General features: G+C 62.5%; 106 protein-coding genes, 4 tRNA genes and 1 riboswitch (2 of these 111 only partly in view). Of the genes, 49 read left to right on the forward strand and 61 right to left on the reverse strand.

Translation table 11 applies throughout. The annotated features are described in order from the left end of the window. The 6 genes from KW821_RS14080 to KW821_RS14105 form a co-directional block, all read left to right on the forward strand. Positions 1-271, forward strand: partial view of a translation initiation factor gene (locus tag KW821_RS14080; protein WP_218291892.1) — the 3' portion only. The gene continues 59 nt to the left of window position 1, outside the view; only the last 271 of its 330 coding nucleotides appear in the window; the start codon falls outside the window, past its left edge; its stop codon occupies positions 269-271. Between the two features lie 248 nt (positions 272-519). Continuing rightward, on the forward strand, positions 520-1,077 hold the full coding sequence (locus KW821_RS14085) for a TMEM165/GDT1 family protein (protein ID WP_042654685.1): 558 nt from the start codon (positions 520-522) through the stop codon (positions 1,075-1,077). A 238-nt stretch (positions 1,078-1,315) separates the two neighbouring features. Beyond that, positions 1,316-2,254 carry a DUF2157 domain-containing protein gene (locus KW821_RS14090; RefSeq protein WP_218291893.1) on the forward strand — a complete coding sequence of 313 codons (939 nt, stop codon included), beginning with the start codon at positions 1,316-1,318 and terminating at the stop codon, positions 2,252-2,254. Positions 2,255-2,347: 93 nt separating this feature from the next. Then, a complete protein-coding gene (locus tag KW821_RS14095) occupies positions 2,348-3,355 on the forward strand; it encodes a DUF4401 domain-containing protein (protein WP_218291894.1) in 1,008 nt (335 codons plus the stop codon). Further along, positions 3,352-3,852 carry a GDYXXLXY domain-containing protein gene (locus KW821_RS14100; RefSeq protein ID WP_218291895.1) on the forward strand — a complete coding sequence of 167 codons (501 nt, stop codon included), beginning with the start codon at positions 3,352-3,354 and terminating at the stop codon, positions 3,850-3,852. The genes KW821_RS14095 and KW821_RS14100 overlap by 4 nt, the downstream gene beginning before the upstream one ends. A 169-nt stretch (positions 3,853-4,021) precedes the next feature. Beyond that, complete coding sequence (locus tag KW821_RS14105; protein ID WP_256353485.1) at positions 4,022-4,810, forward strand: ABC transporter substrate-binding protein; 789 nt, start codon at positions 4,022-4,024, stop codon at positions 4,808-4,810. Between the two features lie 103 nt (positions 4,811-4,913). Here KW821_RS14105 and KW821_RS14110 read toward each other — a convergent pair whose 3' ends face one another. Then, on the reverse strand, positions 4,914-5,201 hold the full coding sequence (locus KW821_RS14110; protein ID WP_042654680.1) for a hypothetical protein: 288 nt from the start codon (positions 5,199-5,201) through the stop codon (positions 4,914-4,916). A 124-nt stretch (positions 5,202-5,325) separates the two neighbouring features. Beyond that, positions 5,326-6,363: a sensor domain-containing diguanylate cyclase gene (locus KW821_RS14115; protein ID WP_218291896.1), complete on the reverse strand. Its 1,038-nt coding sequence runs from the start codon at positions 6,361-6,363 to the stop codon at positions 5,326-5,328. Between the two features lie 1,099 nt (positions 6,364-7,462). Between KW821_RS14115 and KW821_RS14120 the strand changes: the two genes are divergently transcribed. Beyond that, positions 7,463-8,818 (forward strand): anti-phage deoxyguanosine triphosphatase, encoded by a 1,356-nt coding sequence (locus KW821_RS14120; RefSeq protein ID WP_218291897.1) that lies wholly within the window; start codon positions 7,463-7,465, stop codon positions 8,816-8,818. Positions 8,819-9,217: 399 nt separating this feature from the next. On the opposite strand, the gene cysS is transcribed toward KW821_RS14120, so the two are convergent. Continuing rightward, the gene (gene cysS / locus KW821_RS14125; RefSeq protein ID WP_218291898.1) at positions 9,218-10,594 is read right to left on the reverse strand and encodes a cysteine--tRNA ligase; all 1,377 of its coding nucleotides are present in this window, start codon (positions 10,592-10,594) and stop codon (positions 9,218-9,220) included. A gap of 203 nt (positions 10,595-10,797) precedes the next feature. Here cysS and KW821_RS14130 point away from each other — a divergent pair, with 203 nt between their 5' ends. From KW821_RS14130 to KW821_RS14145, 4 genes are all read left to right on the forward strand, one after another. Continuing rightward, the gene (locus tag KW821_RS14130; protein WP_042654677.1) at positions 10,798-11,295 is read left to right on the forward strand and encodes a peptidylprolyl isomerase; all 498 of its coding nucleotides are present in this window, start codon (positions 10,798-10,800) and stop codon (positions 11,293-11,295) included. After that, positions 11,285-11,920, forward strand: coding sequence for a DUF4269 domain-containing protein (locus KW821_RS14135; protein ID WP_218291899.1), 636 nt, complete (start codon positions 11,285-11,287; stop codon positions 11,918-11,920). Before KW821_RS14130 ends, KW821_RS14135 begins: the two co-directional genes overlap by 11 nt. Before the next feature lie 34 nt (positions 11,921-11,954). Beyond that, positions 11,955-12,683: a UDP-2,3-diacylglucosamine diphosphatase gene (lpxH, locus tag KW821_RS14140; protein WP_042654675.1), complete on the forward strand. Its 729-nt coding sequence runs from the start codon at positions 11,955-11,957 to the stop codon at positions 12,681-12,683. Positions 12,684-12,795: 112 nt separating this feature from the next. Next, entirely contained in the window at positions 12,796-13,044 is a 249-nt protein-coding gene (locus KW821_RS14145; protein WP_042654674.1) for a GlsB/YeaQ/YmgE family stress response membrane protein, read from the forward strand. Between the two features lie 112 nt (positions 13,045-13,156). Here KW821_RS14145 and KW821_RS14150 read toward each other — a convergent pair whose 3' ends face one another. Then, positions 13,157-13,444 (reverse strand): putative quinol monooxygenase, encoded by a 288-nt coding sequence (locus tag KW821_RS14150; protein WP_218291900.1) that lies wholly within the window; start codon positions 13,442-13,444, stop codon positions 13,157-13,159. A gap of 220 nt (positions 13,445-13,664) precedes the next feature. On the opposite strand from KW821_RS14150, the gene KW821_RS14155 reads away from it, so the two are divergent. Next, entirely contained in the window at positions 13,665-13,874 is a 210-nt protein-coding gene (locus KW821_RS14155) for a hypothetical protein (protein ID WP_218291901.1), read from the forward strand. A gap of 358 nt (positions 13,875-14,232) precedes the next feature. Here the strand turns inward: KW821_RS14155 and KW821_RS14160 are convergent, their stop codons facing one another. Further along, a complete protein-coding gene (locus KW821_RS14160; RefSeq protein ID WP_218291902.1) occupies positions 14,233-14,940 on the reverse strand; it encodes an Ig-like domain-containing protein in 708 nt (235 codons plus the stop codon). Positions 14,941-16,097: 1,157 nt separating this feature from the next. On the opposite strand from KW821_RS14160, the gene KW821_RS14165 reads away from it, so the two are divergent. The 3 genes from KW821_RS14165 to KW821_RS14175 all read left to right on the forward strand — a co-directional run bounded on the left by KW821_RS14165 (position 16,098) and on the right by KW821_RS14175 (position 16,840). Next, on the forward strand, positions 16,098-16,310 hold the full coding sequence (locus tag KW821_RS14165; RefSeq protein WP_042654669.1) for a hypothetical protein: 213 nt from the start codon (positions 16,098-16,100) through the stop codon (positions 16,308-16,310). A gap of 90 nt (positions 16,311-16,400) precedes the next feature. Further along, the gene (locus KW821_RS14170; RefSeq protein ID WP_218291903.1) at positions 16,401-16,646 is read left to right on the forward strand and encodes a DUF6868 family protein; all 246 of its coding nucleotides are present in this window, start codon (positions 16,401-16,403) and stop codon (positions 16,644-16,646) included. A 35-nt stretch (positions 16,647-16,681) separates the two neighbouring features. Then, positions 16,682-16,840 (forward strand): Rha family transcriptional regulator, encoded by a 159-nt coding sequence (locus tag KW821_RS14175; protein ID WP_218291904.1) that lies wholly within the window; start codon positions 16,682-16,684, stop codon positions 16,838-16,840. 6 nt (positions 16,841-16,846) lie between these two features. On the opposite strand, the gene KW821_RS14180 is transcribed toward KW821_RS14175, so the two are convergent. The 9 genes from KW821_RS14180 to KW821_RS14220 all read right to left on the reverse strand — a co-directional run bounded on the left by KW821_RS14180 (position 16,847) and on the right by KW821_RS14220 (position 23,792). Beyond that, positions 16,847-16,933 (reverse strand) — tRNA-Leu (locus tag KW821_RS14180). A 41-nt stretch (positions 16,934-16,974) separates the two neighbouring features. Beyond that, a tRNA-Cys gene (locus KW821_RS14185) sits at positions 16,975-17,048 on the reverse strand. A gap of 35 nt (positions 17,049-17,083) precedes the next feature. Next, a tRNA-Gly gene (locus KW821_RS14190) sits at positions 17,084-17,159 on the reverse strand. 181 nt (positions 17,160-17,340) lie between these two features. Then, on the reverse strand, positions 17,341-17,895 hold the full coding sequence (pgsA, locus tag KW821_RS14195; RefSeq protein ID WP_042654593.1) for a CDP-diacylglycerol--glycerol-3-phosphate 3-phosphatidyltransferase: 555 nt from the start codon (positions 17,893-17,895) through the stop codon (positions 17,341-17,343). 277 nt (positions 17,896-18,172) lie between these two features. After that, on the reverse strand, positions 18,173-20,023 hold the full coding sequence (gene uvrC, locus KW821_RS14200; protein WP_218291905.1) for an excinuclease ABC subunit UvrC: 1,851 nt from the start codon (positions 20,021-20,023) through the stop codon (positions 18,173-18,175). Between the two features lie 221 nt (positions 20,024-20,244). After that, on the reverse strand, positions 20,245-20,889 hold the full coding sequence (gene uvrY, locus KW821_RS14205; RefSeq protein ID WP_011706579.1) for a UvrY/SirA/GacA family response regulator transcription factor: 645 nt from the start codon (positions 20,887-20,889) through the stop codon (positions 20,245-20,247). A 247-nt stretch (positions 20,890-21,136) separates the two neighbouring features. After that, positions 21,137-21,742 carry a NapC/NirT family cytochrome c gene (locus KW821_RS14210; RefSeq protein WP_084228398.1) on the reverse strand — a complete coding sequence of 202 codons (606 nt, stop codon included), beginning with the start codon at positions 21,740-21,742 and terminating at the stop codon, positions 21,137-21,139. Positions 21,743-21,753: 11 nt separating this feature from the next. Further along, positions 21,754-22,164 carry a cytochrome c3 family protein gene (locus KW821_RS14215; RefSeq protein WP_084228397.1) on the reverse strand — a complete coding sequence of 137 codons (411 nt, stop codon included), beginning with the start codon at positions 22,162-22,164 and terminating at the stop codon, positions 21,754-21,756. Between the two features lie 11 nt (positions 22,165-22,175). Further along, positions 22,176-23,792, reverse strand: a complete 1,617-nt coding sequence (locus KW821_RS14220) for an FAD-binding protein (RefSeq protein WP_218291906.1) — start codon at positions 23,790-23,792, stop codon at positions 22,176-22,178. A 163-nt stretch (positions 23,793-23,955) separates the two neighbouring features. Here KW821_RS14220 and KW821_RS14225 point away from each other — a divergent pair, with 163 nt between their 5' ends. Together KW821_RS14225 and KW821_RS14230 are read left to right on the forward strand one after the other, a co-directional pair. After that, positions 23,956-25,782: a PhnD/SsuA/transferrin family substrate-binding protein gene (locus KW821_RS14225; protein ID WP_218291907.1), complete on the forward strand. Its 1,827-nt coding sequence runs from the start codon at positions 23,956-23,958 to the stop codon at positions 25,780-25,782. Beyond that, the gene (locus tag KW821_RS14230; protein ID WP_218291908.1) at positions 25,779-26,429 is read left to right on the forward strand and encodes a response regulator transcription factor; all 651 of its coding nucleotides are present in this window, start codon (positions 25,779-25,781) and stop codon (positions 26,427-26,429) included. Before KW821_RS14225 ends, KW821_RS14230 begins: the two co-directional genes overlap by 4 nt. Positions 26,430-26,487: 58 nt before the next feature. On the opposite strand, the gene kdsB is transcribed toward KW821_RS14230, so the two are convergent. The 5 genes from kdsB to KW821_RS14255 form a co-directional block, all read right to left on the reverse strand. Continuing rightward, on the reverse strand, positions 26,488-27,249 hold the full coding sequence (gene kdsB, locus KW821_RS14235) for a 3-deoxy-manno-octulosonate cytidylyltransferase (protein ID WP_218291909.1): 762 nt from the start codon (positions 27,247-27,249) through the stop codon (positions 26,488-26,490). Then, complete coding sequence (locus KW821_RS14240; RefSeq protein WP_033131188.1) at positions 27,246-27,446, reverse strand: Trm112 family protein; 201 nt, start codon at positions 27,444-27,446, stop codon at positions 27,246-27,248. The genes kdsB and KW821_RS14240 overlap by 4 nt, the downstream gene beginning before the upstream one ends. Before the next feature lie 211 nt (positions 27,447-27,657). Then, entirely contained in the window at positions 27,658-28,644 is a 987-nt protein-coding gene (gene lpxK, locus KW821_RS14245; protein ID WP_218291910.1) for a tetraacyldisaccharide 4'-kinase, read from the reverse strand. After that, complete coding sequence (msbA, locus tag KW821_RS14250) at positions 28,644-30,413, reverse strand: lipid A ABC transporter ATP-binding protein/permease MsbA (RefSeq protein ID WP_218291911.1); 1,770 nt, start codon at positions 30,411-30,413, stop codon at positions 28,644-28,646. The genes lpxK and msbA overlap by 1 nt, the downstream gene beginning before the upstream one ends. 272 nt (positions 30,414-30,685) lie before the next feature. Then, the gene (locus KW821_RS14255; protein WP_218291993.1) at positions 30,686-32,887 is read right to left on the reverse strand and encodes a DNA internalization-related competence protein ComEC/Rec2; all 2,202 of its coding nucleotides are present in this window, start codon (positions 32,885-32,887) and stop codon (positions 30,686-30,688) included. Positions 32,888-32,915: 28 nt separating this feature from the next. Here KW821_RS14255 and KW821_RS14260 point away from each other — a divergent pair, with 28 nt between their 5' ends. The 3 genes from KW821_RS14260 (at position 32,916) to KW821_RS14270 (ending at position 35,596) form a co-directional block, all read left to right on the forward strand. Further along, positions 32,916-33,434 carry a DUF2062 domain-containing protein gene (locus KW821_RS14260; protein WP_042654583.1) on the forward strand — a complete coding sequence of 173 codons (519 nt, stop codon included), beginning with the start codon at positions 32,916-32,918 and terminating at the stop codon, positions 33,432-33,434. After that, positions 33,428-33,925, forward strand: a complete 498-nt coding sequence (locus KW821_RS14265) for a DUF2062 domain-containing protein (protein ID WP_218291994.1) — start codon at positions 33,428-33,430, stop codon at positions 33,923-33,925. The genes KW821_RS14260 and KW821_RS14265 overlap by 7 nt, the downstream gene beginning before the upstream one ends. 138 nt (positions 33,926-34,063) lie before the next feature. Next, on the forward strand, positions 34,064-35,596 hold the full coding sequence (locus KW821_RS14270; protein ID WP_218291912.1) for a helicase HerA-like domain-containing protein: 1,533 nt from the start codon (positions 34,064-34,066) through the stop codon (positions 35,594-35,596). Positions 35,597-35,775: 179 nt separating this feature from the next. Here the strand turns inward: KW821_RS14270 and KW821_RS14275 are convergent, their stop codons facing one another. From KW821_RS14275 to KW821_RS14285, 3 genes are all read right to left on the reverse strand, one after another. Further along, entirely contained in the window at positions 35,776-36,966 is a 1,191-nt protein-coding gene (locus KW821_RS14275; protein ID WP_218291913.1) for an amino acid aminotransferase, read from the reverse strand. A gap of 183 nt (positions 36,967-37,149) precedes the next feature. After that, positions 37,150-38,091: a hypothetical protein gene (locus tag KW821_RS14280; RefSeq protein WP_218291914.1), complete on the reverse strand. Its 942-nt coding sequence runs from the start codon at positions 38,089-38,091 to the stop codon at positions 37,150-37,152. 227 nt (positions 38,092-38,318) lie between these two features. Then, the gene (locus KW821_RS14285) at positions 38,319-39,353 is read right to left on the reverse strand and encodes a porin (RefSeq protein ID WP_218291915.1); all 1,035 of its coding nucleotides are present in this window, start codon (positions 39,351-39,353) and stop codon (positions 38,319-38,321) included. 386 nt (positions 39,354-39,739) lie between these two features. On the opposite strand from KW821_RS14285, the gene dinG reads away from it, so the two are divergent. The 3 genes from dinG (at position 39,740) to KW821_RS14300 (ending at position 43,582) form a co-directional block, all read left to right on the forward strand. After that, entirely contained in the window at positions 39,740-41,812 is a 2,073-nt protein-coding gene (dinG, locus tag KW821_RS14290; RefSeq protein ID WP_218291916.1) for an ATP-dependent DNA helicase DinG, read from the forward strand. Between the two features lie 144 nt (positions 41,813-41,956). After that, positions 41,957-42,616, forward strand: coding sequence for a DUF2057 domain-containing protein (locus KW821_RS14295; RefSeq protein WP_218291917.1), 660 nt, complete (start codon positions 41,957-41,959; stop codon positions 42,614-42,616). Positions 42,617-42,685: 69 nt separating this feature from the next. Next, positions 42,686-43,582 (forward strand): histone deacetylase, encoded by an 897-nt coding sequence (locus tag KW821_RS14300; RefSeq protein ID WP_042654575.1) that lies wholly within the window; start codon positions 42,686-42,688, stop codon positions 43,580-43,582. A 172-nt stretch (positions 43,583-43,754) separates the two neighbouring features. Here the strand turns inward: KW821_RS14300 and KW821_RS14305 are convergent, their stop codons facing one another. Continuing rightward, a complete protein-coding gene (locus KW821_RS14305) occupies positions 43,755-44,903 on the reverse strand; it encodes an MFS transporter (RefSeq protein ID WP_042654574.1) in 1,149 nt (382 codons plus the stop codon). 522 nt (positions 44,904-45,425) lie between these two features. After that, complete coding sequence (gene ylqF, locus KW821_RS14310; RefSeq protein WP_042654573.1) at positions 45,426-46,376, reverse strand: ribosome biogenesis GTPase YlqF; 951 nt, start codon at positions 46,374-46,376, stop codon at positions 45,426-45,428. A gap of 309 nt (positions 46,377-46,685) precedes the next feature. Between ylqF and KW821_RS14315 the strand changes: the two genes are divergently transcribed. The 11 genes from KW821_RS14315 to KW821_RS14365 all read left to right on the forward strand — a co-directional run bounded on the left by KW821_RS14315 (position 46,686) and on the right by KW821_RS14365 (position 58,437). Continuing rightward, positions 46,686-48,077, forward strand: a complete 1,392-nt coding sequence (locus tag KW821_RS14315; protein ID WP_218291918.1) for an alkaline phosphatase — start codon at positions 46,686-46,688, stop codon at positions 48,075-48,077. 22 nt (positions 48,078-48,099) lie between these two features. Next, positions 48,100-49,479, forward strand: a complete 1,380-nt coding sequence (locus KW821_RS14320; RefSeq protein ID WP_371317044.1) for an alkaline phosphatase — start codon at positions 48,100-48,102, stop codon at positions 49,477-49,479. Between the two features lie 45 nt (positions 49,480-49,524). Continuing rightward, positions 49,525-50,208, forward strand: a complete 684-nt coding sequence (locus tag KW821_RS14325) for a hypothetical protein (RefSeq protein WP_218291995.1) — start codon at positions 49,525-49,527, stop codon at positions 50,206-50,208. A gap of 80 nt (positions 50,209-50,288) precedes the next feature. Then, the gene (locus KW821_RS14330) at positions 50,289-51,020 is read left to right on the forward strand and encodes an ABC transporter substrate-binding protein (protein WP_218291919.1); all 732 of its coding nucleotides are present in this window, start codon (positions 50,289-50,291) and stop codon (positions 51,018-51,020) included. A gap of 230 nt (positions 51,021-51,250) precedes the next feature. Beyond that, entirely contained in the window at positions 51,251-51,646 is a 396-nt protein-coding gene (gene rnk, locus KW821_RS14335; RefSeq protein WP_033131171.1) for a nucleoside diphosphate kinase regulator, read from the forward strand. A gap of 205 nt (positions 51,647-51,851) precedes the next feature. Beyond that, positions 51,852-52,442 (forward strand): transcriptional regulator UhpA, encoded by a 591-nt coding sequence (gene uhpA / locus KW821_RS14340; protein WP_033131170.1) that lies wholly within the window; start codon positions 51,852-51,854, stop codon positions 52,440-52,442. Further along, positions 52,439-53,956, forward strand: a complete 1,518-nt coding sequence (gene uhpB / locus KW821_RS14345; protein ID WP_218291920.1) for a signal transduction histidine-protein kinase/phosphatase UhpB — start codon at positions 52,439-52,441, stop codon at positions 53,954-53,956. The genes uhpA and uhpB overlap by 4 nt, the downstream gene beginning before the upstream one ends. A gap of 27 nt (positions 53,957-53,983) precedes the next feature. Next, the gene (locus KW821_RS14350) at positions 53,984-55,318 is read left to right on the forward strand and encodes an MFS transporter (protein ID WP_218291921.1); all 1,335 of its coding nucleotides are present in this window, start codon (positions 53,984-53,986) and stop codon (positions 55,316-55,318) included. Between the two features lie 468 nt (positions 55,319-55,786). Then, on the forward strand, positions 55,787-56,575 hold the full coding sequence (locus KW821_RS14355) for a transporter substrate-binding domain-containing protein (protein WP_218291922.1): 789 nt from the start codon (positions 55,787-55,789) through the stop codon (positions 56,573-56,575). A 98-nt stretch (positions 56,576-56,673) separates the two neighbouring features. Continuing rightward, a complete protein-coding gene (locus tag KW821_RS14360; protein ID WP_218291923.1) occupies positions 56,674-57,633 on the forward strand; it encodes an amino acid ABC transporter permease in 960 nt (319 codons plus the stop codon). Positions 57,634-57,693: 60 nt separating this feature from the next. After that, a complete protein-coding gene (locus KW821_RS14365; RefSeq protein WP_256353496.1) occupies positions 57,694-58,437 on the forward strand; it encodes an amino acid ABC transporter ATP-binding protein in 744 nt (247 codons plus the stop codon). Positions 58,438-58,511: 74 nt separating this feature from the next. Here the strand turns inward: KW821_RS14365 and KW821_RS14370 are convergent, their stop codons facing one another. Continuing rightward, positions 58,512-58,874, reverse strand: coding sequence for a hypothetical protein (locus tag KW821_RS14370; protein WP_218291924.1), 363 nt, complete (start codon positions 58,872-58,874; stop codon positions 58,512-58,514). Positions 58,875-59,145: 271 nt separating this feature from the next. On the opposite strand from KW821_RS14370, the gene KW821_RS14375 reads away from it, so the two are divergent. After that, positions 59,146-59,985 (forward strand): sterol desaturase family protein, encoded by an 840-nt coding sequence (locus KW821_RS14375; protein ID WP_218291925.1) that lies wholly within the window; start codon positions 59,146-59,148, stop codon positions 59,983-59,985. Between the two features lie 75 nt (positions 59,986-60,060). Here KW821_RS14375 and KW821_RS14380 read toward each other — a convergent pair whose 3' ends face one another. The 9 genes from KW821_RS14380 to tadA all read right to left on the reverse strand — a co-directional run bounded on the left by KW821_RS14380 (position 60,061) and on the right by tadA (position 71,313). Further along, entirely contained in the window at positions 60,061-61,461 is a 1,401-nt protein-coding gene (locus tag KW821_RS14380; RefSeq protein WP_218291926.1) for a basic amino acid/polyamine antiporter, read from the reverse strand. 9 nt (positions 61,462-61,470) lie between these two features. Continuing rightward, positions 61,471-62,373 (reverse strand): homocysteine S-methyltransferase family protein, encoded by a 903-nt coding sequence (locus tag KW821_RS14385; protein ID WP_218291927.1) that lies wholly within the window; start codon positions 62,371-62,373, stop codon positions 61,471-61,473. A gap of 309 nt (positions 62,374-62,682) precedes the next feature. Further along, positions 62,683-63,225 carry a hypothetical protein gene (locus tag KW821_RS14390; RefSeq protein ID WP_218291928.1) on the reverse strand — a complete coding sequence of 181 codons (543 nt, stop codon included), beginning with the start codon at positions 63,223-63,225 and terminating at the stop codon, positions 62,683-62,685. A 133-nt stretch (positions 63,226-63,358) separates the two neighbouring features. Further along, a complete protein-coding gene (locus KW821_RS14395) occupies positions 63,359-64,690 on the reverse strand; it encodes a hemolysin family protein (protein ID WP_042654559.1) in 1,332 nt (443 codons plus the stop codon). Positions 64,691-64,882: 192 nt separating this feature from the next. Then, entirely contained in the window at positions 64,883-65,593 is a 711-nt protein-coding gene (phoU, locus tag KW821_RS14400) for a phosphate signaling complex protein PhoU (protein WP_025327511.1), read from the reverse strand. Between the two features lie 90 nt (positions 65,594-65,683). After that, positions 65,684-66,502, reverse strand: coding sequence for a phosphate ABC transporter ATP-binding protein PstB (gene pstB / locus KW821_RS14405; protein WP_042654558.1), 819 nt, complete (start codon positions 66,500-66,502; stop codon positions 65,684-65,686). 176 nt (positions 66,503-66,678) lie between these two features. Then, entirely contained in the window at positions 66,679-68,328 is a 1,650-nt protein-coding gene (pstA, locus tag KW821_RS14410; RefSeq protein ID WP_042654557.1) for a phosphate ABC transporter permease PstA, read from the reverse strand. A 33-nt stretch (positions 68,329-68,361) separates the two neighbouring features. Continuing rightward, entirely contained in the window at positions 68,362-70,599 is a 2,238-nt protein-coding gene (locus tag KW821_RS14415) for an ABC transporter permease subunit (RefSeq protein WP_218291929.1), read from the reverse strand. Between the two features lie 204 nt (positions 70,600-70,803). Beyond that, complete coding sequence (gene tadA / locus KW821_RS14420; RefSeq protein WP_218291997.1) at positions 70,804-71,313, reverse strand: tRNA adenosine(34) deaminase TadA; 510 nt, start codon at positions 71,311-71,313, stop codon at positions 70,804-70,806. A gap of 277 nt (positions 71,314-71,590) precedes the next feature. Between tadA and KW821_RS14425 the strand changes: the two genes are divergently transcribed. From KW821_RS14425 to aceA, 4 genes are all read left to right on the forward strand, one after another. After that, a tRNA-Pro gene (locus KW821_RS14425) sits at positions 71,591-71,667 on the forward strand. Between the two features lie 296 nt (positions 71,668-71,963). Then, positions 71,964-72,104 carry a hypothetical protein gene (locus KW821_RS14430; protein WP_218291930.1) on the forward strand — a complete coding sequence of 47 codons (141 nt, stop codon included), beginning with the start codon at positions 71,964-71,966 and terminating at the stop codon, positions 72,102-72,104. A gap of 707 nt (positions 72,105-72,811) precedes the next feature. Next, entirely contained in the window at positions 72,812-74,419 is a 1,608-nt protein-coding gene (aceB, locus tag KW821_RS14435; RefSeq protein WP_218291931.1) for a malate synthase A, read from the forward strand. A 72-nt stretch (positions 74,420-74,491) separates the two neighbouring features. Beyond that, a complete protein-coding gene (gene aceA / locus KW821_RS14440; protein WP_218291932.1) occupies positions 74,492-75,805 on the forward strand; it encodes an isocitrate lyase in 1,314 nt (437 codons plus the stop codon). 88 nt (positions 75,806-75,893) lie between these two features. Here aceA and hda read toward each other — a convergent pair whose 3' ends face one another. The 3 genes from hda to upp form a co-directional block, all read right to left on the reverse strand. Then, positions 75,894-76,595 (reverse strand): DnaA inactivator Hda, encoded by a 702-nt coding sequence (gene hda, locus KW821_RS14445; protein ID WP_033131154.1) that lies wholly within the window; start codon positions 76,593-76,595, stop codon positions 75,894-75,896. A 159-nt stretch (positions 76,596-76,754) separates the two neighbouring features. Continuing rightward, complete coding sequence (locus KW821_RS14450) at positions 76,755-77,786, reverse strand: DUF2066 domain-containing protein (RefSeq protein ID WP_218291933.1); 1,032 nt, start codon at positions 77,784-77,786, stop codon at positions 76,755-76,757. A 150-nt stretch (positions 77,787-77,936) separates the two neighbouring features. Next, positions 77,937-78,563: a uracil phosphoribosyltransferase gene (gene upp / locus KW821_RS14455; protein WP_005320172.1), complete on the reverse strand. Its 627-nt coding sequence runs from the start codon at positions 78,561-78,563 to the stop codon at positions 77,937-77,939. Between the two features lie 176 nt (positions 78,564-78,739). Between upp and purM the strand changes: the two genes are divergently transcribed. After that, positions 78,740-79,777 carry a phosphoribosylformylglycinamidine cyclo-ligase gene (gene purM, locus KW821_RS14460; protein WP_218291934.1) on the forward strand — a complete coding sequence of 346 codons (1,038 nt, stop codon included), beginning with the start codon at positions 78,740-78,742 and terminating at the stop codon, positions 79,775-79,777. Positions 79,778-79,809: 32 nt separating this feature from the next. After that, on the forward strand, positions 79,810-80,448 hold the full coding sequence (purN, locus tag KW821_RS14465) for a phosphoribosylglycinamide formyltransferase (protein ID WP_218291935.1): 639 nt from the start codon (positions 79,810-79,812) through the stop codon (positions 80,446-80,448). 109 nt (positions 80,449-80,557) lie between these two features. On the opposite strand, the gene KW821_RS14470 is transcribed toward purN, so the two are convergent. From KW821_RS14470 to KW821_RS14490, 5 genes are all read right to left on the reverse strand, one after another. Then, entirely contained in the window at positions 80,558-81,319 is a 762-nt protein-coding gene (locus KW821_RS14470; RefSeq protein ID WP_218291936.1) for a Nif3-like dinuclear metal center hexameric protein, read from the reverse strand. A 110-nt stretch (positions 81,320-81,429) separates the two neighbouring features. Further along, positions 81,430-82,764 (reverse strand): sigma-54 dependent transcriptional regulator, encoded by a 1,335-nt coding sequence (locus tag KW821_RS14475; RefSeq protein WP_218291937.1) that lies wholly within the window; start codon positions 82,762-82,764, stop codon positions 81,430-81,432. A gap of 180 nt (positions 82,765-82,944) precedes the next feature. After that, positions 82,945-83,979, reverse strand: a complete 1,035-nt coding sequence (locus tag KW821_RS14480; RefSeq protein ID WP_218291938.1) for a PAS domain-containing sensor histidine kinase — start codon at positions 83,977-83,979, stop codon at positions 82,945-82,947. A 105-nt stretch (positions 83,980-84,084) separates the two neighbouring features. Beyond that, positions 84,085-85,506 carry a sigma-54 dependent transcriptional regulator gene (locus KW821_RS14485; RefSeq protein ID WP_042654879.1) on the reverse strand — a complete coding sequence of 474 codons (1,422 nt, stop codon included), beginning with the start codon at positions 85,504-85,506 and terminating at the stop codon, positions 84,085-84,087. A 289-nt stretch (positions 85,507-85,795) separates the two neighbouring features. Further along, positions 85,796-86,638, reverse strand: coding sequence for a DUF2726 domain-containing protein (locus KW821_RS14490; protein ID WP_218291939.1), 843 nt, complete (start codon positions 86,636-86,638; stop codon positions 85,796-85,798). A gap of 191 nt (positions 86,639-86,829) precedes the next feature. Between KW821_RS14490 and KW821_RS14495 the strand changes: the two genes are divergently transcribed. The 3 genes from KW821_RS14495 (at position 86,830) to ppx (ending at position 90,968) form a co-directional block, all read left to right on the forward strand. After that, positions 86,830-87,342 carry a glycine cleavage system protein R gene (locus KW821_RS14495; protein WP_042654881.1) on the forward strand — a complete coding sequence of 171 codons (513 nt, stop codon included), beginning with the start codon at positions 86,830-86,832 and terminating at the stop codon, positions 87,340-87,342. Positions 87,343-87,418: 76 nt separating this feature from the next. Next, positions 87,419-89,488: a polyphosphate kinase 1 gene (gene ppk1, locus KW821_RS14500; RefSeq protein WP_042654882.1), complete on the forward strand. Its 2,070-nt coding sequence runs from the start codon at positions 87,419-87,421 to the stop codon at positions 89,486-89,488. Then, the gene (gene ppx / locus KW821_RS14505) at positions 89,478-90,968 is read left to right on the forward strand and encodes an exopolyphosphatase (RefSeq protein WP_042654883.1); all 1,491 of its coding nucleotides are present in this window, start codon (positions 89,478-89,480) and stop codon (positions 90,966-90,968) included. Before ppk1 ends, ppx begins: the two co-directional genes overlap by 11 nt. A 53-nt stretch (positions 90,969-91,021) precedes the next feature. Here ppx and mgtE read toward each other — a convergent pair whose 3' ends face one another. The 14 genes from mgtE to KW821_RS14575 all read right to left on the reverse strand — a co-directional run bounded on the left by mgtE (position 91,022) and on the right by KW821_RS14575 (position 105,851). Further along, entirely contained in the window at positions 91,022-92,365 is a 1,344-nt protein-coding gene (mgtE, locus tag KW821_RS14510; RefSeq protein ID WP_042654884.1) for a magnesium transporter, read from the reverse strand. A 124-nt stretch (positions 92,366-92,489) separates the two neighbouring features. Beyond that, a riboswitch (M-box (ykoK) riboswitch) is annotated at positions 92,490-92,659 on the reverse strand. 165 nt (positions 92,660-92,824) lie between these two features. Beyond that, on the reverse strand, positions 92,825-94,033 hold the full coding sequence (flgL, locus tag KW821_RS14515) for a flagellar hook-associated protein FlgL (protein ID WP_218291940.1): 1,209 nt from the start codon (positions 94,031-94,033) through the stop codon (positions 92,825-92,827). A gap of 3 nt (positions 94,034-94,036) precedes the next feature. Further along, positions 94,037-96,037, reverse strand: coding sequence for a flagellar basal body rod C-terminal domain-containing protein (locus KW821_RS14520; RefSeq protein WP_218291941.1), 2,001 nt, complete (start codon positions 96,035-96,037; stop codon positions 94,037-94,039). Between the two features lie 3 nt (positions 96,038-96,040). After that, entirely contained in the window at positions 96,041-97,117 is a 1,077-nt protein-coding gene (gene flgJ, locus KW821_RS14525; protein ID WP_218291942.1) for a flagellar assembly peptidoglycan hydrolase FlgJ, read from the reverse strand. A 293-nt stretch (positions 97,118-97,410) separates the two neighbouring features. Further along, a complete protein-coding gene (locus tag KW821_RS14530) occupies positions 97,411-98,508 on the reverse strand; it encodes a flagellar basal body P-ring protein FlgI (protein WP_042654888.1) in 1,098 nt (365 codons plus the stop codon). A gap of 108 nt (positions 98,509-98,616) precedes the next feature. Further along, the gene (gene flgH, locus KW821_RS14535) at positions 98,617-99,288 is read right to left on the reverse strand and encodes a flagellar basal body L-ring protein FlgH (protein WP_218291943.1); all 672 of its coding nucleotides are present in this window, start codon (positions 99,286-99,288) and stop codon (positions 98,617-98,619) included. A 13-nt stretch (positions 99,289-99,301) separates the two neighbouring features. Further along, positions 99,302-100,090: a flagellar basal-body rod protein FlgG gene (flgG, locus tag KW821_RS14540; RefSeq protein ID WP_042654890.1), complete on the reverse strand. Its 789-nt coding sequence runs from the start codon at positions 100,088-100,090 to the stop codon at positions 99,302-99,304. A gap of 14 nt (positions 100,091-100,104) precedes the next feature. Further along, positions 100,105-100,851 (reverse strand): flagellar basal-body rod protein FlgF, encoded by a 747-nt coding sequence (flgF, locus tag KW821_RS14545; RefSeq protein ID WP_218291944.1) that lies wholly within the window; start codon positions 100,849-100,851, stop codon positions 100,105-100,107. A gap of 146 nt (positions 100,852-100,997) precedes the next feature. Further along, complete coding sequence (flgE, locus tag KW821_RS14550; RefSeq protein ID WP_218291945.1) at positions 100,998-102,356, reverse strand: flagellar hook protein FlgE; 1,359 nt, start codon at positions 102,354-102,356, stop codon at positions 100,998-101,000. Positions 102,357-102,374: 18 nt separating this feature from the next. Then, positions 102,375-103,106 carry a flagellar hook assembly protein FlgD gene (locus tag KW821_RS14555; protein WP_218291946.1) on the reverse strand — a complete coding sequence of 244 codons (732 nt, stop codon included), beginning with the start codon at positions 103,104-103,106 and terminating at the stop codon, positions 102,375-102,377. Between the two features lie 110 nt (positions 103,107-103,216). Further along, positions 103,217-103,636 carry a flagellar basal body rod protein FlgC gene (gene flgC, locus KW821_RS14560; RefSeq protein ID WP_042654894.1) on the reverse strand — a complete coding sequence of 140 codons (420 nt, stop codon included), beginning with the start codon at positions 103,634-103,636 and terminating at the stop codon, positions 103,217-103,219. Beyond that, entirely contained in the window at positions 103,636-104,034 is a 399-nt protein-coding gene (gene flgB / locus KW821_RS14565; protein ID WP_042654895.1) for a flagellar basal body rod protein FlgB, read from the reverse strand. The genes flgC and flgB overlap by 1 nt, the downstream gene beginning before the upstream one ends. 62 nt (positions 104,035-104,096) lie before the next feature. Then, on the reverse strand, positions 104,097-104,921 hold the full coding sequence (locus KW821_RS14570; protein WP_042654896.1) for a protein-glutamate O-methyltransferase CheR: 825 nt from the start codon (positions 104,919-104,921) through the stop codon (positions 104,097-104,099). Between the two features lie 18 nt (positions 104,922-104,939). After that, positions 104,940-105,851 carry a chemotaxis protein CheV gene (locus tag KW821_RS14575; RefSeq protein ID WP_218291947.1) on the reverse strand — a complete coding sequence of 304 codons (912 nt, stop codon included), beginning with the start codon at positions 105,849-105,851 and terminating at the stop codon, positions 104,940-104,942. A 232-nt stretch (positions 105,852-106,083) separates the two neighbouring features. Between KW821_RS14575 and flgA the strand changes: the two genes are divergently transcribed. From flgA to KW821_RS14590, 3 genes are all read left to right on the forward strand, one after another. Further along, a complete protein-coding gene (flgA, locus tag KW821_RS14580; RefSeq protein WP_256353498.1) occupies positions 106,084-106,689 on the forward strand; it encodes a flagellar basal body P-ring formation chaperone FlgA in 606 nt (201 codons plus the stop codon). A 94-nt stretch (positions 106,690-106,783) separates the two neighbouring features. Continuing rightward, positions 106,784-107,101, forward strand: a complete 318-nt coding sequence (gene flgM, locus KW821_RS14585) for a flagellar biosynthesis anti-sigma factor FlgM (RefSeq protein ID WP_042654898.1) — start codon at positions 106,784-106,786, stop codon at positions 107,099-107,101. Beyond that, positions 107,098-107,514: a flagella synthesis protein FlgN gene (locus tag KW821_RS14590; protein WP_218291949.1), complete on the forward strand. Its 417-nt coding sequence runs from the start codon at positions 107,098-107,100 to the stop codon at positions 107,512-107,514. Before flgM ends, KW821_RS14590 begins: the two co-directional genes overlap by 4 nt. A gap of 33 nt (positions 107,515-107,547) precedes the next feature. Here the strand turns inward: KW821_RS14590 and yfcE are convergent, their stop codons facing one another. Then, on the reverse strand, positions 107,548-108,090 hold the full coding sequence (gene yfcE, locus KW821_RS14595; RefSeq protein WP_218291950.1) for a phosphodiesterase: 543 nt from the start codon (positions 108,088-108,090) through the stop codon (positions 107,548-107,550). Positions 108,091-108,100: 10 nt separating this feature from the next. Then, the gene (locus KW821_RS14600) at positions 108,101-109,738 is read right to left on the reverse strand and encodes a peptide ABC transporter substrate-binding protein (RefSeq protein WP_218291951.1); all 1,638 of its coding nucleotides are present in this window, start codon (positions 109,736-109,738) and stop codon (positions 108,101-108,103) included. Positions 109,739-109,971: 233 nt separating this feature from the next. On the opposite strand from KW821_RS14600, the gene KW821_RS14605 reads away from it, so the two are divergent. Beyond that, positions 109,972-110,877 (forward strand): DMT family transporter, encoded by a 906-nt coding sequence (locus KW821_RS14605; RefSeq protein ID WP_218291952.1) that lies wholly within the window; start codon positions 109,972-109,974, stop codon positions 110,875-110,877. Between the two features lie 96 nt (positions 110,878-110,973). Here the strand turns inward: KW821_RS14605 and rsuA are convergent, their stop codons facing one another. Then, positions 110,974-111,666: a 16S rRNA pseudouridine(516) synthase RsuA gene (gene rsuA / locus KW821_RS14610; protein ID WP_218291953.1), complete on the reverse strand. Its 693-nt coding sequence runs from the start codon at positions 111,664-111,666 to the stop codon at positions 110,974-110,976. Between the two features lie 171 nt (positions 111,667-111,837). Between rsuA and KW821_RS14615 the strand changes: the two genes are divergently transcribed. Continuing rightward, entirely contained in the window at positions 111,838-113,028 is a 1,191-nt protein-coding gene (locus KW821_RS14615; protein WP_218291954.1) for an HD-GYP domain-containing protein, read from the forward strand. Here KW821_RS14615 and KW821_RS14620 read toward each other — a convergent pair. Further along, positions 113,025-113,213 (reverse strand): hypothetical protein, encoded by a 189-nt coding sequence (locus KW821_RS14620; RefSeq protein ID WP_042654905.1) that lies wholly within the window; start codon positions 113,211-113,213, stop codon positions 113,025-113,027. The two genes, KW821_RS14615 and KW821_RS14620, sit on opposite strands and share 4 nt — an antisense overlap. 111 nt (positions 113,214-113,324) lie before the next feature. Continuing rightward, positions 113,325-113,770: the 3' portion of a fructose-6-phosphate aldolase gene (gene fsa / locus KW821_RS14625; RefSeq protein ID WP_218291955.1), read on the reverse strand. The gene runs 205 nt beyond the window's last position; the window shows 446 of its 651 coding nt (coding positions 206-651); the start codon falls outside the window, past its right edge; its stop codon occupies positions 113,325-113,327.

Here is a 113,770-nt window from a genome sequence, read left to right on the forward strand (position 1 = left end):
ACCAGCCTCGGTCCAGAGCGCCTCCCCCTTCCCCATCGACGGCACCGTGCGCATCAGACGCGAGACCAAGGGACGCAAGGGCGCCGGCGTCATCACCATCCATGGGGTGCCCGCCGACCAGCAAAAAACCATCGCCACCCTGCTCAAGAAGAAGTGCGGCACCGGCGGCGGGCTGAAGGATGGCATCATCGAGATCCAGGGTGACAAGCGGGAGCTTATCAAGGCCGAGCTGGAGAAGGCCGGCTTCGGCGTCAAGCTGGTGGGTGGTTAATCCCCCCTTGTTTCCCCTGCGCTTTTTCCCTAGAATGCCCGCTCCCATCGAGGGGGAGTAGTCTCGCCGCGGCGCCCCAAATGCCGCGCGCGATCCTGATCAACATACTTGGTGCCAACTCACCATGGTCAGGATGATCCGGGCAATGCCGGATTTGACAAGACCTTTGACGGGCCAGTGCCAATACCGGGGACGGATGGCGCAGGCTTGTCTCTGGTTTATAACAATTCCGTCCCCCGGTTATTTTTATGGAAGCCTTGTTAACCTCAACCCTCAGCGTGGCCATCGCCGAAATCGGCGACAAGACCCAGCTGCTGGCGTTACTGCTCATCTGTCGTTTTCGCAAACCCTGGCCCATCATCGCCGGCATGCTGGTGGCTACCCTGCTCAACCATGCGGGCGCGGCCTGGATAGGCGGGTTCATCAGCAACTGGCTCGATCCCAAGATCATGACCTACCTGGTGGCGGCGGCCTTCATCGCCATGGCGGTCTGGATCCTGGTGCCGGACAAGATGGACGACGAGGAGAGTTCCCTCGACAAGTACGGCCCCTTCATGGCCACCTTCGTGCTGTTCTTCATCGCCGAGATCGGTGACAAGACCCAGATAGCCACAGTGCTGCTGGCGGCCAAGTACGACTCCCTGACCCAGGTCATCGCCGGCACCACCCTCGGCATGATGCTGGCGAACGTGCCCGTGGTGCTGCTCGGCAAGCTCGGCGCCGACAAGCTGCCGCTCAAGGGGATCCGCATCGCCTGCGCCATCCTCTTCGTGGGGCTGGGGATCAGCACCCTGCTGTTCGTCTGACCGGCGTCGGCCCAAGGCGCCGGGGTCGGCGTGAGCACTGACCCAGAACGCCTGCACGCCGCCAAGACATAGCCAGCCCCCTGGCATCATCGAGCCCCCTCCTCAGGTCGGGGCTTTTTTTGTGCCCTCGTGACCGCAGGCCCTTGTCGCACCCGCCCAGGCGGGGCCTGCCCCGGGCCGCGGCGCCGTGCCATAATGCGTCAAACCCCGGTTTCGACCTGCTTTCAGGAGCCTTGCCATGCACCCCACCTCAAGACAGACGCTACTCGACTGGGTCAGACGCGGCCGCCTCGCCCCGGCCAACCTGCCGGCGGCCCTGGCCCTGCTGGAGCTGCCCCCCGCCAGCGCGCGCTGGCAGTGGCTGTTCGATCGCCTGCTGCTCTGGCTCGGCAGCCTCTGCCTCGGCGCCGGGCTGGTGTTCTTCGTCGCCTTCAACTGGCAGGAGCTGGGCCGCCTGTCCCGCCTCGCCCTGCTGGAGCTGCCCCTGCTCGCCATGCTGGTGCTGCTGTGGCGCAAGCCGCTGGCGGACACCCCGCGCCAGGCCCTGCTGCTGGCCGTGGCGCTCAACATCGGCGCCCTGCTGGCCCTGGTGGGCCAGACCTACCAGACCGGCGCCGATCCCTGGCAGCTGTTTGCCACCTGGACCCTGCTGCTGATGCCGCTGGCCGCCCTCGGCCGGAGCCCCTTGCTCTGGACCCTCTGCTGGCTGCTCGGCCAGCTGGCGCTGGTGCTCTACTGGCGGCTCGGCCTGTTCGACTTCTTCTTCGCCTTCGATGAGGAGGCGCTCGGCTGGAGCCTCACCCTGTTCAACGCCACCCTCTGGGGCGCACTCCTGCTGGTGCCCGCCCGCTTCAGGCTGATGCCCTCCTGGCTGCCGGGCCTGGCCGCCGGGCTCGGTGTCACCCTGCTGGCGCTGCTGTCCCTGTTCGAGGCCGCCTCCCCCTGGGTCTGGCCACTCTGGCTCGGCTGGCTGGTCGCGGCCTATGCACGCTGGCACGGTCGTTTCATCGCCGGGCTCGCCATGGGGTGCCTGAGCCTCATCGCCGTCATCCTGGCAGCCCTTGGCAAGTGGATGGAGCCCGATGTGAACGGCTTCCTGCTGCTGAGCCTGATCGCCATCGGCCTCTCTGTCATGGCCAGCCGCTGGCTGCAACAACAACGGAGGTCCCATGTCTGAGCCGATCCTCTGGTCGCCCCTGCTGGCCATCCCATCGCCATCGGACTTTCATGGTCATGGCCAGCCGCTGGCTGCAACAACAACGGAGGTCCCATGTCTGAGCTGACTCCCTGGCAGCGGCTGCAGGCCGCCAGTCTGGTCGAGGGTGAGGCGCCCCTCGATGAACAACCCCACTGGTCGAGCCGCTTCCTGCTCGGCATAGTGGGCTGGCTGGCCGCGCTCTTCCTGCTGTTCTTCCTGTTTATGGCCTTCGAGGGTGTCATCCGGGAGGCCAACCATGCCCTCGCCATGGGCGCCATCCTGATGGCCGCCGCCCTCGGGCTCAACCGCAAGGCCAGGCGCAGCGATCTCTGGGATCAGTTCGTGCTGGCGCTGGCGCTGGCCGCCGATGCCTGGCTGCTCTATGGCCTCATCGATCGGGTCGATCTGCACTCGGCCATCCTCTGGCTCGGCCTCTGTGCCCTCTCCCTAGGGATCGCCGCTCTGTTCGAGCACTGGTTGATCCGGCTGTTTCACAGCTTCGCCGCCGCCATCCTGCTCACGCTGGGGCTGGCCTGCCTCGGCCTGCAACTGCTGGCCCTGCCGCTGGTGATGGGGGTGCTCACCGCCTGCTGGCTGCTGGCCGAACGCCAACCCGGCCGTCACCAGCTCTATGAGTCCCTCACCCTGGGGCTGGCGCTCTCCCTGCTGGTGCTGGGCCGGCTGCACCATCCGCTGTGGGACGGGGGCGCCAGCATGCTCGACGAGCTCGGCCACTCCCGCCTGCCGCTCTGGCTCAACCCCCTGCTCTGCGCCGCCCTGCTGCTCGGAGTCATGGTCCGGCTGAAGCTGCCGCTGCTGTATGGCCTGCCGCTGGTGCTGATCAGCGCCATCATCCCCGGCATGGGGGCCGGTGCCCTGGTGCTGGTGCTCGGCTTCTATGCCGGCAGCCTGGGGCTGATGACGCTGGCGGGCCTGCTGCTGCTCGGCTTTGGCTCCCTCTATTACTACGATCTGGGGCTGACCCTGATGACCAAATCCTGGCTGCTGCTGGGCTCGGGCGCCCTGCTGCTCGGCGCCCGCCAGTTGCTGAAAATCCTCGGCAAGGAGATCCCCTCATGAGACGACTCGCCCTCCTGCTGACCGGCCTCGCCATCCTGGCGGGCATCAACTTCACCGTCTGGCGCTACGAGCACGCCATGCGCAGCGGCGAGGTGGTGCTGCTCCGGCTGGCGCCGGTCGATCCCCGCTCCCTGATGCAGGGGGACTACATGCGCCTCAACTACGAGCTCGCTCGCCAGCTGGGGAGCCTGACGCCAGACGCTGCCCCGGCGACCGACACCCTGGTGATCCGGCTCGATGAGCATCAGGTGGCGCACTGGGTGGCCGATGGCAACCCCGAGGCCCCCACCCGGGATCAGCGCCTGTTGCAGGTCCGCCGGCAGCACAACCAGTGGTGGATAGGGCCGGATGCCTTCTTCTTCGAGGAGGGCAGCGGCGCCCAGTACGAGGCGGCCCGCTACGGCGAGTTCCGGCTGCAGACCGATGGCAAGACGCTGCTGGTGGGATTGCGTGACGAGGAGTTCAACCCCATAGGCCGCACCCGCTCGACCTGGTGAACGGCGGGAACCCCTGACGAGGCAGGAGAAGGCGCCCCGCCTAGGCTCCCGGCCGGGATAAACCGGCTAATGCCCCTAGCGTCAGAAGACCGGCAGCCCCGGCTACGGCTGGCGAAACCCCGCGACTCGGCGACACTTGAAGCGAACCACACGTAGCAGGAGGGCCGGGATGAGAACATGGATGCCAGTTGCCGCGCGCGCCGTCGCGCTCTCTGCCGCCCTCTCGGTTGGCTTAGGTGGCCTGCTCGGCTGGACGGCCCAGGCCAGCCCCGCACTCGGCAAGCTGCACTACCTCACCGAAGAGTACAAACCCTACAACTTCACAGGCCCATCCGGTGAGCCCACCGGCCTCGCCGTCGAGCTGCTGCAACGGGTGTGGCAACAGACCGACACCCCGGCGCAGCCGATCGGCATCCTGCCCTGGGCGCGGGGCTACTACCTGCTGACCCAGAAGCCCAACGTGGTGCTCTTCTCCACCGCCCGCACCGAGGCACGGGATCCCCTGTTCAAATGGGCCTGCCCCATCGGTTATGCGGAGATAGTGCTGATGGGGCTGGCCAACCGCGATATCCGGCTCGGGGCGCTGGCGGAGGCCCAGCAGTACCATATCGGCGCCGTGCGCACCGACGTCGGGGAGCAGCTGCTGCTCAACAGCGGCTTCGACGAGCAGAAGATCATGACAGCCAACCGCCTCCCCCAGGCGCTCAAGATGCTCACCTCGGGTCGGGTCGATCTCATCTCCAGCAACAAGACCACCTTGCTGGAGCTGATCGCCGCCCAGCAGCTGGATCTCGCCGACTTCGAGGTGCGCTGGGTGTTGAGCTCGGAGCAGTTCTGCTTCGCCTTCAGCCATCCGATCGACGATGCACTGGTCAGGGAGTTTCAGCGCGGCCTGGCCCAGGTGCTGGCCAGCAGCGACTTCCAGCAGTTGCAGGCCAAATACCTTCCGGTGCGCTAGCCCGAACTCGCAACAAAAAGAGGCCCACGCGGGCCTCTTTTTTATCGGGGGATGGGAGAAAAGAACGTCAGACGGCCGGGGCACACATCGAGAGGGAGAGGGACTACTTGACCCGCATCAGGCGATGGCTGATGCCGCCAAACTCGAGCTGGATCGCCTGGGAGCGCTGCATCTTGTTCACCCGTTGCAGCATGGCCCCGTCGTAGCCCTTGCGGACCATCCACTGCATGGGCTCCTCGAAGCTGCCTTCATTGACGATAAAGGTATCTGTGTAGGCGTCGTGCATGATGCTGACCACCCAGATGCGCTGCTGAAACTCCGAGAGTTCCGCAAAGAGATCGGCCACTTTCGCCGTCAGGGCGCGGTAACGGCTGATAACGCGGTTTGCCATGGTAGAGGATGCCTGTGTGGGGGAGAAGCATCCTAGCATCGCGGGTGCGGGGGCAACAATGCGCGAAATCAAAGCAGCGGCGCCCGAGATCCCAACGGCCAGGGCCCCAGGCGCAAGGCGACCCTCACCCCAGCGTGCGGCGCTGGCGCTTGACCGCATACATGCGCGCATCGGCCTGACGCAGAGCATCGTCGATGCTGGTGTGGGCCGGATCTATGGCCACCACTCCCACGCTGGCACCGGGGTAATGCAGCACCCGGGACGGGAGCGGCAGCTGGAGCACGCTCTGCTCGAACAGCCGGCGCTGGAAACGCTGCACCGCCACCTCTATCGACTCATCGCCCCGATGAGGCCCCATGCCGACGGCGACGAACTCGTCGCCCCCGACCCGCGCCAGCAGATCGCCGCCGCGCAGGGCCGCCGACAGTTGCCGCGCCAGGGTAACCAGCAGCAGATCCCCCGCCTCGTGGCCGTGGGTGTCGTTGATGACCTTGAAGCCATCGAGATCGATGAAGGCGATGAGCACGGGGTGCCCGGCCCGCTCCGACAGGGAGAACAGCCGATTGAGCTCGTGCATCAGCGCCCGCCGGTTCGGCAGGCCGGTCAGGGGATCGCTGAGCGCCTGGCGCGACAGCTCCTGGTTGGCCCGCTGCAACTGCTGCAGCAGTTGCTCCCGCTCCACATGCTCGGCGATCAGCCGGGCGAAGAAGGCGATGAGCTGCTCGGAGCCGGCCACCAAGGGTTTGTGCTCGGCGCTGGCGGCGCACAGGGTGCCGTAGAGTGAGCCCGAGGAGGTGCGCACCGGGCTGCTCAGATAGGTGTGGATGCCGAGCGCACTGGCCGCCTGGGAATCCCCCCAGCACTCGGCGACGTTGTCGGTATAGATGCGCCCCTCATCGATCGCCCGCCGGCACAGGGTATCGCTCCAGTCCACCGTGATCCCCTCCGGGATCTGCAACCCGGCCACGTCGTTGGCATTGTTGGCATTGTTGGCATAGCGGATGCTCTGCGTGCCCTGCACCAGATCGATCTCGGTGAGATAGGTCGACTCCAGCCCGGTCACCGCCTCCAGCATCTCCAGCAGCGGGCGGGTCAGGCTCTCCAGATCCCGCGCCTCTGTGACCCGCTCCGACAGGGCCTGCAATATCTTGTCCACGTACATCTCCCAGCTTGCATGTCAACCCCGGACACCATAGCCAACCCGGTGGTGGACTATCAAGCCCCGTCGACGCAGGCAGGAGTTCGGTCCGGCAAAATGCCGGCCCCCTCAGGGTTTGCCCCCACGGGAGAGGAGGCCTCCCCGAGCGGCCCGCCCCACGTCTCTCCATCCGCGCCGCCATCTTGCGACTCTTAATCGCACCGGACAGATAACGTCGGCAGCCCCTCTTCCCCCTGCCGTTTTCCTGTGGCGGACCGATACACCGGCTGGCAGCTGAGGGGAATCGCCTCCCCTTGCCGCCTGCCCAGCGCCCGGTGTGCCACCGAACTTTGAAGCAGCGCAAGAAACCAACCGATTCTGGCGATTGACTCATCAATTGCGTGGAGAAGACCGAGATGGCTCCGTAAGATGGGCTGTGCCTGTTGGCCCCCTTCTCTCCCGCTGATGGTCAGCAACGCACTGTGGTAGCGGCAAGCCAGGGGCGGTAGCAATTCTGGCGGATACCAGCCCGGTATCCCGTGCCTGCGGCAAGAGGCGAGGACGCCGTCCTCGACCGGTGCAATCCGTTAGCGTCTCGAGCTTTCGGTTTGATCCCCTCTCCCCTTGCGGGAGAGGGTTAGGGTGAGGGGTCGCCAACAGCTTTGGGCATGGCTTTGCCATGCAGGACGCGAGGACGCTGTCCTCGACGGGGTTTCGCCCGCCCTTCGGGCTTGGGCGAGTGACTTTTCTTTGCGTGGCCAAAGAAAAGTCACCAAAAGAAAGGCCATCCCCGCTTGTTCGCCCTCCTTCGTCGGGTTCCCTCGGTTCACCCGTTTGTCCCACGGCACGCGCCGATGGGCCATCCCTGGCCCAGCGGCGCTCGCTCGGCGTCCTGCCTCGCGGCCTGGACAAACGGGCTCACCTCGGCGAACAACAGGGGGCAATACCCAACCCGAGACCCCGAGACCTGTTAATAGCGCCCTGTGTATTCGGGGAGTAGCCTGATATTAAAGGCCTGATAGTAAGCATCTAACTCTGATAACAGAGTATCACTCGAATATCCGATTGTGTTTTACTAATCGGACTAAATAATTGGAATTAAAAATCAACTTAGAGATTATTTATGACAAAAATTAGTCACAACCAACCAGAATATTGGATTGGACGAAAAAGGCAAGATGATGAGGGATATCCATCTAAAAGATTCAACTCTGACAATGGTGATTCTCAATATCAGAGAGATAGAGCTAGAATTATACATTCTGCAGCATTCAGACGATTGCAAGCAAAGACTCAGATTCTTGGCATTGGAGAAAGTGATTTTTACAGAACCAGATTAACCCATTCATTAGAAGTTGCTCAGATAGGATCTGGTATCAGCGAGTTTCTTCATGAGAAATACAATTCCGATGAGGATATAAAGAAATGGATACCATCACTTAGCTTAATAGAAACTATTGGATTAAGTCATGATTTAGGACACCCCCCCTTCGGTCATGGTGGAGAAGTTGCATTAAATTATGCGATGATAAACGAAGGTGGTTTTGAGGGGAATGGACAGACATTAAGAATCATAACAAAATTAGGTGAATATTCACCACTCAATGGAATGGATCTGACACGGAGAAGTATTCTAGGTATATTAAAGTATCCGTCACCATACAGTAAAATGCATAATTATAAAAAGACTATATCTAACACACAGATTCCACCTGTGAACTTAGATAACTACCATCCACCTAAATGTTATCTAGACGATGAAATTAATGATGTAAATTGGGTTCTGCACTCAATTCCACCACATGACATACTAACCTTCACCGACATTCAGCATAACGAAAACAAGCATCATAAGACAAAATATAAATCGTTTGACACCAGCATAATGGAATTAGCCGACGATATATCATATGGCGTTCACGACCTTGAAGATGGTATTGCTCTGGGGTTAATAACTAAAGACATGTGGATGAATGAAGTTGTACCTGAAATAAAAATCCACAAAGAAAACAAAATAATAGATGAATTAGATTTTTATACAGAAAAATTGTTTTCAAGTTCAAACAAAGATAGAAAGCACGCAATAAGCAAACTGATTGGTCATTTTATATCATCCATATCTGTAAAGAGAAAGGAATTATTTGAGACAGAGCTTCTAGATTTAGGCGTAACGCTTCCAAATGACAGCCAAAAAATTCTAGAATCACTAAAGTCATTAGTTATGAGTAGAGTAATCAAAACCCCTGAAGTACAAGTATTGGAGTACAAAGGGCAACAAATTGTTCTCAGACTATTTGAAGTACTTAGTTCTAATCCAGAAAGACTTTTACCTAGAAGTACATTTGAAAAACATAAAAATGCAGAGAATAAAGAACGTGTAATTTGTGATTACATTTCTGGCATGACAGATAACTATGCTACAAAACTATATCACAAGTTATTTACACCTAGTAATGGTTCTATTTTCGACAAACTTTAAATAGTCCACTATTTTTAATATCCATAAGCTGCTATATGTATAATCACAACTAATATCAGCAGACAACGCCATTTACAAAACTCTCATTTAGTTTTCTACATTCGGCAAAATAAATCTAATGCTTAATGTAAAAACACACCATTACGTTACCCTGTCGAGGGCCGCGTTCTCGCGTCCTGCATGGCGAAGCCATGCCATGTAGGCGTTGGATGACATTCCGCTAGGGAATGACGTTAGCTCCCCTCACCCTAGCCCTCTCCCGCAAGGGGAGAGGGGATCAGAGCGGAGGCAGCGAAGGCTTAAGAGGCTCCGAGGGAAAAGACACAAACAAAAACCGCAGCCCTAGGGCTGCGGTTTTTTATTTTGGTTAACCTGTTGGCTCTAACAGAGCAACCGACCTTAGGCACGGCGCCAGCTGGTCTTGCCGGCGCTGTCTTCCAGCACTATGCCCATCTCGGTGAGACGGTTGCGGGCGGCGTCGGCGGCGGCCCAGTTCTTGTCGGCGCGGGCCTGGTTGCGCTGGGCTATAAGCTGCTCGATCTCGGCCACTTCCTCATCGGCGTCATTGCCCTTGAGGAAGGCGTCCGGATCCTGCTGCAGGATGCCGAGCACGGCGCCGAGTTCGCGCAGGCGGGCACCGAGGCCGGCGGCCACGGTCAGGTCTTCGGCCTTCTGGCGGTTGATCTCACGCACCAGATCGAACAGGGCGGAGTAGGCTTCCGGGGTGTTGAAGTCGTCGTCCATCGCCTCCTTGAAGCGAGCCACCTGCTCGTCACCACCGGCGGCCTCGGCGGCAGGCAGGTCACGCAGGGCGGTGTACATCCGCTCCAGCGCGGCGCGGGCCTGCTTAAGGTTGTCTTCCGAGTAGTTGAGCTGGCTGCGGTAGTGGCCAGACATCAGGAAGTAACGCACGCTCTCGGCGTCGTAGTGGGCCAGGACGTCGCGGATGGTGAAGAAGTTGCCGAGGGACTTGGACATCTTCTCTTTGTCCACCATCACCATGCCGCTGTGCATCCAGGTGTTGACGTAGTCGCCACCGTGGGCGCAGCAGGACTGGGCGATCTCGTTCTCGTGGTGCGGGAACTGCAGATCGGAGCCGCCGCCGTGAATGTCGAAGTGGTTGCCAAGGTGCTTGGAGTTCATGGCGGAGCACTCGATGTGCCAGCCGGGACGACCCGGGCCCCAGGGGCTGTCCCAGGTCGGCTCGCCGGGCTTGGACATCTTCCACAGCACGAAGTCGAGCGGGTTGCGCTTGGCATCCACCACATCGACCCGGGCACCGGCCTGCAGCTGCTCCAGATCCTGACCGGACAGCTTGCCGTAGTCGGCAAACGACTCGACGATGAACATGACGTCGCCGTTGTCGGCCACGTAGGCGTGATCCTTGGCGATCAGGGTCTCGACCAGCGCGATGATCTCATGGATGTGCTGGGTGGCGCGCGGCTCGACGTCCGGGCGCACCATGCCGAGGGCATCAAAATCCTGGTGCATGTCACCGATCAGGCGCTCGGTCAGATCGTCGCAGGTCACCTGGGTCTCGGCGGCGCGCTTGATGATCTTGTCATCCACGTCGGTGACGTTGCGCACGTAGTTGAGCTGGTAGCCGCTGTAACGCAGGTAGCGGGCCACCACGTCGAAGGCGACGAAGGTGCGACCGTGACCGATATGACAGTGATCATAGATAGTGACGCCACACACATACATGCCCACCTTGCCCGGGTGGATAGGTTTGAATTCTTCTTTTTGACGAGTGAGTGTGTTGTATATCTTCAGCATCTTATGACCACTGCCTGTGAGTAAAATGGCCTGCCATTCTACCCGCATCCGGTGGAGAAAACGAGGCAGAAAACGCGCCGGATCCTGCGTGCCATCTATGCCGCAGGCCCCCGATGGGCTAGAATTGCCACCACTTTAGGCCATAGCCCACGCAACAGCCGCGAGCCGCCTTCGTGCCCGCGCAACATTTGAAAGGACATATCATGGTTACTCTGCACACCAACCACGGCGACATCACCCTCACCCTGCACGCCGACAAGGCCCCGGAAACCGTGGCCAACTTCCTGCAATACTGCCGTGACGGTCACTACGACAACACCATCTTCCACCGCGTCATCGACGGCTTCATGATCCAGGGCGGCGGTTATGCCCCCGGCTTCGAAGAGAAAGACACCCGCGCCTCCATCAAGAACGAAGCGGCCAACGGCCTGTCCAACAAGATTGGTACCGTCGCCATGGCCCGCACCATGGAGCCGCACTCTGCCAGCGCCCAGTTCTTCATCAACGTGAACAACAACGACTTCCTCGACTTCAAGTCCGCCACCAGCCAGGGCTTCGGCTACTGCGTGTTCGGTGAAGTGAGTGCCGGCATGGACGTGGTCAACAAGATCAAGAGCGTCAAGACCGGTAACCGTGGCCGTGTCCATCAGGACGTGCCGGTAGAAGATGTGGTGATCACCAAGGTGACCCTTGCCGACTGATTGTCGCCTTCTGCCAGATGAAACGACTGCGGCCCCGGCCGCAGTTTTTCCATCTGCACGCGCCACACGCCCCGACTGGCGCCGCCTCGACTACCTGGCCCTTGGCAACGCACGCCAACGCTCGGCCCATGCCCTGTTGACCGCGGGGCTGTGGGATGAGCTGGGGCAGCTGTGCCAGGACGTGGCGCTGGTGAGCACCCTGACCATAGGGCTCGACAGGCCCGGCAGCGATCTCGATATCCTCTGCCGGCATAGGGATCCCGCCGCGCTGGCCACCCTGCTGGCCGAACGGGGCTGGCAGCGCCGCGCCTTGGCCAATGGCGTCTGGTTGCTGGAGCAAACCCTGGCTGGCGCCGATGGTCACCCCTGGCCCGTCGAGCTCTATGTCACCCCGGCGCGGCTCGAGACCCTGCACGGCTGGCGCCATCTCAGCCTGATGGCGGCCCTGCTCGAGCACTTCGGCCATGACTTCCATCGGGCCGTGCTGCGCCTTCGCCTCGCGCAGGGCCTGAAAGGCGAAGCCGCCATCTGCCAGCTGCTCGGCCTGACGGGCGATCCCTATCTGGCGTTGTTGACGCTGGAGGGGACGGACCTTGCTCGGTTAAACTGGCAACCTACCCCATGACCCACCCAGCCTCTTTCGGGATCCTTAGCGCACCATGACGACCACCCTTTTTATCAGCGACATTCACCTCTGTGCCGCCCGCCCCGACATGACGGCCGCGCTGGTCCGCTTTCTGGCGCACGACGCCCCCGGCGCCGATGCCCTCTATGTGCTGGGGGATCTGTTCGAATTCTGGATTGGCGACGATGATCTCACGGCGCTCCATCAGGAGGTGGCCGCCGCCTTCCTGACCCTGAGCCAGCAAGGGGTGCCCATCTATTTCATCCACGGCAACCGCGACTTCATGCTGGGCAAGCAGTTTGCCAGGCGGGCGGGCATGACCCTGCTCGGCGATCCCTGCGTCATCGAACTCTATGGCGAGCGGGTGCTGCTGAGCCACGGCGACATGCTCTGCACCCATGATGTCGACTACCAGAAGTATCGCCGCATCGTAAATCTCAGATGGCTGCGCTGGCTGTTCCTGCGCCTGCCACTTAGCCGCCGTCAGGCCATCGCCCACAAGATCCGCGGCCAAAGCGGGACCGAGAACCCCAACAAACATCGGAGCATCATGGACGTCACCCCGGAGGCGGTCGATGAGCTGATGAGACAGCATGAGTGCCGCACCATGATCCACGGCCATACCCACAGACCCGCCATCCACGACTTCAGCCTCGATGGGGCGCCTGCCCGCCGCATCGTGCTGGGGGACTGGTTCGAGCAGGGATCTATCCTGGTCTGCTCCCCCGCGGGCCAGCGGCTCGAGACCCGCGCCCTCAGTTAGTCAGGGGGAATTGTTCTCATATGGCCATTGATGAGCCATGCCCGTCCGGGGTGCGATGCAATACAGATCCCTGCGTATACTCTGGTTTTCTGCACACAATGAGGACGACGTTATGGGCTTTATGACCTGGATCGTATTGGGATTGATCGTCGGCATCCTGGCCAAGTGGATCATGCCGGGCAAGGATGGGGGCGGTTTTATCATGACGGTGATCCTGGGGGTGATCGGTGCCATGGTGGGTGGCTATGTCAGCACCCTGCTCGGCATGGGTACGGTCAACGGCTTCAACCTGCCGAGCATTCTCATCGCGACCGTGGGCGCCTTGATGGTGCTGTTTATCTACAACAAGGTGCGCAGCTGAGCCGCCCACTCCCCCTGGCGCCATCCCTGTGTTCCCCCAGGGCCAAGATCCGAAACCTGGTGTTTCGGATTTTTTATGGCCGCCGCGCCAGCCTGAGCGCCTGGCCAGGGGATCACGCGAACGCATCCATCAGCAGGTAGGTGCCGGGCAGCCGCTGATGCCGATCGATCAGGGGCACCAGCCGCCTGAAATGCTCGGTGGCGCAGTGAGCATCCAGGGCCGCTCGATCGGGCCACGCCTCCAGGAACACGAAGTGCCCGGGATCCTTCTGATCGACGCACAGTTCATAGGAGATGCACAGCGTCTCCGCCCTGGTCTTCTCCACCAGCTCCCGATACAGCGGCATGACCGCCTCGATACGATCCGGCTTGATGAAGTCCTGCGCTATGACCTTTAGCATGAGTGAGCTTCCCCCTCGTTTCGCCTGACGATAAATCCAGAAGGCCGACTCTAGCCCAGCCCGATGCCCGATGCGAACCCTTTGAGCAGGAGGATCGCGAGCCATGGCCGGCGCATCGCCCGGTTAGCTTATCGGGTGAGGGTATAAGCCCGACGCTGGCCAGCCCGCCCTTGCCTATCATTGAATAAACCCACGCTGCAGACCAGGTCGGGAGGTGCCTATGACCGAACAGGCGAGAGCGCGTCTGCGAAAACTCATCACCGATAGCGGCAAGTCGCGCGAGGAGTGCGAGCAAGACGGCGTGATCGAGGAGCTGGTAGCAGACACCACCCTCTTCGGCGCCGATCACAACGAGGTCTTGTGTGTGCTGGAGGCATGGAGCGGCTCACCCAGAAGGAGGCTGCTGCTGGAATTCCTCTTCGAGGATTAGCATTCGCTAGCGAGGTACAGCCAAAGAAGGCCCCAGGATCTGGGGCCTTCTTCCATCTGCCTGAGCCCCACCGCCTGGCCGATGGTGCCGCATAAAACGGTGCCATCCGCATCACAGGGAAAGCCTGCAGCACTCTGCGCCGCCCGGGCACTGTCTGGGTTGGGAAGGCGGCACCCTTCACCTGCAAATAGGCGGCGCGACCAGATCAATGGCGGCATTCTGGAGGCGCACTTTCTGACCCAACGGGGATCTGCAACGGGAAGTAAAACGAAGGGGGTTTAGGGGGGACGAATGGCAGAGCGGGCGCTCTGCCGTCATGGTCACACTGGTAGGGTATTACCCGTTACCACAACGTCAGTCACGGGGTCACGGCCAAGTCTGCGGTGGCATTGAAGTTCTGCCCATTGAGCATCCCGCTCGCGGTAATGGTGGTGATGCCCGCCCCCACGGCGGTCGCCACCCCTTTGCTGCCGGCGGCGTTGCTGACGGTGGCCACCGCCTCATCACTGCTGCTCCAGTTCAGGGCCGGGTTGTTGGTCAGATCCAGGAGGCTGCCATCTGAGAGTGTCCCATTAGCGGCAAAAACGGTGAGGACAATCGGCTGTGAATCCGAGGGCGGCATGCTGGCGGCAGCCGTGGGGGTGAGGGCCAGATCGGTGACGACGGCATCCATCACCTCCAGCCGGGCGCTGGCCTCAAATACCCTGCCATTCTCGGTACCCGTGGCGTTGATGGTGGCTATCCCGGCCCCGACAGCGGTCGCACGACCAGTGGCATCGACGGTGACTATGCTGGCGTCACTGCTGCTCCACTGAAGGATCACGTCATGGGTGGCATCATTTATCGAGCCATCGTCCAGGGTGATCTTGGCAATAAATTGTTGTTGTAATCCTGCCGGGAGGCGGCTCTCTGAGGGGGTGACTTGCAGGCTGGTGATCCGGGCTGCGTCTGTTCCATTACCTCCACCGCCCTCACCGGGCACGGGTACCATGGTTTCGGTATCACAGCTGCCTAAAAACAGCGCCATGGTGCCGAGCAGCACATATTTTACATTGAGCACACTCATGATGGATTCCTTGAGGTTTGTGTTCGTTCAATTTTCGTCCCTGTCTGATCTGACTTCGTTGATGTGCAAGCGGGCGGCTCCTTTTGTGATAAAGCGTCAAGCGTACGTCAGCTTCTGCCGCTCTGCGCGCAAGGGACGGCGCCCAATACGAGGCCATGCATGGGTCATGAGTTCGTTTGGATACCACCGCCTGATGATGGTCTCGCCGGCCTGGCACTCCACTTTTCCCCGTGAAACTGTGGCCCCGCCACTGCGGTGGTGCGCTATCGGATTGATTCGATGGGAGCTGGGCTGATTGAGGCTGTAGCGGGTGGCGCGGATCAGGGCAAGATGCATCGCCGCGATTGAAACCCGATCCACCGTGCCAAGTCCGCAACAGGTTTCTGAGTATTTTTTGTTCTATCCAACGGTGTCTGCCGCTGATATTGAATGGATAGCCTCAGATGGACCGCCGACGGGATATGGATGCCATCTGCTGGTGGATGACGGCTGGATCAAGGCGCCATGCCCGCTACAGGGCCCGCCTGATAAGCCACAGCACCAGACCGCTTTCCTAGCGGTGAACGATCTCCCATCAGGGCGACACCAACCACCTGCACTGGACGTGAAGCTGGAAACACGGCAGGCATAAATCCGTGGGGAAAGAATCTGGGCATCGAGGGCGTTTTCCTCCTGCCACTCCCCTGGCCACTTGAGCTCGTTGCACACCGCTCGTAGGTAGGCAGCTTGGCCTTGCGGGCCTCGCCATGGCACAGGCTCTGGCCATGCCCATTGCGACCAGATCGAAGAGGCTCCACCTGTCGTTCGGTTCCACCTGCCCCTCCGGCCAGGGCTTGCCCTTGTCCGGGTCCAGCCCAACGCGCTCGAACGCCAGCTCCTCGTCCTGGCTGGCAAGCGGCTTGCGCACTCGTGATATCGATGGCTTTTCCTTGCCCGAGGTTTGCGCGCTGACTGTTATCCCTCCGCCACCGACATACCGCCATACCGCCATACCGCCATACCGCCATACCGCCATTATCCCTCATCGGGCCTGTTTAACCGCGGCGCCGCCCGGCATGAAGGGGACCTGCGTGAACTAAACTAATTACCTGCTTGCTCGTCTCGACCGACTCGTTTAGCCCGATCACTGGGCAAGCTCAGCAGTTGAGGAGATTGTCATGAAGATGTGGAAAGTTTGCCTGATAGCAGCACAACTCTTGCTGGCAGCCTGCGCCTCCAATGGCGGGGCGACGCCTCCCCCGAGCGGGGATGACGGAAGCAATGCCGGCGGTAAGGGCAGTGGCGGCGGGGGCATGGGCGGTGGTTACTTTACCGATGAGCCCAAAGCACAGTTCGGCATGTCTATGGTGACCACTCCATCACCAAAGTGATGGTCACCCGTGTATTTCAAGCTGGTGTTGGCGCCATGCACGCCTGAGGCTGACACCGGCACCTCTCTCTGGGCACTACAGGACATAGTCATGGATCTGCACACTCTAAAGGCATTCCTGCTCGGCTGCCTGGTCATCAACTATCTCATCCTGCTGGGGTGGTTTGCCGCATTTGTGTTTGCCCACGGCTGGATGTACCGACTGCACAGTCGCTGGTTCCACCTCTCCGAGGAGCGCTTCGATGCCATCCACTACCTGGGGGTCGCCGTCTATAAAATCGGGGTTCTGCTGTTCAATCTGGTGCCATATTTGGCTCTGCTTATCGCGACCGGCTGAGCATAGCGGTGTTCTTTCAACAAGGGGCATCCGAAATGACCAAAGACGGTTTCATCTCTGTGGTGATGGGCTTCACCGGCAAGCAGGCCGCGCTGGCCGCCCGGCCCACATTAAAACATCTGCGGGGATCAAATCTGGACACTGAGAGCAAACAAAAAAGGCCACTATCGCTAGTGGCCTTCGTAAGTCTTTGATTTTAATGGTGCCCGAGGCCGGAATCGAACCGGCACGCCTCGAAAAGCGAGGGATTTTAAATCCCTTGTGTCTACCGATTTCACCACTCGGGCACCGCAATCGGTATCAAGCCCGCGTGGCGGGCTTGTCAATATGGAGGCACGTTCCGGAGTCGAACCGGACTAAACGGATTTGCAATCCGCTGCATAACCGCTTTGCTAACGCGCCATGCAAAAGAGAGTTGGCTCTCGATTGTCTGAATTTGGAGCGGGAAACGAGACTCGAACTCGCGACCCCGACCTTGGCAAGGTCGTGCTCTACCAACTGAGCTATTCCCGCATCGGTCTGGCTGATTGCCTGACTACGAGGACGCATTCTAGCGATGTTCCTCGTCCAGTCAACCAAAAACATTTAATACTCTGATCGTTCGGGTGTTTTTTACCCTTATCCCACACTTTCACCGCTCATGGCCGTTTCCCGGCTCCAATGGCAGGGAAACGGCGGTTTGCCTGCCGGCAGACTAAAAGCGGGAGTGGTAGGTCAGATCACCCCAGGCGGCCTTCATGTACTGGAACATGGACCAGAAGGTGAGCACTGTCGCCACATAGAGCAGCACGTAGGCGAGCCACACCATCCAGATGTCGTACTGCCAGATGAGGCCAGTGAGCGACACCATCTGGATCATGGTCTTCCATTTGCCGATCCAGCTGACCGCCACCGAGGAGCGCTTGCCAAGCTCGGCCATCCACTCGCGCAGGGCGGAGATGATGATCTCGCGGCCGATCATGGTCATGGCGGGGATGGTGACCCAGATGGTGTTGTAGTGTTCAACGATGACCACCAGGGCGGCGGCCACCATGATCTTGTCGGCGACCGGATCGAGGAAAGCGCCAAAGGCGGTGGACTGGTTCAGCTTGCGGGCGAGATAGCCATCAAACCAGTCGGTCGCCGCCGCCACGATAAAGACGATGGCGGCCGCCATGTAGGACCACTGATAGGGAAGATAGAACAGGATGACGAAGACGGGGATGAGCAAAATCCGAAAAAACGTCAGCAGGTTAGGAATATTTGTCATTATTTTTCAGCCACTTCTTGTATGCCGCTACATGGTAGCCCCAAGCCGATCGCAGATGCAACCGGGTCGGTGCCCGCCTTGGTCTATGAATCCATCAATAACCTCAGGATGGGGCCATTATGGCATTGGCGGGCCCCCTGCGTCACGGCCCTTGTACGTCAGAAGGGTGAGTTTACCCCCGCTCGGCGGCGCTAATACAAGAGCAGCGCATCGTGGATGCTGTGGGGTTAACCAACTCCTGGCTGATGCCGGATACCACTTGCCCTGAACAGAAGGCTCAGAGCGAGTGCAGCGCATCATGAATGGACTGGGCCAGCTCCTGGCTGATGCCGGGCACCTTGGCGAGCTCGTCCACCCCTGCCTTCTTCACCTCCTGCAACCCGCCCAGGTACTTGAGCAGGGCCTGCCGGCGCTTGGGCCCCACCCCGGGAATATCTTCCAGAGTACTGGTGGTGCGCGCCTTGGCCCGCCGGGCGCGGTGGCCGGTGATGGCAAAACGGTGAGATTCATCGCGAATGTGCTGGATAAGGTGCAAAGCGGGCATATCTGCCGGCAGGTGCAGCTCTTCGTGACTATCTCCCAGGATCAGGGTCTCCAGCCCCGCCTTGCGGGTCACCCCCTTGGCGATGCCCACCAGCAGCGGGTACTTGCCGCCGAGAAACTCCAGCTGACGAGTCAGGATCTCCTCGGCACGGCGCAGCTGGCCGAGGCCGCCGTCGATAAACAGCACGTCCGGCACCTTGTCCGGCTCCTGCAGCTTGCCGAAGCGGCGCTCCAGTGCCTGCTCCATGGCGGCGTAGTCATCGCCGCCGGTGATGCCGTCGATGTTGAAGCGGCGGTATTCCGACGAGAGCGGCCCCTCCCGGTTGAACACCACGCAGGAGGCCACGGTGCGCTCCCCCATGGTGTGGGAGATGTCGAAACACTCCATGCGGGCGATGGGGGCCTCCAGCTCCAGCAGCTCCTCCAGCTGACTGAAGCGGGCGGTGGTGGTGCTCTTGTGGGCGAGGCGCGAGCGCAGCGCCGTCTCGGCATTGATGGTGGCGAGCCTGATGAAGCGTGCTCGTTCACTACGAGTGCGGCTCTGCACCCGGACCTTGTAGCCCGCGGTCTGGCTCAGGGTCTCGGCGATCACCGCCTCATCTTCCAGCGCCACGTCCAGCAGCACCTCGCTCGGGATCTGCCTGCCCCCCTGCCCCGACAGGTAGAACTGCAGCAGGAAGGATTGCACCACTTCCTCGGGCGGCGTATCCGCCGGCACCTTGGGGAAATAGCTGCGCGAGCCGAGCACCTTGCCCTGACGAATGAAGAGCACATGGATGCAGGCCGCCCCCTGATCGAAGGCGACGCCGACCACATCCAGCTCGTCGAGCACGTTGCCGCTCACCGACTGCTGCTCGGTCACCCGCCGCAGCGCCTGGATCTGATCCCGGTAGCGGGCCGCCTCCTCGAAGCGCAGATCGCCGCTGGCGGACTCCATCTTGCCCACCAGCTCTCCTATCACCTGCTGGTTCTTGCCCGCCAGGAACAGCTTGGCCAGCTCCACCTGCTGGGCATACTCCGCCTCGCTCACCAACCCGGCCACGCAGGGTCCGGCGCAGCGCTTGAGCTGATAGAGCAGGCAGGGGCGGCTGCGGTTGGCATAGACCGCATCCTCGCACTGGCGCACCGGGAAGATCTTCTGCATCAGGTGCAGGCTCTCGCGCACGGCGCCACCGGAAGGATAAGGACCGAAGTACTCCCCCTTCACCTTGCGGGCGCCGCGATGAACGCCGATACGGGGATGCCGGTGGGCGGTGATGATGATCCAGGGGTAGGACTTGTCGTCGCGCAGCAGCACGTTGTAACGCGGCTGGTACTGCTTGATGAGGTTGTGCTCGAGGATCAGCGCCTCGGTCTCGGTGTGGGTCACCGTCAGCTGGATATCGGCGATCTGGCGCACCAGGGTGCGGGTCTTGATGCTGTCGACGTTGGTGCGAAAGTAGGAGGCGAGCCGCTTCTTGAGATCCTTGGCCTTGCCCACGTAGATGCAGGTGCCGCCCTGATCATACATGCGATAGACGCCGCTCTGATGCGTCACCGCGTTCAGAAACGCCTTGCTGTCGAAGAGGGGCTCAGGAGAGGTCATGATGGCTCCGGCGACAGACGTCGATATGCTGGTGCGCCACCGCGCTCAGAAACGCCTTGCTGTCGAAGAGGGGCTCGGGGGAAAGGGTCATCTGCTACTCGGCTCAAAACAAAGGGGTCAAGGCTCATGAGCAGAGGATACTGCGCCCCGCCACCCGAAAGCAAAAGGCACCGGAAAGCAAAAGGCGGCCCGGGCCGCCTTTTGCGCATCAGGGTTTCCGGTTACAGGGTGTCAGCATCCAGCATGCCATAGCGAATGGCCAGATGGGTCAGCTCCACATCGCCATTGATGTTGAGCTTGCTGAACAGGCGGTAACGGTAGCTGTTGACCGTCTTCGGGCTCAGGTTCAGCTGCTCGGAGATATCGGTCACCTTCTGTCCCTTGGTGATCATCATCATGATCTGCAGCTCGCGCTCGGAGAGGGACTTGAAAGGGTTCTCGTCGGCCGAGGCAAACTGGCTGAGGGCCATCTGCTGGGCGATCTCCGGGGAGATGTAACGCTGGCCGGAGTGCACCAGCCGGATGGCGTGGATCATCTCGTCCGGGGCCGCGCCCTTGGTCAGATAACCGGCGGCGCCCGCCTGCATCACCTTGGTGGGGAACGGGTTCTCTGAATGAATGGTCAGCACTATGATGCGCACATCGGGCCGGATCCGCAGGATCTTGCGGGTCGCCTCCAGGCCGCCGATGCCCGGCATGTTCATGTCCATCAGGATCACGTCGGGGTGGTGTTGCCGGCAGAAGGTCACGGCTGTCTCGCCGCTCTGTGCCTCGCCCACCACCTTGATCCCGCGGACATCCTCCAAAATGCGTCTTATCCCTGTACGCACCAACTCATGATCATCGACCAGGAATACATTAATCACCCATACACCCCGTTTTTTATCTCGTTATATGCCAGTTAGGGTTAACACGGCGTCTTGCATCATAACCAAACTCGATGATTTGGCAAACCATGCCCTGGAAAAGTTTAGAAGTGTTCGTGAATACTGTTTATTATCAAATAATTATGCACAGATTCAACTTTGAAGCGGCTGTCGCCGCAGACCACCGCCACAATAAAAAAAGCCCCGAATTTCCATCCGGGGCTTTTTAAGGCAGGGTCAACCGCTATTACTTGACCGTGCCCGCCTTGGCCGCCTCCCTGGCCCGCAGATCATGCTGGAATTGATACTCCGGCTGGGTCTCGTTGAGGCGGCTGCGCAGCTCGCCGTTGTGGCCAATGGTCACGTGGCAAGAGACGCATTGGAGTTTTTCCCCTTTTTGTTGCATCTCCTGGTAATGGGCGTGCATCTGCAGTGACTTGGGGTTGGTGGCCACCGTTTTTTCCAGCAGTCCCTGGTGACAGGAGAGGCAGCCCGAATCGTAAACAAACTCCTCGCGCCTATCCCGCTTACCGAGCCAGTCGATCTTGCTGGTATCGGTCAGCGTCACCTTGTAGACGTCGTTGAGACCACTGGTCGCTTTCTTCAGCAGATAGTTGAAGGTGTTGTCATGGGGCAGGTGACAATCGGCACATTCCGCCTTGAAGCCCACCCTGTTGCTACCCCCGTGAATATCATGCCGATAGGCCTCCACCATGGGTTTCATCTCGTGGCAGGAACCACAGAAGCGCTCGTCACCGGTCGCCTTGACCACCTCGGCCCCGATCAGGCTGATCCCCAGGGAGACCAGACCCAGGACGCACGCCAACAGTAGACCGAATTTCATTCGATTCATCAACAAGGCTCCTAGGGGGTGGGACCAAACCAGTCACGGGTATTGTCGTGGCAGGTCTGGCAGAGATTTTGGGACGGCTTGTGCTCGGCATGACACTCGTAGCAATCGAGATCCAGCTTGTCGTGCAGCGAGTTGTGCGGATTGGTGTGGTTCGCATCCATGAAACGGGTGCGATTCGCCACCTTCTGCGCGCTGCCGTGGCACGCCAGACAGTCCTCGGTCTTGAGCCGCTGGTACTGCTTGGGATCCTTCCCCTGGTGGCAGTTCTCACAGGTGAAGCCGAGCTTGCCATGATGCGGCTTGAGGCTATGGCTGGCCGCCGGGGAGACGGGCGTCATCGCCGTGACAGGAGGCTCGGCCAAGGCACCGCCGCCAAACCAGAGGCCTGCCAGCGCCATCAGGGTCAGGAATAATGGTCTCATTCCTCTGCTCCTTAAGCCCAAGGCTCTGTTTTAGCGGCATTTTCGCCGGCGATCATGCCATAGACACCGCTATCCAGGCTGCTGCAGGCGGTCAATCGGATATAACCGAAGGTACCGGCGGCGGCTTCACCGCAGACGAAGACGCCGGGGATGGGCTGTTGGCTGACCACATCCAGCGCTTCGGCCCTGGGGGTGATGAGGGCACCACCCTGGCTGTAGTTGTAACGGGGATTGAGATACATGGCGTAATAGGGCGCCTTGCCGATGGCGATGGCGCTGCCCACCACGGCTCTTGGCTTGCCAAAGGCATCCTGATCCTTGGCCATGTTGGCGTTGTATTCGGCGATGGTCGCCTCCAGCTTGTCCAGATCCATCTCGAAGCGAGCCGCCAATGCGGTCAGGGTATCGAACTTCCAGATGGTGCCCTCGGTGCCATTTTTCGCCTCCAGCGAGAGTTGGAAGCGCTGCTTGTCGTGATAACTGTCCACCCCGGTCTGGTCATAGATGAGGATCGCCTGCTGACCGGGTTTGAGCTTGCGCCGCTCGGCCAGGATCGCCAGCCCCAGACCCTGACGGTCGTTGTTGTTGTGCTCGTTGATGAAACGCTTGCAGGTCCGCGGGTTCACCAGAATGCCCCAGTTGATGTCCTCGGTGGGGATGGCGAAGGCGAAGCGGAAAAGCGTCATGTGCACCGGCTTGAAGCCCGCCTGCATCATGCACTTGAGGGCGCCGCCGGTGGCGCCTGGACTGGCGGTAGAGACGCAATCGTGCAGCACGCCTATCTCATCGCCGCGGAACTTGCGATCCTGATTGAAGCCACCCGAGGCCATTACCAGCGCCCGCTTCACCTTGTAGCGCTTGGTGACGCCCGTGCCGTTGAAGGCGGGATCGTCGTTGCGGCCGAAGTCGGGGGTATTCAGATCGAAGAAATACTCCTCGCGCACCCGCACCCCTACCACGCGGCCGGTCGCATCCCGATAGATCTCTTCCAGCTTGACCCGCTTGCGGATCTCGATGTTGGGCAGGTGCTTGGCCATGTAGCCATGCAGGTTCTTGATGACACCGGTACCGCCCTCTTTTGGCCATACGACCCGGGCGCGGGAGTGACCGCCGAGGTTTTTAACCCCAGTGCCGTTGCCCATGCTCTTGTCATATTCGACGCCGTGCTCGGCCATGAAGTCGAAGAGCTGCAAGCTGTTTTGTGCGACGACCTTGCTGATCTCGGGATGATTAAAGCCCTTGGACTCCTTCTCCATGTCCGCATAGAGCAGCTCCCAGCTGTCATCCGTCACCCCCATCTCTTTTTGCCACCGGGAACCGACCACCGCCATATTGAGGCCGGAGATCAGGGAGGAGCCGCCGAGACGGGACATCTTGTCGGCGATGACGATCTTCATGCCGGCCCGGGTCTCGGCCGCCTTGATGGCCGCAACGGAGCCCGCGATGCCGCTGCCGACGACCAGAATGTCCATCTCCTCATCCCAGGGCAGCTGAGTCGGGTCTATGCAGCTCTGGGCCTGACTGGCGACCGCAGCCGCGGGCAGGGCGGCGGCGATGGACGCAAAGGCGGCTGTCTGCAGGCCCTTGGTCAAAAAATCGCGCCGGGAACGATTGGAATTCTCTTGCATGATGCACTCTCTGCTACTGAAGGAGAGCGCCATGGTCCATAATGCGCGGTCGCCGCTCCATAGTGGCTGACCGCAGATCGGCGCCGAGATTGATCTGCATCAAGGACGCGGGGACGCCTATTGGGTCTCCTTCCCCATGTCCCCCTCCAGGAGCCACGAATTCATGGGCCGCTTCATCCTCTGTGCCTCCCTGCTCTGGTTGAGCTGGCTCGGGCCGACCCCCGCCAAGGAGTGGCAGGCCAACCTCAGGCCGGTGATCCGCATCGGTGTCATCGCCTTCGATCAGCCCGACTCCGAGAAGGCCCGCTGGCAACCGACGGTGGACTACCTCAATCGACGCCTGCCGCAGTATCAGTTTCTGCTGGTGAGCGGGGACGTGCGCAGCCTCAACCAACTCGTCGCCTCCGCCACCCTGGACTTCGTCATCAGCAATGGCCTCAAGTTTCTCGACTATCAGCGTCAGCATGATGCGGTACGCCTCCTGAGCCTGAGCCCCCTGCGGGGCACGGCCGAGCAGGCGGTCGGCTCGACCCTCATCGGCCGCGCCGACGCGCCTCCCGTCGGCGACTGGCAGGCGCTGCGGCACAAGCGCATCGTCGCCACCAGCCCGGAGGCCTTCGGCGGCTTTCAGATCATGCAGGGGCTCTGGCTCAGGGCCGGTCTTCACCCCGAAGAGGCCTTCCCCAACCTGGTCTTCGCCGGCTTGCCGCAGGAGGATCTGTTGCGCCACCTGGCGGAGGGGCGCGCCGAGGTGGCGATACTGCCGACCTGCATCCTGGAGCAGGCCATCGCCCAGGGCCGTTATGACGCCGATCAATTCGTCGTCATCATGCCGCAACCCCAATCCGTGCTCCCCTGCCAGAGTTCGACCCCGCTCTATCCCACCCTGAGCCTGGCCAAGATGGCCCACGTCAACGAGGGCTTCGCCCGGGATCTGGCCAAGGTGCTGCTGGAGATCCCCACCGACTCGGCCGCCGCCCGGGCAGGCCACTATCGGCACTGGACGGTACCGGTCAAGGATGCGGCCGTCATTGCCCTGCAACAGCAGCTGGACGCCGCCAACGCGCAACCATTGGTGGTGCAGGTCTGGTATCAATATCGCGGCTGGCTGCTGATCGCCCTGGGGGGGCTGCTGCTGCTGGGGGGTTATCACCTGAGGGTCAAGTACCTCATCCAGCTGCGCACCCGCCAGCTCAAGGAGAGCAACGCGCGGCTGACCCGGGCGCTGACCGACAATCGCCTCGCCGCCGAGCGTCTGAACCAGCAGCAGAGCCAGCTCTTCTCGGCACAGCGGGTGCTGCTGTCCGGCGAACTGGCGGCCGGGATGGCCCACGAGCTGAACCAGCCGTTGATGGCCCTCAACAACTATCTGGCGGGCTGTCGGCTGCGTCTGGCGGCGGTACCACCGGCGCTGGCCGACGTCGAGCAAGGGCTAGACCTGGCCCTCGCCCAGGTGAGCCAGGCCAAGGGGATCATCGCCCGGTTGCGCGACTTCATGCGCAAGGGTGAGGTGCAGGATCGCCTGATCTCCCTCGACGAGTTGCTGCGCGGTACCCTGCCACTCTTCCACGACCAGTTCGTGCGCCAGCGCATCAGCCTGCACCTGCCACAGGGGGAACCCGTCCATCTGCGGATAGACCCTACCCTGATGCAGCAGGTGCTGGTCAATCTGCTCTGCAACGCCAGCGAGGCGGTGGCGCTCAACCCCGACACCCGACCGCCATCCATCGCCATCCGCCAGCGGATCGAGGCCAATCGGGTGACCATCAGCATTCATGACAACGGCACAGGCATGACAGAGGCGCAGCGGGCCCATCTCTTCGTGCCGTTTCACACCAGCAAGAAAGAGGGGCTGGGCCTCGGCCTTGTCATCTGCAAGCGGATAATCGAGTCCTATGGGGGCACCATTTGGGCGGAAGCGGTGCCGCAGGGGGCGGTGATCGCCTTCTCGCTACCGCTCCAGCCACTGGAAGAAGGAGAACAGGAATGAAGGATAACGTCTATCTGGTCGACGATGATCCCGCCGTGCGGGCGTCGCTGGGCTGGCTGCTGGAGGCGGTGCAGATCAGGCTGCAGAGCTACGACGGGGCCCGCAGCTTCCTGGCCGAGGCCGATCTGAGCCAGCCTGGCTGCCTGATCCTCGATCTCTGCATGCCGGGGATGAGCGGCGGTGAGCTGCAGGAGGCGCTGAACCGGCTCCCGAATACCTTTGCCATCGTCTTCCTCACCGGTGAGGCGGATGTTGCCACTACGGTCAGCCTCTTCAAGCAGGGCGCCTTCGACTTGCTGGAGAAGCCGGTGGACTCAACTGTGCTGCTGGCGGCGATCGGCCGCGCCTGCGCCCACAGCCGCGCGGCACATGAGCGTCAGCTCGCCCGCCAGGTGCTGCAGGCACGGCTCGAGCTGCTGTCGCCACGGGAGCGGGAGATCATGGAACTGGTACAGGAGGGCATGCAGAACAAGCAGATAGCGGATCGGCTCTGCATCGCCCTGCGCACCGCAGAGATCCACCGCCACAACATGATGAAGAAGATGGGTTGTACGACCCCGCTGCAGTTGGTACAGCTGCTGACGGAGGCTCAGTTTCGTTATCCGGCTCGGACAGCGATGGCTCTGGACATCCCAACCCCTGTCTGAGCGACAATAGAAAAACGGCGCCTCTTGGCGCCGTTTTTCTCGGATGGGCACTCCGACCTCAAAGGGCCAGCAGCGCACGCACCTTGTCCAGATCGCGCTGGGTATCCACCCCGACCGGGGGAGCTTCCAGCGCCTGGGCCACGTGGATCTTCTCCCCGTACCAGAGCACCCGCAGCTGCTCCAGCGCCTCGATCTGCTCGAGCTGGCTCGGCGCCCAGTCCACATAGCGCTGGATGAAACCGGCGCGATAGGCGTAGATGCCGATGTGGCGCTGATAATGTGCCCCGATCTGCTCCTGGCTCTGGGCGAAGCGATCCCTGTCCCAGGGAATGCTGGCGCGGCTGAAGTAGAGGGCGTAGCCATCCTTGTCCGTCACCACCTTGACCGCGTTGGGGTTGAACGCCTCTTCGGCATCCACGATGGGCACGGACAGGGTGGCCATGGGCGCACTCGCGCCGGCCAGATTGTCGGCCACCTGGCGGATGATGGCGGGCGGAATGAGCGGCTCATCCCCCTGCACGTTGACGATGATGGTCTCGGGGGTGAAGCCGTAGTGACGGCACACCTCGGCGAGGCGCTCGGTGCCGGACTGATGATCGGCCGAGGTCATGCACAGCTCGACGCCGGCCTGCTCTGCAAACGGCGCCAGTGCGCTGCGCACCCGCTCGTCATCGATCGCGACTATCACCCGCTCGGCACCGGATTGCAGGGCCTTTTCCACCACGTGCTGCACCATGGGCTTGCCATGGATGTCCGCCAGCGGCTTGCCCGGCAACCGGGTAGAGGCGTAGCGGGCCGGAATGACGACGACGAAACTCATGGCTTCAGCTCTTCCAGGGGCAGATGGCGAGCCCGGTTCTCCAGCAGGACGGGGATCCCCTCCTCCAGCGGATAGGCCAGTCTGTCGAAGCGGCAGATGAGCTCCTGTGGCGCCTTGTCAGATTGCGGTTGATAGTGCAGCTTCCCCTTGCAAACCGGGCAGGCGATGATGTCGAGCAATTTAATATCCAGTGCCAAAATGAGACTCCTTCGACAATTTCGAGCAGTTTGATATCCAGCATCCAGCGCCACAACGCGGCTCCTTCAACGACTTCGAGCCATTCAATCTCCAGCGCCACAGCGCGGCGCCTTCAACATATCTCGATCAATTTGATATTCAGCATCCGGCGCCACAAGCAGGCGCCTTCAGCGCAGTCGTACCGGCGCGCAGGCCGGGCAATGCGATCTCTTATTCTCCCGCGTCGGGGCGAGCCGTCTTCAGGGAGTGCAACAGGCTGTCGAGCAAGGAGGCCGGCAACTCGGCGCTGACCGGCAGATACCACCAGCTATCCGGCGCAAAGGCCCGACACTTGACCGCGTCTTTCTCGGTCATCAGCAGGGGACGCCGGTCAAAGCGGGCGAGCAGCTCATCCCGATCAAAGGCCTGATGATCCGCATAACCGGCACTCTGTACCAGCTCATAGCCGAGCCCGGTCAGGGTGGCAAAGAAACGGGGCGGATGGCCTATGCCCGCCAATGCATCCACAGGTCCGGCGAGGGGAGCCTCGAGGGGGGCATCGTCGCATACGCGGCGCGGCGCGGCCGCCACCAGCGCCATGGGGTATTCCCCCTGGGCCGGAGTCCCACCATTGCAGATGATGGCATCGACCCGCTTGAGGCGGGTCATGGGTTCGCGCAGCGGCCCCATGGGCAGCAGGCAGCCATTGCCAAAGCGCCGGGCCCCATCCACCACCACCAGCTCTATGTCCCGAGCCAGGGCGTAGTGCTGCAGGCCGTCGTCGGTGATGATGATGTCCACCTCACCGCTCTGCTCCAGCAGCCGCACCGCATCGCTGCGTTTGGGGGCCACCACCACCGGGCAGCCACAGCGCCTGGCGATGAGCACGGGTTCGTCCCCTGCCTCGATCGTGGTGCTGGCGGCGTCGAGCCGATAAGGATAATGGGGGGCCTTGCCGCCGTAACCACGGCTGACCACCCCGGGGCGCCAGCCACGGGCCTGCAGCTGCTCCACCAGCCAGACCACCACCGGGGTCTTGCCGTTGCCCCCCACCGAGAGATTACCCACCACGATCACCGGCAGGCTGGCCCGATAGCTTTTGAGCCAACCGCGCCGATAGGCGACGCGACGCGCGCCGCTGATGATGGCAAACAGCAGGGCCAAGGGGGCCAGCAGCCAGCGCCAGCCGCTTCGCCCGTACCAGAGCCGATCCAGCATTATGCCTTGTGACCCACTGAGGCGTTACCGAACTGGATGGCGCGCAGCTGGGCATAGGTACCCTGCTGGGCCATCAGGGCGGCATGGTTGCCGCGCTCGACGATATGACCCTCGTCGATCACCAGGATCTCGTCCGCCTTCTCGATGGTGGAGAGGCGGTGGGCGATGACCAGCGAGGTGCGCGCCTTGCACAGCTCATCGATGGCCGCCTGGATGTGACGCTCTGATTCGGTATCCAGCGCCGAGGTCGCCTCGTCGAGCAGCAGAACTGGGGCATCGCGCAGCAGGGCGCGGGCGATGGCGATGCGCTGACGCTGGCCGCCGGAGAGGGAGGCCCCGTTCTCGCCGACCACGGTGTCATAGCCTTGGGGCATCTTGCTGACGAACTCGTCGGCATGGGCGATGCGGGCCGCCTGCTGGATCTCTTCCCGGCTGTAGCGATCCTCCGCCGCATAGGCGATGTTGTTGGCCACCGAATCGTTGAACAGATGCACATGCTGGGAAACCAGGGCGTACTGCTTGCGCAGCTCGCTCAGGCGATATTCGCGGATGTTGACGCCGTCCAGCAGGATCTCGCCCTGCTCGATGTCGTAGAAACGGGTCAGCAGGCTGGCGATGGTGCTCTTGCCGGAGCCGGAGCGACCCACCAGGGCCACGGACTTGCCCGCCTCCACCTTGAAGCTGATGTTGTGCAGCGCCGGGGTGTCTTTGGTCGGGTAGGTGAAGGTGACGTTGCGGAACTCGATCTCGCCACGGGCCCGCTCTAGGGTGCGGGTGCCGGTGTCCTCTTCCGGGGTGGAGTCGAGCAGACCGAACAGGCTCTGGCAGGCGGTGATGCCGCGCTGGAACTGGTTATTCACGTCGGTCAGGCTCTTGAGCGGCTTGAGCAGCATCATCATGGAGGTGACCATGACGGTGAAGGTACCGGCGGTCAGGGTCGCCTTGACGCTGTCGATGGTCGCCACGTAGAGGAACACCGCCAGGGCGACCGAGGCCACCATCTGCACTATGGGGCTGCCGATGGCATCCGCCGCCACCATCTTCATGGTCTGCTGACGCATCCGGTTGCTGACCTGGAAGAAGCGCTTGTCCTCCACCTGCTGGCCACCGAACATCAGCACCTCTTTATGACCCTTGAGCATCTGCTCGGTCGAGGTGGTGATGTCACCCACCGCCTGCTGGATGTGGCGGCTGATCTTGCGAAAACGGCGGCTGATGAGGCCAATCAGCACACCCACTACCGGGCCGACCACCAGGAAGATCACCGACAGCTGCCAGGAGTGCCAGAACATCAGGCCGAGCAGACCGACCACGGTCGCCCCTTCCCGCACCAGCGAGACCAGAGTCGAGCTGGCGGCGGAGGAGACCTGACCGGCGTCGTAGGTCACCTTGGAGAGCAGGTTGCCGGTGTTCTGGCGATCGAAGAAACTCATGGGCATGGCCATCAGGTGGCTGAACACCTGCTGCTGCAGCCGCATCACCACATGGTTGCCGACCCAGGCCATGCAGTAGTTGGAGAGGAAGGCGGCGCAGCCACGCAGGGCCACTATGCCGAGCACGAAGAAGGGCATCCATTTCAGCACTGTGCTGTCGTTGCCGTTCAGCCCCTGATCGATCAGCGGCTTGATGGAATAGACGAAGGTGGTATCCACGGCCGCATAGCCCAGCATGCCGATGATGCCGCCGACCAGTCCCAGCTTGCGATCCCGGACATAACCGAGCAGGCGCTTGAAGACGGGCCAGCTCTCTTGTGAGGTTTCTTGTTGCATGAAAAGCCGTTAATAAGGGAAATGACGGGGTATTCTAGCCAAAGCTTGGGTTTCCACCAAGCGTTGCCATCTTCCTCGCCCCCGCCTCAAAGGGAAATGACGGATTATTGTCCAAGCCAAGGCTGGACCCCACCAAGCGTTGCCATCTCCCACACCCCCGCCTCAAAGGGAAATGACGGATCATTGCTCAAGCCAAAGCCAGTCATCCTTCCGGCACCTGACGCCACCGGCTCAAAACTGAGCCATCTGGGTGAAGAGAAGGGAGCGACGGCTTATTCCTCCGGCCAAAGCCTCGGCCGCCACCAGGCGCCCCCACGCCGATACCAGGGCCCCTGCTCACGCTCGGCCCGGATCTCGAGCCCGGCGTCGCCCACCTCGATCAAAATGGCCCCGTCCTGGCCGGTCACCCACTGCCTGGCGCGCGCATATCGCGCCACCACCTCGGGGCGGGGAAACTGCCACTGGTTCAGATAGCCCGCGCTGTGTACGACCAGATCCGGCTGCACCGCCGCCACGAAGCCCGGGGTCGAGGAGGTGCGGCTGCCATGGTGCGGGCTCACCAACAGGGTGCTGGCGAGCCCCTCCCCCTCCAGCGCCAACAAGCGGCGCTCCGCCTCCTTCTCTATATCGGCGGCGAGCAAGATGCTGTGCTGGCCGTCGCTTATCTGCAGCACGCAGCCATCGTTGTTGTGGCCGGCCCCCGGCCGCTCGGGCCAGAGCACCCTGAACGCCAGCCCCTGCCAGCGCCAGTGCTGACCGCGCCGGCAGAGCTCGGTTGCCCGATCGAACTGGAACGAGGAGAGCTCGCGGCGCACCGGCAGGGCCTGCAGTATGGCGCGTCGGTTGCCCGCATGGTCCCTGTCCTTGTGGCTGATGATGAGCGCATCCAGCACCCGCACCCCGAGCCGATCGAGTTGCGGCAAGATGACCGCATCGGCCATGTTGTAGCCGCCGGGATAGCGATCCCCGGTGTCATAGAGGATGCCCCGCTCCCCGCGGGTGATGAGCACGGACAGGCCCTGCCCCACGTCCAGCACCCGCAGTTGCCAGGGGGCGGGGGCGGGCCAGGCCGCCAGCAACAGGGCCGCCACCACCGGGAGCAGCAAGGCGCGGCCGCCCGGCCACTGCCAGCCCCCCCACAGCAGGAGCAGCAGGACGCTGGCGGGCATCAACCAGCCGGGCACCGGCCACCAGAGCTGCAGATGATCGGCCAGCAGGCCGAGCCCCCACAGCACTCCCTCCAGCCCCAGATTGGCCAGCCAGAACAGGCCGTGGGCCAGAGTGGTGGAGAGCGGCGCCAGCAGCACGCCGATCAGCGCGAGCGGGATGATCCCGACGCAGAACAGCGGCAGCGCCAGCAGATTGAGCAGCAGGGCCAGTGGCGCCATGCCCTCGAACAGCAGCAGTTGCAGGGGGAGCAGGCCGAGCAGCAGCAGGCTCTGCAGGCGCACCAGGCCGGGGCGATCATCCAGCAGGCTGGCCAGCAGCAACAGCGCCACCGCCAGGAAGGAGAGCCAGAATCCGGCCGAATAGAGGGCGAGCGGATCCCACAGCGCGATCACCACGAAGGCCCACAACCAGATGCGATGAGGGGGCCAGTCCCGTTTCAACCAGCGCAGCAGGCTCCACACCCCCACCATGATGAGCGCCCGCTCGGTGGCCACCGCGAATCCCGCCAGGGCGCTATAGGTTGCGGCAAACAGCAGGGAGACAATAATGGCACCTCGCAACCCGAGCAGGCGGCCCAGCCACCAGCCGAGTACGGCCACCAGGGCAATGTGCTGGCCCGAGATGGCGATGATGTGGGTCAGGCCGCTGCCGCGAAACAGCGTCCACTGCTCATCCGTGATGCCCTCCTGCTCGCCGAAGCTGAGCGCCGCCAGCAAGGGAGCCTGACTCAGGCCCCGCCAGCCGGCGTCGGCCTCGGCCAACCAGCGCTCGCGCCAGCCCGGGGTCGCTGCCTCTATCGCAATGATCCTGCGCAGATTGCCGGTCGCCGTGATCCCCTTGCCGAGCAGCAGTCGCCGCCCGTCCAGCCCCGCCTCGTTGGCGAGCCCGTGGGCGGGCTTGAGAGAGCTCACCAGGGTGATGAGGCTGCCGGCCGTCATGGGCGGCAGCGCCTGGTAGGCGTTGAGGCGAACGAGGGGTTCCGGGCTGAGGGGCCTGTCGTCCAGGGTCGAGACCCGCAGCAGCAGGCGGACAAATTTATCACCCTGAGACTCCGTACTTTGCACCCGTGCGGTTATGATATGGCTGGTCTGCACCTCCAGCCGCTCCAGCCATGCCAACCGATACTGCAAGTTGCACTGCATCCAGAGCATGCCAAGCAACAGAAACAGCAGCCGCCAATGACGGCCATAGGCGAGCGGGATGGCGAAGGCCAGCAGCACGCCTCCCCATGCCATCGAGGGTAACCAGGGCCAAAGTAGCGAGGAGCTTGCCCCCAGGGCAAACGACAACAGACGCAGATCCATGGAGCAAGTATTTAGCAAGGTTTCAATCATGCCCAAACGACTCATAAAACGCTGGCTACCCGATCAGGAGAAGCTCAAGGAACACAAGCATTTGCGGCTGTTCGGCAAGCTGCTGCTCGATGCCAACCTCTGGCACCTCAATCGCCGCTCCGCCGCGGGCGCCTTCGCGGTCGGCCTGTTCATGGCCTGGATCCCCCTCCCCTGCCAGATGCTGCTGGCGGCAGGGGGTGCCATCGCCTGCCGGGTCAACCTGCCGCTCTCGGTGGCGCTGGTCTGGCTCTCCAACCCCTTCACCATGCCGCCGCTGTTTTACGGCGCCTATCTGGTCGGCTGCCAGTTGCTGGGCCAGCCCTCCCAGCACATCGACATCGAGTTCACCTGGCCGTGGCTGGTCTCGGTGTTTGAGACCCTGGCCCCACCCCTGCTGCTGGGCTCCCTGGTGCTGGCCGTCCTGAGTTCGCTGATTGGCTACGCCTTCATCCGCACCTTCTGGCGCATCAACACGGTGCGGCAATGGCAGCGGCGCAAGGTGGCCAGGGCATGCTGAGTGGCTGGCTCGCCCGCCTCAAGCTAAACCCGGAGAGCCTGCGCCGGCAGAAGTGGTTTGCCCTGTTCGGGGAGCGGCTGTTTGCCCCGGCCCTGTGGCAGAGTGGCCGGCGGGCGCTGGGTGGCGCCATGGCGGCCGGGATCTTCGCCTGCTGGATCCCGGTGCCCATGCACTCGCTCATCGCGGTTGCCCTGGTGGTCGCCTTTGGCTTCAATCTGCCGCTGGCCCTGCTCGCCGTCTGGTTCAACAACCCGCTGACCCTGCCCTTCATGTATCTGTGGGCCTATCGCACCGGCTGCCTGGTATTGCAACAGACACCTGAGCCCTTCCATCTCAACTGGTCCCTGCACTGGCTGGAGCACGAGGCGGCCACCCTGATGCCCCCCTTCCTGCTCGGTAGCCTGCTGCTGGCGGTGCTGACCTCCCTCGCCGGCGGCCTGCTCACCCTGCTGCTGCTCACCCTGGCCCGACGCGGCAAGCGCCCCCGCTAAGCCATTGACTCGGCACGGGATGACGAGATGCTGACACAAGCCTGACTGCCCCCTCGCCTTGCCATCAACTGGCTCTGCCACCACACTCCTATCAGCCTGATTTCTCTTTGCACGACAAACCGAGATAAGGAGTCCCCCATGGCCGAACCACTGACCCTCGCCTACGCCAATGGCCGTCCCATCTGCCTGCTACCGGCCCTGGCCAATCGCCACGGTCTCATCACCGGCGCCACCGGGACCGGCAAGACGGTGACCCTGCAGGTGATGGCGGAGGGATTCTCCCGGTTGGGGGTGCCCGTGTTCCTGGCGGATGTGAAGGGGGATCTCGCGGGTCTGGGGGCCGCAGGCACCCCCTCCACCAAACTGGATGCCCGCCTGGCCCAACTCGGCATCCCGGCCCCCGCCTTCGCCCCCAGCCCGGTGCTGTGCTGGGATCTGTTCGCCGAGCAGGGTCACCCGGTGCGGGCCACCGTCTCCGACATGGGACCCCTGCTGCTGGCCCGCCTGCTCGTCCTCAATGACACCCAGAGCGGCGTGCTGGAGCTGGTGTTCAGGGTGGCGGACGACGAGGGCCTGCTGCTGCTCGATCTGAAAGACCTGCGCGCCATGGTGCAGTTCGTTGGGGAGAACGCCAAGTTCCTCACCACCCGCTACGGCAACGTCTCCACCGCCTCAGTGGGCGCCATACTGCGCAATCTGCTCACCCTGGAGAGTGCCGGAGGGGATCACTTCTTCGGCGAACCCATGCTGGATATCCAGGATCTGCTGCAGACAGACGCCGCCGGTCACGGCCATCTCAATGTGCTGGCGGCGGCCAGGCTGACCCAGTCCAGCCGGCTCTATGCCTGCTTCCTGCTCTGGCTGCTGTCCGAGCTGTTCGAACAGCTGCCCGAGGTGGGCGATCCGGACAAACCCGTGCTGGTGTTCTTCTTCGATGAGGCGCACCTGCTGTTCAACGACGCGCCCAAGGCGCTGCTGGAGAAGATCGAGCTGGTGGTGCGGCTCATCCGCTCCAAGGGGGTCGGCGTCTACTTCGTGACCCAGAGTCCGGCCGATATCCCGGACAGCGTGCTGGGGCAGCTTGGCAACCGTGTGCAGCATGCCCTGCGCGCCTTCACCCCGAGCGATCAGAAGGCGGTGCGGATCGCCGCCAATACCCTGCGGGCCAACCCGGTGTTCGATGCGGCCGGCGTCATCACCGAACTCGGGGTAGGCGAGGCCCTGGTCTCCCTGCTCGATGAGAAGGGGCGTCCCAGCGTGGTGGAGCGCGCCTTCATTGCGCCCCCCGCCAGCCGCATAGGCCCGCTCAATGAGGCCGAGCGCCAGGCCCTGATCCGGGGCTCCCTGCTCTACGGCCGCTATGAGGCCAGGGAGGATCGCGACTCCGCCTTCGAGCGCCTCAACGGTCAGGCAGAAACCAAAGACCAGGGCGTGGCGCGGGAGAAGCCGACGCTGGCCCCGGCCCAGGCCGACGCCCCCGCCGAGGGGGGACTGCTCGATGCCCTGAGCGACATGCTGTTTGGCCGCACCGGCCCTCGCGGTGGCCAGCACGATGGGGTGGTGCAGACCGCCGCCAAGAGCGTGGCCCGCACCCTGGGCAACGAGGTCGGCCGTCAGCTGGTGCGCGGCGTGCTGGGCTCCCTGCTGGGGGGCAGCAAGCGCCGCCGCTAAGTCAACTCAGCCGATTCAAGATGAAAAAAGCCCGCCGGATATGGCGGGCTTTTTATGGGACGGAACGCGTGTTCAGCGCCGCACAGATGCTTGCTGTATCAGAGCACCTTGGCGATGGCGTCACAGAGCGGATCTATATCGACACGGGGGATCCCGACCGCACTGCGATGGTCCGTTGCTTACAGCACCTTGGCGATGGCATCACACAGCGGATCTATGTTGGCGCGGGTGATCCCGGCCACGCTGATCCGGCCGGAGCCGACGATGTAGATAGCAAACTCGCTCTTGAGGCGCTCGACCTGATCCTTGGAGAGGCCGGAGAAGGAGAACATGCCGTTCTGCTCGCGGATGAAGCCGAAGTCCTGGCTCACCCCGAGGGCCGCCAGCTTCTCGACCAGCAGCTCGCGCATCTCGCGGATCCGCACCCGCATGGCGGTCACCTCTTCCACCCACTCGGCGTAGAGCGCCGGATCGCTGACGATGGCGGTCACCACGGCGGCGCCGTGCGACGGCGGGTTGGAGTAGTTGGCACGGATGACGGTCTTCACCTGGGTGAAGGCCACATCGGCCACGGCCTTGCTCGCGCTGACCAGGGTGAAGGCCCCGACCCGCTCGTTATAGAGGCCGAAGTTCTTGGAGAAGGAGCTCGCCACCAGCAGCTCGTCGTGACACTCGGCGAAGATGCGCAGACCCTCGGCATCTTCCTCTATGCCGCGGGCAAAGCCCTGATAGGCGAAGTCAAACAGCGGCAGCCAGCCGGCGGCCGCGCTCTGCTTGGCCAGGGCACGCCACTGCTCGGTGGTGGGGTCGATGCCGGTCGGGTTGTGACAGCAGCCGTGCAACAGCACCAGCTCGCCGGGCTGCACCTCGGCAAGGGAGGCCTGCATGGCGGCAAAATCGAGCCCCTTGGTCGCCGCATCGTAGTACTTGTACCACTTCACGGTCAGACCAGCGGCCTGGAACACGCTGACGTGGTTGGCCCAGGTGGGATCCGAAATCCAGATGGTGTTGGCCAGGCCGTTGCGCACCACGAACTCGGCGGCGATGCGCAGAGCACCGGTGCCACCCGGCGCCTGCGCCGTCTTGGCACGGCCGCTGGCCATCAGGGCCGAGTCCTGCCCGAACAGCAGTTGCTGAACGATGCGGGCATATTCGATGTTGCCCTCGATACCGAGATAATTCTTGGTCTTCTCATCGCTGAGCAGCTTCTGCTCGGCTTTCTTGACGCAGTGCAGAATGGGGGTGGCACCGGATTCATCCTTGTAGATCCCCACGCCCAGGTTGATCTTGTGGCTGCGAGAGTCGGCACGGAAGGCTTCGGTCAGGCCCAGGATCGGATCCGCTGGGGCGGCAACAACCTTTTCAAACATGGTAGTCCCTGTATTCCATTGAATGTGTTGGGTGGCAGGCGCTTTTTTAAAACAGTGGCAAACAAAAAGCGGCACACAAAAGGTGGCGGACAGAAGCGCTCGTCTGGCAAGCGCTTCGTCAACTCTTTATACCATCGCGCTCAATGAGGGAAAACAGCTTTCTCAACGGCATCTGCGGCAATATCAGCCGATGGCATGCCACTCCGGCGCCAGCGCGCACACCTCGGCCGACAAGCCACCATTTGACTCAATCAAATCGCTACAAATCGCTAACAATGGTCGAGGGATCCGGCTCGGCTCCCAGGGACGAGAACCGGCCGGCGCGCTGGCATAGGCCGCCTTGATGGGCGCCAGATCCCGTGGCAACCACCAGCTGGCCGGACGGCCGAGGCGCTGGGCCAGCACCTGGACCCTATCCACCCCGGCCGGATCGAGCGCGGTGAGATGGCTCCAGAGGATATGGGGCGGCAGGGCCGCGATCAGAGGTTGCAGGGCGCCAGGATCCTCGAGGGGAATCCAGACCAGCAGCGCGTCCGGGGGCAAGGCCAACTCGGCAAAAGCGCCGACGGAATCTGTACTGATCAGCCGCAGGATATCGCCCTCCCCCCACAGGATCTTACCAAGCCCCGCCAGGGTGCGGGCCGGCAGGGCCACCTCCCCCAGCGTCCGCAGCCAGGGAGCCGCATCCAGCAGGGTGCCGTCGCTGAAAAACAGGCTGAAGGGCCGTAAGGAACGCAGCCGGAGCGGCTGATCGCCACACAAGCGGATGCCCTTGTCTTCGAAGTTGATCTGCTCGACCGGGCTGAAGCTCGCCTCCCCCTTGCGATAGAGCGCCGCCAGCACCCGCTCGTTGACCCGCTCACCCAGCTGCCAACCCTGGCCGTGCAGCCACTCCTCGGGCTCGGGCGGCGCGCTGGCCAGCTCGGCCAGCATCAATTCCCGGGTGAGATAGCGGCGACCGGCCGGGGTCAGCTCATAGTGGTGGTTGCCGAGGGCGAGCAGCAGCTGGTTGTCCTTGAGCATGCCGATGAGGGGTTGCCACTGGCGACCGCGGATCACCAGGGGGCTGTCGGTCAGCAGCTGGCGGGCCAACGCCCGCCACTCGGGGTGACTGAAATCGATCAAACGCATCCTTCCCTGTCGGCCGACCTTACTTCAACGATTTGAATAATCTAGCGATTTACGCCAAGAGCGCCAAGGGCAAAAAAGAGACAACGTGAGCTGGCGCAAAGGAGAATAGGGAAAAGAGGGTTGCCAGGGCGGCTGACGAGAGGACAGATGGGAGGAACAGACAAAACAAAACGGCCAAGCAAGCTTGGCCGTTTATCCACTAACTCAGTACCAGGACTGGATTAGAAGTTGTATTGCAGGGCAACAGTGAACTCGTCGTCCAGGTCGTCGATACCCTGGATTTTGTATTCAGTGTAAGCCTTCAGCTTGGAAGTGAAGTTGTACTGCACGCCCAGCAGGGTTTCGTCAACTTGGTCTTCGTAGGAAGAACCAGCCAGCTTGTCCTTGCCTTCCTTGTAGTTGTAACCGGCCAGGAAGGTCCAGGCGTCGACGTTGTAGGAGGCAGCCAGCTCGTAACCGTGGCCTTTGCCGCCGTTACCGTTGCTGTCATTGCTGATCTCGCCTTCGGTGTAGACACCGGCGAAGTAGAAGCCGTTGATGGCGTAGTGTGCGCCAACAGCCCACTCGGTCTTGTCACCGGAATCACCAGTGATCTTGTTCTCCAGGTCGGAGTAAGCGTAACCGGCGTTCAGGCCCAGACCGAAGTCGAAGTCATAACCGGCAGCAGCTGCATAGCCGTAGTTACGCTTCAGGTTGGGGAACACGTCAGTAACGGTTTGACCACCTACGTCAGAGACGATGACAGCGGTGTCGTCGTTGGTCTGATAGGACAGCTTGCCCTTGAAGCCCTGGTAGCTGTTGGAGTAGATGATCTGGCCTTCTTGACGACCGTCGTAGTAGTTACCTACGTCACCCCATTCGTTGAAGATATCGGTCGGCTCCAGCACGTCGTAGAACGCGGTGTCGGTTTGGCCGAAGATGATCTTACCGTATTGGGTACCATCGAAACCGACATAAACGTGACGAGCCTTGAAGGTGTCGCTGTCAGAATCGTTGTTGTTGGAGTTCTCGGAAGCGACCTGCCACTCGGTCTTGGCGATGCCAGACCAGGTGTTATTCAGGGCAACTTTGCCGGACCAACCCAGACGGGAGGTACCGATCAGCTCTGCATCAGCATCGTTGTGGTCGGTGTAGTAGTTAGCCTGAACACGGCCATAGATATCAAAAGAAGTACCGTCTTTGTCATAAACTACTGCGGCGTTAGCGGCAGATGCGAACAGAGCCGGGATAGCGATAGCCAGAATTGTCTTTTTCATAGTTGTTTCCAATGCCTACTGTAATTAAACACTAAGTCCTTGTTATTCCCTGTGTTAGCGATGTTCTTTGCATCACTATGCCGCCGAGACTATCACTGGGTTTTCCGATCCGCAACGAAAAAACTTGGAACTTTTCGGCAAATGCATAGTCAAAACGAAAATTTTGTGAGCTGAATCTCACATTATTTGCTCCGCCAGGGAAAACGTTTACAGCGATAGTCACTGCTTTTCTCGCCCAATTTTGGGGATTTATTGCACCGCCACGAGCCCCCAGACTATAAACGCCGAGTCCGGGCGGCAGAGCCTGATCTCTCCTTGCCTCGACCCCACCAGCCTGTTGCGGGTATCCTGTCTTCCATCCCCTTCGACACGGTCACCGCTCATTCATGCTATCTACCCGCCTCAAAGCCGCCATTCGCAATACCTATCGACAGATTGCCGATGGCTTACCCGGTTTTGTGCCGCGCAAGGAGCAGAATTTTCTGGTGGCCGAGATCGCCAAAACCCTGACCGGCGAATATGACAGGGCCCGTCGTATCCTGGTGGCCGAGGCGGGCACCGGCATCGGCAAATCCCTCTCCTATGCCCAGGGCGCCATCCCGGTGGCGCGCCTCACCCAGAAGAAGCTGATCATCTCCACCGCCACCGTCGCCCTGCAAGAGCAACTGATCCACAAGGATCTGCCGTTCTATCACCGCCACAGCGAGCTGCCGTTTCGCTTCATGCTGGTCAAGGGGCGTCAGCGTTACTGCTGCGAGCACCTGCTGGAGCAGGCCGCCCAGGGCGCGGAGATGGCCAACTTTGAATTCGATTTCGGCGCCCTGAGCAAACACAAGCCGACGGACGCCGACAAGGCGCGCTATCAGGCGCTGTGGCAGGCCTATACCGACGGCAAGTGGGACGGGGACAGAGACAACTGGGCGCAACCCATTCCGGACCTGTGCTGGGAGCGGATCGCCGCCGACCGCCACAGCTGCAACAAGGCGCTGAGCCACCACCAGCACTGCCCCTTCCATCGCGCCCGCAACGACATGGACGCCGCCGATGTGTTGGTGGTCAACCATGCCCTGCTGCTGTCGGATCTCACCATGGGGGGTGGCATCATCCTGCCGCCGCCGGACGAATGCATCTACGTGCTGGATGAGGCCCATCACCTGCCGACCATAGCGCGGGATCACGGCGCCGCTTCCGCCAGCGTGAAGGGCTCGCGCCGCTGGCTGGAGAAGCTGGCGCAGAGCGCGGGCAAGCTGGCCCGGGCCCTCAACAAGGAGAGCCTGATCGATCCCCAGCTGAAGCTGCAGGATGCGCTGGCCTCCCTGCAACCCGATCTCAAGGCGCTGGAGCAGTGGCTCGCCGGCAACGAGCAGCTGTTTGGCAGCGAGCAGCACCACAGATTTGCCGACGGCGTGCTGCCCGAGCCCCTGCCCATGCTGGCGGAGAACCTGAAGGAGGCGAGCAAGAAGGCGCTGCGGGCGCTGGACAGGATGCAAGGCGCCATCGGCGAGGCGCTCAAGGATGGCGAAATCCGGCGCAAGGAGGCCGAGCCCCTGCTGGCGGAGAGCGGTTTTCACCTGCAGCGGCTGGAGAGCTTCTGCGCCCTGTGGGAGATGCTGGGGCGCCACGTGCCGACCGGCAAGACCCCGCTGGCCCGCTGGATGGCCAAGAGCGACGATGGCGACATCTGGCTGCACGCCTCCCCCATCGAGGTGGGCTACCTGCTGGAGGAGTGGCTCTGGTCCCGTTGCATCGGCGCCGTGCTGGTGTCGGCCACCCTCACCGCCCTCTCCTCCTTCAGCTATTTCCGCCATCAGGTGGGACTGAAGGAGCACGATGGCACCCGTTATCTGCGCCTGCGCTCCCCCTTCGATTACCACAAGGCGGAGCTCTACCTGCCCAAGATGGCCCATGAGCCCAGTGCCCCCGCCTTTACCCAGGAGCTGGTCGATACCCTGCCCCGCCTGCTGGCGGGCAAGGAGGCGAGTCTGGTGCTGTTCTCCTCCTACCGGCAGATGAACGAAGTGGCGCTGGGGCTGCGGGCAAAAGGGCTGTCGCTGCTGGTGCAGGGCGAGGCCTCCCGCAACGCCCTGCTCAGCCTGCACAAACAGAAATGCGACGGCGGCCAGGCCAGCATACTGTTCGGCACCGGCAGCTTCTCCGAGGGGCTGGATTTGCCCGGTCACTACCTCACCAATCTGGTGATCACCAAGCTACCCTTCGCCGTGCCGAACTCCCCAGTGGAAGAGGCGACCGCCGAGTGGGTCGAGAAACGGGGTGGCAACCCCTTCCTGCAGCTGACGGTGCCAGAAGCATCCCGCAAACTCATTCAGGCCTGTGGTCGCCTGATCCGCAAGGAAGCCGATCGGGGCCGAGTGACCATTCTCGATCGGCGCCTGCTGACCAAGCGCTACGGCAAGGGCCTGCTCGATGCGCTTCCCCCCTTCACCCGCCGCATCGAGTAACAGGCACCCTGACTTATTTGATAGACAAGTCAGTAGCCATCCCGCCGGGGGCGCCATAAACGCCTATTGCTGCTGTGGGGCAAACCTGCAAAAATGAGCCCCTATTTTTCAGTGGGCAATCGCCTGACTGTTCAAGGAGATGAAATGAAACTGACTGTTCTGGTGCCGGCCCTGGCTGGTCTGTTGTGGGCAGGTAGCGCCCTGGCAAGTAGCCAACTGGAAATAAGCAATCCCTACGTGGTGCAGTTACTCGACGGCGTGACCATCAATCCCAAGCTGCTCGACAAGACCAGCAGCTTCCCCATCGGAGCCGGCAAGCACCAGCTGGTGGTGGCCTTCGAAGGCAACTACTCCAACCGGAACGACATCAAGCTGGTGACCGCCGAACCGCTGGTGATCAACTTCACCGCCGCCGACAACCAGACCCTGATGCTGGATTACAAGAAGCCCCGTACCGAAGAAGAAGCCAAGCAGTTCGTGAAAGAGCAGAAGGTCGTCCTCAAGGACAAGAGCAGCGGCCAGGCCCTGGCCAGCGAGCAGTTCGTCATGCCGACCGTCGGTGGCTTCCAGCTGACCCGCGACTACCAGCAAGAACTGCTCAAGATGGGCAAGGCCTTCAACCAGCCAACCGCCGTTGCCGTCTCCAGCGCCGCCGTGATGGCTGCCGCCAGCGCCCCGGTCGCAGCTGCACCGAGCAAGGCCCAGAGCAATCCGGAAGCCCTGACCCAGCTGCAAAACTGGTACAACAAGGCCGATGCGGAAACCCGCAAAGCCTTCCAGATCTGGGTGATCCAGCAGCAGTAATGGCGTCTTCATGCCAGCAAACAAGGGGAGCCTGGCTCCCCTTTTTCGTATCTTCCCCCGCCTGATCCCATGTCCCTTCGCATCTTTCATCACGCCACTTACTCCGCCCTGACGCTGCCCGAGCGCCACCGCTTTCCGCTGGCCAAGTATCAGGCGCTCTACCAGAGGCTTCTGGCATTAGGGTATCCGCTGGAGGAGGCCCTCCCCGCCAGCCATGAACAGCTGGTGCGGGTCCACGACGCCGACTATGTGCAGGCAGCCCTGGCCGGTCGGCTCGACAAGCAGGCCATCCGCCGGCTCGGTTTCCCCTGGTCGCCCCTGCTGATCGAGCGCACCCTGCACTCGGTCGGCGCCACCCTGGCGGCCAGCCGCCATGCCCTCACCCAGGGCTGTGGCCTGCAGGTGTCCGGCGGCTATCACCATGCCCACAGGGCGCATGGCAGCGGCTTCTGCCTGTTCAACGATCTGGTGATCGCGGCCCGGGCCTGCTTGGACGAGGGACGCTGCGAGCGGGTGCTGATCGTGGATCTCGACGTCCATCAGGGGGATGGCAGCGCGGCGCTGTGCGCCGGCAGCCGTGACATCATCACCCTCTCCCTGCACGGCGAGCACAATTTCCCCCGCGACAAACCGGCCTCCCACCTGGACTTCGCCCTGCCAAGCGGCATGCAGGACGATGCCTACCTCGACACCCTGGCCCAGGCGCTGTCACTGGCGCTGCGCCTGTACGGCCCGGATCTCATCCTCTATCAGGCCGGGGTCGATGTGCATCAGGCCGATGAGCTCGGCTATCTCGCCCTGAGCGATGCCGGGGTGCGCCAGCGGGACGCCATGGTATTCGACTGCGCGTGGCAGCAGGGCCTGCCCATCGCCGCCGTGCCGGGGGGCGGTTACCGGCGCGACTGGCCGCAGCTGATCCCGCTGCACCTGTCCCTGTTCGAAGAGGCGAAAAAACGCTACGGCTAGCACCCCTGCCCCGCTTGCCAGCTCCTGATAACAACAAGGCGGCCCCGGGGCCGCCTCTTCTTATACAGCGCACAACTGCGCCATGCCGAGCCTGTCACCAGAGACAGGACAGGCACGGCGTCATCCATGACTCTCGGCGCCCCTTTCCATCAGGGATGTGCCGTCAGGGCCATCAGGCATGTGCCACCGGCGTCGGATGTTCACCCATGGGACGCCGCAGCATCAGCAGATAGATAAACGACACGCTGGCTATCATGATAAACAGCAGGTTATCCGAGTAGTGCTGCATCAAGAGCGCGGTATAGGCCGGGCCGAGCAGGCTGCCGATGGTGTAGCTCAACAGCAGCGCCTGATTCATCGCCACCAGCTGATGCTGCTCGACCTTCTCGCAGGCCCAGGCCATGGCTACCGGGTAGAGCGTAAAGCCGGCGGCGCCAAGGATGAAGAGCGCCGGGCCCATCGCTACGGCACCGAGCATCGCCAAAGCGCCAAGGATAACCACCAGCACCTGCATCCGCAGTACCGGCAAGCGACCGAACCTGTCCGCCAGACGGCCTATCGGCCACTGCCCCAGGATGCCAGCACTCACCATCACCGCCATCCAGTAGCCAATACCGGCATCACTCACCCCCTGGTGGTTCAGGTAGAGTGGCATCAGGCCATAGAGCGACCCCAGCACTATGCCGGATATGATGCAGCCATTGACCCCAAGACGCGCCTGACGCAGGCGCAGCATCGGCCACACCCGGGTTGTCCCCTGCTGTTCGCTGTGCTCGTTGACAATGCGGGTGAACAGCAGCGGCAGGATCGCGGCCAATACCAGGCCAGTCACCCAGGGCAACACATCCATCAGACCGGTCGGCAGCGTGCTGACCAAGAGTTGCCCGAGCACTGTCCCCATGTAATAGACCATCATGTAGGCGGCGAGCAGGCGCCCCCGATTGCGCGCGTTGCCGCTGCACATCAGCGCACTCTCAACCACCACCCAGATCATGGCGCAGCCGACGCCTGCGATAAATCGCCAGGTGAGCCAGCTCCAGAAGCCAAGGGTGAGCCCTAACCCGACACAGCCTGCGGCAAAGAGGGCGGAGGCCAGGTAGTAGCTGCGGTTGAACCCGACGCGCTTGATCAGCGCTCCCGCCAGCAGGGTCCCCAGCAGGTTGCCGCTGAAATAGGAGGAGCCGACCATGCCCACCTGCCAGGTCGGCAGATTGTCATGGGCGAGCCAGAGCGGTACCAGGGTATTCAACACCGCGATGGCCAGGGTCAACAGCAGCAGGCCACAGAGCAATAACAGCACTGGCCGGGAGTATGTGGTCATGGATAAAACCGTGAGGAGAGTCAAAATGCGAGCGCATCATGCCACTGCCAAATCCATTGTCAATCGGCACTGAACGAGCGGCAGCCAGGTTTGGCTTCGCACAGGCGTTGCCTCATTGATCTGCCCCTGCAACGCCTGCTCAGCAGCAGGATTATCCCATTGATTAACTGGACCTTGGGCTAGCAGGGAAGGGATATGGTCGATTGAGGATCCTCATCCATCTTTTAGCGACGGTATGAAGGTGAAAACGTGCTGCTGGCGCTGCGCGAGGAGGTGAGACGGCAAAAAGCACAGGGTGACGGCGACCGGCGCGACTGGCCGTAGCTGATCCCGCTGCACCTCTCGCCGTTTGAGGAGACCCACAGGCACTTCGGCTGAGGCCATCCCTGAGCCTGGTCCCATCAATAAAAGAGGCGACCCTGGGGTCGCCTCTTTTATTTGCCTCGTCAGCATGGGCCTCCGGTCGTCCGATCAGGTTGTGCCAGTCGAACCCATGGACCCGTCTGAATGAAGGCTGGATGTTTACTTCTGACGCTTCTTGGCGTACTTGCGGCGGGCGCGCGCCTGGCGCTCCTCTTCCCGCTCGGCCTTCTCCTTGGCCTTCTCCTCAGCCTCTTCTGCTGCCGCAACTATCTCGGCGCTCACCATCTCCGGGGTCTCCAGCGAGATGCGACCGAGCAGGCCGGAGCGGAACTCGTTGACCAGGATCTCGGACGCCTTGTGCAGGTCGGCCAGGCCGCCTTTGCGCACGAAGGCGCGCTGACGGGCGATCATCTCCAGCAGCTCGATCTCGGTCTCCGGCAGATCCGCAATCTGGTAGCGCGCCTTGATGCGCTCCGGATAGGCCTTGATGAAGTAATCGGCGGCGAACATGGCGATGTCGGCATAGTCGAACACCGTGTCCTTGATGGCCGCGGTGACCGCCAGCCGATAGCCGCAGGAGGGCGGGTTGAGCTTGGGCCAGAGGAAGCCCGGGGTGTCGGTCAGGATGACGTTGTTGTCGAGCTTGATCCGCTGCTGGGACTTGGTCACCCCCGCCTCGTTGCCGGTGCGGGCTATGGTGCGCCCCGCCAGGGTGTTGATCAGGGTGGACTTGCCCACGTTGGGGATGCCCATGATCATGGCCCGCACGCCGCGCAGGTCGAAGTTACGCTCCGGCAGCATCTCGTGGCACAGGGCCAGCAGGTTCTTGATCTTCTCAGGCTCCTGCTGGGTCAGGGGCAACGCCTTGATCCCCTTCTCTTTCTCCATGTGCGCCACCCACAGCTCGGTGATCGCCGGATCGGCGAGATCCGCCTTGTTCAGCACCTTGATCACCGGGGTATCGCCACGCAATTCGGGCACCAGAGGGTTTTCGCTGGAGAAGGGGATGCGGGCATCGAGCATCTCGATGATGACATCGACCTGGGGCATGACCTCGGCAATCTCTTTGCGGGCCTTGTGCATGTGGCCGGGGAACCAGTTGATGGACATATCCGTTACTCTCTAAAAGGGGCTGCGGGCGCGCTGTGGCGGCTGGAGCGGACGTCGGGCGTCGCAAGGGGGCGCATTTTACCTGCTGGAGCCCCAATTTGACAGGCCATTCTAGCCCGTGGCACGGGAACCACCAAGCTGGCGGTCGGGTCGGGTCCGGGGTGTCGACCGCCAGGGTGCCCACATAAATAAGTGATTGATACAACATCACATTTAAATCCCGCCTTCACCGTATTGTCATCCACATTCACTAAAAGTGTCATCTGATCCCTCTAGGCTTCGCTCAGGTTTTACAAGGAGCGAACCCCAATGAGAAAAATGGCAGGACTTGCATTGATGATCGGCGCCGCCCTGGCCGCCGGCTGCAACTCCACAAACGACAGCGACACCCCTGAACCCAGCGCCAAGAATGTGATCTTCTTCCTCGGCGATGGCATGGGCCTCAACACCCTGACCGCGGCCCGCATCTACGGCGTCGGGGAAGAGGGCAGTCTCACCATCGACACCCTGCCGGAGACGGCCTTCATCAAGACCTTCTCCCACGACTCCCAGGTCACCGACTCGGCCCCCTCCATGGCCGCCTACATGACCGGGGTCAAGAGCAACAACGGCGTCATCAGCATGGACAGTGATGCCACCCAGGAGAGTGACTGCAGCCAGAGCGCCGGCAAGCCGGTCACCACCCTGCTGGAGCTGGCCAAGGCCGACGGCCGCGGCACCGGCGTGGTCACCAGCACCCGGGTCACTCACGCCACCCCGGCCGCCACCTATGCCCACATCTGCAACCGGGATCTGGAGGCGGACATCGCCGCCCAGCTGGTGCCGGGCGGTGCCGGCTACAACGGCGCCTTGAAAGAGGGGCTGGACGTGGTGCTGGGGGGTGGCAGCAGCTTCTTCCTGCCGGCGGCCGACCAGGGCAAGCGGGAGGATGGCCGCAACCTCATCAACGAGATGCAGGCCAAGGGCTACCAGTTCGCCAGCAACCTGGATCAACTGAACCAGGCCGAGGCGGGCAAGCCGCTGCTGGGACTGTTTGGCTCCAGCCACATGAAATATGACCTGGACAGGCCGGCCAGCGAGCCGTCACTGGCCCAGATGACCCTGGCTGCCATCAAGCAGCTCAAGGACAAGGAGAAGGGCTACTTCCTGATGGTGGAAGGGGGCCGCATCGATCACGCCCTGCACGACACCAACGCCAAGCGCGCCCTGCAGGACACCCTCGCCTTCGACGACGCCATCAAGGCCGCCATCGACGAGGTGAAGAAAACCGACCCCGAGCTGAAGAACACCCTGATCGTGGTCACCGCCGACCATGACCATACGCTGGTGCTCAACGGTTATGCCAAGCGTACCGGCAAGACCACCGCCGACAACCCGGGCGTGCTCGGGCTGGTGAAGAACTACGAAACCGGCGAACCGAGCAAGGATGCCGACGGTATGCCCTACACCATCATCGGCTTCGGCAACGGCTACAACCGGGTGGATGGCTCGCGCAGCAGCGTGGCCGCGCTGGACGATGCCACTGTCTCGGCCGACGACTATCACCAGGAGGTGGTGGTCAAGGTGGGTGACATAGGCAACGAAACCCATGGCGGCACCGACGTCTTCCTCGGCGCCATCGGCCAGGGAGCGGACAGCTTCCACGGCTCTCTCGACAACACCGCCGTGTTCGGCAAGGTCAAAGCTGCGGCCAAGCTGTAAGGAGCATTCCATGAGAACAAGCATGACAACAACCATGAAAAAGACCCTGGTGTGCACCGCCCTGTTCGGTGCCCTGGGTGGCCTGTCCCAGGCCCAGGCCAGCGACGCCAAGAATGTGATCCTGTTTATCGGTGACGGCATGGGCCCCACAGTGCTCACCGCCACCCGGCTGTTCAAGGTGGGGGAAGAGGGCAATCTGGAGATCATGAAGCTGCCCCGCAGCGCCCGCATCAAGACCTTCTCCAACGACGCCCAGACCACGGACTCGGCCCCCTCAATGGCGGCCTACACCACGGGCGTCAAGATGAACAACGAGGTGATCGCCATGAGCAGCGATACCCAGGCCGTTGCCCCGGCTAAGGACATCAACGGCAACAAGGGCATCAACAACTGCACCGGCGACAACGGCACCCCGGTGCCGACCATACTGGAGCTGGCCAAGGCGGCGGGTAAATCGGTCGGTGCCGTCACCACCACAGAGCTGACCCATGCCACCCCGGCCGCCACCTACTCCCACATCTGCCACCGGGACGCGGCCTACGCCATCGCCGAGCAGGCGGTACCGGGCGGTGCCGGCTTCAACACCGCGCTCGGGGACGGGGTCGACGTGCTGATGGGGGGCGGTGCCAATCACTGGACCCCCTACAGCGCCAGCAACAAGGGCGGCCGGGCCGATGGCCGGGATCTGACCGCCGAGCTCAGCGCCCAGGGCTATCAATACGTCACCACCCAGGGCGATCTGGCCAAGGTCAGCAGCGGCAAGGTGCTCGGCCTGTTCAGTGCCAAGTCCCACCTCGACTATGAGTTGGACCGCGTCGCCAAGGGCGCCGCCAATACCCAGCCGTCCCTGTCCGAGATGACCGCCAAGGCGATCGATCTGCTGAGCCAGAACAGCCAGGGCTACTTCCTGATGGTGGAGGGGGGTCGCATCGACCACGCCCTGCACGCCACCAACGCCAAGCGCTCCCTCACCGATGCGGTGGCGCTGGACGAGGCGGTCAAGACGGCGCTCGGCAAGGTGGACTTGAGCGATACCCTGATCGTGGTCACCGCCGATCACGACCACACCATGACCATCAACGGCTACTCCGCCAAGGGCAACAAGGTGCTGGATCTGGTCAAGAACGGCGACGGCACTACCCAGAACGACGTGGATGGCAAGCCCTTTACCACCCTGGTATTCGGCAACGGTCCCAACCGCGCCGACGTGCGCCCCACCCTCACCAGCGATCAGGTGATGGCGGACGACTACCTGCAGGAGACCGGCGTCAAGCTCGGCGCCGAGACCCATGGCGGCGGCGATGTGATGCTGTTTGCCGATGGCGCGGGCAGCGACCGCTTCAAGGGCACGCTGGACAACACCAAGGTGTTCGGCAAACTGCGGGAGGCGCTCGGCCTGTAAGTGGCAGGGGCCCGCACGGGCCCCTGCTCTTTCGAGCGACAGATGATGAGAAGACTCTTGCTCCCCTTGCTGCTACTCGGCAGCACCCTCTTTACGCAGGCGCGGGCCGACGAGGCGCCGGATCTCGCCGCCCGCATCAGTTATCAGGACAGCGTCACCGGCAGCGACGGCATAGCCCGGGCGAACCAGTGGCAGGAGAAGTGGATGCGGGTCGGCAACCAGGTGTGGAGCCAGCGGCTGATCCCGCTGCCCCTGGCCCGCGCCTACCACGCCAGCCACGACGCCAACCCCGGCCACAAGCACTTCACCCACCAGATGGCAGCCCGCTGGGTCAGCCGCGCCGAGGATGGCGAGCTGCAGCTGCGCTACGCGGATGCCTGGCACAATCAGCTGGTGGAGGTGCCCGCCGAGGAGTATGGCCAGGTCGCCTTCAAACCCGACTGGACGCGCATTCGCCATCTCGTGGATCCCGCCCTGCTGCAAGGCATGACCGCCCTCGACGAGACGGCGCCCGAGCAGGCGCGCTGGTACGAGAAGCGAGAGGGCAAGCAGCGCACCCGGATCCTCTGGTCGAGCCAATGGCAGATCCCCCTGGTGGTGGAGTCCGCGAGCCTGGACGGCTATCGCAGCTACCGCATGACGCTGACCCTCAAGCCGTTGCCCAAGCAGCTGCCCTGGCAACAGCTGGACGGCTACCAGACCCTGGACCTGCGCGACTTCTTCGACTAAGGGCGCCCCCGCCACGGGAGGCGCTCACTTTACGGGCAGAGATGGTACACTTCGCGTACTCATCCTTGTCCCGGTCCGTTATGCGTATTTCCGTCTTGCTGCTTGCCTTCGGTGCCCTCTTGACCACGGAGTCAGCCCACGCCGTGGTGGTCATCGCGGCCGAGGTGCCCCCCTATGTCATTCGTTCCTACCAGGGCGCCCCGAGCGGCATGACCATCGAGGTGCTGGAGGAGGCGGCCCGCCGCCTGGATGAACCCCTGACCTTCGAGTTGATGCCGATGGCCCGCGCTCTCATCCAGACCCGCCACCGGCCGGACGTGCTGCTGCTGCCGCCGGTGCGCAGCCCCCAGCGCGAGTCCCAGTTTCTCTGGATAACCCCCCTGCTGGACGAGGCCTTCGTGCTGGTCAGCCACCGCCAGCATCATCCCGCCCCGCTCACCATCGAGGAGCTGCCCGCGCAGACCATAGGGGTGATGCGCGGCTCCTATGGCCAGAGCCTGATCCAGTCCATCGCCGAGACCAGGGTGGAGCCGGTGGCGGCGGAGGCCAACAACGCCAACAAGCTGGCGCTGGGCCGCATCCAGGGCTGGGCCGTGGCCTGGAACACCGCCCGCTATACCCAGCAGCAGGCCGGCTTGCCGCTGGCCAGCCTGGTGCGCGGCGAGACCCTGCAGCGCACGGCCATCTACCTCGCCGCCCACCCCGACTTCCCGCCCAAAGAGGCGGCCCGCTGGCGCAAGGCGATCCAGGCCATGCGCCGGGACGGCAGCCTGGCCAACATCATCAAGCAGTACGATTATCAGGCGCCCTGAGCCCTCGGCCGGGGCAATTGCCAAAGCCGTCCAGAATGGTTATGGTATCCACATGAAAGCGCTCATGATTTTTTCAAGTCTGCTCACACCCCATTGAGCCCCCGCCCTCGCCCCTGACCGCGAGTCGTTCGGGGGCACCGCCTGTGCGATCTCTTTACAGCCTCTGACTTTTTCGACCGACCAGCCTGCCCGTCATCCTGGTCCTGTCCGCCATTGATAAGGAATGCCCTATGAAACAACCTCATCTCGTGATCTCCAGCCTGGATCTGGATCGCATCGAACAGTTGCTCGGCAACCATCCCCAGCACCTGGCCCTGCAAGAGGAGCTGGATCGCGCCGAGATCCGCGAGCCCGCCGACATGCCGCCGGACGTGGTGACCATGAACAGCACGGTGCGCTTCAAGATGCAAAACAGCGGCTCCGAGTTCTGCCTGACCCTGGTCTATCCGAAGGATGCCCAGGGGGACGAGTCCAAGATCTCGGTGCTGGCACCGGTCGGCAGCGCCCTGCTGGGCCTGAAGGTGGGTGACAGCATCGCCTGGCCGGGCCCCGCCGGTCGCACCATCCAGGTCGAGATCCTGGAGGTGGTCTACCAGCCGGAGCGGGCGGGCGAGCTGCACCGCTAGTCGCCGCGGACGCGCGTCAGCCTGCTCGGGGCGGCGCGTCCCTTGCTGAGCGGCCAGGCGCCTGCCCTCCTGATCCCGATCAAGCTTTGGGTGCACGCCGCCACTTATCTTGGTCACTCTTTGCCCTCCCCCTTGAGCCTGACCTCGGCCACGGGTATCTTGTTGGCCGCGCCAGCACCCTGGCCGCAGATTTCAGGCTGACATCATGATAAAAATTGCCCTCATCGACGATCACCAGATCGTCCGCTCCGGCTTCGCCCAACTGCTCAATCTCGAACCCGATCTGCGGGTCGTTGCCGAATTCGGCAGCGCCGCCGAGGCGCTGGCGGGCCTGCCCGGCAGCGGCGTCCAGCTGTGCGTGTGCGACATCTCCATGCCGGATCAGTCCGGGCTGGAGCTGCTCAAGCGCCTGCCCGCCGGCCTCGCCGTGGTGATGCTGTCGGTGCACGACAGCCCGGCGCTGATCGAGCAGGCGCTGCAGGCGGGGGCCAAGGGCTTTCTCTCCAAGCGCTGCAGCCCGGAGGAGCTTATCGCCGCGGTGCGCACCGCCGCCCACGGCGGCTGCTACCTGACCCCGGACATCGCCCACAAGCTCGCCAGCCACAGCCGGGATCCCCTCACCAACCGGGAGCGGGAGGTGGCGCAGCTGCTGGCCCGCGGGCTGGAGGTGAAGGCCATCGCCGAGCAGCTCGGGCTCTCCCCCAAGACGGTGCACGTCCACCGCGCCAACCTGATGGACAAACTCCAGGTCAGCAACAACGTGGAGCTGGCCCACCGCATGCTGGACAGCTGGTGATCCCCCGTATTGCCAGCTATGTCGCCATCTCGCTGGCGGCCTGCTTCATCTTCGCCGCCGGCTGGTTCTGCCTGTGGAGTATCGGCCTGCACCTGGCGGGCGGCCCGGTGCTGGCGGTGCTGCTGTTCCCGTTCGGGCTGCGGCTCGGCTTGCTGCTGCAGAGCCCCCTCGCCTACTGGCCGCCCTTGCTGCTGTGTGAAACCCTGCTGCTCTATTGGCTCGACGGCGAGATAGGCCTGCCAGCCTGGCCGCTGATCCAGGCCGGCACCCTGCTCACCCTGCTGCCGCTGCTCATCGCCCGCCGCCAGCGGGTGCGCAACGACTGGCAGCAGCTGCTGGTACTGCTGGCCACCGTCACCGCGGCGGCGCTGCTGCAGTCCCTGCTCTGGCACCTGGCCGGGGAGGATGGCCTCACTGCCCTGCTGCTGACCCTGACCGGCGGCCTGACCCTCACCTCCACCTGCATGCTGATCTGGCACTACCTCACCCGCGCCACCTGGGTGCCGCTCGGTCCGGCGCTGATCGATCAACCGGTGGACTGGCGCTTTCGCCACCTGATCTGGTACCTGCTGCTGTTCGTTCTCAGCCTCTGGCTGCAGCTCGGCCTGCCGGACTCGCTGGTGCGCTTCACCCCCTTCTGCCTCGCCATCCCCATCATGGCCATGGCCTGGCGTTACGGCTGGCAGGGGGCCCTGCTCGCCACCCTGATGAACACGGTGGCGCTGATGGCGGGCCAGGCCTGGCACGATCACCCGCTTGACCTGCTGCTCTCCCTGCTGGCCCAGAGCCTGACCGGCCTGCTGCTCGGCGCCGGCATCCAGCGCCAGCGCGAGCTGAACCAGGCGCTGACCCGCCAGCTCGCCCACAACCGCCAGCTCACCGAGCGGCTGCTGGAGACAGAGGAGAGTATCCGCAAGGAGGTGGCCCGCGAGCTGCACGACGACATAGGCCAGACCATCACCGCCATCCGCACCCAGGCGGGGATAGTGCGCCGGCTGGCGCCGGACAACCCTGGGGTCGGCCAGAGCAGCGCCCTCATCGATACGTTGTCGCTCGGCATCTATGACGCCGTGCGCGGCCTGCTCGGCCGGCTGCGTCCACGCCAGCTCGACGACATGAGCCTGGAGCAGGCGGTGCAGAGCCTGCTGCGGGAGCTGGAGCTGGAACGCCACGGCATAGTCACCCGGCTCGAATGGCGGCTGGCGGACGAGGATCTCTCCGATGCCCAGCGGGCCACCCTGTTCCGGGTCTGCCAGGAGGGGCTCAACAACGTGGTGAAGCACGCCAACGCCAGCTCGGTCCGCATTAGCGCCCAGCAGCAGGGGGAGCGGTTGCAGCTGCTGCTGGAAGACGACGGCTGCGGCCTGCCCGAGCAGACGGCCCAGGGCTACGGCCTGCTCGGCATCCGCGAGCGGGTGCAGGCGCTGGGGGGCAACCTGCAGCTCTCCTGCCTGCACGGCACCCAGCTGACCCTGAGCCTGCCCAGCCGCAAGCGAGACGAGCCCCATGCGTAACGACCCACTCTGGACGAGCCCAGTGCCATGCTGAACTTTATGAAGAGCCGCCCGGCGGCCCCCCTGGTGCGGGATCAGCGCGAGATCGATGCCAGCTATCGCCACTGGCGCCTGCACATCTTGCTGACCATGTATCTGGGCTACGCGGTGTTCTACTTCACCCGCAAGAGCTTCAACTTCGCCATGCCGGACATGCTGGCGAGCGGCATGCTGGACAAGGCCGACATCGGCATGCTGTGGACCCTGTTCTACCTCACCTACGGCTGCTCCAAGTTCTTCTCCGGCATCATCAGCGACAGGGCCAACCCCCGTTACTTCATGGGGTTGGGGCTGATGGCGACCGGGGTCATCAATATATTGTTCGGCCTCTCCTCGTCGCTCTGGCTGTTCGCGGCACTCTGGGTCGCCAACGCCTTCTTTCAGGGCTGGGGCTGGCCCCCCTGCTCCAAGCTGTTGACCAGCTGGTATTCGCGCACCGAGCGCGGCTTCTGGTGGTCGGCCTGGAACACGGCCCACAACGTGGGCGGCGCGCTGATCCCGCTCATCGTCAGCACCATCGCCCTGCAGCATGGCTGGCGCTACGGCATGATAGTGCCGGGCCTCATCGCCATACTGGTCGGGCTGATCCTCTGCTGGCGACTGCGGGATACCCCGAGCACCCTGGGGCTGCCCACGGTCGGGCAGTGGCGAAGCGATGCGCTGGAGATAGCCCAACAGACCCAGGATGCCGATCTGACGCCGCGCCAGATCCTGCGCAAGTACGTGCTCGGCAACCCCTACATCTGGCTGCTGGCCTGCTGCTACGTGCTGGTCTACGTGGTGCGTACCGCCATCAACGACTGGGGCAACCTCTACATGACGGAGCAGCGCGGCTTCAACCTGATGAGCGCCAACTCGGCCATCTCCATGTTCGAGGTCGGGGGCTTTATCGGCGCCCTGGTGGCGGGCTGGGGATCGGACAAGCTGTTCAACGGCAACCGGGGACCGATGAACCTCATCTTCGCGGTGGGGATACTGCTGGCGGTGGGATCGCTCTGGCTGATGCCCTTCTTCAGCTACGTGATGCAGGCGGCCTGCTTCTTCACCATCGGCTTCTTCGTGTTCGGCCCGCAGATGCTGATCGGCATGGCCGCCGCCGAGTGCTCCCACAAGGATTGCGCCGGGGCCGCCACCGGCTTCGTCGGCCTGTTTGCCTACATGGGGGCGGCGCTGGCGGGCTATCCCCTGGCCAAGGTGATGGAGATCTGGCACTGGAACGGCTTCTTCGTGGTGATCTCGGTGGCGGCCGGGGTCTCGGCCCTGTTGCTGCTGCCCTTCCTCAAGGCCCAGGCGCCGCGCCCCCTGCTCGCCGAGCCGGCCTGACGGCGACCTTCGGGTCGGTCCCTCGTCGCGCAGTCAGCATCTCTCCCGCCTCCTGGCCGCCGCTCGGCTTGAGGCCATCGAGTCCCAGCCCACCGCGGCCGAAGAGGGGTCATCCGACTATGGTTCGTCATCATCAAGCCCATTTGATCCCCGTTGATCCGGCGAAAGTGCCCCTTATAAGCTTTTGGACTTGAACCCACGGCGTTAGATGGATATGTTGTTTTCATGTGGTTTTATGAGCCAGGCCGCGAGGAAAAAGTCGCACTAACCTATTGAGTCATCTGGCACAATCGGCTTTTGGTACATTTTTCACTCAGCGCGCCATTCATAGAATCTCATATGGGGCTTCTACCCAACTCAAGACAATAATCCTGTCTTGCCTGTTGCCGGATGCAGCAGTCTCTTGTGCCACGGAGTCGCACGGGATCAGGTTCAAGGCCGAACACACTTTCGACAGAGACGTCACTTATGATCAAAAAACTCATTCTCTCTACCCTGCTGCTGTGCGGGCTGGCCAATGCCGCCCCCAGCTCCACCCTGGATGCCGTGCTGGAGCGCGGTGTGCTGCGCGTCGGCTTCGATGCCGGCTATCAACCCTTCGAGATGACCAACAAGCAGGGCCAGTACATCGGCTTCGACGTGGACCTGGCCAAGATGGTCGCCAAGGAGATGGGGGTCAAGGTCGAGTTCGTCAACACCGCCTGGGACGGCATCATCCCGGCCCTCTTGACCGACAAGTTCGATGTCATCATGGGTGGCATGACGGTCACCCCCCAGCGCAACCTGCGCGTCAACTTCGCCGACCCCTACATAGTCGTCGGTCAGACCATAGTGCTGCGCAAGGACAAGGCGGGCGAGATCAAGTCCTTCCAGGATCTCAACGATCCCAAGTACAAGATCGCGGTCAAGCTCGGCACCACAGGCGAGCAGGCGGTCAAGCGCATGATCCCGAAAGCCACCCTGCTGCAGTATGAAACCCAGGACGACGCCAAGCTGGAAGTGATCAACGGCAAGGTGGATGCCTTCATCTACGATCTGCCCTACAACGCCATCTTCGCCTCCCAGAATCAGGGCGCCGTGGTGCACCTCGACAAGCCGTTCACCTTCGAGCCGCTGGCCTGGGCCATCCGCAAGGGGGATCAGGACACCCTCAACTGGCTGAACAACTACCTGCGCCAGATCAAGGGCGATGGCAGCTACGACCGCCTCTACAAGAAGTGGTTTGAATCCAACGCCTGGTTGAATCAACTCAAATAACCTCTCAAGGGGCGGCCCGGCCGCCCCTTCACGCAGTTCCCCACACAATAACGACAAGAGAGGTTGTGACAGTGATCAACCCCAAATCCACAAGACAGATGGAAAAACAACCCAATCAGCTGCTCTGGCATGGCATCTTCCTGCTGCTGCTGCTGACCGCCGTCTTTGGCATTTACAAGGCCGTGCAATCGGTGGATTACACCTGGCGCTGGGAACGCATCCCCCAGTACATCGCCTACCAGGCCGAACAGAAGAATTACGCCGAGTTTGACGGCACCGTAGTGGCCGGCACCACAGCCGCCGAGAAGGGCCAGCTGTTCCTGCAAAACGATACCGATCCCGGCCAGCGCCAGCCCATTGCCGCCAGCGGCGCCCAGGTTGCCGAAGGGGATACCGTCTTCCTCGGCGATACCCTGGATATCGAACTCACCTGGACCGCAGGCCCCATCGCCTGGGGTGTCTGGGTCACGGTCAAGCTCTCCCTGGTGGCGGGCATCTTCGCCATCCTGCTCGGTACCCTGGCCGGCCTCGCCCGCCTCTCCCCCAACCCGGCCCTGCGCAACCTGGCGGTCACCTATGTGGAGCTGATCCGTGGCACCCCGCTGCTGGTGCAGATCTTCATCGTCTACTTCTTCATCGGCACCGTACTCAATCTGGATCGCTTCACCGCCGGGGTGGCGGCGCTCGCGGTCTTCACCGGCGCCTATGTGGCCGAGATAGTGCGCGCCGGCATCAGCTCCATCCACAAGGGCCAGATGGAGGCGGGCCGCAGCCTGGGGCTGACCTCGGCCCAGACCATGCGCTACGTGATCCTGCCCCAGGCGTTCAAGCGGGTATTGCCCCCCCTGGCAGGCCAGTTCATCAACCTGATCAAGGACTCCTCCCTGGTCTCCGTCATCTCCATCACGGATCTGACCAAGGCCGGCCGCGAGGTGGTCAGCTCCACCTTCAGCCCGTTCGAGGTGTGGTTCACCGTGGCCCTGCTCTATCTGGTATTGACCGGCACCCTCTCCTTCCTGGTGCGTCGTCTGGAGGTGAAATATGCGCGCAGCAACTGATCCCATCATCGAGACCGGCGACCCGAGACAGATCGACGCCGGGAGGACCGAGGCATGACCATGCGTAACAAAGCGGACCCCATCATCAAGGCCACCGGCGTGGAGAAGATCTATGCCGGCGGCGTGCACGCCCTGAAGAACGTCAGCACCCAGGTGGCCGAAGGAGAGGTGGTGGTGATCGTCGGCCCAAGCGGCTCCGGCAAATCCACCTTCCTGCGCACCCTCAACCAGCTGGAGACCATCAACGACGGCGACATCCTGATCGATGGCATCTGCCTGACCGAACCGGGGGATGTCAACAAGCTGCGGGAAGAGGTGGGCATGGTGTTCCAGTCCTTCAACCTCTTCCCCCATCTCAACGTACTGGACAACATCAGTCTCGCTCCCCAGAAGGTGCGCGGTCTGTCGCGCAGCGACGCGCAGGACAGGGCCAAGGCGCTGCTGCTCAAGGTGGGGCTGGCCAACAAGGCCGAGAGTTATCCGTCCCAGCTCTCCGGTGGCCAGCAGCAGCGGGTGGCCATCGCCAGGGCGCTCGCCATGCAGCCGCGCATCATGCTGTTCGATGAGCCTACCAGCGCCCTCGATCCCGAGATGGTGGGCGAGGTGCTGGACGTGATGAAGGGGCTGGCCCGGGAGGGCATGACCATGGTGGTGGTGACCCACGAGATGGGCTTCGCCCGCGAGGTAGCGGACAGGGTGCTGTTCATGGAGGGCGGCGAGCTGCTGGTGGATGAGAAGCCCACCGACTTCTTCGACAACCCCCCCTCCCCGCGCCTGCGCCAGTTCCTGAGCCAGGTGTTGTAAGCAAAAGGAAGAAAACGAAGAGGGAGCCCAGGCTCTCTCTCTTATTTGATGCCGGGACCGGCCAGCGCGGTCCCTCAGAAGCGGTAACGGCTCATCAGCCCCGCATAATGCTGATCGGGCAGCAGAACCGGCGCCAGTAACCAGCGATCCGTACCATAGGCCCCCAGAGCCGCCCCCAGCGCATTGGCCCCCGCATCCAGGGCGGAGAACTCGCCGTTGCTCGACGCCAGCTCCCCCACCACCCCTATGCCGGTGGCAATTCCGAACCCGACCCAGCCCCTCTGCTCCCGATAGCCGTAATGATCGGCAACTGCCGTGAAGCCGGCCCCCATGGCCGCGCCGCCGATGAAATGGCTCAACTCGCTGTTGAAGCTGTCGTTGGCCTGCACACTCGTGCTCAACAGGCCGAACATGACGCACACCAGGATCGCTCTCATCTGTCCTCCACCGCCGGCACCTTGCCGCCCATGGCACCCCGGGAAAGGTACCAGCTTCCAGTGTAAGCGAGGGCTCGCCAGACGACAGGACGCCGGCAGCGGGGTGACGCGTCCAGGGGTGCATCACCAATGCTCATCATTTGCCAGCAGAAACAAGCGGTTGAACAGGTCACCAGGCAGGGCGCCTACACGGCTCAGGGAATGAAATGTTAATGAAATTTTAAATTCATTCGGTATGCTGGAACCCAACTGGTCCAACCGGATGCATCACATGGATGTGCAACTGCTGCTGCTCTACCTCTCCCCCGTCTTTCTGGCCTTCATCGGCTGGGAGATGCTCTATCTGCGTAAACACGGGGCGGCCTTTCCCACCGCCACCTACCAGTGGCGGGATCTGTTTGCCAACGGGGCGCTGGCGCTGATGCATCAGGGCGGCGATGCGCTGGCGGCCATCGCCATCGCTTACTGTTATGACGCCCTCTGGGGCTGGCGGCTGTTCGATATCGAGCTCAACTTCTGGAGCGTACTGCTGCTGTTCTTGCTGCAGGATCTCTGTTACTGGCTGTTCCATTTCGCCAGCCACCATGTGCGCTGGCTCTGGGCCTCCCACGTGGTACACCACAGCTCCGAGCGGCTCAACCTCTCAACCGCCTTTCGCCAGAGCCTGATGTACCCCGTCTCCGGCATGTGGCTGTTCTGGATCCCGATGATCCTCATTGGCTTCCCGCCAGAGGCCGTGGTCGCCACCGTGCTACTGAGCCTGGGCTTCCAGTTCTTCGTCCACACCCAGGTGGTGGGCAAGCTTGGCCGGCTGGAGTGGGTCCTCAATACCCCCTCCCACCACAGGGTGCATCACGCCAGCAACGCCAAGTACATAGACCGCAACTTCGCCGGGGTGCTGATCATCTGGGATCGACTGTTTGGCACCTTCGTGGAAGAGGACCCCACCGAGCCTTGCCGGTTCGGCATCACCAAGCCCATCCGCAGCTTCAACCCCCTCACCCTCACCTTCCACGAGTGGCGCGACATGCTGCGCGAGGCCCGCGGCCTGCCCTGGCAGAAGAAGCTGAGGGTGCTGTTTGGCAAACCGGCCGGCCCCGGCAGCGCCTGAGTCAGAGCCTTGAAGCAGAGCAAAAAAGAGAGCGCCACCAGGGCGCTCTCTTTCATTGCCAGTCACAGACCCGAGTCAGACATGGACAAATGACCAGAGCGCGGGAATGAGGCTCACCAGGGTCATCCCGGCCAGCAGTCGCTCGCGGCCACTGAGCCGTTCGGCGCCAGCCAGCTGGCGGCGGCTGTAGAGAAACAGCAGCAGGCCCGGCCCGTACAGCAGCAACGACAGCAGCAGGTATTCCACCCCGGCGGCATAGAGCAACCAGAGGCCGTAGCCGCTCGACAGCAGCGCCACCGCCCGCATCAAGCCATTGCCCTGCCCACTCAAGGAGAGCTTGAGCAGGAACAGGCCGATCAGCAGATAGGGCACCAGGATCATCGAGGTGGAGATGAGCAGCAGACTAGTATACCCCTTGCCGAGCAGCCACACCAGCAACAGGCAACCCTGCACCGTCAGGCTGGTGAGCCAGAGGGAGGCGATGGGGGTGCCATTGTGGTTCTGGCGCCGGAAGATGGCCGGAAAGGCGCCGTGGCGCGCCGCACTGAACGGCACCTCGGCCGAGAACAGGGTCCAGCTCACGTAGGAGGCCAGCACCGAGACGATGAGGCCGACACTGATCAGCAGCTTGCCCCAGGAGCCGGTCATCTGGGCCATCAGTCCCGCCATGGAGGGGTTGGGCAGGGCCGCCAGCTCGGGTCTGCTCAATATCCCCAGCGCCAGCACCGAGATGAGCACATAGAGCAGCAGTGCCAGCACCACCCCCAGCACGGTGGCCGTGCCCACATCCCGCCTGTTCCTGGCGCGGGCCGACAAGACGGCCGCCCCTTCGATGCCGGTAAAGACCCAGAGGGTGATGAGCATGGTGTTGCGCACCTGCTCGGAGACAGGCACCGCCAGTGTGCTGCCCCCCTGATCCGCCGCGAAGGTCATCGGGTCGAACCAGTAGCAGGCGAACAGGATGAACAGCAGCAACGGCAGGCTCTTGGCCAGGGTCGCCACCAGATTGAACAGGGCCGCCTGTTGCACGCCGCGGGCCACCAGCAGATGCACGGCCCAGAGGATGCAGGACTCGCCGATGAAGGCGGCCAGGGTGTTGCCCTCGCCAAACCAGATGTGCTCTGGCGTGTCGACGAAGCTGCCGAGGGCGGCGAAGGCGATCACCAGACAGCCCACCACGCCTATGGTGGCGCACAGCCAGTAGCCCCAGGCGGAGAAGAAGCCCACCAGATCGCCAAAGCCGGCGCGGGCATAGCTGTAGATGCCGCCATCGAGATCGGGCCTTAGCCGCGACAGATAGAGAAAACTCGCGGCCAGCGCCAATATGCCCACCCCGGTGACGCCCCAACCGATCAGCACGGCCCTGGCACCGGCCACCTCGGCCATGTTCTGGGGCAGGCTGAAGATACCCGCCCCCACCATGGAGCTGAACACCAGGGCGGTGAGGGACCAGAGGCCTATTTTGCTCTCTTTCATATGCTCTCCTTAGCGCAGCCGACTGGCCAGGGCCTGAATATGCTCGGGGCCTATGCCGCAGCAACCGCCGATGAGAGAGGCCCCCACGGCGCGCCAGCGCTCGGCCCAGCCGAGGTAATACAGCGGGCCCAGATCGGCGCGGATCTCGTCCAGACCGTCGTTGGCGGTCGCCTCCTTGGGCTGGGGCGGAAAAGCGTTGGCATAGGCACCGAGGCGAATATCCCCTCGCCCCAGCGCCTGCAATCTGGCGCCGGCCACCGCCAGCGCGGCCTCGATCACCTCGGGCTGACAGCAGTTGAACAGGATGGCATCCACTCCGACCCCGACCAGCGCTGTGACGGCATCCACCACCCGCTCGCCGGAGCGAAGCAGGGGCTCGCGCCCTGGCGTCTCGTCCTCCAGGGTGAAGGAGACCCAGAACGGCTTGCCATCCGCCGGCAACAGCGCCTTGAGCGCCAGCGGCTCGGCGATCAGGCTCATGGTCTCGGCCAGCCAGATGTCCACCTGAGGCGCCAGCGCCCGAATGAGCGGCGCCGCCAGCTCGCTCACCCTGTCCGCCTCGAACAAGTCGGCACGGTAAGAGCCAAACAGCGGCGGCAAGGATCCCGCTACCTGCACGGCGCCATCCTGCTCATCGGCCACGTCGCGAGCCAACTGGCCCGCCAGCGCCGCCAGCGTTTCCCCCTCGGCGGCAAAGCGCTCGGCGCCGATATGAAACGGCACCAGCGCATAGCTGTTGGTGGTGATGACACGGGCACCGCTGGCTACATAGGCCTGATGCACCTCGCGCACCGTCTGCGGCGCCTCCATCAGCGCCAGCGCCGACCACTCGGGCTGGCGAAACGGCGCGCCCCGCCGTGCCAGCTCACGCCCCATGCCACCGTCCAGTACCCACAATGCCTGTGTTTCCATCTGTCCTGTCTCTTTGTTTTTCTGTGTTTGTCTGTTGTGTACCCGGCCATGTCCTGCGGCGATGCGTCGCCGTCGATGTGAATTCGGCACCCCGGGGAATTAGCCATAAAAACATACGGATGTTTAGACGGCCAAAACAAGATAAGACAAAGCCGAGCCGACGGCAATCGGTATCACCGGAAATCAGCCGGCAGAAGATGGGGTAACGCAGCGAAAGCGACAGAAGGCAGAAGGCAGAAGGCAGAAGGCAGAAGGCAGAAAAGAGTGAGGCCACCCTGGGGTGGCCTCACTCTTATCTGTGGTGACGGTTTAGCGCCCCGCCAGCACCCGCTTGGTCTGCTTGACCCAGTCGGAGACACGTCCCTGCTGGGGCAGGCCTTGCCAGATCTGCTCCCACTGGGCCGGGCTCAGGGGGCGACCCAGCCTGCGTTGCACCCCGGCATAGAGGTAGTCATGGGCCGTGGTACGCGCCTGAGCGGAGGTGAGGAACTTAGGCACGGGATCCGTCAGTCGCACGTCCCGCATGCCGAGCAGCGGGTAGTCGCTGTGCACCGCCGCCAGCATGGTCTCGCGCATGGCGGACTCGATGTAGCCACGGGCAAACAGGGCCGTCACCGACTCCAGGGATCCCTGCTCCGGCCCCTGATACTCCTCATCGAACACCGGGCTTGGCTCTGCCACGGCGCTTTGCACCACGGCGTCGGGATCCGGCTGCGGCACCACGACGGCGACCTGGGGGGCTGCGGGCTTGGCCGCGGCGGCGGGCTTGCGGGGCGCGCTCTGGCTGCAGGCCCCCAGGGCGATGGCCAGCGCCACACAGGCCAGCGCACGGGAATAAGACGGCATCTTCATGACTCCTGAACGACCTTCTCGGTCACTATGGGTTCCTGGTGGTCCTGCGGCTCATCCCGGCCCGGTCCACCACTTCACACTTATCGTCAACGCATTCTAACGAAAACCGGCCCACTTGGGTCAAGCTTCCCGATCAGACCGCCGGATGTGACTCCTGCGCCAGCTTGTCGCTCGCGATGGGTTCGACCCGGGTGACCAGCAGCTGATCGATCTTGTAGCTGTCGATGTCCACCACTTCGAACTTGTAGCCCGCGTATTTCACCGAGTCGGTGCGCTTGGGGATCTTGCGCAGCATGAACATGATGAAACCGGCGATGGTCTCGTAGTTCTGGTTCCCCGGGAACTCCTCGATGTCGAAGGCCCGCATCACGTCGGAGATGGGGGTGACCCCGTCCACCAGCCAGGAGTTCTCATCCCGCTGCACTATCTGCTCTTCCATCGCATGGGTGGCCCACTCGCCCATGACGGTGCTCATCAGATCGTTCATGGTGACTATCCCCACCACCAGGGCGTATTCGTTCATCACCACGGCGAAGTCGCCCCGATGATTCTTGAAGTACTCCATCGCCTCGTAGAGGTTCAGGGTGTCGGGGATGATGATTACGCTCTGCACCAGGGAGCCGCTGTTGAGATCGATGCTCTGGCCGCTGATGACGCGGATCAGCAGCTCCTTGGCGTCGACGAAGCCCTTGATGCTGTCGAGGTTGTGGTCACACACCAGGAACTTGTTGTGGGGGTGCTCGGCGATCTTGGCCTTGATGCTCTCTTCGCCCTCTTGCAGGGTGAAGTAGATGAGGCTCTCGCGGGCCGTCATGGCGGAGGTGACGCCGAGGGATTGCAACTCGAACACGTTCTCGATGAGCTGATGCTCCTCACGCTGGATGACCCCCGCCTCGGCGCCCGCATCCATCACCGCATAGATGTCGTCCGAGGTGATCTCGTCGTTGCGGATCATGGAGACCCGCAGCAGGCGGAACAACGCGTTCGCCATGCCGTTGAAGAACCACACCAGCGGCATCAGCAGGGTCACGCACAGCAGCATGGGACGCACCACCACCACGGCAACCCGCTCCGGCATGCTCATGGCGAGGCGTTTGGGCATCAGGTCGGCGATCAGGATAAAGAGGCTGGTGACGACCACGAAAGAGACGACCGAGCTTATCTGGGAGAGCCAGGGGCCCTGATAGAAGCTGGTGATGAAGGTCTTGATGGCCGGGTTCAGGGCGGATTCGCCCAGGATGCCACCCAGGATGGCGACGGTGTTGAGGCCTATCTGCACCACGGTGAAGAAGTTACCCGGCTGGGCCTGCAGCGCCAGCACTTTTTCGGCATGGCGGTTTCCCTCGTCGGCCATCACCTGCAACTTGATCTTGCGGGAGGCGGCGAGAGAGATCTCGGAGAGGGAGAAGAACACGCTGCCGGCTACCAGCAGCATTAAAAAGAATAAACTATCGGCAAAACTCATGATTGACCTATTGCGACAGCCGCCTTAGCACAAGACGGCAAACTGGGCCCGGGATACCAGACCGTGAGTCCATCCGGGACTCACACAGGGGCAGTATTCTAGCAGAAAAGCGCCCATTGGGTGGCGTTATCTTAACCTGTCGCCCAATGCAACAAAAAAGGCGCTCAATGCGCCTTTTTATTCATTTCTGACTCAATGCTTGCCGAGCAGGTCGCTCAGTTCATCGGCCTTGGTGTGGCGTACGTCCTTGCCCTTGACGTAGTAGACGATGTACTCGCAGATGTGCTGGCAGCGATCGCCGACCCGCTCGATGGCCCGCGCCGCCCACAGCACGTTCAGTACCTGGGGAATGGTGCGCGGATCTTCCATCATGTAGGTCATCAGCTCGCGGATGATGGACTCGTACTCCCGATCCACCTTGTCATCTTCCTTGTAGACGGCGATGGCCGCCTCCAGATCCATGCGGGCGAAGGCGTCGAGCACGTCGTGCAGCATCTTGATGGTGCGACGGCCCATGTTCTCGAGCGACACCAGCGGCGGCTGCGGCTTGTTGGCGTTGTCGGTCAGCATGCGGGCGATCTTGTCCGCCACGTCGCCGATGCGCTCCAGATCCGTGATGGTCTTGATGATGGCCATCACCAGTCGCAGGTCGGACGCGGTCGGCTGACGCTTGGCGATGATGCGGGTGCACTCCTCGTCGATGGCCACTTCCATGGCGTTGACCTTGTGGTCGTTCGCCACTATCTTGCGCGCCGCGTCCAGATCCTGGATGTGGATGGCCGAGATGGCGTCGGTCAGCTGCTGCTCCACCAGACCGCCCATCACCAGCACCTGGTTGCGCACGTTCTCGAGCTCGGCATTGAACTGACCGGAGATGTGTTTATTGAGGTTCATATTGTCCATACAAATAATCCTTGTTGCTCCGATTATGCCTTAGCCGTTGAACCGACCGCCAATCTGTTTCTGGTCGTGCATGTCAGTCATCCTCATCTCTTAGCCGTAACGACCGGTGATGTAGTCTTCGGTCTTCTTCTTGGCCGGGGTGGTGAAGATGGTGTTGGTGTTCGAGTACTCGATGAGCTCACCCATGTACATGAAGGCGGTCTGATCCGACACCCGCGCCGCCTGCTGCATGTTGTGGGTCACTATCACCACGGTGAACTGGCTCTTGAGCTCGTTGATCAGCTCCTCGATGGTGAGGGTCGAGATGGGGTCGAGCGCCGAGGTTGGTTCATCGAGCAGCAGCACTTCCGGCTCGATGGCGATGGCACGGGCGATCACCAGCCGCTGCTGCTGACCACCGGACAGCCCGAACGCATTGTCGTGCAAGCGATCCTTCACCTCGTCCCACAGCGCGGCGCCGCGCAGTGAACGCTCGGCAGCCTCATCCAGGGTGCGTCTGTCGTTGATGCCCTGCAGGCGCAGGCCATAGACCACGTTCTCGTAGATGGACTTGGGGAATGGGTTCGGGCGCTGGAACACCATGCCCACCTGACGGCGCAGGGCGGAGACATCCACGCTCTTGTCATAGATGTTGTGGCCGTGCAGCTGGATTTCCCCCTCGATGCGGCAGATCTCCACCAGATCGTTCATCCGGTTGATGCAGCGCAGCAGGGTCGACTTGCCGCAGCCGGATGGGCCGATGAAAGCCGTCACCTGCCCTTTCGGGATCTTCATGTTGACGTTGAACAGCGCCTGCTTGTTGCCGTAATACAGGTTGAGATCCTTGACCTCCAGCGCGGTCTGTTCCGGGCTCAGGTTGAGCAGGTCCAGGGCGGTATGCTGGGTCGAAGTCGGTGTTACGTTGATCATCTGTTACCTCAAATCAGTCCAGGGTGGCCGGATACACTCCGGCGACCATCATGCTGTTGATGGCAGCCGCTGGGCCACGCATCTCTTGTCTCAGGGGTGGCCGGATTAATGTTCCAGCGACCGGAATTTCTCGCGCAGGTGGTTGCGGATACCCATGATGCCCGTCAGGTTCATCATCAGTGCTCCAAAGAGCGGAATTTCTCGCGCAAGTGGTTACGAATACCGATGGCCGTCAGGTTCAGGCCGACGATCACCGTCACCAGCAGGAACGAGGTGGCATACACCAGGGGCCGCGCCGCCTCGACGTTCGGGCTCTGGAAGCCGACGTCGTAGATGTGGAAGCCGAGGTGCATGAACTTGCGCTCCACGTGCAGGTACGGGAAGTTGCCATCCATCGGCAGGGTCGGAGCCAGCTTGACCACCCCCACCAGCATCAGCGGTGCCACTTCACCCGCCGCCCGGGCTATCGCCAGGATGAGGCCTGTCATAATGGCCGGGCTCGCCATGGGCAGCACTATGCGCCACAGGGTCTCGGCCTGGGTGGCCCCCAATGCCAGGGAGCCTTGACGTATGGTGCTCGGAATTCGGGCCAGCCCCTCTTCGGTGGAGACGATCACCACCGGCAGGGTCAGGATGGCCAGGGTCAGCGCCGACCAGATGACACCGGGGGAGCCAAAGGTCGGGCTCGGCAGCGCTTCCGGATAGAACAGCTGGTCTAACGAACCACCGAGCGTGTAGACGAAGAAGCCGAGGCCAAACACGCCGTATACGATGGAGGGGACCCCCGCCAGGTTGATCACCGCGATGCGGATGATCTTGGTCAGGTTATTCTTGCCCGCATACTCGTGCAGGTAGACCGCCGCCACCACCCCGAGCGGGGTGACGATGACCGCCATCAGCAACACCATGAACACGGTGCCGAAGATGGCCGGGAACACGCCGCCCTCGGTGTTGGCCTCACGGGGATCGTCTGAGACGAACTTGCCGATCTGATGGAACCAGTGTCCCACCTTGGCCGGCAGGCTCATGTCGTTGGGCCATACCACATCCAGCACCTTGGACATGGGCATGGTGATGAGCTCGCCACGCATGTCCTTGACCGTGATGGCGTCCCGATCCGCCTCGCTGCGCAGGGAGAACAGCTCCTTCTCCAGCACCTGATAACGATCGTTCAGCGCCTGACGCTGCGCGGCGAGATCCGCCTTGAGCGCCTCGGTCAGCTCGTCCTCCAGCTCGGCCTTGCGCTCCTTGAGGCGCAGTCGCTCCAGCTGATAGTTGATGCTGCCGATATCACCCTTTTGCAGATCGTTGGCCTGTTCGGAGAGCGCGTTGGCACGGGCCAGCACCCGCTGCAGGGCGGGATGCAAGTCCTGGCTCAGCTCGCGGCCATCCTCCTTCACCCCGACGATGTAGCCGTAGAAGTTGCCGTTGGTGGTGCGCTCCACCATGGCCAGCTCGGCCGGCTGGGTCCGGGACTTAATGTCGGTCTCCAGCACCCAGCGGAAATCGAGGTCGACGAACTCGCGGTTGCCGGTCTTGACCAGATAACGGGTCAGCTGCTCACGCTCCTCCCCTTCCAGCGCCTGGCCGGCGGAGCGCAACCGCTCGACCGGCACCAGCTCGCGATCGTTGATCTCGCCGATCAGCACGCTCTTGTTGCCGCTGGCGTCTTCCAGCTGCCATTCGTAGATGGGGTGAGGCCAGAAGTAGACCAGACCACGCCAGCCGATCAGCAGCAACAGACCCAGTACCGCCACCAGACTCAGGCTGACGGCGCCGCCTGTCATCCAGATCCAGGGGGCCCCTGATTTAAACCACTTACCCATTGTTGATTCCTTGTCCATATACAGAACGGCCCCTTACAGAGAGCTGTATTTTTCGCGCAACCGCTGACGAATGAACTCGGCCAGGGTGTTGAACATAAAGGTGAATACAAACAGGACGAAGGCCGCGAGGAACAGCACCCGGTAGTGGGAACTGCCCACTTCCGACTCCGGCATCTCCACCGCGATGTTCGCCGCCAGGGTGCGCAGCCCCTGGAACATGGAGAAGTCCATGATGGGGGTATTGCCGGTCGCCATCAGCACTATCATGGTCTCGCCCACGGCGCGGCCAAGGCCCATCATCACCGCCGAGAAGATGCCCGGACTCGCGGTCAGGATCACCACCCGGCTCAGGGTCTGCCAAGGGGTGGCGCCGAGCGCCAGAGACCCTTGAGTGAGGTGCTTGGGCACCGAGAACACAGCATCCTCGGCGATGGAGAAGATGGTGGGTATGACCGCGAAGCCCATGGCGATGCCGACCACCAGGGAGTTGCGCTGGTCAAACTTGATGCCCATCTCGTGGGTCAGCCAGATGCGGGAATCCCCGTGCATAAAGGCGTTCTCGATGAGCGGGCTCAGGGCGAAGGCCCCCCAGCCGATCAGCAGCAGCACCGGAATGAGCAGAATGGCGTGCCAACCGTCAGGCAACCAGGAGCGGCCACGCTCCGGCAGGTAGTTCCAGGCCAGCGCGGTCAGCAACATGCCCATCGGCAGCAGGATCAGCAGCAGTATCACCCCGGGCAGCGAACCCTCGATGATGGGGGCGAGCCAGAGACCGGCCAGGAAGCCCAGGATCACGGTCGGCAGTGCCGCCATGATTTCCACCGTCGGCTTGACGTATTTGCGCAGCCCCGCCGACATGAAGTAAGCGGTGTAGATGGCACCGGCCACCCCGAGCGGCACCGCGAACAGCATGGCGTAGAAAGAGGCCTTGAGGGTCCCGAACACCAGCGGCACCAGGCTCAGCTTGGCCTCGAAGTCGTTGCTGGCGGAGGTCGATTGCCACACATACATGGGCTCGGGATAGCCCTCGTACCACACCTCTTGCCACAGAGCCGACCAGGTCACCTCGGGGTGCTCGTTCTCGACGTCGAACAGCTTGAAGGTGTTCTCCTGCTGCATCAGCAACAGGTTGTGGCGGGGGGAGATGGCGAGCGCCGCCAGGGCACCGCCCTCGATCTTCTCGCTCAGCAGCTTGGACTCGCCGGTGGCGTGGAAGAAGCTGACGGTACCGTCCTTGGCGCCGCTGATGAAGCCCTTGCGAAAGTGCTCGGGGGTCAGCAGGTCGACCGGACCATCGCCCTTGAAGTCGCGGATCTGGGCGAACTGGCGCTTGCCATCCTTCGCCACTTCGAACCACTGGGAGATGACACCGTTGTCGTTGCCCACCAGCAGGGAGGAGGCGCCGGAGAGCAGCTCGACCTTGGTCACGTTGGCGTTGGGGGCATTGATCTCCATGACGTCGCGCAGGGAGATGTCGCTGAGATTGTGGATGTCATAGATCGACAGGCGGTTGCCTTCGCGCACGAACAGGATGCGCAGGTTGGGGGTCAGCAGCATCTGATCCACGTGGCGCGGCAGGGAGGGAATGGCGTAGTTCTGGCTGCTCCACTCAACTTCGCCGGAGAGGAAGTTCTCCTCGCCGCTCAGCACCGTCATCACGCCACGACCATCCTCGGTCACGGCGGCGGCGGCCATCTTGTCCTTGGTCGCCTCGAACACCATGCCCTTGAGCGCCTTGCCCTGGGGATCGACCACCATGGGCTCCTCACCGAAGGGATACTGCAGGCTGGGTTCGATGACGCGCACGTCGTCGGGATAGGAGACCTTGAAGTAAGGCTGGACGACCTGCGCCTTGCCATCGGCAAAGCCGTAGGCGATCAGCTTCTGACCAGGGGCCGGCGTCGCGACCGCGGTGATCTTGCCCGCGATCTGGGCCTGACCCAGCACCTGACCCACCTTGAGGTTGCCATCGTGCTGCACGGCGAAGAAGCTGACCTGACCCTGATCGCTGAAGCGATAACCGATCTCGTTCTGTTCTTCGACGCCGAGCCAGGCGGTCTTGCCCTGCACCGGCAGGGTAAAGGAGGAGGTCGCTTCCATGCTGGCGCCATTGAAGATGGGTTTCACCACATAGAGCAGATAGAAGAAGATAAGCAACAGGGCCACCAATACCAGACCACCGCCTGTGGTGACCCCGTACTTGGCCAACTTGTCCTTGATCCGGCGTTTTCTACTGCCCGCCATGACCAGGTTGATCGATTCCGATGACATGCAAAACCTCAATGTGAGCTAGGCTTGGCGGCATTATATGGCGGTTGCATGACAGTTTTGTTACATCGAGGCGCAGGCAGAGAGGTTATTGCTGAGGAAAATGGTCGCGGTGAAATGGGGCCAACCCTTTGTTTGTACGAGGTGTTTGGACTAGGGTACTGGACCCATCATTCAGTGAGGGGCAGACCGCTCCCCTCGCAGGGGTCAGGACGCGGCGTCGCTCGCCTGTTTTGCCGCCAGTTTTGCCGCCTTCTGCTCGGCCCGGCGCCGCTTGAAGAAGGCCGAGAGCTGGGCCGAGCAGGCATCCGCCAGCACGCCGCCACGGATCTCCACCCTGTGATTGTGCCGCGAGTCCTGCAGGATCTCGAACACCGAGCCCGCGGCCCCAGTCTTGAGATCCCGCGCCCCGTAGACCACTCGCCTGACCCGGCTGTGGATGAGGGCGCCGGCGCACATGCAGCAGGGCTCCAGCGTCACATAGAGGGTGGTGTCGAGCAGCCGATAGTTCGCCAGTCGGGTACCGGCGGCGCGGATCGCCATGATTTCCGCGTGGGCGCAGGCATCGTGCTCGCTGATGGAGCGATTCCAGCCCTCGCCTATCACCTCGTCCCCCAACACCAGCACGGCGCCGACCGGGATCTCGCCGATCCCCTCCGCCTTGCTGGCCAGCGCCATGGCATGCTGCATCCAGCGCTCATCCTGGGTGATCTGCATCTCGGCTGTTCTCTTCTCTGCTGATTCCACGCCCGCTCCTCTTAGGTTTCTATCCGTATTCACAACTCAGACGGCTTGGTGCCCATATGCCACCCGCCGCCGCGGCCGGATGCCGCCATCTCGGGTGGGCGGCGATTATGCCAAATCTCCCGCCATGGCCCAAGTTGCATCTTGTCTGCGCAATAAAGAAGCAATCGGCATCTCCCTGATAAAAAAGGAGTTGCGCCCACTTGCTCAGATCATTAGACTTCCCTCCGTCAGATCGAACTGACCTCGTCGGTGTGTAGCGCAGCCAGGTAGCGCATCTGCATGGGGTGTAGAGGGTCGGAGGTTCGAATCCTCTCACACCGACCATTTTCCCCGAGAAATAGCCCAGTCCCACGACTGGGCTATTTTTTTATCCCCAGATCTCCCTCTACTTTCCTCCCTATTCTTGTTTGTCCCCTTTCCTCCTTTATCTGCTTCACCGCGCATCCCCATCTCCTGCACCCGGCCCCTCGGGAGCGGCATGATTTTTATACAGAACCACTTGAAGCTTTTACAAAGTGTCGCTAGGATACGCCACTTTTCCGCCGGCCATTCAGACAGGGAGGTGGGCATCAGGGTGAGGGAGTCACCAACCGGCTTGCAATCCAATGAGGCAAGCATCCATGACCCAAGCTGTTGAACTTCAACCCGATCAGCCCCTTATTCCGTCACCGCATCCCGACATCGAAGCCACCGACGCCGAACCGGGCAACATGGTGCAGCTCGATGTGATCGATCTCGCCGCCCCGGACGATGACTATTGAGCCGGCCAATGAGCCCCTCTCCCCGCCTGCCAGATGGTGGATCCATGGCCAATTCTGCTACTCCGCACCGCCCTTTCCCCCGGCCAAATCCGGTCGACTAAAAAAACAACAAAATGCTAAATAGACGCAGGTTATTGGCATTATTCACTACCTGCATCCCCTCCCATCCCTCCCCTCTCCCCACAGCTCGCTGATACAAACCTACGTTATTGCTCGTCATTTCAACGACAGGGGCCCCAGACCCCCATCCGCTCCATGCATCCGGATCCAGTTTTAAACAACAGTTCACCATTCAATGCCTGCAGGAGCTAGACGCCAACGGCATTTGCAGGATGTATTTCATACAGATGTTTTTGCAAAGCCTGGAGTAAGGTCGGGATTTGTTTTTGCATTGGTAATTTTATTACGTAATAAATTACATTTTTCATGCTGGAGACAGTCCCCGTTCCCTTCGCCTGAACGGGTGCCTGGCCAAGAGCATAACCATCTAGCTAGAGCTTTTACATCAATCAAATAAATCCATTAAAAACATCAACTTAAATACCAGTCAAAAACACCCGTTTTAAAAATTAGGTTGACGAACCAAGCATTATTTTGCACCTTATGAGTCGTGTTACCCCGCTGTTACGGGGAGTTTAAGAGAAACGGATATAGACGTTAGTCGTAGTTAGTAAGTTCAAAATGTAACTTTCAAAGGAGTGAAACCTATGTCGGCACCGGCCCAGACCATCAGCAGCCACCGTCTGCGCATCCAAGGCGAGATGCTTCCCGATTACGCGCAGATCCTGACGCCGGATGCGGTGGCCCTGGTGTCCGAACTGGTGGAACGCTTCGCTCCTCAGCGCAATGAACTGCTGAAACAACGGGTGGCTCGCCAGGCCCGCATCGATGGCGGCGAATTGCCGGACTTCCTGCCCGAAACCGCCCACATCCGCGAAGGCAGCTGGACGGTGCGTGGCATCCCTGCCGATCTGCAAGACCGCCGTGTGGAGATCACCGGACCGGTCGAGCGCAAGATGGTCATCAACGCCCTCAACGCCAACGTAAAAGTGTTTATGGCGGACTTCGAAGACTCCCTGGCACCGGCCTGGAATAAGGTGATCGAGGGCCAAATCAACCTGCGCGACGCGGTCAATGGCACCATCTCCTACCAGAGCCCCGAGGGCAAATCCTACAGCCTCAAGGCCGATCCGGCGGTGCTGATCTGCCGGGTGCGCGGCCTGCACCTGCCGGAGAAACACGTCACCTTCGACGGCGCCCCCATTCCCGGCGGCCTGTTCGACTTCGCGCTCTACTTCTTGCACAACCATCAGGCGCTGCTGGCCAAAGGCTCAGGCCCCTACTTCTACCTGCCCAAGCTGCAGAGCCATCTGGAGGGGCGCTGGTGGAGCGAGGTGTTCGCCTGGACCGAAGACAAGTTCGGGCTGCCCCGCGGCACCATCAAGGCCACCGTACTCATCGAAACCCTGCCGGCGGTGTTCGAGATGGACGAGCTGCTCTATCAGATGAAGGATCACATAGTCGCGCTCAACTGCGGCCGCTGGGACTACATCTTCAGCTACATCAAGACGCTCAAGGATCATGGGGACAGGGTGCTGCCGGACCGCCAGGTGGTCACCATGGACAAGCCCTTCCTCTCCGCCTATTCACGCCTGCTGATCAAGACCTGTCACCAGCGCGGTGCCCTGGCCATGGGTGGCATGGCCGCCTTCATCCCCGCCAAGGATCCGCTCGTCAACGAGCAGGTGTTCGCCAAGGTCAAGGCGGATAAGGAGCGGGAGGCCCACAACGGTCACGACGGCACCTGGGTGGCTCACCCCGGCCTCGCCGATACCGCCATGGCGGTATTCAACGCCGCCATACCGGCCGACGCCAAGAACCAGATCGGGGTATTGCGTGAACAGGATGCCCCCATCACCGCCGCCGACCTGCTGGCCCCCTGCGAGGGTGAGCGCACCGAGGCCGGCATGCGCACCAATATCCGGGTCGCCCTGCAATATCTGGAAGCCTGGATCGGCGGCAACGGCTGCGTGCCCATCTACGGTCTGATGGAAGACGCGGCCACCGCCGAGATCTCCCGCACCTCCATCTGGCAGTGGATCCGCCACGGCAAGAGCCTCTCCAACGGCAAGGTGGTGACCAAGGCGCTGTTCCGCCAGATGCTGGCCGAGGAGCAGGAGGTGGTCAAAGCCGAGCTGGGCGATGCCCGCTGGCAGGCCGGCCGCTTTGCCGAGGCGAGCGAGCTGATGGAGCAGATCACCTGCGCCGACACCCTGATCGATTTTCTGACGCTGCCCGGTTACGAGCGGCTCTGAATCCGGGCCCCGGGCGGGGCTCGTCCATAACAAATCAATGGAAACGTGAAATCAATGAAAGAGGGAACTGATATGGCACTGACCCGTGAGCAACAGATCCAGGCTATCGAGAAAGACTGGGCAGAGAACCCCCGCTGGAAAGGGATCAAACGCGGCTACAGCGCCGAAGACGTGGTGAACCTGCGTGGCAGCCTGCAGCCGGTACATACCCTGGCCCAGCGCGGTGCCGACAAGCTGTGGGAGCTGATCCACGGCGGCGCCAAGAAGGGCTACGTCAACTGCCTCGGCGCCCTGACCGGCGGCCAGGCGGTGCAGCAGGCCAAGGCGGGCATCGAGGCGATCTACCTCTCCGGCTGGCAGGTGGCGGCAGATAACAACCTTTCCTCCACCATGTACCCGGATCAGTCCCTCTACCCGGCCAACTCGGTACCGTCCGTGGTGGAGCGCATCAACAACTCCTTCGCCCGCGCCGACCAGATCCAGTGGGCCAACAAGCTGGGTCCGCAGGATGCCGGCTTCATCGACTACTTCCTGCCCATAGTGGCGGATGCCGAAGCCGGTTTCGGCGGCGTGCTGAACGCCTTCGAGCTGATGAAGAACATGATTGAGGCGGGCGCCGCCGGCGTGCACTTCGAAGATCAGCTGGCCTCGGTCAAGAAGTGCGGCCACATGGGTGGCAAGGTGCTGGTCCCCACCCAGGAAGCGGTGCAGAAGCTGGTCGCAGCACGTTTGGCAGCGGATGTCTGCGGCACCACCACCCTGGTGATCGCCCGTACCGACGCCAATGCCGCCGACCTGCTGACCACGGACGCCGACCCTTACGATGCCGGCTTCCTGACCGGTGAGCGCACCGCAGAAGGCTTCTACAAAGTGCAGGCGGGTATCGAGCAGGCCATCTCCCGCGGCCTGGCCTATGCCCCTTACGCCGACATGGTGTGGTGTGAAACCGCCAAGCCGGATCTGGACGAGGCGCGCCAGTTTGCCGAAGCCATCAAGGCCCAGTACCCGGACACCATACTGGCCTACAACTGCTCCCCCAGCTTCAACTGGAAGAAGAACCTGGACGATGCCACCATCGCCCGCTTCCAGCAGGAGCTGTCCGACATGGGCTACAAGTACCAGTTCATCACGCTCGCTGGAATCCACAACATGTGGTTCCACATGTACGAGCTGGCCTACCAGTACGCCCGTGGCGAGGGGATGAAGCACTACGTCGAGATGGTGCAGGAGCCGGAATTTGCCGCCGCCAGCCGTGGCTACACCTTCGTGGCGCACCAGCAGGAAGTGGGCACCGGTTACTTCGACAAGGTGACCACCGTCATTCAGGGTGGCCAGTCGTCCGTCACGGCACTGACCGGCTCCACCGAGGAAGATCAGTTCCACTGATGACCGCATAACGCGAACAAAAACCCCGGCCTGGTGCCGGGGTTTCTTTTTTTGCGCGTGAGACATGAAACGGGGCAATACCGCCGGGTCAGAGCTCGAGGATCTCCTTGACGAAGGGGATGGTGAGCTTGCGCTTGGCGCGAAAGGAGGCGTTATCGAGTTGATTGAGGGTAGCGAGCAGGGTGCGCATGTCGCGTGACAGCCGATTGAGCAGGAAGCGACCCACATCGATGGGCAGCTTGAAGCCCCGCAGTTCGGCGCGCAGCTGCAGGGCGCTGAGCTTGCCCTCATCGTCCAGCTCGTCGAGGTGGAAACTCACCCCCCAGTCGAGGCGCGAGGCGAGATCCGGCAGTTGCAGCCCCAGCTTGCGCGGGGCGCTGCAGCCGGTCACCACCAGGGTGCCCTCACCTTTCTCTTTCCAGCGATTGTAGAAGTCGAACAGGGCTCGCTCCCAGAGCGCATTGCCGGCGATGGCCTCCAGGCTGTCGAGGCAGACCAGCGGCAGGCTCTCGAGGGCATCGAGCATGCTGGGATCCAGCTGTTCAAACTGATCCAGGGAGAGATAGGCCGCGGCGGCATCGCGGGCGTTGACCTCGGCGCAGGTGGCGTGCAGCAGGTGGGAACGCCCCGAGCCCTTGGCTCCCCAGAAATAGAGGAAAGGCGCGCCCTGACCGATGGCCGCGTTCTTGAGGGCGGTGATCAGATGGGCATTGTTGCCGGGATAAAAACTGACGAAGGTTTCATCATCCGGTAATTGTACGGCTAAAGACAGTTGGGCCGGTTGCTTCACTCGTTGGGCTTTGACTGTGACATTTGTGCCCAAGTGTATCATCGCCGCGGCAGATAGAGAACCGCCCGGACTCGGCCGGGCGGTTTGGATCCTCAATAAAGATCGGCAGTGCGACCATTGGTAACGCAGACTGCGCGCATTATCTTCGGCTGCAGAGGATCAGGGCTGTGCCCATTGGTAGCGCAAACCGCTCTCATTGTCTTCGATCTGGCGCAGGCGGCTCTCCAGTTGCAGACCGCGTACCAGCTCGGCCTTGTCACCCTGCAGGGAGAGGTTGAAGGTGACCTTGTCCCCCTCCAGCTTGCCGATCGTCACCTTGGTGATGCTGGCCATGCCCTGCAGCATCTTCTGCACCGTGATCATGCCATCGATGCCGGACAAGCCTTCCACCACCAGGGTCTGGCTGGAGGCCACGCCGGACAGGCGGGTGCCGTATTGTTGCACCAGCCAGCCGGCCAGCGCATCGGCCATCCCCTGCGCCACCTCGCCCTGGGAGCCTGAGCCGACGCCCTTGGTCAACTCCGCCAGCTCACCGCCCGCCTTGGGACCATAGAGACCCCAGTCGATGCTCCATTTCCCCTCCTCTTTGTCACCCTCCGGCGTCAGCTTGCCCAGCACCACCATCTCGGCACCGTAACGCTGGCTCGCCTGGAGAATGGGATCGGCGAAGCGGCCCCAGACGTCGGTGGCGTTGACCGCCATGTTGTCATCGAGATCCATCAGCGGAATGCTGACTGGCAGGCCCATGGCCTGGCTCTGGGCACGCAGCGCGGCGGCCCAGCCATCGCTTGACTGATCCGGCAGTATGCGGCGCTCCCCTTCATCGACCACCAGCCAGATCGCCATCTGCGGCCGGGCGGGGCCAAGCAGGGGGAACTTGCTCTGGGCGATCAGGGCGTTGACCTTGGTGACGTCGAAATCGGCCTTGAGGAACTTGACCGGCCCCAGATCCTGGTAACCGTAGTGCTGTACATAATCGCCCGGCGCGGCCAGTGCCTTGACCACCGCCGGCTGGGTGAGGATGTCGCGTCGGCCGGTTACTTTAATCAAGACATCGCCCAGTGCCTGGGTCTGGGCGGCCGCCATGTCACCGCTGGTCGGCGCCTTGCCCTGATAGAGATCGGTCACCTGGGCGGCCGACACCATCAACGACAGGGAGCAGCAGAGGAGCGTCACTAAGCGTTTAAGCATAAAGAAGATTCTCGAAATGGGAGATGGTGCTTATGGTAGCGGCAAGGCGCGCTTCCCAGCAAGACGGGGGACTGTATAAACAGCGAAGCCGGCGAGATGCCGGCTTCGTTTTCCCCCTCTCACGAGCAGAAGGGGCTATGGCATCAGGGTTTATTTGGTGCCGAAGATCTTGTCACCGGCATCGCCCAGACCAGGCACAATGTAGCCCTTCTCGTTCAGGCCCTGATCGACGGAGGCGCAGTAGAGCTCCACGTCGGGGTGAGCGGCTTCCAGCGCCTTGATGCCTTCCGGCGCGGCGACCAGCACCAGCACCTTGATGGACTGGCAGCCCTTCTTCTTGAGCAGGTCGATGGTGGCAATCATGGAGCCGCCGGTGGCCAGCATGGGGTCGATCACCAGGGCCAGACGCTCTTCGATGTTGCTGACGATCTTCTCGAAGTAGGGAACCGGTTGCAGGGTCTCTTCATCGCGGTAGATGCCGACCACGCTGACGCGGGCGCTTGGCATGTGCTCGAGCACACCGTCCATCATGCCAAGACCGGCGCGCAGGATGGGCACCACAGTGACCTTCTTGCCCTTGATCTGGTCAACTTCCACTGGCCCGTTCCAGCCATCGATGGTAACTTTCTCGGTTTCGAAGTCAGAGGTCGCTTCGTAGGTCAACAAACTGCCCACTTCTTTGGCCAGTTCACGGAAACGCTTGGTGCTGATATCGCCTTCACGCATCAGCCCGATCTTGTGCTTGACCAGGGGGTGTTTGACTTCAACGACTTTCATTATTATCTCCTCTAACCTGCCGCGAAAAAATCGCGGAATCATACAACAAAAGCCGCCGCTTGTGGAGCTTTTCCACGCAAAAACGCGCAAACGATTTCCTTTCTGCTTTTACCCCGCCGCTGGTAGAATACGCCCCGAATTTTACCCTCCACTTCTTCATATGACGGGGAATACGCGTGACTGACAAAACCTCACTGAGCTACAAGGATGCTGGCGTGGATATCGATGCCGGCAATGCACTGGTTGAACGTATCAAGGGCGTGTCAAAACGCACTCGTCGTCCTGAAGTCCTTGGTGGTCTTGGCGGCTTTGGGGCCCTGTGTCAAATCCCTGCGGGCTACAAGGAGCCGGTGCTGGTCTCGGGCACCGACGGGGTGGGCACCAAGCTGCGTCTCGCCATCGATCTGAAAAAACACGACACCGTCGGCATCGATCTGGTGGCCATGTGCGTCAATGACCTGATAGTGCAAGGCGCCGAGCCGCTGTTCTTCCTCGACTACTACGCCACCGGCAAGCTGGATGTGGACACCGCCGCCGCCGTGGTGACCGGCATAGGTGCCGGTTGCGAGCAATCCGGCTGCGCCCTGGTGGGCGGCGAAACCGCCGAGATGCCGGGCATGTATGAAGGGGAAGACTACGACATCGCCGGTTTCTGCGTCGGTGTGGTGGAAAAGAGCGAGATCATCGATGGCAGCAAGGTCGGCGAAGGGGACGCCCTGATCGCCCTGGCCGCCAGCGGCCCCCACTCCAACGGCTTCTCCCTGGTGCGCAAGATCCTGGAAGTCTCCAAGGCCGACGTGCACCAGCCGCTGGGTGAGACCACCCTGGCCAACGCCCTGCTGGAGCCGACCCGCATCTATGTGAAGCCGGTGCTCAAGCTCATCAAGGAGTGCGAGATCCACGCGCTGTCCCACATCACCGGCGGCGGCTTCTGGGAGAACATCCCCCGCGTGCTGCCCGCCAACACCCAGGCGGTGATCGACGAACAGAGCTGGCAGTGGCCGGCGGTGTTCGGCTGGCTGCAGCAGGCCGGCAACGTCACCCGTCACGAGATGTACCGTACCTTCAACTGCGGCGTCGGCATGATCATCGCCCTGCCCGCGGATCAGCTGGACAAGGCGCTGACCCTGCTCAAGGCCGAAGGCGAGAACGCATGGCACATCGGCCATATCGCCAAGGCAGCCGATGGTGAGGAGCAGGTCATCATTCAATGAATGACCGGATCAACAGCCAAATGACCTCCCCTATGAAACGCATCCTGGTACTCATCTCCGGCAGCGGCAGCAACCTGCAGGTCATTCTCGACAGTTGCGCCAGCGGCAAGATAGCGGGCCAGGTGGTCGGCGTCATCAGCAACAAGGCCGATGCCTATGGTCTGGTGCGCGCTCAGGAGGCCGGGGTGGCCACCTCCATCCTGGCCCAGCAGCAGTTTGCCAGCCGGGCCGAGTATGACGTCGCCCTGCAGGCGCTGATGGCAGACTATCAGCCGGATCTGGTGGTGCTGGCCGGCTTTATGCGGATCCTGAGTGCCGATCTGGTGCGCCACTTCGCGGGGCGGATGATCAATATCCACCCCTCCCTGCTGCCCAAGTATCAGGGGCTGCACACCCACCAGCGCGCCATCGAGGCGGGGGACAGCGAGCACGGTGCCAGCGTCCACTTCGTCACCGAAGAGCTGGATGGCGGACCGGTGATCCTGCAGGCCCGGGTGCCCATCTTCGAAGGGGATGACGCAGACGAGGTGGCGGCCAGGGTCCAGGCCCAGGAGCACAGCATCTACCCGCTGGTGGTGCAGTGGTTCTGCCAGGGGCGGCTGCGGATGCAGGAGGGCACCGCCCTGCTGGATGGCGTGGCGCTCGGCCCGGCGGGCCATGCCTGCGAGTAGCCGCTAATCACAGCATGCAAAATGTAACAAGGGAGGCTTCAGCCTCCCTTGTCATTTCTACCTATTGCTGCGGTCACGTCCGATTACGCCGCTACGCGGCTAATCGAACCTAGACAGGATTGTCGATATCGATAAAGGTCACCTCCAGCCCGTGCACCGTCGCCAGCCACTCCCCCAGCGCCTTGATGCCGTAACGCTCGGTGGCGTGATGGCCGGCGGCGTAGAAGTGCATCCCCATCTCGCGGGCGGTGTGGATGGTCTGCTCGGAGGCCTCGCCGGAGATGAAGGCATCGATGCCCTGCTCCGCCGCCAGGTTGATGTAGCTCTGACCACCGCCGGTGCACCAGGCCACTGAGCTGATGAGTGCGGGGCCGCTGTCACCGCAGTGAAGCGGCTCACGGCCGAGTCGCTCAGCAATAAGCTTTGCGAAATCGCTGCCGCTCATGGGCTGCTCCAGCTTGCCCACAATGGCCACGCTCTTGCTGTTCCAGGGCTCCAGGCCACGGCGCACCTTGATGCCGAGCAGCTTGGCGAGCTGGGCGTTGTTGCCCACCTCGGGGTGCACATCCAGCGGCAGGTGATAGGCAAACAGGTTGATGTCGTGGGTCAGCAGGGCCTTGAGGCGGCGCTGCTTCATGCCAGTGATCTGGGCCGGTTCCCCGCTCCAGAAGTAGCCGTGATGCACCAGGATGGCGTCGGCATCCAGCGCCACGGCCGCATCGATCAGGGCCTGGCTGGCGGTGACGCCGGTGACCACCTTGCGGATGCGCTCGCGCCCCTCCACCTGCAGGCCATTGGGACAGTAGTCCTTGATGGCATGGGGCTCGAGCAGGTGGTTGAGCACGGTTTCCAGTTTTCGATGAGAGATCATAAGGGTCCCCTAACACAGTCAGACCCCGCGCCTGCAGGCAGCGGCAAGGGTCCTGGGTTCAAATCGTCAGGCCCCCATGATAATCGAGCCGGGCCGTCAAGGCCATGCGCTCAGGCGGGCAGCTCGATGCCGGCGTCCCGCATCTGGGCCAGCTTGTAGCGCAGGGTGCGCGGGCTGATGCCGAGCCGGTCGGCGGCATCCTTGCGGCTGCCGCTGCACTCCTGCAGGGTGTCGAGGATGATCTGATGCTCCTGCAGCTTGAGCTCGCCGCCCAGGCCCTCCCCCGTCAGGCGCTCAGCCGGGCGCACCAGCGCCTCGTCCATCTCCTCCAGGATCAGCTGCGCCGTGCCAATCACCCCATCCGGGCTCAGGATCAGGGCTCGCTGCATCACGTTGTCGAGCTCGCGTACGTTGCCGGGCCAGGAGTGGGCCAGCAGGCGCTCGCGCGCATCCGCCTCCAGCTGCGGCGCCGGCAGCCCCTGCTGACCGGCATGGAGCGCCAACAGGTGCTCGGCCAGCGGCAATATGTCGCCCGGTCGCTCCCAGAGCGAGCTCCAGCGCAGCGGGAAGACGTTGAGCCGGTAGTAGAGATCCTCACGAAACAGCCCGTCCTGCACCGCCTTCTTGAGGTCGCGATTGCTGGTGGCGATGACCCGCACGTCGAGGGGAATAAGCTTGCGGCTGCCGAGCCGCTCCACCTCTTTCTCCTGCAACACCCGCAGCAGCTTGGCCTGCAGCCCCAGATCCATTTCGGTGATCTCGTCGAGCAGCAGGGTGCCGCCCTGGGCCTGCTCGAACTTGCCGGGGCAGCCTTGCACCGCCCCGGTGAAGGCGCCCTTCTCGTAGCCGAACAGGGTCGCCTCCAGCATGTTCTCCGGGATGGCGGCGCAGTTGATGGCGACGAAGCTCTGCTCGGCCCGGCTGGAGTTGTCGTGGATGTAGCGGGCCAGCACCTCTTTGCCGGTGCCGCTCGGCCCGGTCACCATGACGGTGGCCTCGCTCCTCGCCACCCTGGTCGCCAGCTGGAACAGCTCGGCGGTCTTGGGATCCCCGTACACCACGGCCCGCTTCTCGATCTTCTGAGGCGGTACGTAGCGGCTGACCTGGTTGAGCAGCACCTCGGGGGAGAACGGCTTGGCGAGGTAGTCGATGGCGCCCTCGCGCATGGCGCGCACCGCCCCGTCGATGTTGGCATGGGCCGTCATCAGCAGCACCGGCACCTGGGGATACTGCTGGCGGATGTTGGCCAGCAGGGTCAGGCCATCCATGCCCCCCATCTGGATGTCGGAGATGACCATGTCGATGCTCTGGCGCGACAGGGTCAGCAGGGCCCGCTCGCCGCTGTCCGCCTCGCGGCACTCGTAGCCGCCGAGCAGCAGGGTATCCACCAGCGCCTCGCGCAGGCCGCTGTCATCTTCCACCACCAGGATCCGGGCCTGAGTCATGCTACACCTCCCACCACGGCCAATATGGCCTCATCAATATTCACTGACATTGGCCAAACGGCATCGCCACCGGCGCTCAACAGGGATCCGACATGGCTCATGCCACACCTCCCACCACAGCCAATATGGCCTTATCGACATTCATCACCGCAGGCCGGATGGCCTCGGCCGACATAGGGTTCATGCCACACCGCCAAGCCGCATCGCTTGCTGATGCAGGGGGAACGACAGGGTAAAACAGGTGCCCTCACCGGGGACCGAGGCCACGCCGACCTCCCCCTGATGAGCACGCACCACGGATTGCACCACCGCCAGCCCCAGACCGGTGCCCTGGGAGCGGGTGGTGAAGAAGGGTTCGAAAATCTGATTGAGCAGTTGGGCGGGTATCCCCTTGCCGTTGTCGAGGATGCGCATCTCCACCCGGGCGCCGCTGCGCACCGCACTCACCAGCAGGGAGTCGGCCCCGGCCTGCTGGGCGTTGGCGATCAGGTTGTTGATGGCACCGGCCAGGGCGCTGCTGTTGGCGAGCAGGCAGAGATCCGGCTCCGGCGCCTCTATATGCAGCGTGCAGCCCTGCTGCTGGCAGAACGCCTCGGCGCCAGCCTGCACCTCCGCCAGCAGCCCCTGTACCGAGACGGAGGCGACCACCTGGTTGTCGCCGTTGCGGGCAAACAGCAGGATGTCGCTGATCTGCTTCTCCAGGTCTTGCAGCCTGGCCATCAGCTTCTGCTGGAACAGGGTGCGCGACTCCGGCTTGAGGGTGCGGTTGGCGAGGTTGGCCGCATAGAGCATGGCGGCAGAGAGCGGGGTGCGGATCTGGTGAGCCAGGGAGGCGGCCATGTTGCCGAGGGCCGACAGCCGCTTCATGTGGTTGACCCTGTCTTGCAACTGGCGGGTCTCGGTGAGATCGGTGATGAACACCAGCTGGCCGGGCTGATCCGGCAAGGGCTGGGTCGAGAGCTGCACCCGGCGCCCATCGCTCAGGGAGATCTCGTGACCGTCATCCTCGCGGGGCTGGAAACAGCGGGCGATGATCTGGCGCCAGGACTGGCCCTCCAGCGGCTCCCCCAGCAGGGCCAACGCCGCCGGGTTGGCGCGGGTGATCCGACCCTCCCCATCGAGCAGCAGCACGCCGGTCGGCAGCGCCGTGAAGATGGCATAAAGCTGGCTCACCTCGTGTGACTGAAGCGGGTTGTCCTGCTGCAAGATTGTCATAAACCTGACCTCAAACTGGGTTTGGGATCAGGCTATTCAATTTCCATGCCAGTAAAATAACAGCTATATATCAATAGATTGCATATAGGTGTCAAAGCATTGACCTCAGGCTTCCTTGCTCATGCCGTATTTCTTCATCTTCTCCACCAGGGTGGTGCGGCGCATGCTGAGCAGGTCGGCGGCGCGGGCCACCACCCCCTCCTGGGTTTCCAGGGCCTGGCGGATCAGCTCTACCTCGAGGTCGGCCAGCATCTCCTTGAGATTGACCCCCTCCAGTGGCAACTGCATGGGGAGCACGATAGCGCTGCCGGGCTCCGGCTCGGGGAGGCTCTGGAACACGGCTGCCAAGGCATCGCGCTCATCCATCTCGGTGAGCCGCTCGTCCCTGGGTTCGCAGGGCAGCAGGCGGTAGCGACCCGGCAAGTCCGCCACGTCGACGATCTGGTTGGGGTAGAGGATCAACAGCCGCTCGATGAGGTTCGACAGCTCGCGCACGTTGCCGGGCCAGGCATATTGCATCAGGGATTCCATGGCGCGCTGGGTCAGACGAATGAGTCCCCTGTGCTGCTCCGCATGGCGATTGAGCAGCTCCTGCAGCAACAAGGGGATGTCGTCGGATCGCTCGCGCAGCGGCGGCGTTTCGATGGGGAAGACATTGAGGCGGTAATAGAGATCCTCGCGGAAACCCTGGGTGCGGATCAGCGCCTCCAGATCCCGGTGGGTCGCCGCTATCACCCGCACGTCCGCCTGTACCGGCTTGCTGCCGCCGACCCGATCGAACAGGCGCTCCTGCAGCACCCGCAGCAGCTTGACCTGCATCGGCAGTGGCATGTCGCCGATCTCATCGAGGAACAGGGTACCGCCCTGAGCCAGCTCGAAGCGGCCGCGACGGGCGGCGATGGCGCCGGTGAAGGCCCCCTTCTCGTGGCCGAACAGCTCGCTCTCCAGGAGCTCCGCCGGGATGGCGCCGCAGTTGATGGGGACGAAGGGGCCACTGCTGCGGGAAGAGAGTTCATGGATGGCGCGGGCCACCACCTCCTTGCCGGTACCGGACTCCCCCAGGATCAGCACGTTGGCGTCGGTCTCCGCGACCTGACTGATGAGGCGACGCACCGCCTGGATCCCCTTGCCCTTGCCCACCAGCAGTCGCAACAGGGTCTGCCCTTTGTCGTGTTGCTGTTGACGCGGGTGCAGGGAGATGAAGGCCTGGCAGAAATGCAGCTGGCGAGTCAGGGACTCGTACGTGAAGGGAGCGTCTGAGCCACCAATGAAGTTGCAGTTGGGGTGATCGGCCTGTATCAGGGAGAGAAACGGGATGCAGGGAAAGGCGGTCAGCAGTTCTCCGAGCGAACGTTCCATCAGCTCACCGGTCAGGATCCCCTGCAGCGGACCGGACGATTCGATGGCCACATCGAGTTCGGTTTCTACCACCTCCTGCCAGGGGATCCCCATGAACGAGAGCACAGTACCCAGTTGCTGACGTCGCCGTTCATCGGCATCGACAAGCAATACCCCCATCGCCATCATATCCATCTGTCTTACCACCTGAAGCCAAGTTGTTGTTTTTCCGTGCTTATTATTATAATTTTTAGTGTTTGTTGTTATTTCCGTGCCGATAGAGACAGACACGCACGTCATGTGAGGCGCACAAAGTGCCAAAATTATGGCGCGTTGTCAAAAGCTGTCGCGATCGATTCCTGTCGGCGGGACAGCGATCACAATCAGACAGTTTGTGTCATCGAAGAGGCAAAAATAGGTGGGAACCGGGAAAACAGACGAGGAAGGGCTCCGACCGCAGCCGGAGCCAAACTGATGATCAGTGCTTGAGCTGGCCGTGGGGGGCGGCGTAACGGCACTCGGGGAAACGGCTGCAGGCCAGGAACAGGCGGCCGACATGGGGGCCCTTCTTGGCCTCCCGCTCCACCAGGGGGGCATCACAGCGAGGGCAATGGGGGGCCTCGTGGGGCTGATCCTCTTCGTCCGGATCGGCAAACAGGTTGTCCACCAGCCCGGCGTCCGGCTCGATGAACGGGGTCTGATCCAGCACCTTGGCACGCACGGCGGCATGCCCGTGGCGGCTCTCCTCCACATCCACGCCATCGAGCAGCAACGGGCTGAAGGTAGGCTCGCGCCGCTCACCCGGCAACGTCACCTCGATCTGGGGGCTCGCCTTGCTCAGCAGGGGCAGCAGCTGCTCGCGCAGCTCCTCGACCCGATAATGGCTACTCGCCGGGATCTGCAGCAGGGGCAGGCCAGCGCTGTCACAGGCCGACTTCAGGAAGGCATCGCGCACCTTGCGTTTCTGGTGGCGGTGGGAGCTGTCGTCGAGCTCGACGGCGCAGAGAAAGGAGAGATCTTGCGGGTGGCACAGCAGATAATCGAAATGCTTGGCACTGATCCTGTTGAACGCCTGCTGCCATTTGCTCTTGCCCATCCGGGCCTCCGGCGCCAGCACGTCCGCGACCCGCACCTTGGCAAAGACCCGCGCCTGATCACCGACCGCCAGATCCAGCACCCCGAGGAAGGAGCGCTCGGCCGGGCTGAACAGGGCCTCCTGCAGATCATAGGGCAGCGTTTTGCCTTTCTTGCCTCTGGTCCAGAAGATCGCCAGCAGGAGCAGTACCAATAACACCAATCCCGATACGACTAGGGTATTCATGAGTGCACTATCCAGTTCACAAAACAGAAGAAGGGCCATCACTCTACCACGGGGGAGAAGGGTCAGGCAGCGCAGAAATGGCGGCCGCCTCCGGCATCGGCGTTTTTTCACTACATTTGCGCAAGGCGGGCTTCATATGGCCTGACACTGCAGGCACAATGCTACAGAAACCCAATTCGAAGGAGAGCAGGATGCAAAAGCAATTGGTCGTCACCGTGATCGGCGCGGACAAGCCCGGTATCGTCGAGAGTCTGGCCGACATCATCACCCAGCAGCAGGGCAACTGGCTGGCCAGCTCCATGAGCGAGCTGGCGGGACAATTTGCCGGCATCCTGCATGTCAGCGTCCCCGATGAGCATTACCGTGGCCTGTGCGAGGCGCTGGTGATGCTGCCGGGTCTCACCGTCAGCTTCGCCGAGGGGCAGGTCAGCCAGGAGCCGGAGCGTCAGGTGATGCTGAGCGTCACCGGCAACGACAGGCCCGGCATAGTGCACGAAGTGGCCAGCATACTGCGCCAGCTCAACATCAACGTCGCCGATCTCACCACAGGTTGCGAACCGGCCCCCCACTCCGGTGCCCCGCTGTTCTACGCCCATGCCCTGGTCGCCCTGCCGCCCGGGCTCGAACTCGGCGATCTGATCGCGGCGCTGGAATCCCTCTCCGATGACCTGGTGGTCGACATCGATCAGGCCGTGGCAGAATAGGACTCATTGTCATAAATCTGTCACCTATCCACGCCATAACTGCCGCGCAGACGTAACCTGATCACAGAGGCACCACATGAGCACCGACAAGCAGTATGAAGAGAAAGAGCTGAGTTGGCTCTCATTCAATGAACGGGTGTTACAAGAGGCAATGGACAAGACGGTCCCCCTCATCGAGCGGGTCCGTTTCCTGGGGATCTTCTCCTCCAATCAGGACGAGTTCTTCAAGGTACGGGTATCGGACGTCAAGCGCCGCATCCTCATCAACGAGGTGCACGGCGGCGATGACGACGCCAAGGTGTTGCTGCGCGCCATCCAGCAGAAGGTGATGGCGCTCGGCGAGGCCTTCGACAACACCTATAAAGAGCTGCTGATCGCCCTCGCCCGCCACAACATCTTCCTGGTCAACGAGAACCAGCTCTCCGAGGCGATCCAGCAGTGGCTGCGGGTCTTTTTCAGGGAGAAGGTGCTGCGCCACATCATCCCCATCCTGCTCAACAAGGAGGTCAACCCGGTCAAGTTCCTCAAGGATGAGCACACCTACCTCGCCATCGAGATGAAGAAGGGCGGCCAGGTGATCCAGTACGCCCTGGTGGAGGTGCCGACCGACGATCTGCCCCGCTTCTTCCAGCTGCCGCCGGAGGGAACCCGTCGCAAGAAGCAGATCATCATCCTGGATAACGTCATCCGCTTCTGCCTCGACGAGATCTTCAAGGGCTTCTTCGACTACGACGAGATCGCCGCCTACGCGGTCAAGCTGACCCGGGATGCGGAATACGATCTCTCCGATCAGCTGGACTTGAGCCTGGTGGACAAGATGAGTGATGGCCTGAAACAACGCCTCACCGCCATGCCGGTGCGCTTCGTCTACGAGCGGGAGATGCCCGCCGCCATGATAAGCTTCCTCAAGCTCAAGCTGCAGATCAGCAGCTACGACGCCATCATGCCCGGCGGCCGTTATCACAACTTCAAGGATTTCATCGGCTTCCCCAACGTGGGCCGGGACTATCTGGAAAACCCCAAGCTGCCGGCACTCGATTGCCACGACTTTGATGGCTTCGTCAACGCCTTCGACGCCATCACCAAGCAGGACATACTGCTCTACTACCCCTATCACAAGTTCCACCACTTCACCGAGCTGGTGCGCCAGGCGGCGTTCGATCCGGCGGTGAGTGCCATTCGCATCAATATCTACCGGGTCGCCAAGAAGTCGCGCATCATTCACTCCCTCATCGACGCCGCCAACAACGGCAAGAAGGTGACTGTGGTGGTGGAGCTGCGCGCCCGCTTCGACGAGGCGGCCAACATCGACTGGGCCAACATCCTGACCGATGCCGGGGTCAAGGTGGTGTTCGGGGTGCCGAGCCTCAAGATCCACTCCAAGCTCTGCCTCATCACCCGCCACGAGCATGGCGAGGCGGTGCGCTACGCCCATATCGGCACCGGCAACTTCAACGAGAAGACCGCCAAGATCTACACCGACTTCTCCCTGCTGACCCGCCACCCGGATATCACCGCCGAGGTGGAGGGGGTGTTCGAGTACATCGAGTACCCCTATCGGCGCTACAAGTTCAACCACTTGATGGTCTCCCCCATCAACAGCCGGCGCCAGCTCTATCGCCACATCGACAACGAGCTGGCCAACGCCAAGGCGGGCCAGCCCAGCGGCATCACGCTCAAGATCAACAACCTGGTGGACAGGGATCTCATCAACCGCCTCTATGCCGCCGGCCAGGCCGGAGTGCCCATCCAGATGATCATCCGCGGCATGTGCGCCCTGCGCCCCGGCGTGCCGGGCCTGAGCGAGAATATCCAGGTCATCAGCATCATCGACCGCTTCCTCGAGCACCCGCGGGTCATGGTGTTCCACAACAAGGGCAACCCCCAGCTGTTCATCTCCAGCGCCGACTGGATGAGTCGCAACATCGACGGCCGGATCGAGGTGGGTACCCCCATCTATGACGAGCGGCTCAAGCAGCGCATCCTGGATATTTTGCAGTTGCAGCTGAGCGACACCTGCAAGGCAAGGGTCATCGATGCGAACCAGAGCAACGAATACGTGAAGCGGGGCAACCGCCGCAAGGTTCGTTCTCAGGTCGCGATTTACGACTACCTCAAACGGATAGAGTCAAACCATGGACAATAGTCTGTACGCCGCTGTCGATCTGGGCTCGAACAGCTTTCACATGGTCATCGCCCGCCTCAACGAAGGACGGATGCAGATCGTCGATCGCATCAAGGAGCGGGTCCGGCTGGCGGAGGGCATGGACGAGCAGCGCCGCATGTCGGACGAGGCCATGGACCGGGGGCTCGAGTGCCTCAGCCTGTTCGCCGAGCGGCTGACCAACATCAAGCCGGATCAGATCCGCATCGCCGGCACCTATACCCTGCGCCGCGCCAGCAACGCCCGCGCGTTCGTGAGCGAGGCGGTCAAGGTTTTGAACCATCCCATCGAGATCATCAGCGGCCAGGAAGAGGCGCGCCTCATCTATCAGGGGGTCGCCCACACCCAGCATATTGAAGGCCAGGTACTGGTGGTCGACATCGGCGGCGGCAGCACCGAGCTCATCATCGGCGAGGGCTTCGATCACAAGGCCCTCACCAGCCGCAAGATGGGCTGCGTCAGCTTCACCCAGAGCTTCTTTGCCAACGGCAAGCTGAGCGAGCGGTCCTTCAACGGCGCCGTGTTGGAGGCGCAGCATCAGCTCGCCCCCATCATCAACCAGTACCGCAAGCTGGGCTGGCAGAGCTGCCTCGGCAGCTCAGGCTCCATCCGCACAGTGCGCGACGTCTTGCAGGGTGAGGGCTGGACCGATGGCAGCATCACGCTCACCGGACTTGAACGGCTGAAGAAAGAGATGCTCGAGCACAAGCGGGTGGACCAGCTCAAACTCGCTGGCCTGACCGACGAGCGGCGTGAGGTCTTTGCCGCGGCGGTGGCCATACTGCTCGGGCTCTTCACCTCCCTGCCCATAGAGCGGATGGAGTACTCTGACGGCGCCCTGCGCGAGGGACTGCTGTATGAATTCGAGGAGCGGTTGCAGCATCACGACATCCGCGAGCGCACCGCCCTGGCCCTCAGCACCCACTATCGCATCGACAAGCGCCAGGCCAACCGGGTCGAGCAGAGCGTGTTGGCCCTGTTCGATGCCCTGAGCGGCCCCTGGCAGATGCCGGAGGAACCCTATCGCGCCATCCTAGGCTGGGCGGCGCGGCTGCACGAGATTGGCCTCGCCATCAACTACAGCGGCATCCATCGCCACTCCGCCTATATCTTGCAGAACACCGATCTACCCGGCTTCAACCAGGACGATCAGGCCCTGCTGGCGGCCCTGGTGCGGTTCCAGCGCAAGGGGCTCAAGCTCTCCGAGCTGCCCGCCCTGCCCAACCATGACGAGCAGACGGTGCTGCGTTGCATCCGCATCCTGCGCCTCGCCGTGGCGGCGCACCACAGGCGCCAGGACAACCTGTTGCCGGAATGGAAGGTGCAGGCCGCCGAAGATCAGCTGGTGGTCACCCTGCCGACCGACTGGTGTGACGAGAACCGCCTGCTGATGCAGAACCTGGAGAAAGAGCACCGTTACTGTCAGGAGCAGGGCTGGCCGCTGCTGTTCCAGCTGAGCTGAGTTCCGCCCACAAAAAAAGGCAGCCAATGGCTGCCTTTTTGCTTTCTCGCGGGTCACTGCAGCTCGGGCAGCAGCCACTTGGCGATCTCGAAATAGATGATGAGGCCGGTGCCGTCTACCAGGGTGGAGATGAAGGGGGCCGAGACCACCGCCGGATCGATCCGCAGGCGGCGCAGCACCATGGGGATCACCGAGGCGACCGTCGCGCTCCAGAGCACGATGGCGATGATGGTGAGGGTGACCACCATGCCAATTTCGGGGCCCACCCCCAGGCTCCAGGCCCGCACCCAGGCCGCGATGGCGATGGCCACCGAGATGAGCAGGCCGGTGGAGAGCTCCTTCTTCAGCACTGTGCCGAGGTTGCGCAGACTCACCTCCCCTACGGCCATGGCGCGCACTATGGTGGTGGTGATCTGGGTGCCGCTGTTGCCGCCGGTGCCGATGAGCAGCGGGATGAAGAAGGCCAGCGCGATGGCGGCCTCCAGCTGCTCCTCGAACGCCCGCAGCACTGTGCCGGTATAGGCCTCGGCCACGAACAGGATCAGCAGCCAGCCCACCCGCTTGCGCCACAGCTGCCAGGGGCTCGCCTGCAGGTAGGGGGTGTCCAGCGGCGAGGAGCCGCCCTGCAGCTCGGCATCCTCGGTGGACTCCAGCTCCAGGATGTCGGCGGCGTCGTCCACATGGAAGATCCCCACCAGGCGACCCTGCTCCTCCACCGGCAGGCTCGAGATGTCGCGGTCGATCAGCAGGCGGGCCGCCAGCTCCTGATCCGCCCGGGCGTTGATCCGCACCGCCTCACGGTCCATCAGCTCGCTCACCGGCCGCAGGGGATCCGCGATCAGCAGCGACTTGAGGGAGACGCTGCCGAGCAGCTGCTGCCCCTCATTGACCACGTAGAGATGCTGGAACAGCTGGGCGTTGTCCCAGGCGTCGTGGATCAGCTGCTTGGCGCGCCCCACCGTCTCCCGCTCGCCGATGGCCAGGTATTCGTGGCGCATGTTGGCCCCGACCGACTCGCTCGGCCAGTCCAGCAGCGACTGGAAGCTGGATCGTACCGACTCGGGGAAGCGGGAGAGCAGGGTGTCACGATCCCGCTCATTGAGCCTGCGCAAGATGGCCAGCAGCTCGCGCCTCGGCATGGCCCCCTGCAGCAGGCCGACGAGGCTGGCATGCAGGCGCAGCAGCAGCCGGGCCGCGCAGTCGGGCGGGAGCGACCCGAGCAGGGCGGCCCCCTCCGCCATGGGCAGGGTATCGAAGATGCAGTTGAGCTCTTCCGGACGCAGGGTCAGCAGCTGATCGGCGCGCGCCACCGGATCCAGGTTGTGGGCCAGCCAGCCCTGCAGGGCGGCCAGATCGAGCAGTTGATGACGATTGAGCAGGGTGTGTGTTTTCTTCATCACAGATAACCTCATGTGATCTCAGGCAGGGCCTGAGGGCAACCGGCTCGCACCGGTCACTGTCGATAAGAAAACAGCAATTTGATTGACGAGTAATAGGCAGGAAATGACGCCGTTCGGCGTGTCATCATCCCCACGTACCAGCTTTAGCACTGCATAACGTATCCGGCACGCCGGAAGCCACTTGGGTTGACACCTTAATCCGATGAAAACTGTCCTGATCTTGGGCGTCTCTGGACGTCGTGAGATCAGTGGCCTGTGTTTATGCAGGAGCCTCGCCTAACGAGATGCTGCGAAAAATAGCCACAACCCTGAGGTTGTGCGGGCGGCATCATCGACCAGGGCCGGACCCGAGTCAAGCCGACCGGGCCGCTGGCAATAGCTTGTTACAAATTGAAGGGAAGGATGGCGGATAGGGAGAGGTGGCTCCCCCTGACCGAGGCCAGAGGGAGCAGTCACTCAGCGGATATAGTCGAACAGGGTCAGCTTGCTTATCTTGCTGAAGGAGAGCTGGGAGGCGCTCATGGCGGCCTCCTCCTTGGAGAGCGCGGCTATCACCTCATACATGTCCGCCTCCGAGACCTTGGCCCGCGCCTGCTGGTTCAGGGTGCTGAGCCCGTCGTTGGAGCCCATCACCTGCTCCAGGCTGTTCAAGCGGCTGCCCACATCCCCTTGCCCCCGGTCGACCTGGGTTCTGGCGTTGTTCATGTGGGTGGTGGCATCGGCCACCGCCAGTTGGAAATCCGCCGCCGGTATGGTCGGGTCGCGCAGGGCCGAGATGAAATCGGACATGCCATTGAGCACGCTGTCGTTCTTCGGCGTATCGAGCGCGAAGTTCTGATCCGCGCCGCCCGCGGGCAGGTCCAGGGTCAGCTCCAACCCGTTGAAGGCTATCTTGTTGCCCGCACTGTAGTCACCGCTTTGCACCACAGTGCCGCCGCTGTCCTTGATCTCGTAGCTGTCCGGCGGGCCCGCCAGGGTGCTCACGGTGAACTGGTTGCTGGCCAGGGAGGAGTCGTAGCTGTTGCGATAGAAGCTCTCGAAGTTGCCCTGATCCCCCACGCCGACCTTGATGTTTGCCGTGGTGGCACTGGCGGTGCGCCGGGTGGCGACCGTCTCGAACAGGTTGAAGCCGGAGTCGTTGGCCGGGATCTGCACCGTGGGAGAGACCTGGATGCTGCGCTGGCCCGTGTCCCCCTGGAACACGTAGTTGCCGCTGGCATCCTTGACGAAGGGCTGGGTCTTGCTCTGGTTGCCGCCGAAGATGAACTCCCCCTGGGAGTTCTTGCTGTTCATCAGATCGAACATCTGTTTCTGCAGCCCCTCCAGTTCGCTCGCGATGGCGTTGCGCTCCTCCGAGCCCATGGCCGAGCTGTTCGCCTTCTGGATCAGGGTCTGGGCGCTCAGCATGGCGTTGTTGATGGAGGTGAGCACCGTGTCCTCGTGCCCCAGGCTGTTCTCCAGCAGGCTGCCGTTGACCCCGTATTGCTTGAACAGATCGATCTCCTTGGTCAGCGCCATCTTCTGGCTCATGCCGGAGGGATCTTCCCCCGCCCGGTTGAACTTGTCCCCCGTCATCAACTGCTCATAGGCGGTGTTCTGACGCTCGCTGACCTTGCTCATGGTGGCGAGGTTGCGGTCATAGATCATGTTGGTGGTAATGCGCATGACTTACCTCACGGAAGACAACAGGGTGTCGAAAATGGTCTTGGCGGTGCTGACGATCTGGGCCGAGGCCGCATAGGACTGCTGGAAACGGATGAGGTTGGCCGCCTCCTCCTCCAGGTTGACCCCGGAGACGCTCTCGTAGATGCCGGTGCTCTGGGTCAGCTTGGCCTCGTTGGCCTGCAACAGGGTCTTGGCCTGGCTGGTCTTGTTGCCCACCCCGGTCACCAGCGCGCCATAGGCGTCGTTGAAGGTCATCTTGTCGTTGCTGGTGGCGGCGTTGTTGTTCTTGCGCACCAGCTCCTTGTTCTGCAGCTCCGCCAGGGCCAGGCCGTTGGCGTTGTCGGCGAAACCGTTCTTGTTGTAGCTCAGGTTGAAGCTGTCTTTGGCTTCCACCTTGCCGGTGATGCTGAAGTCATAGCCCGGGCTCTGGTTGGGATCGGCGTAGACCTTGGGGCCGCCCAGCGGACTCTCGAGGGCCGCCATCAGGTTCTGGCCCTTGCTGGCCGCCGGGGCCACCCCGATGAGGGTGGTGCCATCCGCCGCATAGACCTCGTAGTTGCCGCCGTTGTCTATCTTGACGACCTGAGGCGCATTGGGATCCAGGGCATTGGCACCGAAGCCCGACCCCGCTCCCGTGTTATGGATGCCATTCAGCTTGATCTCGCCCGAGCCCAGATTCTGGGCACTCTTGTCGGCCTTGATGGGAGCCGCCAGGGCGATGTCTTCCGGGCGGGTGATCGCGGCCTTCAGTCCGGCGGCGGCATGCTTGGTCGGCTGCAGCAGTATCTTGTCGCCGGCGGCCGGGGTGCCGGACAAGTCGATCTCGAGGCCGTGCCCCGCCAGCTCGAACTTGGCGGGGGGCGTGGTACCGGTCGCCAGCGAGGTACGCTTGCCGGTGCCATCGATGGAGAACACCTCATAGCCGGTGGCGCTGCTGAACTGCACCTCGTAATCGAAGGTGGTGACCTCGGTCCCCTTGCCGGGCACGAAGCTCACGCTGGCGGCGCCGTTGCCCTGGTTGCTGCCGTAGGGCAGCCCCTTGCTGGCCGAGAGGGAGAAGAGATCTCCCCCCAGCTCGTTATCCAGATCCATCCCCAACCGGTTCTGCTGGTTCATGGCATCGGCCATGGCGGCGGCGAGCTGCCCCAGCTCCCGCTTGGAGGGATCCAGATCGTTACGCGCCGTGAACAAGCCGCCGATGGCTCCGCCGATGTCCTTGTCGTTGATATTGACCTTGTTGGAGCCCAGGGTGAGCTGCAGGATCGAGTCGCGGGAGTCGGGATCCCCCGCCGCCACCTTGAACTGGGCCACGCCGCCGTCCAGCACCAGGGAGTGGCCTGTGCTCATGTTGACCAGCATGCTGCCGTTGGGCTGGGTCACGGTGCGGATATCCATCTTCTCGGAAAGCTGGCGCACGGCTTCGTCGCGCTGATCGAACAGCATCAGGTTCTCTTCCGGCGAGCCCTGGGTGCGGATGATGGCCTGGTTCAGATCGTTGATGCTGGTGAGCAGGCTGTTGACCCTGTCGGTCTCGTCGCCGATGGTGGCATTGATGGTGTCAGTCTGCTTGTCGAGCTGGGCAGAGAGGGTCTGGTAGCGGTTCACCATGCCGTTGAGCTCGCTCAGGGTGGTCTTGCGCCCGCCGATCTCGGCCGGCGACTCGTTGGCGGTATGAAACGCCTTGAAATACGAGGTGATGGTGGTGCCCACGCTGTTGCTGGTATCGCCGAGCAGGCTATCCAGCTGGAACAGCTGATCGTAGCGCGTGCCAGAGGCGTGATAGGCGGAGGTGTCGCGGCGCATCTCCCCCTGGGCATAGTTGTTGATGACCCGCTGGGTCACCATGTCGCCGGTCCCCAATCCGATGGAATTGGTATACACCAGGGTGCGTTCACGTACATAGCCCTGGCTATTGACGTTGACGATGTTGTTACTGGTGGTCTGCAGCAGCCGCTGCTGGGCCATCACACCCGAGGTCCCTATTCCAAGCAGATCGCTTGCCATAACTTACAGCTCCATCTCTGTGTGGCTGGTTGCGGCGTAGCCGGCAATGGCATCACTGCGCAACACCTGTTTCAGTTTGCTGGCGTACTGGGGATCGGTGGCATAACCGGCCTGCTGCAGCGCCTCGAAATAACGGTCAGGGCTGTCCGCCTTGGCCAGTGCCCCCCGGTAACGGGAACCTGAGGTCAGGAAATCGACATAGTCGTTGAAGCTCTCTTCGAACGACTCATAGGAGCGAAACGCCGCCTTCTGGCGCGACGCCACCCCTTGCTCATATTCCAGGGTGCTAACCACCGCCTTGGGTCCTTCCCAGCGGGGGTCGGCCTTGATGCCGAACAGGTTGTGGGTCATCTGCCCCTCCCCGTCCTTGATCACCCGCTTGCCCCAGCCGCTCTCGAGGGCGGCCTGGGCCACCAGCACCGCCGGGCTCAGCCCCAGCTTGTCCGCCGCCTTCTTGGCGAGCGGCATCAGGCGGTTGACGAACTCCTCCGGGGTATCGAATACCTTGCCGGTCGCATCCAGTGCCGCCGCGGGCTGGGAGCTCCCCATGGGGGGCACGGTGCGGTGCGGACGTCTGGGCATGGTCAAGGCCGGTTCGGCCCCCTCCATCCCCTTCTCAGCAAAATCTTTGCCAACTTTTGAGGCTGCGATCAGATCGTTGGGGGCAGAGGTGGGCGGCTGGTAGGGTTTGTAGACCCGCTCGGTGCGTTGCGGCAGCTTGAGCACCCGGCCGTCGTTGTGGGTAAACTGCTTCTCGGGGGAGAATTGCTTGACCACCATCTCGGCCAGGCCAATCCCGCCCTTGCTCGACATGTCGGCCACCCGCTGCTCGTCCAGCATGCCCTCGTAGAACTGGGTGTAGCTGCTGCTGAACGGGTTATCATCAGTCAACACCGCATTGGCCTGGCGCATGCCCTTGAACAGGGTCTGGGTGAAGATGGACTCGAACTGGCGGGACGCCGCCATCAGCGCCTCGGCCTTGCCCTCCTTGCTCATGCCCATCCGGCGCAGCTTGTCCAGATTCTGGACGTCCTGCACCATGCCAATATTGATACCGCTCTGGGTGTCGAACTCTGCCATAACCTTCCTCTTTGCCGCCCGTGGCAAACCCTTGCCGCTATTAATTACACAATGACCCGCTGCCCCCTGAGGTGCCGCCCGCTGCGGCACCGCCAGAGAATAACCATAGGCTCGCCTGGACAGCCGCTTACAGAATGACCCGCTGCCCCCTGAGGTGCCGCCCGCTGCGGCGCCGCCAGAGAACAGCCATAGGCTCGCCTGGACAGCCGCCTACAGAATGACCAGCTGCCCCCTGAGGTGCCGCCCGCTGCGGCGCCGCCAGAGAACAGCCATAGGCTCGCCTGGACAGCCTCTTACAGAATGACCAGTTGCCCCTGGATGGCGCCTGCCTGCTGCAGCGCCTCCAGGATCGCCATCAGATCGCCGGGGGCGACCCCAACCTGATTCACCGCCCGCACCAGATCGTCCAGGGTCGCGCCGGTATCAAACTTGAACATCCGCCCCGGCTCCTGCTGCACGTTGATGGTGGAGTTGTTGGTGACCACCGTCTGGCCGCCCGACAGCGGATTGGGTTGGGAGACCTGCTGGTTCTCGGCGATGGTGACCGTCAGCCCGCCGTGGCTGATGGCGGCCGGGCGCAGCTTGACCTGGCTGCCGATGACGATGGTGCCGGTGCGCGAGTTGACGATGATCTTGGCGGACTCGCTGGCCGGATCCACCTCAATGTTCTCGATGGTGGCCAGGTAGGAGACCCGCTGACCCGGGTCACGCGGAGCAAACACCTTGATCGAGGTGGCGTCCAGCGCCTGGGCCATGTTGGGTCCCACCAGATCGTTGACCGCATCGGCCACCCGGCGGGCGGTGGTGAAATCGGGCCGGTTCAGGTTGAAGGTGATGGTATCCCCTTCGGAAAAGGAGTTGGCCACCTCGCGCTCCACGGTCGCGCCGTTGGCGATGCGCCCTACGGTCGGGGTATTCACCACCACCTTGGAGCCATCTGCGCCTTCGGCTCCCAGTCCCCCGACCACCAGGCTGCCCTGGGCCACCGCATAGACGCGGCCATCCAGCCCCTTGAGGAAGGTCTGCAGCAGGGTACCGCCACGCAGACTCTTCGCCTCGCCGATGGCGGAGACGGTCACGTCTATGGTCTGGCCCGGCTTGGAGAAGGGCGGCAGATCGGCGTGGATGGCGACCGGCGCCACATCCTTGATCTTGGGCTTGATGTTGTCCGGCACCTTGATGCCGAAGTTGTTGAGCATGGTCCTGAAGGTCTGTTCGGTGAAGGCGTTGTTCTTCTCGCCGGTGCCGGGCAGGCCCACCACCAGGCCGTAACCGATCAGCTGGTTGCTGCGCACCCCTTCCACCGAGCTGAGATCCTTGATGCGGGAGGCGTGTGCCAGCCCGAGCGGCAGGCAGCAGCACAGCAGGCCAAGCAGACGGAGTCGATTCATGAGATCTCCTAAATAGACCACCAGGGCCCCGTAAATCCTGAATGGGCCTGAGCCCTGAATAAGCCACTGGGGCCCGTGAGTATCAAGCAGGCCGCCGTGGCCCCCTCGCTAGATGGGCCACCAGGGACCGTTGAAGAAGCTGGTCAGCCAGCCCTGCTCCTGGGTGTTGGCCAGATCGCCGGTACCGCCGTAATGGATCCGCGCATTGGCGACCTTCTGGGACGACACACTGTTCTCCGAGCTCACATCCCCGGGACGAACCAGACCGGTAATGCGGATATATTCGTTGCCGTTGTTGAGCATGATCCACTTCTCGCCGCGCACCAGCAGATTGCCGTTCGGCAATACCTTGACCACGCTGACCGAGATACTGCCCTGCAGGCTGTTGCTCTGGTCCGCCTTGGCCTGGCCCTTGAACGCGCTGCTCTGATCGATGGAGGCAGAGAGGTTGTAGGGGCTCGCCGTCACCGGCACGCCGCCCAGGGTGACCGCTTCCAGATCGAAGTTGTTGTCCTTGCCGCTCTGGGTGTTGGCCTTCTTCGACGCCGAGGTCGATTCGGACAGCTCGATGTTGATGATGTCGCCCACCTTGTGGGCCTTGATGTCCGAGTAGATACCATTGACCTGCTCGGGCTGGAAGATGGCACCGGTCGGCCGCACCGACACAGGCTCCGACTCGCCATAGACGGGGGCGAACTCGGGATCGTCGGGCTTGGCGGTGTTGGGGGTGCTGGTACAGCCTGCCAGGCTCAGCAGGCTCAGCAGCCATAGGGCTTTCATCATGGGCCTCCGCTTATGTGCGCTGGGTCAGGAAGGACATCATGGAGTCCACCGCCGAGATGACCTTGGAGTTCATCTCATACACCCGCTGGGCCTGGATCAGGTTCACCAGCTCCTCGGTCACGTTGACGTTGGAGGTCTCCAGCATGCCCTGCTTGACCACCCCCAGCCCGTCCGAGCCGGCCGTGCCCTGAATGGGCGCGCCGCTCGACTGGGTTTCCAGGAAGAGGTTCTCCCCCATGGGCTGCAGCCCGGTCGGGTTGACGAAGTCGGTGGTGTTGATCTGCCCCACCACCTGGGACTGACCATCCCCTTTCAGCTGCACCGACACCTGACCATCCTCCCCCACGGTCACGCTCTGGGCGTTCTCGGGGATCTGGATCTCGGGCTGCAGCGGGTAGCCGTTGCCCGGGGTGACTATGGTGCCCTCGTCGTTGAGGGTGAACTGGCCATTGCGGGTATAGGCCGCGCTGCCATCGGGCAGCTGGATTTCGAAGTAGCCGCGGCCGCTGATCATCAGATCCAGGGAGTTGTCCGTGGTCTGCACGTTGCCCTGGCTGTGGTTCTTCTGGGTGGCGACCACCTTGGCCCCCGCCCCCAGCATCAGGCCGGAGGGCAGCTCGGTGTCGGCCGAGGAGCGGCCACCCGGCTGGTTGATGTTCTGATAGAGCAGATCCTCGAAGATGGCGCGGGCCTTCTTGTAGCCGACGGTGCTGGCGTTCGCCAGGTTGTTCGAGGTGACCGAGATGTTGGTCTGCTGGGCATCGAGGCCGGTCTTGCTGATCCAGAGTGCAGGATTCATTTAATGCTCCTTGATTAGCTGATACGCAGCAGCTGGGTTTGGGCCTCGTCGTTTTCCTCGGCGGTCTTCATGATCTTGACCTGAGTTTCAAACTGACGTTGCAAGCGAATGAGGTTGGTCATCTCGTCGACCACGTTGACGTTGCTGCCCTCCAGCGAACCCGCCAGCAGGCCGACCTCGGCGGAGGCGGCCTCACTCTGGCCATCCTTGCGGCGGAACAGGCCATCCTGGCCCTTCTCCACCGCATCCGCCGGCGGCTTGACCAGCTTGATGCGCTGGTAGTCCTCCGCCAGGTTGGGGGCGGCCCCTTCAGGGCGGCCGCTGATGGTGCCGTCACGGTTGATCTCGATCTTCTCCATCGGCAGCGGCATCACTATGGGCTGGCCACCGTCATCCACCACGTTGAGCCCGGTCGAGGTCTGCAGGTTGCCGGCCCCATTCAGCTGCAGGTTGCCCATGCGGGTATAGGCCTCGCCCCCCTTGGGATCCTGCACCGCAATCCAGCCGGGTCCGTCGACGGCGACGTCAAGATCCCGCCCCGTGGTCATCAGCATGCCGTGCTGCAGGTTCTGACCCGGTCGCTCCGTCATGGCGAACACCCGCGAGGGCAAGCCTTCGCCAAACGCCTGCATGCTGCGCGCCTGCTCGAAGTCAGACTTGAAGCCGATGGTGTTGGCGTTGGCCAGGTTGTTGCCACGCACAGCCAGGCTGTTCATGTTCTCCTTGGCCCCGGACATGGCGATATAAAGCAGGTGATCCATGGGATCCTCCGTCAAACAGATGACTCTGACCGGATAACTGCAAATTGAATGCCAAGACAGATGACGCGGGCCAAACGGGGGAGGAAAAGGGCGAGGGCCGGATGCAGAAAGGGGCGCCGAGGCGCCCCTTGCAGGAGGAGAGTGGGTTAGCGGATCTGCAGTATGCTCTGCTGCAACGAGGTGTTGACCTCCAGCGAACGGGAGTTCGCCTGGAAGTTGCGCTGGGCGGTGATGAGATCCACCAGCTCCGTGGTCAGGTCCACGTTGGACTGCTCCAGTGCCGACGACTTGATGGAGCCGAAGGTGCCCGAATTGGGGGTACCAGGCAGCGCCTCGCCGGACAGCAGGGATTGGCGCCAGGAGGTGTCGCCTATCTGGGTCAGCCCCTGGGAGTTGGCAAACTTGGCCACCGCCACCATGGCCACCTTGACCGTGGTGGCGTTGCTGTAGGTCGCCGAGACGATGCCGTCCGGCGTGATCTCGACCTTGGTCAAGCGGCCGACGGTGGAACCATCCTGGGTCAACTTATTGACTTCAAATGGCGAGGAGTACTGGGTCACGGTGCCGAGCTTGAGCTCGATATCCTGAGTGCCATCCGCGCCGTTGGTGATGATGCCCGCCCCCGGAGTCCCCAGTGCCACCGTCTTGATGACCGCCGGGACGGTGGTGGGGTTCATCTTGCCGGAGGCATCGAAGGTCACGCGGGCGCTCAGGGGCGCCTGGCTGACGCCGGTCGCCATGGTGGTGGGCGTACCGCCCGCCACGTCGACAGGCTTGTCCCCCTGATAGAGGTACATGCGCCAGGCGGTCGGCACCGCCGCCTTGGTCGTGTCGGCCGGGTCGGCTTCTTTGACGAAGTACTGGGTGATGGTGTGCGGCTCCCCCAGGGAGTCATACACCACGACCGAGGTCGAGGAGGAGTAAGTGGCCGAGTCCTTGGGATCGAACTTGGAGGCATCGCCGGCACCATTGCCCGCCGCCAGCGGGGTGGCGGTGGAGGGCAGGTTGAAGCCGGCATCGATCTGGGAGGTCTGGACCGGTTCACCGGCCCGATCCGGGATCTGGATCGGCTTGGTCGCATTGATGCTGACCGCCTTGGGGGTGCCGTCGGCGTTGGTCTCGTAGCCCTGCAGGTAACCCCCTGAGTTGCTGACCATGTAGCTGTTTTCGTTGAGCTTGAAGGCACCGGAGCGGGTGTAGGTGCGGTCCAGACTGGTCATCCCGTCCGAGGTCACGAAGAAGCCGTTGCCCTGGATGGCGAGATCCAGCGCGTTGTTGGTAAATTGCAGCGCCCCCTGGTGGAACTGCTGCGCCACCGCCCCCGTCGCGACCCCGTTGCCGACCTGGGTCTTGGCATTGGCGAAGATGGAGTTGGCATAGACATCGGCAAACTCGGCGCGGGACTCCTTGAAACCGGTGGTATTGACGTTGGCAATGTTGTTCGCGGTGACGTTCAGGTCTTTTTGAGCCGCATTGATGCCACTGAGGGCATTGTTGAATGACATGTCTTTCTCCTTAGATCACTACGCTTTTGAGGTCGGAGCCGGTGTCGTGGTCGACTTGCCGCCCGTCCCGCCAATTTCCAATACATCGGTCAGATAGATGCCGCCCAGTCCCTTGAGTTTGAGGGTGCTTGGGTTGGTGCTGGTGCCCAGAGTGACGCTCTCGACCTTGGCATAGGCCAGGGCCGGGATGCTCTCCGACTTGCCATTGACGGTGCCGTGGATCTCAATCTGGTATTTGCCACTCTTGGCCGGGTTGCCGTCCTTGTCCTTGCCATCCCACTCGAAGGCGACGTTACCCTTCTGTTCCCCCTCGATGGCGAACTCCTTGATGACCTGGCCGCTTGCGTCCTTCACCGTCACCTTGAGGTTGCTGGCACCGTCGCCGGTGGCGACCATGCCGGAAATGACGCCGTCCTTCTCCAGATAACCGGTGTTGGACGGGATCAGCACGTTCTGACCCACCAGCGCCGAGGCCTGCAGCGCCTGGCTGGAGGTCATCAGATCGTTGAGGTTCCCCATCTGGGTGGAGAGGCTGCTGATCCCCTCCGAGGTCGACATCGAAGTCATCTGGGACAACATCTGGGCGTTGTCCACCGGCTTGAAGGGATCCTGATAGGAGAGCTGCATGGTCAGCAGCTTCAGGAAGGAGGCCTGATCCAGCTCCTTCTTCGGGGTAGTTGTATTGCCCGTACTGGTCTGGTTTGCCGAAGCCCGGTTGACGCCAAGCAGGCTGTCATAGGTATCTGCCATTGAATCACCGCCTTCTTTTCAAGGATTGCCAAACCCAGTGTCGGGTGGGCTGCTTATCGATGCCCGGCAAGCTGTCATAGGTCTCTGTCATGGATAATCAACCCTCAGTGTCAGGACTTGCCGAGGCCGAGCGTCTGCTGCAGCATCTTCTTGGCCGCATCGGCGACCTGGACGTTGGTCTGGTAACTGCGGGAGGCGGCGATCATGTCCGCCATCTCCTCCACCATGTTGACGTTGGGCTTGAAGATGAAGCCGTCCTTGTCCGCCATGGGGTGACTGGGGTTGTACTCCTTGAGCAGCGGCGCATCGCTCTCCACGATGCCTTTCACATCCACCCCGACCGAGGCTTGCTTGTCGGACATGGCCTGATCCAGCTGGGCGGCAAAGACTGGCCGCCGGGCGTGGTAAGTTTTTTCCACGCTGGAGCTGACGCTGTCGGCGTTGGCCATGTTGCTGGCGACCGTGTTGAGGCGGACGGATTGCGCGCTCATGGCTGAGCCTGCGATGTCAAAGACCTTGAACAAACTCATCACTGATCTCCTTTCAACGCCTTGAGCAGGCCGCTTATCTTGCTGTTCATAAATTCGAGGGAGGCCTGGTACTCGAGGCTGTTGCGCAGGAATTCGCTGCGCTCCTGCTGCACGTCCACGGTATTGCCGTCACCGGTATCGGGTTGCAGCGGGTTGCGGTACTGGGTCGCCCCCGGGGCATCCATCTGCAGGGCGAAATGCTTCTCGCTGGTGGTGGCCAGCCCGAACCCCTGCTGGCTCTGGGCATCCTGCAACGCCTGGGAGAAGTTGATGTCCCTGGCCTTGAAGCCTGGGGTGTCCGCATTGGCAATGTTGCTGGATAGCACCTCCGCACGCTTGGCGCGAACGCTCAGCGTGTATTGATGAACACCAAATGCCTTGTCGAATGAAATTGCCATAGCACACCTCCTGCTTCACGAATGTTTAGCAAGAGGTGTGCCAAAGAGGGACTAGAGGGGGATTATTTGACTTTGTAGACGATGCCGGGGTTGCAGCGGACCATCTCGAACTTGTCGGTGAGGCCGGCCAGGGACTCCGAGGCCCCCAGCATCAGGTAGCCGCCAGGATTGAGGCTGGCGGCGAACTGGTTGAGGATCTTGGACTTCACCTCGGGGGCAAAGTAGATGAGCACGTTGCGGCAGAAGATGATGTCGAACTTGCCGAGCAGGCTGTAGCTCTCCAGCAGGTTCAACGGCCGGAAACTGGTCAATTTTCTGACACGCTCCGAGATCCGCATCTTGTTGTCGCCGTGCGGCTCGAAGAACAGCTTCTTGCGCTCGGGCGAGAGCCCCCGCGCCAGGGCCAGGCTGTCATAGACCCCCTCCTTGCACTGGTTGAGCATGGTGCTGGAGATGTCGGTCCCCACTATCTGCACCCCGCCCGGCAAGGTGCCCGGCCGTTTGACCTGCTGCTCCAGCGCTATCATGGCGATGGAGTAAGGCTCCTGCCCCGAGGAGGAGGCGGCGGACCAGATCTTGATCGGGCGGCCGCTCTTGCCAAGTTCGGGGAAGATCTTGTCACTCAGCAGCTGGAACGGATAGGAGTCACGAAACCACAGGGTTTCATTGGTGGTCATGGCATCGACCACGGCCATCTTCAGGTCCCGCTCACGCACATTCATCGCCCGCGTCACCAGTTCAGACAGACTCTCGATACCAAACCGAGCCATCAAGGGCGACAGACGGCTCTTGACCAGATACTGTTTGTTGTCACCCAGCACTATGCCGCTCTGCAGCGCCAGAAAATGGCTGAATTGTTTGTATAAGTCGTCCGACAGTGTCTTCATGCAGTTAGTTCTTCTTTATTAGAGAGCGCCTTGTACGGCCTTGGCCAATTCATCCGGCTGGAATTTGGCAATGAAATCGTTCGCTCCGACCTTCTGCACCATGGCCTGATTGAACACCCCGCTCAGAGAGGTGTGCAGGATAACATGCAAGTCCTTGAGATTGGGATTGTTACGGATCTCGGCGGTGAAGGTATAGCCATCCATCTCGGGCATCTCGATGTCGGAGATCACCAGCGCAATCTGATCCTTGATGGGCCCAAGCTTGGCCATCTCCAGCAGCATGTTGAGGGCCTCGCGCCCATCCTTGGCCAGCACGCACTGCACCCCGATCGCCTCGAGCGCCCGCTGCACCTGCTTGCGCGCCACCGAGGAGTCATCGGCCACCAGCACCGGGCGCCCATGGGGATTGCGCTCCACGCTGGCTTCTACCAGCTCGGCGCTCACCTCGGTCGAGACCGGCGAAATCTCGTTGAGGATCCGCTCCACGTCCAGGATCTCCACCAGCTCGCCATCCACCTCGGTGACCGCGGTCATGTAGTTGATGCGACCGGCGCCCTTGGGGGGCGGCAGGATGGACTCCCAGTTCATGTTGATGATGCGTTCGACCGAATGCACCAGGAAGCCCTGAATGGAGCGGTTGTACTCGGAGATGATGATGAAGCACTTGCTCAGATCCTGGATCGGGCGCTTGCCCATCGCCATGCTGAGATCGATCACCGAGATGGTCTGGCCACGGATATGGGCCACCCCCCGCACACTGGAGTTCAGCTTGGGCATAATGGTCAAGGGCGGGCATTGCAGCACCTCGCGCACCTTGAAGACGTTGATGCCAAATCTTTGACGTCCGTTGAGACGAAACAGCAACAGCTCCAGTCTGTTTTGTCCCACCAGCTGGGTCCGTTGGTTGACCGAGTCAAGAATACTCGCCATAAACACTCCCTAAAAAACGCTTGGCACTAATCATGCATGCGTGTTGGCTTGCGTCAGACCATCGCCGTCTCGACAACCGGATCCTGCGACAAACGCAGCAAGCATAGTTAAATACGGTGGTATACGTGAACAACCTATCGGCCGGCACACGAAAATGATTAGTAGACTTTTCCTCATCTTACTGCCGTTTTGCAGCCTCTCTCATGCCATGGCGTCCGAGGTCACTCAATATCTGCAAGAGCAGGCACAGGCGTTCGTACTCGACCAGCTGGAGGTCCCCCTCGATGCCCAGGCCGAGGTGCAGGCCGCCTCCATCGATGAGCGCCTCCCCCTCAACCGCTGCGAGGATGGCCTGACCATCTCCCTCCCCGCCAGGATGGAGATCCGCCGCAACACCACCGTCTATCTCAAGTGCGAGGGCGCCGCGCCCTGGGATCTCTACCTGCCGGTACGGGTCAGCATCCAGAAACCCTATGTCACGGTCGCCACCCCAGTGGCCAAAGGGGACATACTGAGCGAAGCCATGCTGACCCTGGCCTATCAGGATCAGACCCTGATCCGCGGTGACTATCTCAGCGACCCCGCCCCCCTCATCGGGGTGCGCAGCAAGCGTGAACTCAAACCGGGCCAGCCCATTCGGCTCACCCAGGTCTGCGTGGTCTGCAAGGGGGATCAGGTCACACTGAGCGCGGAAAACAGCAGCATGCAGATCAAAACCATGGCCCGAGCCTTGCAAGATGGCAGCTTCGGAGACATGATCAGGCTTGTTAACATTCGCTCAGGCAGACCGGTACAGGGCAAGGTCACGGCCGTTGGGACTGTGGTGGTCCCATTCTGATTGTTGTATTAATGCAGCAATTTTTTTCTAAAGTTCTGACCGCCGTCACCGATAAACAGGTAAGCGAACAGCAAAGCAGACGAAGGTAAACCGTATGGCTATCAACAATATCAACAACTTGGCAAACAACCGGTTGCAGAATACGGCGACCAGCCAGGGTGCGACCAAATCCACGACTTCGGCCGAAGGCAACCGTGCGGCAACCGTCAAGACCGACTCTGTCTCCTTGACCAGCGAGGCGCAGCAATTGCAACAGATGCAGAAAACCCTCAACACCGTCTCGACCGGCAACGAAAGCCGCATCGAGAGCCTGAAGAAGGCCGTGGCCAGCGGGGAGTACAAGGTCGACAGCGAAGCCGTGGCCAAGAAGATGTTCAGTTTTGAAGCCGACCTGGACAAGCGTCTGGGATGATGGATCTGCCTTCACTGCTGCACGCCCAAGACGAGTACCTCTCCCAGATGCAAGCGCTGCTGGCGGAGGAGTTTGACCTGCTCAAACAACATCAGGCCCTGGCCTTGCCGGCCCTGGCCGAGCGCAAGCAGCAACTGCTTGCCACCATAGAAGCGCTGGACAAGAGCCTGGCCGAGCTGCCCGATCTGCGGCAACAGCTCAGCGCCTTCCCCGCCCAGCTGCACTCATTGCAGACCAAGCTGGACGCCTGCCAGGAGCAGAATGACCTCAACGGTCGGCTGCTGGAGCTCAGCATCGTCTCCAACCGTCGATTGGCCAGCTTCCTCAGCAAGCTGCGGGACAGAAACTCCCTGACCTATGACGCCAAGGGCAACACCCGCTCCGGCACCCGCTCCCAGGGCATCAAGGCGTAATACCCTCCCCCTCTTCTCACCCGTTTTAGCGTTTCACAGCACCAGCCGCATCAGCTCGGCCCCGTCGGCGCAGGCATGAATGCGCATGACGCCTCGCTCATAGCAGCCGTAGCTCGCCGCCCACTCCCCTCTCGGAAAACAGATGGATCCCGGATTCATCAGCACCAGCTCCCCTTCCCGCTGCAGCACAGGAACATGGGTGTGGCCGCTGATGAACAGGCTGCCCGCCGGCAAGGGTACCTCGCCTGGGTGGTAGAGGTGACCGTGGCTGACGAACCAGCGCCGCTCATCCACCAGCAGCTGGTTGTAGGGCGCGGTGAGGGGGAAGTGCAGCAGCATCTGATCCACCTCCGAATCACAGTTGCCCCGCACCGCCATGACTTGGGGGGCCAACCGATTGAGCCGCTCGGCCACGGCGGCGGGATCATAGCCCTCGGGGACCGGATTGCGCGGGCCGTGGTTGAGCAGATCCCCGAGCAGCAGGTAGTGATCCGGCTGCCAGGGGGCAAGCTGCGCCAGCACCCGCTCCAGGGCGCTGAGGCTGCCGTGTACGTCGGAGATAATGGCTATCTTCATCTCTCGTTCCTCATGGCTGGCTGAAATAGAGATCCTTGGTGGCGATGGCGCCCTTCAGGTTGCGGCTCGGCAGGCCGCGCAGGCTGGGGTCCACCAGCCGCATCTGGTTGTAGTGATAGACAGGGATGACGGGCATCTCGTCCATCAGCAATTGCTCGGCCTGGCGGTAGAGTCCGGTCCGGACTGTGCCATCCAGGGTGTCCGCTGCCTGCTGCAACAAGCCGTCGAAAGCCGGGTTGCAGTAGCCGCTCTCGTTCTGGGGATCCTGGCAGCGGAAGCTGTTGAGCATGGAGGAAGGCTCCACGTAGTCGCCAAACAGGAAGGAGCGGGCCAGCATGAAGTCGCCGCTGTCTTTGGCCACCTGATAGGCGTTCCACTCCATGTTGTTGAGTTCGACGGTCACCCCCAGCGGCTTCCACATGGAGGCCACCGCCAGCGCCAGCTTCTTGTGATTCTCCGAGGTGTTGTAGGTCAGCGTCAGCTTGAGGGGATGGGCGCTGTTGTAGCCCGCCTCCGTCAGCAGGGCGGTCGCCCTCGCCAGCCGGGTCGGCTGATCCTGCAGCGACAGCTCGGACCTCAATGCCTCATAGCCCGGCATGCCGGGCAGCAGGGACCAGGCGGGCTGCTCGCCCTGGCCGCTGACCTTCTCGGTCAGCAGGTGGCGATCTATGGTCATGGCGAGCGCCTGGCGCACCCGCACGTCCTGCAGCTCGGGGCGGCGCAGGTTGAAGGTGTAGAGATAGGTGCCCAGCAGCGGCAGGCCCCAGATCCGCTCCGGGGTCTCCTGCCTGGTCTTCTGGTAATACTCCAGCGCCACCTTGTTGGTGAGCTGGATCTCCCCCGCCTCGTAGCGCAGCCGCTCGGCGTGCTGGGAGGCGAGCGGCAGATAGGTCACCCGCTGGATCCGGGTATGGGCATCGTCCCAGTACTGGGCATTGCGCTCGGCCTCGATGCGCTCGTTCGGCACCCAGTTCACCAGCTTGTAGGCACCGTTGCTGACCAGCTTGCCGGGCTGGGTCCACTGCTTGCCGAACTTGGCCACCGCCTGCTCGTTGACCGGCACGAAGGGGCGCTGGCTGATGAGCTGCAGGAAGTAGGGCACGGGCCGCTCCAGCGTCACCTTGAGGATCTGATCGCCCTCGGCCACCACCCCCAGCGCATTGAGATCGAGCGCCCCGGCATAGATGGATTGGGCATTGTTGATGCCGGTGGCCAGCAGCAAGCCGGCGGAGGGGGAGGCCTGCGCCGGATCCAGCAGCCGCCGCCAGGCATAGACGAAGTCCTGCGCCCTGAGCGGCTCACCGTTGGACCACTTGAGCTGCGGGCGCAGGAAGAAGCGCCACTCCAGCCCATCCTTGCTGGTCTCCCAGCGCTGGGCCTGGGCCGGCACTATCTTGCCCTGGCCATCCTCGCTCACCAGCCCCTCGAACAGGTCCACCAGCACCACCTCGCCCGGGAAGCCGGTGCGGATCTGGGCCGGATCGAGGGACTCCGGCTCGGCCCCGTTGCCCTTGACCAGGGTCTGGCGATCCGCCAGCGGCGGCTGTTGCACGACCTGGGTCGCGTGCAGTGGCGGGGTCAGCAGCAGGCCGAGCAGCAAGGGGGAGCACCAGCGACGGGCCGGCCGAGGGGCAAAACGGTAAAGCATGACAAACCTCATTCAATTCTATGGACTGCAAACAGGGGAAGGCCGGCGGCGCGCCTCGACAGGAATGCATGATGCCGCGCTTGTTATCCCCGAAGACGGCCCGTATTGTATCGGGCTTGCCGAAGAGATGGAGTCTTTCGGGCTGTTTTTTTTCAGGTGTTTTGATGCAGTACGGATGGCAGGCGCTGACAGCAGCCTGACGCGTCTTTCTAGCTACATTTTCAGGGATCTTTATGGGCTACGAGTGGCTGGCGCTGGCAGCGGCCAGTTTATGGGCGATCGCCGCCCTGATTTCGGTCAAACCGGCCCGCCATCTGGGGGCCTTTGCCTACAGTCGCTGGCGGATGTTCCTGGTCAGCCTGATGCTGGGGAGCGCCAGCCTGGCCACGGGCGGCTGGCAGACCCTCACCGAGAGCGCCCTGCCCCTGCTGGCCCTGTCGGGGCTCATCGGCATCTTCATCGGCGATACCGCCCTGTTCGCCTGCATGAACCGGTTGGGACCGCGCCGCAGTGGCCTGCTGTTCTCCTGCCACGCGCTCTTCTCCACCCTGCTCGGGCTCTGGCTGTTCGGTGAACGACTCGGCGGCTGGCGTCTGCTGGGGGCACTGCTGGTGCTGGCCGGCGTCATGCTCGCCATCCTGTTCGGACGGCGCGGCAACCAGCAACACCACGAATGGGAACAGGTGCGTGGCCACCTCGCCGTCGGCATCGCCCTGGGTCTGACCGCAGCCCTGTGTCAGAGCCTCGGCGCCATCATCGCCAAACCCGTGATGATGAGCGGCGAGGTGGATGCGGTGAGTGCCTCCGGCATCCGCATGGGCAGTGCCCTGCTGGCGCACTGCGTGCTGCGGGTGCTGCGGGTGCCGCTCGCCCTGCCGCACAACCCCATCAACCGGCGGGTGCTGGGGATGATAGGCATCAACGGCTTCCTGGCGATGGCCCTGGGGATGACGCTGATCCTGGTCGCCCTGCGTCAGGGTGAGGTGGGCATGGTGGCGATCCTCTCCTCCACCACCCCGGTCATACTGCTGCCCCTGCTGTGGTGGCATTCGGGCCAGCGTCCCGCCCTGGCGGCCTGGGCCGGCGCCCTGCTGGCCACCCTGGGCACGGCCCTGGTGCTGGGCATCAGCGGCCCCTAACGATCCTCACGCCAGTCTCTAAGAGGCTGGCGGTGAGCGGCGCGCAGATCGGCATCCGGCCAGGTTCAACGCCTAGCAGATGCCGACTAACGCCCTTCAGAACTGGGCGATCTCGTCCTCGGTCAGCTCACGGTATTCACCCGGTGCCAACTCTTCGTCCAGGCTCAGCACCCCGATCCGCTCCCGATGCAGCCGGACCACCTTGTTGCCGATGGCGGCAAACATCCGCTTCACCTGGTGATACTTGCCCTCGTGGATGGTCAGCCGCGCCTCGCACTCACCCAGCAGCTCGAGCTGGGCGGGGCGGGTCTTGTCGTCCTCGTTGCGCAGGAATACCCCGTCGGCAAACAGCGAGATGGCGTCCGGGCTCACGGGATCGGCCAGCCAGACATGGTAAGTCTTGGCGCACTCGTGGCGGGGCGAGGTGATGCGGTGGGACCACTGACCGTCATCGGTGATCAGCACCAGGCCGGTGGTGTCGAGATCGAGCCGGCCCACCACGTGCAGCTTGCCCATGGCCGGTTCATCCAGCAGCTGGAAGACGGTGGCGTGGTCCGGATCCTCGTTGGAGCAGACGTAGCCTTCCGGTTTGTGCAGCATGAAGTAGCGATTGCGCTGATCTAGGGTGAGCATGACCCCATCGAACTCCACCTGGCTCTGCTCATTGATGTGGAACGCGGGCTGCTTGACCAGGATCCCGTCCACCATCACCTCACCCTGACGGATCAGCCTGCCCGCCTGGGAACGGGTCAAATCGGAACAATCGCAAAGAAACTTATCGAGCCGCATGCACAACCTCAGAGTCCATCATGAAAGGGGCGTCATTATATAGGCCGAGCCCGACAACGCCAGCACTAAGCGGGCTGGGTGGTCGCATGTCGCCATGACGGGACCGTTGGCCGATGGTAGACTGCAGGCCGAGGACCCAGGTTACCCATAATAATAATGTCAGGAAGCCGTATGAAGTCGAGCACGCCTCATCCCGTCATCCCCGTCAGCCAGCTGCAACCCGGCATGTATGTGATCGCCATCACCAGCCAGACCGGCGCCATGGAAATAGCCCAGATGGGGCTGGTCACGAACCGCAAGCAGATCGAATCCCTGGTGCGGCGTGGCGTCATCACGGTGCGGCTGGATCTCTCCCGCAGCAAGCTGGCGGGCATCGAGCAGATCATCGCCCCCGAACCGATTTCCCCCTCCTCCCCACGCCCGAGTGGCAGCGCTAGCGGCGAAGGCCGCGAACTCAAGATCCGCCGCCTCTACCAGGAGGCCCGCGAGCTGCAAGGCAAGTTCATTCGCCAGCTCAAGGCGGGAGAACCCATCGACATCACACCGCTCGCGACGGTCGCCGAGGAGATGGTGGACACCATGTTCAGCCACGGCGACGCCATGCTCTGCCTGGCCCGGATCCGGGCCAAGGATGCCTACCTGATGGAGCACTCCATGAACGTGGCCATACTGCTGGCCAACTTCGGCCGCTACCTGGGGCTGGAGCGCGACGTGCTCAAGGAGCTGACCCTGGGTGGCCTGCTGCACGACGTGGGCAAGATCATGACGCCGGACGAGGTGCTCAACAAGCCGGGCAAGCTGACGGACGAGGAGTTTGGCGTGATGCGCCAGCACGTGGTGCACAGCGCCGAGATCCTGCTCGCGACGGCCGGCATCACCCCCACCATGCTGGAGGTGGCCGCCAATCACCATGAGCGGCTCGACGGCAGCGGTTATCCCCGCCACCTGAAGGGGGAGCAGCTCTCCCTCTACACCCGCATGAGCGGCATCGTCGATGTCTATGATGCGGTGACGGCGGATCGGGTCTACAAGCAGGGGATGCAGCCGACCCAGGCGTTCCGGATCCTGCTCAAGGGGGCCGATCACCACTTCGATCGGGCGCTGGTGACCCGCTTCATCAAGTGCATGGGGGTCTACCCGGTCGGTACCCTGGTGCAGCTCTCCAACCAGCGGCTGGCCATCGTCATGCAGCGCAATGCGAAGGAGCCGCTCAAGCCGGTGGTGAAGGTGATCTACCACGCCACCCAGCGTCACTACCTCGAGGTGCAGTGGCTGGATCTCGCCAGAAACGGGGGCCAGGAGAGCATAGAGAGCACTGTGGATCCCAAGGAGTACGGGATCGACCTCGCCCACTTCGTCTAGCGGATCTGAGACTCCGGTGCCTGCTCGCGGCAATAGCGGAGGAGGAACTCCTCGTCCAACGGGGAGAGATCGAAACGGACGCAGGCCTCTTCGATGGCCCGGATGTCGTGTTCATGGTGTTCGCTGAGCCAGCGTACGGCGCGGCGCAGATCCTCACCATGGGGCAGCAGGGTATGGTCGCTCATGGGACACCTCCAGTCAGCCATCGGTACCCGCCCGTCAAATCGGGCGCTCTCCTACTAGCTTAGTCCACCCTCCTGCCCCGCCTCGATCCTCACTCACGCCTGTCGTGGACCTCAGGCGAACGCCCGTTGCCAATCCTGATCGAACTTCGCGAGCGCCGCCTCCACCGCCGGCACGCTCAGCATCTGCTCGGCCACGTCGAGCGGCAGGGTGATGGACTGGCAACCCGCCAGCAGGCAGTCCAGCGCCTGGCGCGGGGTGCGGAAGGAGGCCGCCAGCACCTTGCTGCCGGGGGCGTGCAGCGCCAGCAGTTGCTGCAACTCCCGCACCGTGGCGATGCCGTCACCGCCCTGGGCATCCAGCCGGTTGACATAGGGGGCCACATATTCGGCACCTGCCTGGGCCGCCAGCCACCCCTGCAGCGGGGTGTAGACGGCGGTACCCAGGGTCGGCACGCCGTTGGCGGTCAGGCTCTTGATGGCCGCCAACCCCTCTGCGCAGACCGGGATCTTGATCACCAGATCCGGGTCCAGCTCACGCAGGGCGAACGCCTCGCGCA

Origin of the sequence: Aeromonas sp. sif2416, from assembly GCF_019218665.1 — a bacterium.
GTDB classification, from domain to species: domain Bacteria; phylum Pseudomonadota; class Gammaproteobacteria; order Enterobacterales; family Aeromonadaceae; genus Aeromonas; species Aeromonas encheleia.

Coding starts and splice junctions, on each gene's coding strand:
- ppk1 (WP_042654882.1), top strand. CDS start 87,419: ATGAGCACCGACAAGCAGTATGAAGAGAAAGAGCTGAGTTGGCTCTCA.
- KW821_RS14385 (WP_218291927.1), bottom strand. CDS start 62,373: ATGGAAACACAGGCATTGTGGGTACTGGACGGTGGCATGGGGCGTGAG.
- KW821_RS14485 (WP_042654879.1), bottom strand. CDS start 85,506: ATGATGGCGATGGGGGTATTGCTTGTCGATGCCGATGAACGGCGACGT.
- KW821_RS14320 (WP_371317044.1), top strand. CDS start 48,100: ATGACAACAACCATGAAAAAGACCCTGGTGTGCACCGCCCTGTTCGGT.
- KW821_RS14375 (WP_218291925.1), top strand. CDS start 59,146: ATGGATGTGCAACTGCTGCTGCTCTACCTCTCCCCCGTCTTTCTGGCC.
- KW821_RS14230 (WP_218291908.1), top strand. CDS start 25,779: ATGAAGGATAACGTCTATCTGGTCGACGATGATCCCGCCGTGCGGGCG.
- KW821_RS14265 (WP_218291994.1), top strand. CDS start 33,428: ATGCTGAGTGGCTGGCTCGCCCGCCTCAAGCTAAACCCGGAGAGCCTG.
- KW821_RS14300 (WP_042654575.1), top strand. CDS start 42,686: ATGTCCCTTCGCATCTTTCATCACGCCACTTACTCCGCCCTGACGCTG.
- KW821_RS14350 (WP_218291921.1), top strand. CDS start 53,984: ATGCTGAACTTTATGAAGAGCCGCCCGGCGGCCCCCCTGGTGCGGGAT.
- KW821_RS14270 (WP_218291912.1), top strand. CDS start 34,064: ATGGCCGAACCACTGACCCTCGCCTACGCCAATGGCCGTCCCATCTGC.
- tadA (WP_218291997.1), bottom strand. CDS start 71,313: ATGCAGATCACCCAGGATGAGCGCTGGATGCAGCATGCCATGGCGCTG.
- KW821_RS14315 (WP_218291918.1), top strand. CDS start 46,686: ATGAGAAAAATGGCAGGACTTGCATTGATGATCGGCGCCGCCCTGGCC.
- KW821_RS14380 (WP_218291926.1), bottom strand. CDS start 61,461: ATGAAAGAGAGCAAAATAGGCCTCTGGTCCCTCACCGCCCTGGTGTTC.
- flgG (WP_042654890.1), bottom strand. CDS start 100,090: ATGAATCCTGCACTCTGGATCAGCAAGACCGGCCTCGATGCCCAGCAG.
- KW821_RS14470 (WP_218291936.1), bottom strand. CDS start 81,319: ATGATCTCTCATCGAAAACTGGAAACCGTGCTCAACCACCTGCTCGAG.
- KW821_RS14365 (WP_256353496.1), top strand. CDS start 57,694: ATGCGTAACAAAGCGGACCCCATCATCAAGGCCACCGGCGTGGAGAAG.
- KW821_RS14160 (WP_218291902.1), bottom strand. CDS start 14,940: ATGAGTGTGCTCAATGTAAAATATGTGCTGCTCGGCACCATGGCGCTG.
- uvrC (WP_218291905.1), bottom strand. CDS start 20,023: ATGACCTCTCCTGAGCCCCTCTTCGACAGCAAGGCGTTTCTGAACGCG.
- KW821_RS14600 (WP_218291951.1), bottom strand. CDS start 109,738: ATGCTTTACCGTTTTGCCCCTCGGCCGGCCCGTCGCTGGTGCTCCCCC.
- KW821_RS14325 (WP_218291995.1), top strand. CDS start 49,525: ATGAGAAGACTCTTGCTCCCCTTGCTGCTACTCGGCAGCACCCTCTTT.
- pstA (WP_042654557.1), bottom strand. CDS start 68,328: ATGGGTAAGTGGTTTAAATCAGGGGCCCCCTGGATCTGGATGACAGGC.
- KW821_RS14150 (WP_218291900.1), bottom strand. CDS start 13,444: ATGCTAAAGGTCATAGCGCAGGACTTCATCAAGCCGGATCGTATCGAG.
- KW821_RS14390 (WP_218291928.1), bottom strand. CDS start 63,225: ATGAAGATGCCGTCTTATTCCCGTGCGCTGGCCTGTGTGGCGCTGGCC.
- KW821_RS14620 (WP_042654905.1), bottom strand. CDS start 113,213: ATGAGCGACCATACCCTGCTGCCCCATGGTGAGGATCTGCGCCGCGCC.
- kdsB (WP_218291909.1), bottom strand. CDS start 27,249: ATGAGTTTCGTCGTCGTCATTCCGGCCCGCTACGCCTCTACCCGGTTG.
- KW821_RS14105 (WP_256353485.1), top strand. CDS start 4,022: ATGAGAACATGGATGCCAGTTGCCGCGCGCGCCGTCGCGCTCTCTGCC.
- KW821_RS14360 (WP_218291923.1), top strand. CDS start 56,674: ATGGAAAAACAACCCAATCAGCTGCTCTGGCATGGCATCTTCCTGCTG.
- KW821_RS14530 (WP_042654888.1), bottom strand. CDS start 98,508: ATGAATCGACTCCGTCTGCTTGGCCTGCTGTGCTGCTGCCTGCCGCTC.
- yfcE (WP_218291950.1), bottom strand. CDS start 108,090: ATGAAGATAGCCATTATCTCCGACGTACACGGCAGCCTCAGCGCCCTG.
- rnk (WP_033131171.1), top strand. CDS start 51,251: ATGAAACAACCTCATCTCGTGATCTCCAGCCTGGATCTGGATCGCATC.
- ylqF (WP_042654573.1), bottom strand. CDS start 46,376: ATGTCCATCAACTGGTTCCCCGGCCACATGCACAAGGCCCGCAAAGAG.
- flgJ (WP_218291942.1), bottom strand. CDS start 97,117: ATGGCAGAGTTCGACACCCAGAGCGGTATCAATATTGGCATGGTGCAG.
- dinG (WP_218291916.1), top strand. CDS start 39,740: ATGCTATCTACCCGCCTCAAAGCCGCCATTCGCAATACCTATCGACAG.
- KW821_RS14430 (WP_218291930.1), top strand. CDS start 71,964: ATGACCCAAGCTGTTGAACTTCAACCCGATCAGCCCCTTATTCCGTCA.
- KW821_RS14100 (WP_218291895.1), top strand. CDS start 3,352: ATGAGACGACTCGCCCTCCTGCTGACCGGCCTCGCCATCCTGGCGGGC.
- flgM (WP_042654898.1), top strand. CDS start 106,784: ATGGCTATCAACAATATCAACAACTTGGCAAACAACCGGTTGCAGAAT.
- KW821_RS14175 (WP_218291904.1), top strand. CDS start 16,682: ATGACCAAAGACGGTTTCATCTCTGTGGTGATGGGCTTCACCGGCAAG.
- KW821_RS14115 (WP_218291896.1), bottom strand. CDS start 6,363: ATGTACGTGGACAAGATATTGCAGGCCCTGTCGGAGCGGGTCACAGAG.
- KW821_RS14215 (WP_084228397.1), bottom strand. CDS start 22,164: ATGAGACCATTATTCCTGACCCTGATGGCGCTGGCAGGCCTCTGGTTT.
- KW821_RS14370 (WP_218291924.1), bottom strand. CDS start 58,874: ATGAGAGCGATCCTGGTGTGCGTCATGTTCGGCCTGTTGAGCACGAGT.
- KW821_RS14295 (WP_218291917.1), top strand. CDS start 41,957: ATGAAACTGACTGTTCTGGTGCCGGCCCTGGCTGGTCTGTTGTGGGCA.
- ppx (WP_042654883.1), top strand. CDS start 89,478: ATGGACAATAGTCTGTACGCCGCTGTCGATCTGGGCTCGAACAGCTTT.
- KW821_RS14615 (WP_218291954.1), top strand. CDS start 111,838: ATGAAGTCGAGCACGCCTCATCCCGTCATCCCCGTCAGCCAGCTGCAA.
- KW821_RS14090 (WP_218291893.1), top strand. CDS start 1,316: ATGCACCCCACCTCAAGACAGACGCTACTCGACTGGGTCAGACGCGGC.
- KW821_RS14260 (WP_042654583.1), top strand. CDS start 32,916: ATGCCCAAACGACTCATAAAACGCTGGCTACCCGATCAGGAGAAGCTC.
- lpxK (WP_218291910.1), bottom strand. CDS start 28,644: ATGCTGGATCGGCTCTGGTACGGGCGAAGCGGCTGGCGCTGGCTGCTG.
- KW821_RS14330 (WP_218291919.1), top strand. CDS start 50,289: ATGCGTATTTCCGTCTTGCTGCTTGCCTTCGGTGCCCTCTTGACCACG.
- KW821_RS14255 (WP_218291993.1), bottom strand. CDS start 32,887: ATGGATCTGCGTCTGTTGTCGTTTGCCCTGGGGGCAAGCTCCTCGCTA.
- KW821_RS14305 (WP_042654574.1), bottom strand. CDS start 44,903: ATGACCACATACTCCCGGCCAGTGCTGTTATTGCTCTGTGGCCTGCTG.
- flgC (WP_042654894.1), bottom strand. CDS start 103,636: ATGAGTTTGTTCAAGGTCTTTGACATCGCAGGCTCAGCCATGAGCGCG.
- upp (WP_005320172.1), bottom strand. CDS start 78,563: ATGAAAGTCGTTGAAGTCAAACACCCCCTGGTCAAGCACAAGATCGGG.
- KW821_RS14450 (WP_218291933.1), bottom strand. CDS start 77,786: ATGCTTAAACGCTTAGTGACGCTCCTCTGCTGCTCCCTGTCGTTGATG.
- KW821_RS14170 (WP_218291903.1), top strand. CDS start 16,401: ATGGATCTGCACACTCTAAAGGCATTCCTGCTCGGCTGCCTGGTCATC.
- KW821_RS14095 (WP_218291894.1), top strand. CDS start 2,348: ATGTCTGAGCTGACTCCCTGGCAGCGGCTGCAGGCCGCCAGTCTGGTC.
- cysS (WP_218291898.1), bottom strand. CDS start 10,594: ATGCTGAAGATATACAACACACTCACTCGTCAAAAAGAAGAATTCAAA.
- KW821_RS14520 (WP_218291941.1), bottom strand. CDS start 96,037: ATGGCAAGCGATCTGCTTGGAATAGGGACCTCGGGTGTGATGGCCCAG.
- pgsA (WP_042654593.1), bottom strand. CDS start 17,895: ATGACAAATATTCCTAACCTGCTGACGTTTTTTCGGATTTTGCTCATC.
- KW821_RS14210 (WP_084228398.1), bottom strand. CDS start 21,742: ATGAATCGAATGAAATTCGGTCTACTGTTGGCGTGCGTCCTGGGTCTG.
- KW821_RS14570 (WP_042654896.1), bottom strand. CDS start 104,921: ATGAAGACACTGTCGGACGACTTATACAAACAATTCAGCCATTTTCTG.
- KW821_RS14220 (WP_218291906.1), bottom strand. CDS start 23,792: ATGCAAGAGAATTCCAATCGTTCCCGGCGCGATTTTTTGACCAAGGGC.
- KW821_RS14275 (WP_218291913.1), bottom strand. CDS start 36,966: ATGTTTGAAAAGGTTGTTGCCGCCCCAGCGGATCCGATCCTGGGCCTG.
- flgL (WP_218291940.1), bottom strand. CDS start 94,033: ATGCGCATTACCACCAACATGATCTATGACCGCAACCTCGCCACCATG.
- KW821_RS14495 (WP_042654881.1), top strand. CDS start 86,830: ATGCAAAAGCAATTGGTCGTCACCGTGATCGGCGCGGACAAGCCCGGT.
- purN (WP_218291935.1), top strand. CDS start 79,810: ATGAAACGCATCCTGGTACTCATCTCCGGCAGCGGCAGCAACCTGCAG.
- KW821_RS14130 (WP_042654677.1), top strand. CDS start 10,798: ATGGTTACTCTGCACACCAACCACGGCGACATCACCCTCACCCTGCAC.
- KW821_RS14155 (WP_218291901.1), top strand. CDS start 13,665: ATGACCGAACAGGCGAGAGCGCGTCTGCGAAAACTCATCACCGATAGC.
- KW821_RS14225 (WP_218291907.1), top strand. CDS start 23,956: ATGGGCCGCTTCATCCTCTGTGCCTCCCTGCTCTGGTTGAGCTGGCTC.
- KW821_RS14475 (WP_218291937.1), bottom strand. CDS start 82,764: ATGACTCAGGCCCGGATCCTGGTGGTGGAAGATGACAGCGGCCTGCGC.
- KW821_RS14415 (WP_218291929.1), bottom strand. CDS start 70,599: ATGTCATCGGAATCGATCAACCTGGTCATGGCGGGCAGTAGAAAACGC.
- KW821_RS14605 (WP_218291952.1), top strand. CDS start 109,972: ATGGGCTACGAGTGGCTGGCGCTGGCAGCGGCCAGTTTATGGGCGATC.
- KW821_RS14120 (WP_218291897.1), top strand. CDS start 7,463: ATGACAAAAATTAGTCACAACCAACCAGAATATTGGATTGGACGAAAA.
- KW821_RS14145 (WP_042654674.1), top strand. CDS start 12,796: ATGGGCTTTATGACCTGGATCGTATTGGGATTGATCGTCGGCATCCTG.
- KW821_RS14165 (WP_042654669.1), top strand. CDS start 16,098: ATGAAGATGTGGAAAGTTTGCCTGATAGCAGCACAACTCTTGCTGGCA.
- KW821_RS14555 (WP_218291946.1), bottom strand. CDS start 103,106: ATGGCAGATACCTATGACAGCCTGCTTGGCGTCAACCGGGCTTCGGCA.
- KW821_RS14285 (WP_218291915.1), bottom strand. CDS start 39,353: ATGAAAAAGACAATTCTGGCTATCGCTATCCCGGCTCTGTTCGCATCT.
- flgF (WP_218291944.1), bottom strand. CDS start 100,851: ATGGATCACCTGCTTTATATCGCCATGTCCGGGGCCAAGGAGAACATG.
- KW821_RS14590 (WP_218291949.1), top strand. CDS start 107,098: ATGATGGATCTGCCTTCACTGCTGCACGCCCAAGACGAGTACCTCTCC.
- phoU (WP_025327511.1), bottom strand. CDS start 65,593: ATGGACAATATGAACCTCAATAAACACATCTCCGGTCAGTTCAATGCC.
- KW821_RS14480 (WP_218291938.1), bottom strand. CDS start 83,979: ATGACAATCTTGCAGCAGGACAACCCGCTTCAGTCACACGAGGTGAGC.
- KW821_RS14575 (WP_218291947.1), bottom strand. CDS start 105,851: ATGGCGAGTATTCTTGACTCGGTCAACCAACGGACCCAGCTGGTGGGA.
- aceB (WP_218291931.1), top strand. CDS start 72,812: ATGTCGGCACCGGCCCAGACCATCAGCAGCCACCGTCTGCGCATCCAA.
- msbA (WP_218291911.1), bottom strand. CDS start 30,413: ATGCAACAAGAAACCTCACAAGAGAGCTGGCCCGTCTTCAAGCGCCTG.
- uhpA (WP_033131170.1), top strand. CDS start 51,852: ATGATAAAAATTGCCCTCATCGACGATCACCAGATCGTCCGCTCCGGC.
- flgB (WP_042654895.1), bottom strand. CDS start 104,034: ATGGCAATTTCATTCGACAAGGCATTTGGTGTTCATCAATACACGCTG.
- pstB (WP_042654558.1), bottom strand. CDS start 66,502: ATGATCAACGTAACACCGACTTCGACCCAGCATACCGCCCTGGACCTG.
- aceA (WP_218291932.1), top strand. CDS start 74,492: ATGGCACTGACCCGTGAGCAACAGATCCAGGCTATCGAGAAAGACTGG.
- KW821_RS14490 (WP_218291939.1), bottom strand. CDS start 86,638: ATGAATACCCTAGTCGTATCGGGATTGGTGTTATTGGTACTGCTCCTG.
- KW821_RS14395 (WP_042654559.1), bottom strand. CDS start 64,690: ATGAGTTTTGCCGATAGTTTATTCTTTTTAATGCTGCTGGTAGCCGGC.
- KW821_RS14110 (WP_042654680.1), bottom strand. CDS start 5,201: ATGGCAAACCGCGTTATCAGCCGTTACCGCGCCCTGACGGCGAAAGTG.
- flgH (WP_218291943.1), bottom strand. CDS start 99,288: ATGAAAGCCCTATGGCTGCTGAGCCTGCTGAGCCTGGCAGGCTGTACC.
- mgtE (WP_042654884.1), bottom strand. CDS start 92,365: ATGAAGAAAACACACACCCTGCTCAATCGTCATCAACTGCTCGATCTG.
- KW821_RS14355 (WP_218291922.1), top strand. CDS start 55,787: ATGATCAAAAAACTCATTCTCTCTACCCTGCTGCTGTGCGGGCTGGCC.
- flgE (WP_218291945.1), bottom strand. CDS start 102,356: ATGTCATTCAACAATGCCCTCAGTGGCATCAATGCGGCTCAAAAAGAC.
- rsuA (WP_218291953.1), bottom strand. CDS start 111,666: ATGCGGCTCGATAAGTTTCTTTGCGATTGTTCCGATTTGACCCGTTCC.
- lpxH (WP_042654675.1), top strand. CDS start 11,955: ATGACGACCACCCTTTTTATCAGCGACATTCACCTCTGTGCCGCCCGC.
- KW821_RS14085 (WP_042654685.1), top strand. CDS start 520: ATGGAAGCCTTGTTAACCTCAACCCTCAGCGTGGCCATCGCCGAAATC.